Annotated in this window: 106 protein-coding genes, 1 tRNA gene and 1 pseudogene (2 of these 108 running past the window's edge); 49 read left to right on the forward strand and 59 right to left on the reverse strand. The window is 68.5% G+C overall.

Going from position 1 to position 111038, the window contains the following annotated elements; all coding sequences use genetic code 11:
• Positions 1 to 228: the 3' end of a helix-turn-helix domain-containing protein gene (locus ACSMFO_RS08940; protein ID WP_436457945.1), read on the forward strand. The gene continues 489 nt to the left of window position 1, outside the view; only the last 228 of its 717 coding nucleotides appear in the window; its start codon lies beyond the left edge, outside the window; its stop codon occupies positions 226 to 228.
• Between the two features lie 398 nt (positions 229 to 626).
• On the opposite strand, the gene ACSMFO_RS08945 is transcribed toward ACSMFO_RS08940, so the two are convergent.
• A complete protein-coding gene (locus tag ACSMFO_RS08945; protein ID WP_436457947.1) occupies positions 627 to 2135 on the reverse strand; it encodes a fatty acyl-CoA synthetase in 1509 nt (502 codons plus the stop codon).
• Between the two features lie 52 nt (positions 2136 to 2187).
• Between ACSMFO_RS08945 and ACSMFO_RS08950 the strand changes: the two genes are divergently transcribed.
• The 3 genes from ACSMFO_RS08950 to ACSMFO_RS08960 are packed head-to-tail and all read left to right on the forward strand — an operon-like array spanning position 2188 to position 4818.
• Positions 2188 to 3093 (forward strand): aldose 1-epimerase family protein, encoded by a 906-nt coding sequence (locus ACSMFO_RS08950; protein WP_436457949.1) that lies wholly within the window; start codon positions 2188 to 2190, stop codon positions 3091 to 3093.
• Position 3094: 1 nt separating this feature from the next.
• Positions 3095 to 3577, forward strand: coding sequence for a GNAT family N-acetyltransferase (locus tag ACSMFO_RS08955; RefSeq protein WP_436457951.1), 483 nt, complete (start codon positions 3095 to 3097; stop codon positions 3575 to 3577).
• An 11-nt stretch (positions 3578 to 3588) separates the two neighbouring features.
• The gene (locus tag ACSMFO_RS08960; RefSeq protein ID WP_436457952.1) at positions 3589 to 4818 is read left to right on the forward strand and encodes an amidohydrolase; all 1230 of its coding nucleotides are present in this window, start codon (positions 3589 to 3591) and stop codon (positions 4816 to 4818) included.
• A gap of 317 nt (positions 4819 to 5135) precedes the next feature.
• Here ACSMFO_RS08960 and ACSMFO_RS08965 read toward each other — a convergent pair whose 3' ends face one another.
• Both ACSMFO_RS08965 and ACSMFO_RS08970 read right to left on the reverse strand, forming a co-directional pair.
• Positions 5136 to 5753, reverse strand: a complete 618-nt coding sequence (locus ACSMFO_RS08965; RefSeq protein ID WP_125733388.1) for a Uma2 family endonuclease — start codon at positions 5751 to 5753, stop codon at positions 5136 to 5138.
• A 74-nt stretch (positions 5754 to 5827) separates the two neighbouring features.
• Positions 5828 to 6973: an acyl-CoA dehydrogenase family protein gene (locus ACSMFO_RS08970; protein WP_038507978.1), complete on the reverse strand. Its 1146-nt coding sequence runs from the start codon at positions 6971 to 6973 to the stop codon at positions 5828 to 5830.
• A 103-nt stretch (positions 6974 to 7076) separates the two neighbouring features.
• On the opposite strand from ACSMFO_RS08970, the gene ACSMFO_RS08975 reads away from it, so the two are divergent.
• From ACSMFO_RS08975 to ACSMFO_RS08990, 4 genes are all read left to right on the forward strand, one after another.
• Positions 7077 to 7667 carry a TetR/AcrR family transcriptional regulator gene (locus ACSMFO_RS08975; protein ID WP_360133250.1) on the forward strand — a complete coding sequence of 197 codons (591 nt, stop codon included), beginning with the start codon at positions 7077 to 7079 and terminating at the stop codon, positions 7665 to 7667.
• Positions 7668 to 7765: 98 nt separating this feature from the next.
• Positions 7766 to 8707, forward strand: a complete 942-nt coding sequence (locus ACSMFO_RS08980; protein ID WP_038507980.1) for a carbohydrate kinase family protein — start codon at positions 7766 to 7768, stop codon at positions 8705 to 8707.
• Between the two features lie 192 nt (positions 8708 to 8899).
• Entirely contained in the window at positions 8900 to 10216 is a 1317-nt protein-coding gene (locus ACSMFO_RS08985) for a citrate synthase (protein WP_051972324.1), read from the forward strand.
• Between the two features lie 114 nt (positions 10217 to 10330).
• Positions 10331 to 11692, forward strand: coding sequence for a cryptochrome/photolyase family protein (locus ACSMFO_RS08990; protein WP_436457954.1), 1362 nt, complete (start codon positions 10331 to 10333; stop codon positions 11690 to 11692).
• Here the strand turns inward: ACSMFO_RS08990 and ACSMFO_RS08995 are convergent.
• The 8 genes from ACSMFO_RS08995 to ACSMFO_RS09030 form a co-directional block, all read right to left on the reverse strand.
• Positions 11689 to 12879, reverse strand: coding sequence for an ABC transporter permease (locus tag ACSMFO_RS08995; RefSeq protein ID WP_436457956.1), 1191 nt, complete (start codon positions 12877 to 12879; stop codon positions 11689 to 11691). The genes ACSMFO_RS08990 and ACSMFO_RS08995 overlap by 4 nt on opposite strands.
• The gene (locus tag ACSMFO_RS09000) at positions 12876 to 13802 is read right to left on the reverse strand and encodes an ABC transporter ATP-binding protein (RefSeq protein WP_436457958.1); all 927 of its coding nucleotides are present in this window, start codon (positions 13800 to 13802) and stop codon (positions 12876 to 12878) included. The genes ACSMFO_RS08995 and ACSMFO_RS09000 overlap by 4 nt, the downstream gene beginning before the upstream one ends.
• The gene (locus tag ACSMFO_RS09005; RefSeq protein WP_038507987.1) at positions 13799 to 14029 is read right to left on the reverse strand and encodes a hypothetical protein; all 231 of its coding nucleotides are present in this window, start codon (positions 14027 to 14029) and stop codon (positions 13799 to 13801) included. The genes ACSMFO_RS09000 and ACSMFO_RS09005 overlap by 4 nt, the downstream gene beginning before the upstream one ends.
• Positions 14026 to 14481, reverse strand: a complete 456-nt coding sequence (locus ACSMFO_RS09010; protein WP_038507989.1) for a hypothetical protein — start codon at positions 14479 to 14481, stop codon at positions 14026 to 14028. The genes ACSMFO_RS09005 and ACSMFO_RS09010 overlap by 4 nt, the downstream gene beginning before the upstream one ends.
• On the reverse strand, positions 14478 to 15023 hold the full coding sequence (locus tag ACSMFO_RS09015) for a hypothetical protein (RefSeq protein ID WP_436457960.1): 546 nt from the start codon (positions 15021 to 15023) through the stop codon (positions 14478 to 14480). The genes ACSMFO_RS09010 and ACSMFO_RS09015 overlap by 4 nt, the downstream gene beginning before the upstream one ends.
• A complete protein-coding gene (locus ACSMFO_RS09020; RefSeq protein WP_005155992.1) occupies positions 15020 to 15289 on the reverse strand; it encodes a helix-turn-helix transcriptional regulator in 270 nt (89 codons plus the stop codon). Before ACSMFO_RS09020 ends, ACSMFO_RS09015 begins: the two co-directional genes overlap by 4 nt.
• An 83-nt stretch (positions 15290 to 15372) precedes the next feature.
• On the reverse strand, positions 15373 to 16914 hold the full coding sequence (locus tag ACSMFO_RS09025; protein ID WP_436457962.1) for a glycerol-3-phosphate dehydrogenase/oxidase: 1542 nt from the start codon (positions 16912 to 16914) through the stop codon (positions 15373 to 15375).
• Positions 16911 to 17474, reverse strand: a complete 564-nt coding sequence (locus ACSMFO_RS09030) for a TetR/AcrR family transcriptional regulator (protein WP_350582210.1) — start codon at positions 17472 to 17474, stop codon at positions 16911 to 16913. Before ACSMFO_RS09030 ends, ACSMFO_RS09025 begins: the two co-directional genes overlap by 4 nt.
• Before the next feature lie 97 nt (positions 17475 to 17571).
• On the opposite strand from ACSMFO_RS09030, the gene ACSMFO_RS09035 reads away from it, so the two are divergent.
• A complete protein-coding gene (locus ACSMFO_RS09035; protein ID WP_436457964.1) occupies positions 17572 to 19191 on the forward strand; it encodes an FAD-binding oxidoreductase in 1620 nt (539 codons plus the stop codon).
• On the opposite strand, the gene ACSMFO_RS09040 is transcribed toward ACSMFO_RS09035, so the two are convergent.
• From ACSMFO_RS09040 to ACSMFO_RS09060, 5 genes are all read right to left on the reverse strand, one after another.
• The gene (locus tag ACSMFO_RS09040; protein WP_436457966.1) at positions 19169 to 19816 is read right to left on the reverse strand and encodes a gamma-glutamylcyclotransferase family protein; all 648 of its coding nucleotides are present in this window, start codon (positions 19814 to 19816) and stop codon (positions 19169 to 19171) included. The two genes, ACSMFO_RS09035 and ACSMFO_RS09040, sit on opposite strands and share 23 nt — an antisense overlap.
• Positions 19810 to 20904, reverse strand: coding sequence for an S-(hydroxymethyl)mycothiol dehydrogenase (locus tag ACSMFO_RS09045; protein WP_394360857.1), 1095 nt, complete (start codon positions 20902 to 20904; stop codon positions 19810 to 19812). Before ACSMFO_RS09045 ends, ACSMFO_RS09040 begins: the two co-directional genes overlap by 7 nt.
• 80 nt (positions 20905 to 20984) lie before the next feature.
• A complete protein-coding gene (locus tag ACSMFO_RS09050; protein ID WP_400565215.1) occupies positions 20985 to 22250 on the reverse strand; it encodes a C39 family peptidase in 1266 nt (421 codons plus the stop codon).
• A 74-nt stretch (positions 22251 to 22324) separates the two neighbouring features.
• The gene (locus tag ACSMFO_RS09055) at positions 22325 to 22726 is read right to left on the reverse strand and encodes a PaaI family thioesterase (RefSeq protein WP_436457968.1); all 402 of its coding nucleotides are present in this window, start codon (positions 22724 to 22726) and stop codon (positions 22325 to 22327) included.
• Between the two features lie 127 nt (positions 22727 to 22853).
• A complete protein-coding gene (locus tag ACSMFO_RS09060; RefSeq protein ID WP_436457970.1) occupies positions 22854 to 24575 on the reverse strand; it encodes a TIGR03767 family metallophosphoesterase in 1722 nt (573 codons plus the stop codon).
• Positions 24576 to 24750: 175 nt separating this feature from the next.
• Between ACSMFO_RS09060 and ACSMFO_RS09065 the strand changes: the two genes are divergently transcribed.
• A complete protein-coding gene (locus tag ACSMFO_RS09065) occupies positions 24751 to 25185 on the forward strand; it encodes a hypothetical protein (RefSeq protein ID WP_016337460.1) in 435 nt (144 codons plus the stop codon).
• Positions 25186 to 25635: 450 nt separating this feature from the next.
• On the opposite strand, the gene ACSMFO_RS09070 is transcribed toward ACSMFO_RS09065, so the two are convergent.
• Positions 25636 to 26235, reverse strand: a complete 600-nt coding sequence (locus ACSMFO_RS09070; protein ID WP_436457972.1) for a TetR/AcrR family transcriptional regulator C-terminal domain-containing protein — start codon at positions 26233 to 26235, stop codon at positions 25636 to 25638.
• Positions 26236 to 26294: 59 nt separating this feature from the next.
• On the opposite strand from ACSMFO_RS09070, the gene ACSMFO_RS09075 reads away from it, so the two are divergent.
• Entirely contained in the window at positions 26295 to 26744 is a 450-nt protein-coding gene (locus tag ACSMFO_RS09075) for a hypothetical protein (RefSeq protein ID WP_436457973.1), read from the forward strand.
• On the opposite strand, the gene ACSMFO_RS09080 is transcribed toward ACSMFO_RS09075, so the two are convergent.
• Positions 26713 to 27975, reverse strand: a complete 1263-nt coding sequence (locus ACSMFO_RS09080) for an ABC transporter substrate-binding protein (RefSeq protein WP_436457974.1) — start codon at positions 27973 to 27975, stop codon at positions 26713 to 26715. The genes ACSMFO_RS09075 and ACSMFO_RS09080 overlap by 32 nt on opposite strands.
• Positions 27976 to 28075: 100 nt before the next feature.
• Positions 28076 to 29713 (reverse strand): long-chain fatty acid--CoA ligase, encoded by a 1638-nt coding sequence (locus tag ACSMFO_RS09085; RefSeq protein ID WP_350582187.1) that lies wholly within the window; start codon positions 29711 to 29713, stop codon positions 28076 to 28078.
• A 450-nt stretch (positions 29714 to 30163) separates the two neighbouring features.
• On the opposite strand from ACSMFO_RS09085, the gene mihF reads away from it, so the two are divergent.
• Positions 30164 to 30475 carry an integration host factor, actinobacterial type gene (mihF, locus tag ACSMFO_RS09090; protein ID WP_005155963.1) on the forward strand — a complete coding sequence of 104 codons (312 nt, stop codon included), beginning with the start codon at positions 30164 to 30166 and terminating at the stop codon, positions 30473 to 30475.
• Positions 30476 to 30583: 108 nt separating this feature from the next.
• On the forward strand, positions 30584 to 31732 hold the full coding sequence (locus ACSMFO_RS09095; RefSeq protein WP_436457976.1) for an isochorismate synthase: 1149 nt from the start codon (positions 30584 to 30586) through the stop codon (positions 31730 to 31732).
• Between the two features lie 231 nt (positions 31733 to 31963).
• Here ACSMFO_RS09095 and ACSMFO_RS09100 read toward each other — a convergent pair whose 3' ends face one another.
• Positions 31964 to 32653, reverse strand: coding sequence for a 4'-phosphopantetheinyl transferase family protein (locus ACSMFO_RS09100; protein WP_436457978.1), 690 nt, complete (start codon positions 32651 to 32653; stop codon positions 31964 to 31966).
• Positions 32650 to 33991: pseudogene (locus tag ACSMFO_RS09105) on the reverse strand (cation:dicarboxylate symporter family transporter). Before ACSMFO_RS09105 ends, ACSMFO_RS09100 begins: the two are co-directional and overlap by 4 nt.
• Before the next feature lie 126 nt (positions 33992 to 34117).
• Between ACSMFO_RS09105 and ACSMFO_RS09110 the strand changes: the two are divergent.
• Positions 34118 to 35287 (forward strand): acyl-CoA dehydrogenase family protein, encoded by a 1170-nt coding sequence (locus ACSMFO_RS09110; RefSeq protein ID WP_016337452.1) that lies wholly within the window; start codon positions 34118 to 34120, stop codon positions 35285 to 35287.
• 72 nt (positions 35288 to 35359) lie between these two features.
• Here the strand turns inward: ACSMFO_RS09110 and ACSMFO_RS09115 are convergent, their stop codons facing one another.
• The 4 genes from ACSMFO_RS09115 to ACSMFO_RS09130 are packed head-to-tail and all read right to left on the reverse strand — an operon-like array spanning position 35360 to position 38661.
• The gene (locus ACSMFO_RS09115) at positions 35360 to 35686 is read right to left on the reverse strand and encodes a hypothetical protein (RefSeq protein ID WP_038508013.1); all 327 of its coding nucleotides are present in this window, start codon (positions 35684 to 35686) and stop codon (positions 35360 to 35362) included.
• A 58-nt stretch (positions 35687 to 35744) separates the two neighbouring features.
• On the reverse strand, positions 35745 to 36386 hold the full coding sequence (locus ACSMFO_RS09120; RefSeq protein ID WP_436457979.1) for a TetR/AcrR family transcriptional regulator: 642 nt from the start codon (positions 36384 to 36386) through the stop codon (positions 35745 to 35747).
• Positions 36377 to 37921, reverse strand: coding sequence for an ATP-dependent acyl-CoA ligase (locus ACSMFO_RS09125; protein WP_436457981.1), 1545 nt, complete (start codon positions 37919 to 37921; stop codon positions 36377 to 36379). The genes ACSMFO_RS09120 and ACSMFO_RS09125 overlap by 10 nt, the downstream gene beginning before the upstream one ends.
• Positions 37918 to 38661, reverse strand: coding sequence for an enoyl-CoA hydratase/isomerase family protein (locus ACSMFO_RS09130; protein WP_037347954.1), 744 nt, complete (start codon positions 38659 to 38661; stop codon positions 37918 to 37920). The genes ACSMFO_RS09125 and ACSMFO_RS09130 overlap by 4 nt, the downstream gene beginning before the upstream one ends.
• 47 nt (positions 38662 to 38708) lie before the next feature.
• Between ACSMFO_RS09130 and ACSMFO_RS09135 the strand changes: the two genes are divergently transcribed.
• The 6 genes from ACSMFO_RS09135 to ACSMFO_RS09160 all read left to right on the forward strand — a co-directional run bounded on the left by ACSMFO_RS09135 (position 38709) and on the right by ACSMFO_RS09160 (position 43941).
• Positions 38709 to 40298: an amidohydrolase gene (locus ACSMFO_RS09135; protein ID WP_436457983.1), complete on the forward strand. Its 1590-nt coding sequence runs from the start codon at positions 38709 to 38711 to the stop codon at positions 40296 to 40298.
• 5 nt (positions 40299 to 40303) lie between these two features.
• Positions 40304 to 40753: a GNAT family N-acetyltransferase gene (locus tag ACSMFO_RS09140; protein WP_038508022.1), complete on the forward strand. Its 450-nt coding sequence runs from the start codon at positions 40304 to 40306 to the stop codon at positions 40751 to 40753.
• A 35-nt stretch (positions 40754 to 40788) separates the two neighbouring features.
• Positions 40789 to 41472, forward strand: coding sequence for a metal-dependent transcriptional regulator (locus ACSMFO_RS09145; protein WP_037347949.1), 684 nt, complete (start codon positions 40789 to 40791; stop codon positions 41470 to 41472).
• Between the two features lie 167 nt (positions 41473 to 41639).
• Positions 41640 to 42020, forward strand: a complete 381-nt coding sequence (locus ACSMFO_RS09150; protein ID WP_037347947.1) for a transcriptional regulator — start codon at positions 41640 to 41642, stop codon at positions 42018 to 42020.
• Positions 42021 to 42029: 9 nt separating this feature from the next.
• Positions 42030 to 43088, forward strand: coding sequence for an alcohol dehydrogenase catalytic domain-containing protein (locus ACSMFO_RS09155; RefSeq protein WP_436457986.1), 1059 nt, complete (start codon positions 42030 to 42032; stop codon positions 43086 to 43088).
• 211 nt (positions 43089 to 43299) lie between these two features.
• Positions 43300 to 43941 (forward strand): alpha-ketoglutarate-dependent dioxygenase AlkB family protein, encoded by a 642-nt coding sequence (locus tag ACSMFO_RS09160; RefSeq protein ID WP_436457988.1) that lies wholly within the window; start codon positions 43300 to 43302, stop codon positions 43939 to 43941.
• A 481-nt stretch (positions 43942 to 44422) separates the two neighbouring features.
• Here the strand turns inward: ACSMFO_RS09160 and ACSMFO_RS09165 are convergent, their stop codons facing one another.
• The 5 genes from ACSMFO_RS09165 to ACSMFO_RS09185 are packed head-to-tail and all read right to left on the reverse strand — an operon-like array spanning position 44423 to position 48705.
• Positions 44423 to 45280 carry a biotin-dependent carboxyltransferase family protein gene (locus ACSMFO_RS09165; protein ID WP_436457989.1) on the reverse strand — a complete coding sequence of 286 codons (858 nt, stop codon included), beginning with the start codon at positions 45278 to 45280 and terminating at the stop codon, positions 44423 to 44425.
• Positions 45277 to 45882: a 5-oxoprolinase subunit B family protein gene (locus ACSMFO_RS09170; protein ID WP_436458343.1), complete on the reverse strand. Its 606-nt coding sequence runs from the start codon at positions 45880 to 45882 to the stop codon at positions 45277 to 45279. Before ACSMFO_RS09170 ends, ACSMFO_RS09165 begins: the two co-directional genes overlap by 4 nt.
• On the reverse strand, positions 45882 to 46640 hold the full coding sequence (locus ACSMFO_RS09175) for a LamB/YcsF family protein (protein ID WP_436457990.1): 759 nt from the start codon (positions 46638 to 46640) through the stop codon (positions 45882 to 45884). Before ACSMFO_RS09175 ends, ACSMFO_RS09170 begins: the two co-directional genes overlap by 1 nt.
• Positions 46640 to 47434, reverse strand: coding sequence for a putative hydro-lyase (locus tag ACSMFO_RS09180; protein WP_436457992.1), 795 nt, complete (start codon positions 47432 to 47434; stop codon positions 46640 to 46642). The genes ACSMFO_RS09175 and ACSMFO_RS09180 overlap by 1 nt, the downstream gene beginning before the upstream one ends.
• 26 nt (positions 47435 to 47460) lie before the next feature.
• The gene (locus tag ACSMFO_RS09185) at positions 47461 to 48705 is read right to left on the reverse strand and encodes an MFS transporter (protein ID WP_037347934.1); all 1245 of its coding nucleotides are present in this window, start codon (positions 48703 to 48705) and stop codon (positions 47461 to 47463) included.
• Between the two features lie 182 nt (positions 48706 to 48887).
• Here ACSMFO_RS09185 and ACSMFO_RS09190 point away from each other — a divergent pair, with 182 nt between their 5' ends.
• The gene (locus tag ACSMFO_RS09190; protein ID WP_051972326.1) at positions 48888 to 49535 is read left to right on the forward strand and encodes a GntR family transcriptional regulator; all 648 of its coding nucleotides are present in this window, start codon (positions 48888 to 48890) and stop codon (positions 49533 to 49535) included.
• 72 nt (positions 49536 to 49607) lie between these two features.
• On the opposite strand, the gene ACSMFO_RS09195 is transcribed toward ACSMFO_RS09190, so the two are convergent.
• A complete protein-coding gene (locus tag ACSMFO_RS09195) occupies positions 49608 to 50834 on the reverse strand; it encodes an RICIN domain-containing protein (RefSeq protein WP_436457995.1) in 1227 nt (408 codons plus the stop codon).
• Positions 50835 to 50943: 109 nt separating this feature from the next.
• Entirely contained in the window at positions 50944 to 52191 is a 1248-nt protein-coding gene (locus tag ACSMFO_RS09200) for an ROK family protein (RefSeq protein ID WP_436457997.1), read from the reverse strand.
• Between the two features lie 85 nt (positions 52192 to 52276).
• Here ACSMFO_RS09200 and ACSMFO_RS09205 point away from each other — a divergent pair, with 85 nt between their 5' ends.
• Together ACSMFO_RS09205 and ACSMFO_RS09210 are read left to right on the forward strand one after the other, a co-directional pair.
• A complete protein-coding gene (locus tag ACSMFO_RS09205; protein ID WP_436457999.1) occupies positions 52277 to 53665 on the forward strand; it encodes a GH1 family beta-glucosidase in 1389 nt (462 codons plus the stop codon).
• Positions 53666 to 53856: 191 nt separating this feature from the next.
• Entirely contained in the window at positions 53857 to 54492 is a 636-nt protein-coding gene (locus ACSMFO_RS09210) for a DUF2306 domain-containing protein (protein WP_378410810.1), read from the forward strand.
• Here the strand turns inward: ACSMFO_RS09210 and ACSMFO_RS09215 are convergent.
• Both ACSMFO_RS09215 and ACSMFO_RS09220 read right to left on the reverse strand, forming a co-directional pair.
• Complete coding sequence (locus tag ACSMFO_RS09215) at positions 54464 to 55606, reverse strand: acyl-CoA dehydrogenase family protein (RefSeq protein WP_436458001.1); 1143 nt, start codon at positions 55604 to 55606, stop codon at positions 54464 to 54466. The two genes, ACSMFO_RS09210 and ACSMFO_RS09215, sit on opposite strands and share 29 nt — an antisense overlap.
• The gene (locus tag ACSMFO_RS09220; protein ID WP_436458003.1) at positions 55603 to 57954 is read right to left on the reverse strand and encodes a bifunctional salicylyl-CoA 5-hydroxylase/oxidoreductase; all 2352 of its coding nucleotides are present in this window, start codon (positions 57952 to 57954) and stop codon (positions 55603 to 55605) included. The genes ACSMFO_RS09215 and ACSMFO_RS09220 overlap by 4 nt, the downstream gene beginning before the upstream one ends.
• Positions 57955 to 58002: 48 nt before the next feature.
• Here ACSMFO_RS09220 and ACSMFO_RS09225 point away from each other — a divergent pair, with 48 nt between their 5' ends.
• A complete protein-coding gene (locus tag ACSMFO_RS09225; RefSeq protein ID WP_436458005.1) occupies positions 58003 to 58401 on the forward strand; it encodes a RidA family protein in 399 nt (132 codons plus the stop codon).
• Here the strand turns inward: ACSMFO_RS09225 and ACSMFO_RS09230 are convergent.
• Together ACSMFO_RS09230 and ACSMFO_RS09235 are read right to left on the reverse strand one after the other, a co-directional pair.
• The gene (locus ACSMFO_RS09230; RefSeq protein ID WP_038508048.1) at positions 58398 to 59246 is read right to left on the reverse strand and encodes a PaaX family transcriptional regulator; all 849 of its coding nucleotides are present in this window, start codon (positions 59244 to 59246) and stop codon (positions 58398 to 58400) included. The two genes, ACSMFO_RS09225 and ACSMFO_RS09230, sit on opposite strands and share 4 nt — an antisense overlap.
• A gap of 120 nt (positions 59247 to 59366) precedes the next feature.
• A complete protein-coding gene (locus tag ACSMFO_RS09235) occupies positions 59367 to 59951 on the reverse strand; it encodes a restriction endonuclease (RefSeq protein ID WP_436458006.1) in 585 nt (194 codons plus the stop codon).
• 205 nt (positions 59952 to 60156) lie between these two features.
• Here ACSMFO_RS09235 and ACSMFO_RS09240 point away from each other — a divergent pair, with 205 nt between their 5' ends.
• The 3 genes from ACSMFO_RS09240 to ACSMFO_RS09250 are packed head-to-tail and all read left to right on the forward strand — an operon-like array spanning position 60157 to position 61658.
• Positions 60157 to 60816: an oxidoreductase gene (locus ACSMFO_RS09240; protein ID WP_436458007.1), complete on the forward strand. Its 660-nt coding sequence runs from the start codon at positions 60157 to 60159 to the stop codon at positions 60814 to 60816.
• A 36-nt stretch (positions 60817 to 60852) separates the two neighbouring features.
• Complete coding sequence (locus ACSMFO_RS09245) at positions 60853 to 61203, forward strand: PLDc N-terminal domain-containing protein (protein WP_436458009.1); 351 nt, start codon at positions 60853 to 60855, stop codon at positions 61201 to 61203.
• 38 nt (positions 61204 to 61241) lie between these two features.
• Positions 61242 to 61658, forward strand: coding sequence for a nitroreductase family deazaflavin-dependent oxidoreductase (locus ACSMFO_RS09250; protein ID WP_436458011.1), 417 nt, complete (start codon positions 61242 to 61244; stop codon positions 61656 to 61658).
• Positions 61659 to 61868: 210 nt separating this feature from the next.
• Here the strand turns inward: ACSMFO_RS09250 and ACSMFO_RS09255 are convergent, their stop codons facing one another.
• Both ACSMFO_RS09255 and ACSMFO_RS09260 read right to left on the reverse strand, forming a co-directional pair.
• Positions 61869 to 63050 (reverse strand): acyltransferase family protein, encoded by a 1182-nt coding sequence (locus tag ACSMFO_RS09255; protein ID WP_073845179.1) that lies wholly within the window; start codon positions 63048 to 63050, stop codon positions 61869 to 61871.
• A 97-nt stretch (positions 63051 to 63147) separates the two neighbouring features.
• Positions 63148 to 64482, reverse strand: a complete 1335-nt coding sequence (locus ACSMFO_RS09260) for an FAD-binding oxidoreductase (protein WP_436458013.1) — start codon at positions 64480 to 64482, stop codon at positions 63148 to 63150.
• Between the two features lie 70 nt (positions 64483 to 64552).
• Between ACSMFO_RS09260 and ACSMFO_RS09265 the strand changes: the two genes are divergently transcribed.
• The gene (locus ACSMFO_RS09265; protein ID WP_436458014.1) at positions 64553 to 65437 is read left to right on the forward strand and encodes a LysR family transcriptional regulator; all 885 of its coding nucleotides are present in this window, start codon (positions 64553 to 64555) and stop codon (positions 65435 to 65437) included.
• On the opposite strand, the gene ACSMFO_RS09270 is transcribed toward ACSMFO_RS09265, so the two are convergent.
• The 3 genes from ACSMFO_RS09270 to ACSMFO_RS09280 form a co-directional block, all read right to left on the reverse strand.
• A complete protein-coding gene (locus ACSMFO_RS09270) occupies positions 65406 to 66470 on the reverse strand; it encodes a methyltransferase (protein WP_436458016.1) in 1065 nt (354 codons plus the stop codon). The genes ACSMFO_RS09265 and ACSMFO_RS09270 overlap by 32 nt on opposite strands.
• 119 nt (positions 66471 to 66589) lie before the next feature.
• A complete protein-coding gene (locus tag ACSMFO_RS09275) occupies positions 66590 to 67414 on the reverse strand; it encodes an NAD(P)H-binding protein (protein WP_436458018.1) in 825 nt (274 codons plus the stop codon).
• Positions 67411 to 67995, reverse strand: a complete 585-nt coding sequence (locus ACSMFO_RS09280; protein ID WP_436458020.1) for a hypothetical protein — start codon at positions 67993 to 67995, stop codon at positions 67411 to 67413. The genes ACSMFO_RS09275 and ACSMFO_RS09280 overlap by 4 nt, the downstream gene beginning before the upstream one ends.
• A gap of 76 nt (positions 67996 to 68071) precedes the next feature.
• Here ACSMFO_RS09280 and soxR point away from each other — a divergent pair, with 76 nt between their 5' ends.
• The gene (gene soxR, locus ACSMFO_RS09285; protein ID WP_038508065.1) at positions 68072 to 68518 is read left to right on the forward strand and encodes a redox-sensitive transcriptional activator SoxR; all 447 of its coding nucleotides are present in this window, start codon (positions 68072 to 68074) and stop codon (positions 68516 to 68518) included.
• Here the strand turns inward: soxR and ACSMFO_RS09290 are convergent.
• From ACSMFO_RS09290 to ACSMFO_RS09300, 3 genes are all read right to left on the reverse strand, one after another.
• Complete coding sequence (locus ACSMFO_RS09290; protein ID WP_436458022.1) at positions 68508 to 69719, reverse strand: RNA polymerase sigma factor; 1212 nt, start codon at positions 69717 to 69719, stop codon at positions 68508 to 68510. The two genes, soxR and ACSMFO_RS09290, sit on opposite strands and share 11 nt — an antisense overlap.
• Positions 69716 to 70081: a YciI family protein gene (locus tag ACSMFO_RS09295; protein WP_395861348.1), complete on the reverse strand. Its 366-nt coding sequence runs from the start codon at positions 70079 to 70081 to the stop codon at positions 69716 to 69718. Before ACSMFO_RS09295 ends, ACSMFO_RS09290 begins: the two co-directional genes overlap by 4 nt.
• Positions 70082 to 70156: 75 nt before the next feature.
• Positions 70157 to 71674: a trypsin-like serine protease gene (locus tag ACSMFO_RS09300; RefSeq protein ID WP_436458024.1), complete on the reverse strand. Its 1518-nt coding sequence runs from the start codon at positions 71672 to 71674 to the stop codon at positions 70157 to 70159.
• Between the two features lie 167 nt (positions 71675 to 71841).
• Here ACSMFO_RS09300 and ACSMFO_RS09305 point away from each other — a divergent pair, with 167 nt between their 5' ends.
• Positions 71842 to 72609 (forward strand): SDR family oxidoreductase, encoded by a 768-nt coding sequence (locus ACSMFO_RS09305; protein WP_436458026.1) that lies wholly within the window; start codon positions 71842 to 71844, stop codon positions 72607 to 72609.
• On the opposite strand, the gene ACSMFO_RS09310 is transcribed toward ACSMFO_RS09305, so the two are convergent.
• Complete coding sequence (locus tag ACSMFO_RS09310; RefSeq protein ID WP_436458028.1) at positions 72610 to 73146, reverse strand: TetR/AcrR family transcriptional regulator; 537 nt, start codon at positions 73144 to 73146, stop codon at positions 72610 to 72612. It abuts the gene before it with no gap.
• An 80-nt stretch (positions 73147 to 73226) separates the two neighbouring features.
• Between ACSMFO_RS09310 and ACSMFO_RS09315 the strand changes: the two genes are divergently transcribed.
• Together ACSMFO_RS09315 and ACSMFO_RS09320 are read left to right on the forward strand one after the other, a co-directional pair.
• The gene (locus tag ACSMFO_RS09315; protein WP_436458029.1) at positions 73227 to 73721 is read left to right on the forward strand and encodes a DoxX family protein; all 495 of its coding nucleotides are present in this window, start codon (positions 73227 to 73229) and stop codon (positions 73719 to 73721) included.
• A 51-nt stretch (positions 73722 to 73772) separates the two neighbouring features.
• Positions 73773 to 73928 (forward strand): hypothetical protein, encoded by a 156-nt coding sequence (locus ACSMFO_RS09320; RefSeq protein WP_158073286.1) that lies wholly within the window; start codon positions 73773 to 73775, stop codon positions 73926 to 73928.
• Positions 73929 to 73930: 2 nt separating this feature from the next.
• Here the strand turns inward: ACSMFO_RS09320 and ACSMFO_RS09325 are convergent, their stop codons facing one another.
• The 3 genes from ACSMFO_RS09325 to ACSMFO_RS09335 all read right to left on the reverse strand — a co-directional run bounded on the left by ACSMFO_RS09325 (position 73931) and on the right by ACSMFO_RS09335 (position 77737).
• Positions 73931 to 74638 (reverse strand): hypothetical protein, encoded by a 708-nt coding sequence (locus ACSMFO_RS09325; protein ID WP_436458031.1) that lies wholly within the window; start codon positions 74636 to 74638, stop codon positions 73931 to 73933.
• A gap of 369 nt (positions 74639 to 75007) precedes the next feature.
• Entirely contained in the window at positions 75008 to 76231 is a 1224-nt protein-coding gene (locus tag ACSMFO_RS09330; RefSeq protein WP_436458344.1) for a DUF222 domain-containing protein, read from the reverse strand.
• A gap of 657 nt (positions 76232 to 76888) precedes the next feature.
• Positions 76889 to 77737: a DUF4394 domain-containing protein gene (locus ACSMFO_RS09335; protein WP_436458032.1), complete on the reverse strand. Its 849-nt coding sequence runs from the start codon at positions 77735 to 77737 to the stop codon at positions 76889 to 76891.
• Between the two features lie 128 nt (positions 77738 to 77865).
• Here ACSMFO_RS09335 and ACSMFO_RS09340 point away from each other — a divergent pair, with 128 nt between their 5' ends.
• Positions 77866 to 78279, forward strand: coding sequence for a hypothetical protein (locus ACSMFO_RS09340; RefSeq protein WP_436458033.1), 414 nt, complete (start codon positions 77866 to 77868; stop codon positions 78277 to 78279).
• Here the strand turns inward: ACSMFO_RS09340 and ACSMFO_RS09345 are convergent.
• The 6 genes from ACSMFO_RS09345 to ACSMFO_RS09370 form a co-directional block, all read right to left on the reverse strand.
• The gene (locus tag ACSMFO_RS09345) at positions 78276 to 81263 is read right to left on the reverse strand and encodes a BTAD domain-containing putative transcriptional regulator (RefSeq protein WP_436458035.1); all 2988 of its coding nucleotides are present in this window, start codon (positions 81261 to 81263) and stop codon (positions 78276 to 78278) included. The genes ACSMFO_RS09340 and ACSMFO_RS09345 overlap by 4 nt on opposite strands.
• Before the next feature lie 87 nt (positions 81264 to 81350).
• Positions 81351 to 85334, reverse strand: a complete 3984-nt coding sequence (locus tag ACSMFO_RS09350; protein ID WP_436458037.1) for a TIGR02680 family protein — start codon at positions 85332 to 85334, stop codon at positions 81351 to 81353.
• Positions 85331 to 86551 (reverse strand): TIGR02678 family protein, encoded by a 1221-nt coding sequence (locus ACSMFO_RS09355; RefSeq protein ID WP_436458038.1) that lies wholly within the window; start codon positions 86549 to 86551, stop codon positions 85331 to 85333. Before ACSMFO_RS09355 ends, ACSMFO_RS09350 begins: the two co-directional genes overlap by 4 nt.
• A complete protein-coding gene (locus tag ACSMFO_RS09360; RefSeq protein WP_436458040.1) occupies positions 86548 to 88041 on the reverse strand; it encodes a TIGR02677 family protein in 1494 nt (497 codons plus the stop codon). Before ACSMFO_RS09360 ends, ACSMFO_RS09355 begins: the two co-directional genes overlap by 4 nt.
• A gap of 87 nt (positions 88042 to 88128) precedes the next feature.
• Positions 88129 to 88455 (reverse strand): hypothetical protein, encoded by a 327-nt coding sequence (locus ACSMFO_RS09365; RefSeq protein ID WP_436458042.1) that lies wholly within the window; start codon positions 88453 to 88455, stop codon positions 88129 to 88131.
• A complete protein-coding gene (locus ACSMFO_RS09370) occupies positions 88456 to 88962 on the reverse strand; it encodes a hypothetical protein (RefSeq protein WP_436458044.1) in 507 nt (168 codons plus the stop codon). It lies immediately after the preceding gene.
• Between the two features lie 264 nt (positions 88963 to 89226).
• Here ACSMFO_RS09370 and ACSMFO_RS09375 point away from each other — a divergent pair, with 264 nt between their 5' ends.
• The 3 genes from ACSMFO_RS09375 (at position 89227) to ACSMFO_RS09385 (ending at position 91647) form a co-directional block, all read left to right on the forward strand.
• On the forward strand, positions 89227 to 90621 hold the full coding sequence (locus ACSMFO_RS09375) for a helix-turn-helix domain-containing protein (protein ID WP_436458045.1): 1395 nt from the start codon (positions 89227 to 89229) through the stop codon (positions 90619 to 90621).
• Between the two features lie 81 nt (positions 90622 to 90702).
• Positions 90703 to 91197, forward strand: a complete 495-nt coding sequence (gene msrA, locus ACSMFO_RS09380) for a peptide-methionine (S)-S-oxide reductase MsrA (RefSeq protein ID WP_038508087.1) — start codon at positions 90703 to 90705, stop codon at positions 91195 to 91197.
• 27 nt (positions 91198 to 91224) lie between these two features.
• Complete coding sequence (locus tag ACSMFO_RS09385; protein ID WP_436458047.1) at positions 91225 to 91647, forward strand: molybdenum cofactor biosysynthesis protein; 423 nt, start codon at positions 91225 to 91227, stop codon at positions 91645 to 91647.
• Here ACSMFO_RS09385 and ACSMFO_RS09390 read toward each other — a convergent pair.
• Positions 91618 to 92196 carry a TetR/AcrR family transcriptional regulator gene (locus ACSMFO_RS09390; protein ID WP_436458049.1) on the reverse strand — a complete coding sequence of 193 codons (579 nt, stop codon included), beginning with the start codon at positions 92194 to 92196 and terminating at the stop codon, positions 91618 to 91620. The genes ACSMFO_RS09385 and ACSMFO_RS09390 overlap by 30 nt on opposite strands.
• Before the next feature lie 78 nt (positions 92197 to 92274).
• Here ACSMFO_RS09390 and ACSMFO_RS09395 point away from each other — a divergent pair, with 78 nt between their 5' ends.
• The 4 genes from ACSMFO_RS09395 (at position 92275) to fxsT (ending at position 100548) form a co-directional block, all read left to right on the forward strand.
• Positions 92275 to 92664, forward strand: a complete 390-nt coding sequence (locus ACSMFO_RS09395) for a cupin (RefSeq protein WP_436458051.1) — start codon at positions 92275 to 92277, stop codon at positions 92662 to 92664.
• A 290-nt stretch (positions 92665 to 92954) separates the two neighbouring features.
• The gene (locus tag ACSMFO_RS09400) at positions 92955 to 95087 is read left to right on the forward strand and encodes an effector-associated domain 2-containing protein (RefSeq protein WP_436458053.1); all 2133 of its coding nucleotides are present in this window, start codon (positions 92955 to 92957) and stop codon (positions 95085 to 95087) included.
• Entirely contained in the window at positions 95087 to 96121 is a 1035-nt protein-coding gene (locus ACSMFO_RS09405; RefSeq protein ID WP_436458055.1) for an AAA family ATPase, read from the forward strand. Before ACSMFO_RS09400 ends, ACSMFO_RS09405 begins: the two co-directional genes overlap by 1 nt.
• A complete protein-coding gene (gene fxsT / locus ACSMFO_RS09410) occupies positions 96118 to 100548 on the forward strand; it encodes an FxSxx-COOH system tetratricopeptide repeat protein (protein ID WP_436458058.1) in 4431 nt (1476 codons plus the stop codon). Before ACSMFO_RS09405 ends, fxsT begins: the two co-directional genes overlap by 4 nt.
• A gap of 14 nt (positions 100549 to 100562) precedes the next feature.
• Here fxsT and ACSMFO_RS09415 read toward each other — a convergent pair whose 3' ends face one another.
• The 3 genes from ACSMFO_RS09415 to ACSMFO_RS09425 all read right to left on the reverse strand — a co-directional run bounded on the left by ACSMFO_RS09415 (position 100563) and on the right by ACSMFO_RS09425 (position 102886).
• Positions 100563 to 102212 carry an HEXXH motif domain-containing protein gene (locus ACSMFO_RS09415; RefSeq protein ID WP_436458060.1) on the reverse strand — a complete coding sequence of 550 codons (1650 nt, stop codon included), beginning with the start codon at positions 102210 to 102212 and terminating at the stop codon, positions 100563 to 100565.
• An 88-nt stretch (positions 102213 to 102300) separates the two neighbouring features.
• Positions 102301 to 102501, reverse strand: coding sequence for a hypothetical protein (locus ACSMFO_RS09420; RefSeq protein ID WP_360082100.1), 201 nt, complete (start codon positions 102499 to 102501; stop codon positions 102301 to 102303).
• Positions 102502 to 102813: 312 nt separating this feature from the next.
• Positions 102814 to 102886 (reverse strand) — tRNA-Arg (locus ACSMFO_RS09425).
• A 360-nt stretch (positions 102887 to 103246) separates the two neighbouring features.
• Here ACSMFO_RS09425 and ACSMFO_RS09430 point away from each other — a divergent pair.
• From ACSMFO_RS09430 to lspA, 6 genes are all read left to right on the forward strand, one after another.
• On the forward strand, positions 103247 to 103900 hold the full coding sequence (locus tag ACSMFO_RS09430) for a response regulator (RefSeq protein ID WP_005155565.1): 654 nt from the start codon (positions 103247 to 103249) through the stop codon (positions 103898 to 103900).
• Positions 103900 to 104514, forward strand: coding sequence for a trimeric intracellular cation channel family protein (locus ACSMFO_RS09435; protein WP_436458063.1), 615 nt, complete (start codon positions 103900 to 103902; stop codon positions 104512 to 104514). The genes ACSMFO_RS09430 and ACSMFO_RS09435 overlap by 1 nt, the downstream gene beginning before the upstream one ends.
• An 85-nt stretch (positions 104515 to 104599) precedes the next feature.
• A complete protein-coding gene (locus tag ACSMFO_RS09440) occupies positions 104600 to 105292 on the forward strand; it encodes a response regulator transcription factor (RefSeq protein WP_037340466.1) in 693 nt (230 codons plus the stop codon).
• Positions 105289 to 106713: a HAMP domain-containing sensor histidine kinase gene (locus tag ACSMFO_RS09445; RefSeq protein ID WP_052120752.1), complete on the forward strand. Its 1425-nt coding sequence runs from the start codon at positions 105289 to 105291 to the stop codon at positions 106711 to 106713. Before ACSMFO_RS09440 ends, ACSMFO_RS09445 begins: the two co-directional genes overlap by 4 nt.
• Positions 106713 to 107207, forward strand: a complete 495-nt coding sequence (locus ACSMFO_RS09450; protein WP_436458065.1) for a carboxymuconolactone decarboxylase family protein — start codon at positions 106713 to 106715, stop codon at positions 107205 to 107207. The genes ACSMFO_RS09445 and ACSMFO_RS09450 overlap by 1 nt, the downstream gene beginning before the upstream one ends.
• Positions 107185 to 107703, forward strand: a complete 519-nt coding sequence (gene lspA, locus ACSMFO_RS09455) for a signal peptidase II (protein WP_436458066.1) — start codon at positions 107185 to 107187, stop codon at positions 107701 to 107703. Before ACSMFO_RS09450 ends, lspA begins: the two co-directional genes overlap by 23 nt.
• On the opposite strand, the gene ACSMFO_RS09460 is transcribed toward lspA, so the two are convergent.
• On the reverse strand, positions 107681 to 108064 hold the full coding sequence (locus ACSMFO_RS09460) for a VOC family protein (protein ID WP_436458068.1): 384 nt from the start codon (positions 108062 to 108064) through the stop codon (positions 107681 to 107683). The genes lspA and ACSMFO_RS09460 overlap by 23 nt on opposite strands.
• 92 nt (positions 108065 to 108156) lie before the next feature.
• Here ACSMFO_RS09460 and ACSMFO_RS09465 point away from each other — a divergent pair, with 92 nt between their 5' ends.
• From ACSMFO_RS09465 to ACSMFO_RS09475, 3 genes are all read left to right on the forward strand, one after another.
• Entirely contained in the window at positions 108157 to 108957 is an 801-nt protein-coding gene (locus ACSMFO_RS09465) for a DeoR/GlpR family DNA-binding transcription regulator (RefSeq protein WP_037340477.1), read from the forward strand.
• The gene (galT, locus tag ACSMFO_RS09470) at positions 108954 to 110036 is read left to right on the forward strand and encodes a galactose-1-phosphate uridylyltransferase (RefSeq protein ID WP_038508120.1); all 1083 of its coding nucleotides are present in this window, start codon (positions 108954 to 108956) and stop codon (positions 110034 to 110036) included. The genes ACSMFO_RS09465 and galT overlap by 4 nt, the downstream gene beginning before the upstream one ends.
• A gap of 72 nt (positions 110037 to 110108) precedes the next feature.
• Positions 110109 to 111038, forward strand: partial view of a S1C family serine protease gene (locus ACSMFO_RS09475; protein ID WP_073845140.1) — the 5' portion only. It continues 489 nt past the right edge of the window; the window shows 930 of its 1419 coding nt (coding positions 1-930); it begins with the start codon at positions 110109 to 110111; its stop codon lies beyond the right edge, outside the window.

The following is a 111038-nucleotide window of genomic DNA, read 5'->3' on the forward strand; positions in this document are numbered from 1 at the left end:
TTCGACGAACTCGCGCGGTCACGGCGGCTCCGCCTGGACAGCGCGGAACCCAACGCGGTGATCCGTGTTCCGGCCCTGTCCGGCGTTCTGCGCCCACCGGGGGCGGGCGGCCTTGCGATCCCGGCGGCTGTCGCGGCGGACCTCCTCGACGCGGGGGACGAGCGTTCTATCCTTGCGGCACAACAACTTCTCACTCGTTTGGGCGAGGCCCATAAGCTCGGCGAATGAGCGATTCCGTGCCGAGGGCAGGCTGGCGTTCCCGCCGGCTGTGTGGATTTTGGGGCGTTGGATGACCAGAAATCCACACGGTCGGTCGTGATCGGACCGGTCACGACCGCCGACCGCGTACGCCGAGCCGCTAGTGTCCTGCGTCAGACATTCCCCGAGACAGTCGTGCCCGATTTGAGCACTTCGTCCGATATTGCATGGGGTCGTGAGTGATAAAGAGCGTTCTAACGCTCTTTATCACTCACGACCACCTCGGCAAACCGGACGCAGGGCATTCACGACAAGACCCCTCATCTCACGCGACGAAGGGCGCCTTACCCGCGTCCCATGCGGTGAAAGTCCCCTTCAGCCACCCCGAGGCCAGAAACACTTAAGACACGAACTTCCGGCGCAGGACACTAGACGCCGATCGCCGACGCTGACCCGCCGAACTGTTGCCGCAGCTCGCGTTTGAGCAGCTTCCCGGACGCGTTCTTCGGCAGTTCGCCGACGAAATGCACCGACTTCGGCACCTTGTGCGCCGCCAGCGACTTCTTGGCGAACTCGATCAGTTCCGCTTCGTCGACGGGTTCCTTCACCACGACCACCGCGGCGATCGCCTCGATCCACCGTTCGTGCGGCAGGCCGACGACGGCGACCTCGGCGACGGCGGGATGCGCGTACAGCGCGTCTTCCACCTCGCGCGACGCGACGAGCACGCCGCCGGTGTTGACGACGTCCTTGATCCGGTCGACGACGAACAGATAGCCCTCTTCGTCCTGCCGCACCAGATCACCGGAATGGAACCAGCCGCCCGCGAACGCCTCCACCGACTCCTCGGGCTTGCCCCAGTAACCCGTGCACAGCTGCGGAGAACGGTAGACGACCTCGCCGAGTTCGCCCGGCGGGACGTCGTTCATCTCGGCGTCCACCACCCGCGTCTCGACGAAAAGGATCGGGCGGCCGACGGAATCCGGGCGTGCGTCGTGCTCTTCGGGCCGCAGGACCGTCGCGAGTGGACCGATCTCCGATTGCCCGAAGCAGTTGTAGAACCCGACTCCTCCCAGCCGGGCGCGGAGCGCGTTCAGCACCGGGACGGGCATGATCGACGCGCCGTAGTACGCCTTGGTGAGGCAGCTCAGATCCGCGTCCGCGAGGCCGGGATGGTTCGCGAGTCCCACCCAGACGGTCGGCGGGAAGAACAGGGAAGTGATGCCCTGGCGGGGAATCCGCGCCAGGATGTCACCGAGATCGGGCCCCTCGACGAGATGGTTCGTCGCACCGACGGCCAGCCCGGGCATGAGGAACACGTGCATCTGCGCCGAGTGGTACAGCGGCAACGCGTGCAGCGGCACGTCGCGGTCGCTCAGGTCGAGCGCGGCGATGCAGGACGAGTACTCGTGCACCAGCGCGCGATGGGTGAGCATCGCGCCCTTCGGCCGCGAGGTCGTCCCGGACGTGTAGAGCAGCTGGACGAGGTCGTCGTCCGAGACCCCGGATTCCTCGTGCGGCACGACGGCTTCGTCCAGCGCCCACTCCAGAACGTCCACTGTGGACACATGCTCGACGCCGACGTGCTCGGCCAGCGCGGGGTCGACGAAGGCGAGGGCGGGCTCGGACTGCGTGAGCAGGTACTCGAGTTCCTCGCCGCGGGCGTTGAAGTTCACCGGCACGTGCACCAGCCCGGCCCGGGCGCAACCGAGGTACAGCAACAGATACGCGTCGGAATTCTTGCCGAAGGCCGCGACCCGGTCACCGTGGACGAGCCCGCGATCGAGCAGCTTCGCCGCGACCCGGCCCGCCGCGCGGTCGAGTTCCGCGTACGTCCACACGCGATCGGCGAACGTGAGGGCGACCCGTCCCGGGACGCGGCGCGCGCTCCGTTCCAGGACGCGGCCGACGGTGCTGGGGTAGCCGGGAACGGTCATCGCGGCGGTCTCCTTCGTCCGGGCGTGGCGTTCTCACAGTAACCTCGTCGGCATGGCCAATCCCACCGGAGAGCAGTTCGAGATCACCCGCGGCAACGCGCGAGCCGTCATCACCGAGATCGGTGCCGGGTTGCGCGCGTTCGAGGTCGGCGGGGTGCCCTACGTCGAGGCGTTCGCCGAGGACGAGAAGCCGCCGAAGGGCGCCGGACAGGTACTGCTGCCCTGGCCGAACCGCACCAAGGGCGGCCAGTGGGTGCACCAGGGCGAGAAACAGCAGCTCCCGATCACCGAAGAGGCGCGCGGCAACGCGATCCATGGCCTGACCAGGCACGAAGAGTGGGAGCTCCTCGAACACGCGGAGTCGTCGATCACCCTGGCCATCGACGTCCCGGCGCAGGAAGGCTGGCCGGTGCCGCTGCGCGCGACGATCACCTACGAGATCTCGCCGCGCGAGCTGGTCGTCACGCACGAGATCCGCAACGAGGGCGAGAGTCCCATCGGTGTCGGGCTCGGCACGCACCCGTACTTCCGCATCGGCGACGTGCCCACCGACGAGCTGACCCTGACGCTGCCCGCGAGCCGGGTCCGGCCGTATCTCGGCGACGAGCAGATGCCGTACGCCGACGAGCAGGACGTCGAGGGGACCGAGTACGACTTCCGGTCCGGCAAGCTGCTCGAAGGTGTCGACCTGGACACGGCGTTCGGCGGGCTGGCCGTCGCCGAGGACGGCAACCACCATCACGTCCTCTCGCACGAGGACCGGGAGCTGCTGGTCTGGGCCGGGCCGGATTTCCGCTGGGCGCAGGTCTTCACCCCGGACGACCTGGTCGGCCGCGGCCGGGCGGTGGCGATCGAGCCGATGACCTGCCCCGCCGACGCGCTCAACACCGGCACCGACCTGATCGAGCTGGAGCCCGCGTCGTCGTGGACCGGGAGCTGGGGAATCCGGGTGCGCTGAGATGTCGCTGCTCCGCCTGGGCCCCGCCGACGCGGGCGAGGTACTCACGCTGCAGCGCGCGGCGTACGTCCCGGAGGCCATGGCGCACGAGAACATCGACCTCCCGCCGCTGACGGAGACCTTCGAGCAGACCAAAGCGGCCCTGGGGGATCCCGCGTGTTCCACCTGGGGCATCAGGGAATCCGGGCGGCTGGTGGCGAGCGTGCGGATCGTCGTGGACGGCGGCGCCGGTCTCGTCGGCAGGCTCATCGTCGCCCCGGACAGGCAGGGACACGGGCTCGGCAGCTCCTTGCTGCTCGCCGCCGAGGACGCTGCGCCGCCTTCGGTGACCGTGTTCCGCCTGTTCACCGGGGAGCGGAGTGCGGGGCCGCTGCGGATGTACCGGAAGCTCGGCTACGTCGAGACGCACCGCACGCCCGAGAAGCACTACGAACTGGTCCATTTCGAAAAGCCCCGCGTGCGGACCGGCGGCCCAGTTCGTTAGCGTGTCAAAGTATGTCTGACAAAGCACAGGTCAAGGCCATCGTCGGTGGTTACGTCGTCCCGGTCGACGGTGATCCCATCGACGGCGGCACGGTCCTCATCGAGAACGGGAAGATCGCCGCGGTCGGCACGGACGCCGACGTCGACATCCCCGACGACGCCGAACTGATCGACGCCGCGGGCAGCTGGGTGCTGCCCGGGTTCATCGACGTGCACGCCCACCTCGGCGTGCACGAAGACGGCGAAGGCTGGTCCGGGAACGACACCAACGAGATGACCGACCCCAACGGCGCGCGGTTCCGCGCGATCGACGGGATCGACCCGTACGAGCCCGGTTTCGACGACGCGCTCGCGGGCGGCGTCACCAGCGTCGTCATCAAACCCGGTTCGGGGAACCCCATCGGCGGGCAGACGATCGGCGTCAAGACCTGGGGCCGGACCGTGCTCGACATGATCTTCGCCGAGGGCGTGAGCGTGAAGAGCGCGCTCGGTGAGAACCCGAAGCGCGTGTACGGCGAGAAGAAGCAGACGCCGTCGACCAGGCTCGGCGTCGCGTCGACCATTCGCGACGCCTTCACCGCCGCGCGCAACTACGCCGCCCAGCGCGAGCACGCCGCCGGCGAGGGCAAGCCGTTCGACGTCGACCTCACCAAGGAGACGCTGGCCAAGGTCCTCGACGGGGAGCTGTACTGGGACCAGCACGTCCACCGCGCCGACGACATGGTCACCGCGATCCGGCTGGCCGACGAGTTCGGCTACAAACTGGTGATCAACCACGGCACCGAAGGGCACCTGATCGCGGACCTGCTCGCCGAACGGGACGTGCCGGTGATCCTCGGGCCGCTGTTCACCACCAAGTCCAAAGTGGAGCTGCGCAACCGCACCCTGCGCGCGCCCGGCATCCTCGCCAGGGCGGGCGTGAAGATCGCGATCACCACGGACCACCCGGTCGTGCCGATCAACTTCCTGGTGTACCAGGCGGCGCTGTCGGTGAAGGACGGGCTCGACCCGGAGACCGCGCTCAAGGCGCTGACCGTCAACCCGGCCGCGATGCTGGACCTCGACGACCAGGTCGGCTCGCTGAAGCCGGGCCTCGACGCCGACGTGGTCATCTGGTCGGGTGACCCGCTGGACGTGATGAACCGGGCGATGCGCGTGTTCGTGCGCGGTCGCGAGGTCTACCACTTCGATGAGGAGACCGGGGTCGGCGTCGCCGAAGACCGGCGTTACCGCGAGGCCTGACCGGTCGGCTCGTGAGTGATTCGGGTCGTTCTAGTGAGGGTGGGGCAAACGTGGCGTAGTCGGTGCAGGTGGTCGTGAGTGGCGTTTCGGGTTCTAACCCGAAACGCCACTCACGACCTATCCCTCAAGAAGTGCGCCACCTTCGCCCTGCTGGTCGATAGAACCAACCGCGTCTCAGCTACCTGCAGGCGGACGACTCGTGACGGGACCCGGCCGCGCTGATGTCGCGAAAGCCACGTTCGGGACATCAGACGTCCCGAAAGTGGCTTTCGCGACACGCCACCTTTGCCTTACCCCTCAATAACGACCCGAAACACTCACGACAGCAGTCGGCCGAGATCCAGCTTCACCGGAAACGGTTCGAGGGCCTTGAATTCGCCTGTCATGGCCGGAGAGTCCTGATAGCCGAGTTCGCCCGCCTGATGGCAGGCGACGACCGAGACCGGTTCGCTGAGGTCGACGATCCAGTAATGCGGGATCCCCGCGTCGGCGTACTCGCCGTGTTTGGTCACGTAGTCGGTGCGTTTCGAGCCAGGCGACACGATCTCGACCACCACGACGACGTCGTCCGCGTGGTACATCGTGTCTTCTTCGTCGATCCGTTCGCCCGCCTCGCGAAGGGCGATGATCAGATCCGGTCGCCTGGCGAAACCTGGCTCGCCTGGCGGCACCAACCCCAGATCGACGTCGATGTCCTGGACGAATTCGAGGTGATCGGGCAGCTGCGACTCCAGCTGCCTGGCCAAGGCGTACAGCGCTTTGTTGTGTCTCCTCTTGGGGCTCGGTGACATGACGAGGCGGCCTTCCACGAGCTCGGTGAATCCGGAATCGGGCTCACCGAGCGCCGCGTACTCCGCGACCGACAGCAGGTGATCCGGGATGGCCCACCCTGGCTCACCGTGCGACCCGGTCGTGGAATAGGGAACGGCTGTCACAGCGTCTCCTCACGTCATCCACAGTGTCTCACGGCCGAAAGGGTGACCATCGGTGATCGTATCAGCGCGGAGTGTCAGCCTTTCCGCAGTTCCCGCGCGATCACCATGCGCTGGATCTGGTTCGTGCCCTCGAAGATCTGTGGCACCTTCGCCTCCCGCATGTACCGCTCCACCGGGAAGTCCTTCGTGTAGCCGGCGCCGCCGAGGACCTGCACGGCGTCGGTGGTCACCTTCATCGCGCCGTCGGTCGCGACGAGTTTCGCGATGGACGCCTGCCGCTGGAACGGCAGCCCGCGGTCACGGCGGCGGGCCGCGTCGAGGTACATCGCGCGGGACGTCTCGACGGTCGCGGCCATGTCGGCCAGCAGGAACTCCAGGCCCTGGAACTCGATGATCGGCCGCCCGAACTGCGTGCGGCCCTTCGCGTACTCGAGCGCCTCGTCCAGCGCGGCCTGCGCGAGCCCGACGGCGCACGCGGCGATGCCCAGCCGTCCGGAGCTGAGCGACGACAGCGCGATCTTCAGCCCCTGGCCCTCTTCGCCGATCCGGCGTTCGGCGTCGACGGCGGCGTCTTCGAACATCAGCTGTGCCGTGGTCGAGCCGGTGAGGCCCATTTTCCGCTCGGGTGGCGCGGCCGAGAGGCCCGGCGTCGCCGCGTCGACGAGCAGGCAGCTGATGCCCTGCCCGCCCTCGTCGCTGGTGCGCACCATCGTCGTGTAGAAGTCGGCCTCACCCGCGTGGGTGATCCACGCCTTCGTGCCGTTCACGACGTACCGGCCGCCGTCGAGCCGCGCGCGCGTGGACAACGCGGCCGCGTCGGAGCCGGCGTGGGTCTCCGAGAGTGCGTACGCGCCCAGCAGGCCGCCTTCGAGCATCGAGGGCAGCCAGCGGTCACGCTGTTCGTCGGTGCCGTGGTGCGCCAGCGCGAAGCAGGACATCGTGTGCACGGAGAGCCCGACGCCCACCGACATCCACGCGGCGGCGATCTCCTCCAGAACCTGCAGGTAGACCTCGTACGGCAGCTCGCCGCCGCCCCACCGCTCCGCGTACGGCAGGCCGAGGAGCCCGGCCTGCCCGAGCAGCCGGAACTGCTCGCGCGGGAAGTGCGCGGTCTCTTCGTACTTGCTCGCGATCGGCGCGAGTTCCTCGCGCGCGATCTCCTTGGCCAGGTCGATCAGGTCCTGGGCCTCGGTGCTGGGCAGCAGACGGTCCGCCGGCATGGCTCCTCCGAGCTGAACGGTACTAAAAACAGTACTGTGGGCTGATTCAGCGTACAGTAGACGGCGCTGGGGGTACACCGTTCGCGTAGGGGATAGTGATCCGATGACCTCGCGCCGCCAGCCCACCGCGCGTCAGAGAGCACTGCTCTCGGAACTCGAAGCGCTCTTCCTCGCCGAGGGGTTCTCCCAGTTCACGCTGGACGACCTGGCCGCGAGGCTCCGCTGCTCGAAGTCGACCCTCTACGCGCTCGCCCCCAGCAAGGAGCAGCTCGCGGTGAAGGTCGTCACCCACTTTTTCAAGGGGGCCGCCGAGCTGCTGGAGGAGCGGATCGCCGGGATCGACGACGCCCGCAAGATCCTCGGCGAGTATCTCGCCGGGATCTCCGAATACCTGAATCGCGCCTCGGCCGCTTTCATGACCGACATCGCCGAATTCGCGCCGGCGCGGGACGCCTATCAGCTCAACAGCCGCGCCGCGGCAGGCCGGATCCGGTCGTTCATCGACCGAGGGGTCACCGACGGTGTTTTCCGTGAGGTGCACGCGCGGCTGATCGCGGAAATGGCGGGACTGATCATCGAGGGAATCCAGACCGGCGTGATCGGGCAGCGCACCGGGGTGACCGACGCCGAAGCGTTCACTGCGCTGTCGGAACTGCTTTTGAGTGGGATTGGGACGCGTCAGCGTCTCCTTTGAGGGTGGTGGCGGGGGCATGGATGGAGGGATAGCGACAAAAAATGTCCTGAACTGACAATTCTGGTGGTGGAACCACCGCCTCGGCTAGCATCGCGCCCGTGATCGTGGTGGGTGGAGAGGCGCTGGTCGACCTCGTTCCTGGTGAACCGTTGGATTCCACTGTGGACGGTGGGTTGCGCGCGCTGCTGCCCCGGATGGGGGGTGGTCCCTACAACGTCGCGCTCGCCGCCGGGCGGCTCGGCGTCCCGACGGGCTTCCTCTCGCGCGTCTCGAACGACCGTTTCGGGGTCGCGCTGGTGGACCGGCTGCACGCCTCCGGCGTCGACACCGCGTTGCTGCAGCGGGGAAACGAGCCGACGACGCTCGCCGTGGTCGCGCTCGACGAGAAGGGTTCCGCCCGGTACACCTTCTACACCGAGGGCACCGCGGACCGGCTCGTCGCCGACCCCGGCCCGCTCCCCGAAGATGTGACGGCGCTCTCCCTCGGCACCCTCGGCATGGTCCTGGAGCCGGGTGCGAGCACCTACGAAACGCTGTTGCGCCGCGAATCCGCGCGTGGCGTGCTGACCGTCCTCGATCCGAACATCCGTGCGGCGCTGATCGAGGATCCGGCGGCGTACCGGGCGCGGTTCGAGTCCTGGCTGCCGCATGTCCGCCTGCTCAAGATCTCCGACGACGACACGGAATGGCTCGCCGAAGGCGCCGACCCGGTCGACGCGGCAAAGGTCTGGACCTCTTGCGGAGTCGATGCCGTCGTGCTCACCCGCGGCGCGCAGGGGTTGTCCGTCATCACACGAGCGGGCGAAATCGCGCAGGTCCCGTCACGCCGGGTCGACGTCGTCGACACGATCGGCGCCGGTGACACCGTGCAAGGCGCCCTCCTGGCGTGGCTGTACTCGAACGGCGTGCGCGACGTGTCCACTCTCGACGCCGACGGCTGGCGCTCGGCGCTCGAATTCGCGGCGAAAGCGGCGTCGATCACCGTCTCGCGGAGCGGGGCGGAACCGCCGACGGCCGAAGATATGGCATCCGCCGTGTGAACCTGGTCCCAAAGGGGCTGTTGTGAGCAACTCACCCGCTGCGCGTTGACCCCATTCTCGACTAGCGTGGAGGGGAATTCATACCCCAGCGGGGCGGTGTGCAGCGAGGCCGTGGGTCACGCGCGTGAAAGAGGGCGTACCTGTGGAACCTACAGGCGCCGCCGGCCCGTGCTGAACGTGAGAGGGACTTACATGTCCGACGCGACGACGGCTGCGGGGCAGTCCGGCGAGACCGCGACGCTGCGCCTGCCCAACGGCGAGCACGAGTTCAAGGTGATCCACCCGGTGGAGGGTGCGCCTGGGATCGAGCTGGGGAAGCTGCTGGCGACGACCGGGTACATCACCCACGACCCGGGGTTCGTGAACACCGGCGCCGCGTCCTCGGCCATCACCTACATCGACGGTGACGCCGGCATCCTGCGCTACCGCGGGTACCCGATCGAGCAGCTGGCCGAGAAGTCGACCTTCATCGAGGTCTCGTACCTGCTCATCTACGGCGAGCTGCCCACCCAGACGCAGCTGTCGGAGTTCACCGAGAAGATCCAGCGCCACACCCTGCTGCACGAAGACCTGAAGGCCTTCTTCAGCGGCTTCCCGCGCGACGCGCACCCGATGCCGGTGCTGTCCAGCGCCGTATCCGCGCTGTCGACCTTCTACCAGGACTCGCTCAACCCGTTCGACGAACCGAACGTCGAGCTGTCCACCATCCGCCTGCTGGCCAAGGTCCCGACCCTGGCCGCGTACGCGTACAAGAAGTCCGTCGGCCAGCCGCTGCTGTACCCGGACAACTCGCTCGGCCTGGTCGAGAACTTCCTGCGGATGACCTTCGGCTTCCCGGCCGAGCCCTACGAGGTCGACCCGGACGTCGCCAAGGCGCTCGACCTGCTGTTCATCCTGCACGCCGACCACGAGCAGAACTGCTCCACCTCGACCGTGCGCCTCGTCGGCTCCTCCGAGGCGAACCTGTTCGCCTCGATCTCGGCCGGCATCAACGCGCTGTTCGGCCCGCTACACGGCGGCGCCAACAGCGCGGTCCTGGACATGCTCGAGGGCATCCAGGCCGAGGGCGGCGACGTCGCGAACTTCGTCCAGCGCGTGAAGAACAAGGAAAAGGGTGTCCGCCTGATGGGCTTCGGGCACCGGGTCTACAAGAACTACGACCCGCGCGCGAAGATCATCAAGAACACCGCGGACGAGATCCTCTCCAAGCTCAAGGGCGGCGACCAGCTGCTCGACATCGCGAAGAAGCTGGAAGAGACCGCGCTCTCGGACGACTACTTCATCGAGCGCAAGCTGTACCCGAACGTCGACTTCTACACCGGCCTGATCTACCGGGCGCTCGGCTTCCCGACGAAGTACTTCACCGTGCTGTTCGCGCTCGGCCGCCTGCCGGGCTGGATCGCGCACTGGCGCGAGATGATCCAGGACCCGGCCACCAAGATCGGCCGCCCGCGGCAGATCTACACTGGCTACGCGTCGCGGGACTACGCGCCCATCTCGGAGCGCTGATCCTCCCTCCCGCAAGTGCAATGAAAGGTCCTTTCCTCGCAAAATTTGCGAGGAAAGGACCTTTCATTGCATCCGGGACTGCGCTCACCGGCGGTACCGCTTAGGGTTGCCGGAGTGACCAGAGAAGCTCCCGTAGTGCTGTGGTTCCGCCGCGATCTCCGCCTCGGCGACCACGCCGCCCTGCTGGAGGCCTCGAAGCACAGCAAGCACGTCCTCGCGCTGTACGTCCTCGACGACGCGCTCCTCAAACCCTCCGGCGCCCCGCGCGTCGCGTTCCTGCACGGCTGCCTGAAGGCACTGGACGACCAGCTCGGCGGACGCCTGATGCTGGTCAAGGGCGATCCGGTCAAGGAGGTCGTCAAGGCCGCGCGCGAGGTCGGCGCCGCGACCGTGCACGTCAGCGCCGACACCGGCCCGTACGGCCGCCGCCGCGACGACGAGGTCGAGAAGGCGTTGGCGGAGCACGACATCGCCTGGGTCGAGACGGGTTCGTCGTACGCGATCACGCCCGGCCGCATCACGCTCCGCCGATCCAAAAGCGCCGACGGCGACCCCTATCGCGTCTTCACCCCGTTCTACCGTGCGTGGGTGCGTCACGGCTGGCCGCGCCCCGCCGACACCGGGAAGTCCATTGTGGACTGGGTGGAGCCGCCGCGCTCGGTCAAGCTTCCGAAATCCCCTTCGCTCAAAGGGATGGAGCTGCCCGAGCCCGGTGAGAAAGCGGCGCTGGAGCGCTGGCACGAGTTCCTGGACGACGGCCTAGAAACCTACGACGAGGATCGCGACCGTCCCGATCGTCCCGGTACGACAAGGCTTTCGCCGTATCTGCGCTGGGGTTGCGTCCACCCGCGCACCCTGCTGGCCGACCTCGCCGGGAACGAGGGCTCCGGCGCCAAGGCCTTGCGCGGCGAGTTCGCCTGGCGCGAGTTCCACGCCGACGTTCTGTGGCACCGCCCCGAAACCGCGCGGAAGAACTACGATTCCCGGTTCGACGCCATGGAATACGAGAGCGACGACGAAGCTTTCCAGCGGTGGTGCGAGGGACGCACCGGGTTCCCGATCGTCGATGCCGGGATGCGCCAGCTGCTCGCCGAGGGCTGGATGCACAACCGCGTCCGGATGATCGTGGCGAGCTTCCTGGTCAAGGATCTGCATCTGCCGTGGTGGCTCGGCGCGCGGCATTTCATGCGGCACCTGGTCGACGGCGATCTCGCGTCGAACCAGCTGAACTGGCAGTGGGTCGCGGGCAGCGGCACCGACGCCGCGCCGTACTTCCGGATCTTCAACCCGACGACGCAGGGGGAGAAGTTCGACCCCGCCGGTGACTACGTCCGCCGCTACGTCCCCGAACTCCGGTCCGTGCAGGGCAAGGCCGTGCACAAACCGGAGAACGTCAAGGACTACCCGGCACCGATGGTCGACCACGCGCACGAACGTCAGGTCGCGTTGGAGCGCTACGGCGCCATCAAAGGTTAGCCGCGAAGGGCTTCCGAAAGCTTGATCCGGCTGCCGACCCGCAGGACGCTGTTCTGGTAGATCCGCGCGCCCAGCCAAGTGAACAGGGCGATTGCGCCCATGGTCAGCCCCAGCGACGCCACGATCTCCCACACCTCGACGGTGCCCGCCGCGATCCGCGCGGGCATCAGCACCGGGGAAAGCAGCGGTACCAGGGAAAGCACCTTGGTGGCCGTGCCTTCCGGCGCCTGGGCCAGCAGGTTGAACCCGACGACGAAGCCGAGGATCAGCACGATGTTGACCGGCCCGATCACCGACTGCGTGTCCTCCTGGCGGGAGACCAGCGAACCCATGGCGCCGTAGACGGTGGCGTACAGCAGGAACCCGAGCAGGTACCACACGACACCCCACAGCAGGGCACTCGTCGCGACGCCGGACAGCGTCAGCACGTCGGTCGCCGAAGCGACGATGAACCCCGCGCCACCGATGATCACCAGCTGCGTCAGCCCGACCAGGCCGAGCCCGATCACCTTGCCCAGCAACAGATGCCACGGCCGCACCGTGGACAGCAGGATCTCGACCACCCGGCTGGACTTCTCTTCGACCACACCCTGCGCGACCAGCGTCCCGTAGGTCACGATGCTCATGTACAGCAGCACCGCCACGATCAGCCCGATGACCATCCGCTGCGATTTCTCGGGGTCCGGCGGTTTGATCGAGTCGACCTCGACCTGCGTCTGATGGACCGTGCGCATCACCTGCTCAGGGGATTCCTGGGCTTCGGAAAGGATGCCGTTCAACACTTCCTGCTGGGAAACGCCGTTCAGCAGCGCGCGCAGCTTGGTGTCCAATTCGGACTTGACGAGCACCTTCAGCTCGGTGGCGTTGCCGGACAGCAGCGCGTCGAGATCGCCGTTCTCGACCTGCGAGCGGCCCTGCGCCGGATCGGCGACGGTGACGGTCTCGATCTTCTCGCCGATCGCCTCGCCCGCGGTCTTGAGCTGCTGCGCGATCCCGGCGGTCTGGCCGGTGAGGCCGACCTCGCTCTTGTCCTCGTTGCCGATCAGCGTGGACTGCAGCAGGACATAGCCCATCAGCATGACCAGCAGGACGGCGGTGCCGATCACGAAGGACCTGGTGCGCAGCCGGGTGTTCAGCTCGCGTTTGGCGATGAGCCAGACCGCGCGCCATGAGGAAACGGTGTTCATGCGGAAACTCCCTGTGCCGCCGGCTTTTCGGCGACGGCGTCGCGGAAGAGCTCGGTCAGCGAACGCCTGCGTTTGGTGAATTCGGTGACCGGCCCCGTGGCCAGTGCCGCGGCGAGCACGGCCTGGTCGTCGGCACCCGTCTCGAGTTCGAGGATCGTCGTCGTGCCGTTCTGCTCGATCGTCCGGACGCCGGGGACGGCCGAAGCCCAGCCGGGTGCGGCGCCGGGGGCGGTGACGACGAGCCCGTTGCCCGCGCCGGCGGTCAGTTCCCCGACGGTGCCGGAGGCGACCATCCGTCCACTTCGGATGATGCCGACGCGGTCGCACAGCCGCTCGACCAGATCCAGCTGGTGGCTGGAGAACACCACCGGCACCCCGGTCGCGGCCTTCTCCCGCAGCACCCCGCTCATCACGTCCACGGCCAGCGGGTCGAGGCCGGAGAACGGTTCGTCCAGCACGAGGACCTTCGGATCGTGCACCAGCGCGGCGGCGAGCTGCACGCGCTGCTGGTTGCCGAGGCTCAGCTTCTGGACCTCGTCCTTGCGCCGTTCGGTCAGCCCGAGCCTGGCGATCCAGTTCTCGGCGCTGCGGTGGGCGTCGTTGGCCGACATCCCGTGCAGCTCGGCGAGATAGACCAGCTGCTCCAGCACCTTCATCTTCGGATACAGCCCGCGTTCTTCCGGCATGTACCCGATATGCGTGCGGGTCTCGTGGGTGATCGGGGCGCCGCCGAAGCGCACCTGGCCGGAGTCGGCCGCCAGCACCCCGAGCACGATCCGCATCGTGGTGGTCTTGCCCGCGCCGTTGCTGCCGACGAAGCCGAACAGCTCACCGGGCTGGACCTCGAAGCTCACCTCGTCCAGCGCCACCTTCGTGCCGTAGCGCTTGGAGACCTTGTCGATCTCCAGCTTCCCCTCGCTCATTTCCACTTCCCCTCTTCGAAATACCGCACCAGCGCCGCGAATCCCCGATGGACGCCGGAAATCGTGCGGTTCCGTTCGATCAGCCCGTCCAGCTTGACGTTGCTCACCACCGAGGTGGCCCGGTAGACCAGGACCGCCCTCCCCGCGCCGGCGAGGACCCCACCCGCCACCAGCACGACGGCGACCACGCCGATGGACATCTTGTGCCGCTTCTTGTCCCCGGTCATGCCGGAGCCACCCCCTCGAAGTCTTCGGGGTCGTCGTCCGGCAGCCGCCACGCGAGCCACAGCGCCGGTAGCGACGTCCCGAAGACGAACAACGCCGCTGTCATCGCGGACAACAGCGAACCGGAATCCGGTTGCCCCGCCGCGTAAAGCCCGTACCCGAGATCCACCAGCATCAGCACGCAGATCCCCTGGAACGCAGCGTAGTGCGCGCGGTTTCGCAGCAGCAGTTCGCGTTCGTCGAGATCCTTCGCCGCGGAGCCCGGTCTGCCGACTGCCTTGCGCAGCACCGTCGCCGCGCCGACACAGAGACACAGCCCCGGCCCCATCAGGCCCACGGCGAACCACAAGGTCGGCTCGCGCAGCAACGCGGCACCGGCGATCACGACCAGATGACCGATCACGGCCGCGACGGCGAGCCGCCGGCGATCCGAGCGCGTCCGGGTGGTGGTCATGCGGGGCTCACCCCTTCGAAGTCTTCGGGGTCGTCGTCCGGCAGCGACCAGCCCAGGATGACGGTGGACAGTGTGGTGCCGGTGACCAGCAACGCGCAGCCCATCATCGCGCCACGCCCACCGCCGTCCTCGGTGCCCGAGACGATCAGGCCGTAGATCACCGCGACCAGCATCAAGGCCACCAGGACCTGGTAGCTGACGTAGGTGACGCGGTGGCGCCATTCCCGCTCGCGTTCGTCGAGCCGCATCGAGAACCCGCCGCTCATCTTGCCGGTGAGGATCCGCAGCAGGTATTGCGCGCCGCCGGCGATGACGGCTCCGCCGAACCAGCACACCACGAACAGCGGCGGGGGCTGCGCGTGGAACAGGGCGGCACCGACGATCAGGATCAGGTCGCCGACGAGCACCAGCACACTCAACGCCCGCCGCCGTTTCCGCGTGCGCCAAGCCGGCAAGCGCAGCGCTCGCTTGCGTTCCACCTCGTCCAGCCGTTCCTGCTGACGCTCCCAGTACGCCGCGAGACGGCCTCGTTCCTCGCTCATGTTCCCCCCTCCCGGTAGACCTGAGTGGACAGCGGCGTGAACGGTTCGCGGCTGAACACGGCTTCGACCGGGAGGTCGAACACCGCGCAGATGCGGAACGCCAGGTCCAGGCTCGGGTAGTGGTCTCCCCGTTCGAGCGCGCCGATGGTCTGAGGATTGACCTCGACGGCCGTCGCGAGGGCGGCCCTGCTCAGTCCACGCTCGGCCCGGAGCACGGGAAGCCGGTTGTAGATCGGCAGCTCTTTGCCGCGTCTTACCGGGCTCATAGAACATACTGTTGCAAAAACCCAACGACTCGTCAAGCTGAGGTCATGACTCACCGCATCTAGAGGACTAAATGCGGGAGGGGTCAGGAGAGGCCGGCGAGCGACTTGTCGACAAGTTCTCGGACGTGGGCACGGGCGGCTTCGGCGTCGGGGGCGACCAGGCCGAGCCGGGTGCGGCGGTCCAGGACGTCCTCGACGTCGAGAGCGCCCTCGTGCCGCACGGCCCAGACGACCTCCGCCGCGCTGATGTCGGTCCCGTCGAACAGGGGCAGCCCCAGTTCCGGGTCGACCTCGCCGAGTGCCGCGACCCGCGGCGCCTCGGTGCCGTACTTCGCGACGAGCCGAGACGGAGCGTCCACAGTGGACAGACGATCGCGCGGGGTCGCGCCGAGCAACGGGAGCCGGGAAGTCGTCGACGGCCCGGCAAGGAGCCCGGACCGCTTCAGCGCGGCATCGACGGCGTCTTCGGCCATCTTCCGGTACGTCGTCAGCTTGCCGCCGACGACGGTGAGGACGCCGTCGGCTCCGGTCACCACCGCGTGCTTGCGGGAAAGATCCGCGCTGCGTCCGCCACCACCTTCGACCAGCGGCCGAAGACCGGCGAACGAGCCTGCGACGTCGGCGCGGGTCAACGGGCGGGTGAACGCCGTCGAGGCCACTTCGAGCAGGAAGTCCACATCGGACTCCGCCACCGTCGGCACGCGCGGCACCGGGCCGTCGACCGGTTCGTCGGTGACCCCGACGAACACGCGGCCGTCCGGTTGCGGCAGCAGGAAGACGAAGCGGTTGTTCTCGCCGGGGACGGGCACGTTGACCGACGTCGCGCCGATCCGCGCCGCTCCCGTGGCCAGGATGAGGTGCGAGCCGCGAGACGGCCGCAGCCGGACCGACTCCGCCAGCTCGCCCGCCCAGACACCTGTCGCGTTGATCACCTGCCGGGCGTGGATCTCGATCTCGTGCCCGGTGAGCCTGTCCCGCGCCACCACCGATTCCGCGTCGAGCCGGAGCGCCTCGACCCTCGTCAGGATCTTCGCGCCGCGTGCCGCGGCCGTGCGGGCGAGGCTCACCACCAGGCGCGCGTCGTCGGTCAGCGCGCCGTCGTAGGCCAGCAGCGCTCCGCGCAGGCCTTGCGGGGAAAGGCCGGGAGCGAGCGCCAGCGCCTCCGCGGCCGGGACCGACCTCGGCCGGGGCAGCACCGACGCCGGGGTCCCGGCCGCGCGGCGAAGGCCGTCACCGGCGACGAGACCGGTCATGATGAAGGCCTGCTGCCCGCGAGAGGTCTTGCGGTACATGGGGAACAGCTGCGGGAGTGCCCTGGTGAGATGCGGGGCGGTGCGGGTCATCAGGATTCCGCGTTCGACGGCGCTTTCGTGCGCCAGCGCCAGATCGCCCTTGGCGAGATACCGGAGCCCGCCGTGGACCAGTTTGCTGGACCAGCGCGACGTGCCGTACGCCAGGTCGTACGCCTCGATCAGGGCGACCGAAAGCCCGCGCGCGGCCGCGTCCAGCGCGATCCCGGTGCCGGTGACACCGCCGCCGACCACCACCAGATCGACCCGCTCGCCGCCGGCCAGCGCCGTGAGTTCCCGGTCGCGCCGTAGGGCGTTGAGCGAGCCCGGCGTCACGGGCGCAACGCCGCGTCGAGCACGTGGGCGAACTCGGTCATCAGCGCCTTCTCGTCCACGTCCGTGATGGCGGGACGGTACGAGAACGCGAACGACTGGATGAGCAGCAGCAGCGTGCGAGCCTGCGCGGCCAGGTCACCCTTGCGGATCGAGCCGTCCTCGTGGCCCGACTTCAGCAGGTGCAGGATCACGCCTTCGGCGAAGCGCTGGGTCTTCCCGAACCGCTCGACGATGTAGGGCAGGACCAGTTCCGAATCGAGGTCCAGCAGTGTGCGGAACAGCGGGTCGCCCGAAAGCGCGGCGACGGCGGCCGAAGAACTCTGGACGAGCTTCTCGCGGAAGTGGGCGGGCTCGACCTCGGGTTCCGCGGCGCCCTGCAGCAGGCCGCCGAACTCACGGGTCATGAGGGTCGCGAGCACACTGCGCACGTCCGGGAACCGGCGGTAGACGGTCATCCGGCTGACCTTGGCGGTCCGGGCGATCTCGGCGAGGGTGGTCCGCCGCACACCGACGGCGAGCACGCACTTCTTCGCGGCGTCGAGCAGAACGTCGTCGGACACACGTGTCGAGGCCTGGCGGGATCGGGTGTCCGCCAGCGCCGAAACGCCCGTTTCCGCAGGTGAGTGACGTTTTACGTCCATATGTAACACTGTAGTCGTGACCGAGCTTATTGACCACCGGTTAAGACGATCCTGGACGCCCGAGGCCGGTGACGCCGCCCACCTTCCGGCCAAGGCCCTGAGGTGGCTCGTCCAGCGTATCGGGCCGTTGGGCTCCGCCGCGCCCTTCGCGCCCGATTCGGCGCTGTCCGTGCCCGAACCGGTGCTGGACGAATTGCCCAAGCGAGACCTCGAGGAACTCGTCGGCGCCGGGCACGTCCTGACTGCGCCGGGGGAACGGCTCGCGCGGGCCAGTGGTCTGTCCTATCTGGACTTGATACGGCGACGGGGGTTCGGTGATTTTCCGGTGCCGGACGCCGTCGTCCTGCCGGAGAATCCCGCCGAAGTGCAGTCGGTACTGGAAATCTGCGCACGGCACGACGTCGGCGTCGTCCCGTTCGGCGGCGGGACGTCGGTGGTCGGCGGGGTCGCCGCACTGCGCGGGGACAAGGCCTCGGTGATCGCGCTCGACCTCACCCGGCTCGATGAACTGGTCTCCGTCGATCCCGTGTCCTGGATCGCGGTGCTGCAGGCGGGGGTCACCGGCCCGGAGGCCGACCGGCTGCTCGCCGCGCACGGTTTCACCCTCGGACACGTGCCGCAGTCCTACGAACGCGCCACCATCGGCGGATTCGCCGCGACCCGGTCCGCCGGACAGGCCTCGTCGGGCTACGGCCGGTTCGAGGACATGGTCAAGGGCGTCCGGCTCGCGACGCCGCGCGGGGAATGGAAACTCGGCGTCGCACCGGCTTCGGCCGCGGGTCCAGACCTGCGGCAGCTCGCCGTCGGCAGCGAAGGCGCGCTCGGCGTGATCACCGAGGTCGCCCTCCGCGTCCGGCCGGTGCCGGAAGTCCGCCGCTACGAGGGTTTCGTCCTCGACGGCTGGGAGAAGGGCACCGACGCGGTCCGTGAACTCGCTCAGCGACACGTGCTCGCGGACATCACTCGACTGTCCGATGTGGACGAAAGCGAGGTTTCGCTCGCACTCAACGACAGTGTGAAGACCAAGGCGCTGCGCCGGTATCTCAAGGCGCGGGGAGTGCACGCGCCGTGCCTGCTGATCGTCGGCTGGGAAGGCGCGTCGAAACGCGAGGTCGCCCGGCGTCGGCAGGAGACCACCGGCGTGCTGAAGGAGTTCGGCGCCGTCCGGATCGGGGCCGCGCTCGGCGAATCCTGGCGCCGCGGCCGGTTCTCCGGACCTCGGCAGCGGGATGCCTTGATGGACAACGGTGTCTGCGTCGAAACCTTGGAAACCGCCGCGTACTGGGCGGAACTGAGTGACCTGCGGGACGCCGTCCGCGCCGCGCTCACCGCGACGCTCGGCAACGCCATCATCATGTGCCACGTCTCGCACGCCTACGAAACGGGCGCGTCGCTGTACTTCACCGTGCTCACGCCGCGCGACGAAGCCGACCCGATCGCCCAATGGCAGCGGGCGAAGGCGGCCGCGTCGGAGGCGATCACCGGCATCGGCACGATCTCGCATCACCACGCCGTCGGCGTCGACCACGCGCGTTATCTGGCGGCGGAGATCGGCGAGATCGGCGTCGAAGTGTTGCGAGCGGCGAAGAAGGCCGTCGATCCGAGCGGGATCCTCAATCCCGGGAAGCTCGTGTGATCAGCGTCCCGGCCTCGACCAGCGTGCAGTCCAGACCGTGCGTTTCGGCGGGGATCCCGTCCAGCGCGGCGGCCCGGCGCTGTTCGAGGTCGGCGACGCGGATATGCCTGCCGTCCACCAGGATCGGCAGGCGGATGTCCGCGGCGCCGACGTAGGCCACCACGTCGTCCAGCACGGTTCCGTCGTCGAGCGTGATGGCCGGGGCGGTCAGCCGCACCAGGTTGTAGCGCATGCCGTTGCCCTCGCATTTGTCGAGCACGGCCAGCTGTTCGGGCGTCGCGAACCACACGGCGTGCTCCTCGACGACGCCCGGCGCGGCGGCCAGCGTCGCGGGGCGCTGCCCGTCACGGAACCGCAGCCCGGACGCCCAGACCGCGGCGAGGTCGGCGCAGCGCGCGTGGCAGACGACGACCGGGCCCTCCAGGCCCATGTTCTCCCGCAGCCAGGTGATCTTGGACGGGCACGCGTTCGAGCCGTAGGCGAGCACGGCCTGGCGTTCGCGCCAACCTTCCGGCGCGGTGTCGAGACTGTGCCCGGCACCGTCGAAGTGGACGAACGAATGCCCCGGCCGCGCTCCCGGATACGGATCGGCCGGGAAATCGGCGTCGGTGAAGAGTTTCACCACGTCACCACGCTGCGAAGGACGTCTCCGTCGTGCATGCGCCCGAAGGCCTGCTCGACGCCGTCGAGGGCGATCCGCTCGGTGACGAACTTGTCGAGCGGGAGCCTGCCCTGGAGGTAGAGGTCGATCAGCATCGGGAAATCGCGTGAGGGCAGGCAATCGCCGTACCACGACGATTTGAGCGAGCCGCCGCGCGAGAAGAAGTCGATCAGCGGCAGATCCAGCCGCATGTCCGGGGTCGGGACGCCGACGAGCACAACCGTGCCCGCCAGATCGCGCCCGTAGAAAGCCTGCCGCCACGTTTCGGGCCTGCCGACCGCGTCGATCACGACGTCCGCGCCGAACGAATCGGTGAACTCCCGGATCGCCTCGACGACCTGGTCTTCGCTCAGTCCCTTGCTGTTCAGCGTGTGCGTGGCGCCGAAGTCCTTGGCCCAGGCGAGTTTCCGGTCGTCGGTGTCGACGGCGACGATGGTCTTCGCACCCGCCAGGTTCGCCCCGGCGATCGCGGCGTCACCGACGCCGCCGCAGCCGATGACCGCGACGGAATCGCCGCGGCTCACCGCGCCGGTGTTCAACGCGGCGCCGAGGCCTGCCATCACCCCGCAGCCGAGCAGCCCGGCGACGGCGGGCTCGGCGGCGGGGTCGACCTTCGTGCATTGTCCACTGTGGACGAGCGTCTTTTCGAGGAACGCCCCGACGCCGAGCGCGGGCGACAGGGCGGTGCCGTCGGCCAGTGTCATCGGCTGGGCGGCGTTGAACGTGGAGAAGCAGTACCAGGGCCTGCCCCGGCGGCAGGCGCGGCAGGTGCCGCAGACCGCGCGCCAGTTCAGGATCACGTAATCGCCGGGTTCGAGATCCGTCACGCCGTCGCCGACGGCCTCCACGAACCCCGCGGCCTCGTGGCCGAGCAGGAACGGGAACTCGTCGTTGATCCCGCCCTCGCGGTAGTGCAGGTCGGTATGGCAGACGCCGCACGCCTTGACCGAGACGACGGCCTCGCCGGGCCCGGGATCGGGCACCGTCACGGGCTCCAGCGAGACCGGCTCACCCTTGGCGCGGGAAACGACGCCCTGGACCTCGTACGGCATGCCCACCTCCGAGTAGTCGACTTCGTAGCCTGCCACGGAAGCAGCCCACGTCGCGACATCCGCTCGGGTGGGGAACCGATTCAGTGTCCCGGCGTGATGATGTACGCGACGCCGCCCGGACCACTGGAAACGCCGCCATTCGTGTTGTACCGCTTGGTGCGCTGCCAAATCGTTTCGAACTGGTGTCGTTTGTAGACATTTCGGACCCGGTCGTTGCTGCTCGCGGCCGGGTCGTTCGCGATCACGTCACCGTCCTTGGTGAAGCCGACGACGACCATGATGTGCCCGGCGGTGCCGTAGCCCGCGCCGTCGAGTTCCTCGGCCTTGAACGACTGCGACGTGATCACCGGGATGCCGCGCGCGATGTACTTCTCGAGTTCGTTCAAGGAGTGCAAACGGGTGATGTGCCCACGCAGTCCGAGTGAAGCGGCGTACGCGGTGTTGAACGGCCAGTTGCCGGTTCCGTCGTAGGCGTAGTCGAACGTGTAGCGGGCGGCGTACGCGACGGTCGGATCGACGTAACCCTCCGGGATCCACTTCATGTCTTCGGGCTTGGGCCGTTTGCCCCAGTACTCGGCGACCATTTCGGTGGACGTCGGGCTGCACCAGTTCTCGCCGCCACCGCCGTACTCCGGGAACTGTCCTTTGTGGAGGTTCTGCGCGTAGGCGGGCACCTTGAGCTCGATCCCGGTGGCGCGGCCCGGCTTGGTCGCCTGGACCTCGAAGCGGTCCGGGACCAGCGACGTCATCGCGCCGACCGACGTCACCGACGGGGTGGCGCGGGAGCCGGCCTCCCGGTACAGGCTGACCCGCAGCTGGTACGAGCGGAGCGCGACACCCGCCTTCATGACCAGCGTGTCGACGTCGACCGCGGCGTTGGCGTCGCTCTGGCCGTCGACGCTGGTGCGTTTGATGTCGGCGTCCCCGCTGGCCCAGCGGCCCATGACATACCAGGAGGTCTCGGCGCCCGACGCGGTGCGGCCTTTCGCCTCCACCTTGACCCAGGTCTTGGCCGGCGTCTTCGCGTTCCACGAAGCGACCAGCTGGGAGGCGTCGAAGCCCTGCGTGTGGCTCCGCGACGTCCATTGGCCGTATTCGTAGGTCTTCGTGGTGCCGAGCACGGGTTCGGTGTGCTCGATCGTGCCGATCGGGCGGTCGATGCGCAGGGCGCCGTGGTCGAGGCCGAGCCCTTCGAGCCTGCCGTCGCGGAAACCGGCGTGACCGGACCATTCGTGGTAGTCGATCGACTCGTCGTCCGGACGGCCGGGACCCGCTTCCGCCGTCTGTGCCGTCACCGCGGTCATCGTCGCGATCGTCAGCAGCGTGACCAGCCCTCGTCTGCGCATCCCGGCTCCATCCCTCGATTCCACCCAGTAGGGAAGGGATTTTCGCCGGTCGCGCGAGGTATGTAAACAGTTGTCTACAAGACGGCCTGCGTCTGTGTCACTTTCGCGACCAGCTTGCCCTCGTCGTCGCGGATTTCGGTTTCCACCACGATGAGCTTGCGGCCCGCGTGCAGCGGCTTCGCGGTGGCCGTGGCGTGGCCGGACCGGACCGCGCGCAGGAAGTTCGTCTTCGACTCGACGGTGGTCGTGCCTTGGGCGCCCTCGGGCAGGTTGAGGAACGCGCAGACCGCGCCCGTGGCATCGGCGAGCGTCATCAGCGTGCCGCCGTGCAGTACGCCGCCGAGCGTGCAGAGCGTTTCGTCCCAGGCGATCCGGGCGCGCACGGCCGCGGGGGAATGCTCCAGTACCTCGATGCCGAGCCGCTCGGTGAGCGGCATGGTCCGGTGGAAGAGCGCGGTGCCTTCTGCGTCGATCATGGTGCCGAGCGTGCCCGGCACCGCGCCCCGTGTCGATTACCCCCGAGGTAACCCCCCGGCATTTCGTCCTCTGAATGCGATCCTTGCGCGTGCAACTACCGCATTCAGAGGACGAAACGCGCGGGAGTCAGGCGAGCGGGTGGGGCAGCAGGAGTTCCGTGTTCTGGTCTTGAGTGGTGCCGACCGCGCCCAGTGAGGCGTGGATGTCGTTGTACGAGAACTCCCGGTACAGCGACGCAAGCGCTTGCGTCGAGGTGTCCGAGTACGACGCCTCGTACGGCGCTTCCGCCTCGATCAGGGTCGTGAACAGCGACAACGTGCCGTCGGCGTTGTCGGCGACCTCGATGATCCGCGCGTGCTGCGGGAAGTCGATGTGCGAGGCGGTGTTGATCTCCCAGAAGCCCTGCTTCGCGGTCTTGCCGGCGTGCGGGGTGATCTTGTTGTGGTGCGTGTGCCCGTTGACCCACGCCAGCACGTTCGGGAACCGGTGCAGCAGCGAGACGAACGTGTCGCCGTTGAGCCGCAGCTCCAGCGGATGCCGCGCGTCCGGCAGCACGTTGCCCATGGTGCCGCTGGTGTGGTGGCTGAACAGGATGAACAGCTCGTCCGTCACGTTCTGCGTGACCTTGCGCCCGAAGAAGTCGTAGTACGTCGAGCTGTTGCGCTTGAGCGTGTTCTCCACCCAGGTGAACTGCCCGAGCCCGATCGACCCGTCGGCCAGCCCGGCCATCGTCGTGGTGTCGAGGCTGATGCCGGTGATCCCCGGCGCGATGCGGAAGGTGTAGTACACGTTCCGCCCGTCGGCGTTGTTCCCGCTGAACCCATGACCCACCGGGCCGGGGCCGGTGTTGGCGGAGTCGAGGTGGTGCTGGACGAACTCCGCGGTGCTGAACGGCCGCCGTCGCTCGTCCGGGGTGATCTCGCGGATCGTGCCGGAACCGCCGAACAGCTCCGTGATCGGCACGCCCGAGCCGGATCCGATCGCCTTCGCGAGCTTCCGCGACGTCGTCTCGTCCTTGCCGATCACCTTGAAGCGGCCGGTGTACCAGGCGTCCATCCCCGGCAGATCCGGCACCGTGCCGACGATGCTGTCGTCGTGGTTGCCGAAGGTGCAGAACCACGGGACGTCGAGACCGGGCGAGGTGAAGGTATTCGACGCCGCGCCGAGCAGGCCGGGCAGCTGCGGGAAACCCTTCTTCGTGTACGCGTCGTCCAGCGCCTTGCCCGGGTTCCAGTAGTGCGAAGACCCGGACGTCTGGACGCCTTCGTGCACGTTCGGGTCGCCCGAGGTCGGGTTCACCGTGCCGCCGTTGAGCACCTTGAGGAACCATTCGAGTTCGATCAGCTCGTGGTTGTCGGTGTTGTCTCCGGTGGTGACCATGAAGTCGATCGCCCGCCCGGTGAACGGGCCGGTCTTCAGGCTGTTCACCCGCTCCACGAGCGCCGTCGTCGCTACCGGGCCGAGCGTCTCCTGCGGCCGGTGCGCCGAACCGACGAACGGGTGCAGGTATTCGAACCGCGCGGGGCTTTCGGCGTCGGTGAAGTGCAGGTCGGTGAACTGCGCGAAGGACGCCATCGCGCGGCGCCGGTCGTCGCGGCCGGACTTCGGCGCGGCGAGATCGCCGCGGACCACGAGGGGCCAGCCGGGACCCGCGGTCAGCCGCGTGTAGGCGGGACCGCCGGCCAGCGGGGCCGCCGCGGCTTCCAGTGTGGTGCCCGCGGTGCGGACCGCGCGGGACGCGGTGCGCGCGAGCGCTCGGTCGAGCGCGTTGGCGGTCGGTGTGCACAGCAGCAGGCCGACGCCGGCGGCGCCCGCCGCGGTGAAGGTGCGCCTGGAGATGACGGACATGGCGGTGCCCCCAGTCGTCGCGGGTGGGTGTCGCGGAAGGACGATGCCGGACGACGTTAGCCGTGGGGTGAACGCCAGAAAAGGGTAATGCGAAAATTTGTCACGTTCGGCCGAATACGCAAGCAGCCAAGCGGGCTGGTTACGCTGGCCGCTCGACGAGCGAGGAGGTGGCCCGGTGGGTGCTTCGGCTTGGTCCGTCCGCGGCCGGTTCGACGGCGACCCGGAAGCGGCGCTGGACGCGATGAAGGCGCGCGTCTTCGAGGAGGGCGACTACCTCTGGGAAGAGGACGAACTCGGCCGCCCGGACTCGATCGACGAGCTGTACGAGGTGGAGAGCGTCCAGGAGTCCGGGACCCATTCCGTGCTCGACGTCCACGAGTTCATCAGCGCCACGGGTGAGGACGACTTCGGCACGATCCGGCCCCTGACCGACGCCGAACTCGTCGCCGCGTTCGGCACGGAGGAGCCGTCCGTGGCGGACTTCGACGAACTCGACAAGGCCGGTCGGCTGCCGTACGAGCGGCGGCCTCGGTGGAGCGCGAACTGCGCGTTGCTGTACGAGAACGACGTCGCCGTCGAACTGGCGATTTGGGGTGTGTCCGGCGACTAGGGTCGGGGGGCGCGTCTGTCGTGACCGGACCGGTCACGCGCGACTGTGTGGATTTCGGGTCCTCGCGACCACCGGGTTGGGCACCTGAAGTACATGAAGGCCCCCTTCATTGCGTCTAGCGCAAGGAAGGGGGCCTTCATGTACTTGGGGAACGTGCGAACGTCGAGTGCCCCTGCTCCGCCCCGTGGTCAGCCACACCAAATCCAGTAGTGCTTAAGGTTCCTGCGCCCAACCTGAAACGCCACTCACGAGGTTTGCAGGGCCGAGTTCGACGGTGGTGCGTCGGGCGCGTTGGTGACGTGGCACCGCACTCACGTGATCGAGGCCGGAACTCGCGTGATCAGCGGCGGAACACCCCGAGTGCGGCATCCAGTCACGCGAGTCACGTCTCTGATCACGCGAGTCACGCCTTCGCTCACGCCGCGCCCTGTGCGACACGGCCGCCGGGAGCTACAGCCGGGCCGCGAGCCCTTCGAGGATCACCTCGACACCCAGCTCGAACAGCTCTTCGCCGCTCTGCCGCGCGAAAGCCGGCCCCAGCCTGCCCACATGCGGATAGGCCTCAAGCCGCGCGAGGAACCCTTCGTCCGGCTTCCGCGCGGGGAGAGTCTCGACCGACGCGAGTACGTGCGCCGTGAGCAGGCGCGAAATCCCGGCGGTGTCCTCTTCGGAGAAACCGGCCTCCAGCAGGATCCGCGCGGTCGTCTCGATATGGCCCAGCCGGTGCGGCCCGGTCGGCGGCCGCTCGCGCAGCAGCGCGGCCGAGTCCCGGTGACGCAGCAGCAGGGCGCGGAACTGGCGGAGCCCGCTCGCGAGCTGATCGCGCCACGGCAGCGATCCATCGATCTCGAAGGCGTCGGCGCAGATCGCCTCGGCGACGAGATCCAGCAGCTCAGCCTTGTCCTTCACGTGCCAGTACAGCGTCGGTGAGCTGACGCCGAGCTTCGCCGCCAGTCGCCGCGTCGTCAGCTCCGCGAGGCCGGCGTCGTCGAGCAGTTCGACGGCCGCCTCGGTGATCTTGGCGAGGTCGAGTGAGCCTTTGCGTGCCACCCGGCGGACTCTATCAGTGATAGATTTATCTCTATCGCTGATAGGGAACGGGGGAAGTGATGCTTTGGACACCGAAGATCCGCCTGGTCACGGTGCTCTGCTTGATCGTCTTCGTGCTCGGGACGACGCTGCAGAACTACGTGATCATCGACCTGGATCTGATCGAGGTGAGTATGCGGCTCAAGGGGGCCGACACCGCCGACGCGCCCACGTACCTGAGCGCGTTGCGGCTGGTGGGGAACGTCTTCATCGCCGGCAACGCCTTGGGACTGCTGGTGTGGTTCGGGTGGCGCTGGCTGTTCTGGCCGGTGCTCGCGTTCAACGTCGCCCAAGCCTTCGGCGTGTTCGTCGTGCCGTTCGAAGTGCACCGGGCGGCGATCGCCGAACACGGCTGGCCGGGCGTGCTGCCTTCGCTGGTCACCGACGGTGGCGCGGTGATCCTGTCGATCGTGCTGATCACCGCTTATGTGCGGTCGTTCAGGTGGAAAGGCGACCCAGTTCGGCTTTGACGGCCTCGACGGCGGCCTTCGTCTCGGTGGCCGGATCGGCGCCGTCGCGGGCGATCCGGCCCAGCGCGTCGACGAGCGCGGTGTTCGCCGCCGGTGTCCACAGTGGACCGGCGGCGCGCCCGTTCTCCTTGACCAGCTTCGTGGCGTCACCCGCCGCGGTGACCTTGTCGAGCACGCTCAGCCGCGCGGGCAGATGGAAACCGAACTTGGTGGCGAACTCCTGCTGGAAGTCGACGCGCTCAAGCCACAGCCATTTGACGAAATCCTTGGCGGCGTTGGGGTTCAGGCTCTTGGCGTGCACCATCGCGCTCAGCCCGCCGACCGGCACGGACGGCGCGCCCGCCGCGTCGAGCCGCGGGAAGGCCAGGACGCCGAAGTCGTCTTTCACGGTGTCCTGGATCTTCGGAAGGTTCCACAGCCAGGTCCACTGCATCGCGGTGATCCCGTCGATGAACGGGAGCGGGTCCGGCCAGTCCGTCGCGGCGCCCAGCAGCAGCGAACCGTTGAGCTCGTGGAGTTTCGCGAACGCCGTGGCGGTACGCGGATCGTCGAAGCCGACGGATTTCCCGTCCTTGACGTAGTCGAGCCCGGCCGACCACAGCAGCGGCCCGGCGAGCGCCGCCGCGCCCGCGTCGTTGCCGGCGAACAGTCCTTTGACGCCGTCCTTGGAGAGTTTCTTCGCCGCGTCGACGAGTTCGTCGAGCGTCTGCGGCGGCTGAACCCCGGCCTCCTGCAGGAAACTCTTGCGGTAGAAGAGGACTTGGGTGTCCAGCGCTTGCGGAATGCCGTAAGTCTTGCCGTCGACGGTTTGTGCGGCGAGCACCGAGGGGTTGAAGTCCCCGCGCACGGGCCCGATGACGTCGTCAAGCGGGACGAGGAGGTTCTGCCGGACCCGCTCGACGGTGACCTGGCCTTCGAAGACGTCCGGGACCGGTCCCGCCTGCAGCGCGGCGTTGAGTTTCGTTTCGTAGTCGTCGGGATTCCACTGCACCGCAACCTTGGACTTCTGGTACGCCGCCGCGTAGCGCGCGACGGCTTCCTGGACGCCCGCCTCGGGATACGGGTGGTACCACTGCGTGAGATCCACCGGTTTCGGTTTCGGCCTGGTCACCCCGGCGGAGTAGGCCGTCGAGGGTGGCGCGTTTCCTGTTTGGACGGTGTTGGACCCGCAGGCGGAGAGCACCGTCGTCCCCGCCAGCGCCAGGAACGTCCGCCTGCTTGTCTTACGCACCAACAAAACCCTTCGCCGAACGCCGTGAAGGCCATCTCCAGGGACCAGAGTCCCTCAAGATGGCCTTCACTGAAGCGCAGGCGCGCGGGAGATTAACCCGTTAGAGCTGACTGACGTCGAGTTTGCCTTCGGAGTGGAACGCCCGCAGCCGCTTCTTGTCGAACTTGCCGACACTGGTCTTCGGGACTTCGTCCACAAAGGTCCAATTCTCCGGAAGCTGCCACTTCGCGACCTTGTCGGCCAGGAACTCGCGCAGCTCTTCGGCCGTGACGCTCTGGCCCTCCTTGAGCACGACGGCGACCAGCGGGCGCTCGTCCCACTTCTCGTCGGGGATGCCGACCACGGCCGCCTCGGCCACCGCGGGATGCGCCATCACCTGGTTCTCCAGGTCCACCGACGAGATCCATTCGCCGCCGGACTTGATGACGTCCTTCGCGCGGTCGGTCAGCGTCAGGTAGCCGTCGGGGCTGATCTTGCCGACGTCGCCGGTGCGCAGCCAGCCGTCGTGGAACTTCTCCGGATCGGGCTCGTCACCGGCCTTGCCGCCGTAGTACGACGCCGCGATCCACGGGCCCTGAACTTCGAGCTCGCCGACACTTTCGTTGTCCCACGGCAGTTCCTCGCCGTTGTCGCCGATCAGCCTGGCGCTGACGGACGCCGGGAAGCGGCCTTGGGTGTAGCGGTAGTCCCACGCCTTCTCGCCGGTCGCGGAGGCGGGCGGACGCGCGACGCTGCCCAGCGGCGACGTCTCGGTCATGCCCCAGGCGTGCAGGATCGGCACGTTGTAGCGGTCTTCGAAGGCGTGCATCAGCGACGGCGGCGCCGCCGATCCGCCGACGACGACCTCGCGCAGATGCGAGATGTCCTGCGGGTTCGCGTCGAGGTGGGAGAGCAGGCCCTGCCAGATGGTCGGGACGGCCCCGGCGAAGGTCGGCTTCTCCGCGTCGAGCATCTGGGCGATCGGCGCCGGCTGGAGGAAGCGGTCCGGCATGAGCAGCGAGGCGCCGACCATCAAGGCCGCGTACGGCATGCCCCACGCCATCGCGTGGAACATCGGGACGATCGCGAGGGCCTTGTCGTGCTGGGCCAGCCGCATGCTGTCGGTCATCGTGACCTGCATCGAGTGCAGCCAGATCGACCGGTGGGAGTACGCGACGCCCTTCGGGTCACCCGTGGTGCCCGACGTGTAACACATCGCGGCGGCCGACCGCTCGTCCACCTCGGGCCAGTCGAAGGTGTCCGGCTGGCCGGCCAGCAGTTCGTCGTAGGAGTGCACCTGGACGCCGTCGGGCGCCGGGAGGGTGGAGGCGTCGCCGTTGGCCACGATGACGTGACGCACGGTCTTCAGCTCGGGCAGCTGCTTGGCCAGCAGCGGGACGAGCGTGCCGTCGACGATGACGACCTGGTCTTCGGCGTGGTTGGCGACGAAGACGAGCTGCTCGGGGAACAGCCGGATGTTCAGCGTGTGCAGGACCGCGCCCATCGCCGGGATGGCCAGGTACGCGGCCATGTGCTCGGCGTTGTTCCACATGAAGGTGCCGACGCGCTGGTCGCCGGTGATGCCGAGGCTCCGGAGCGCGTTCGCGAGCTTGGCGGCGTGTTTGCCGAGTTCGCCGTAGGTCTCGCGGCGGGCTTCTGAACCGGTCCAGGTGATGACTTCGCTCTCGGAGTGCACCGTGGTGCCGTGGCGGAGCAGCCTGCCCAGTGACAGCTGCCCGTCCTGCATCGTGCTCAACATCGCGTACTCCCGTGGTGCTCGTTCTCCGGTGAACTGGGGTTGCGCCGACTCTAATCCGGGAGGGGTGAACCGGTCAGTAACATCGCAGGCAACCGTTCGGTCACAGTGTCGCGCTAACGGGTGTTCGCCGGTTCGGGCCAAGATCATCAATAATTCGTATTTTTCTTACCATGAAACGAAAAATGGCTGACTGTGCGAAGTGGTGACATCGCTCATAAGGGTGATGAACGACGGTGAATCGCCGCTCGAACGGCGTGTTTCCGCAGGCTGGGGCGGGTTGCCCGTGGCGTGGTCGAGGGGTAATAAGTGCGTGTCGGTTTCACGGCCGAGGAACGGGTGGCGTTTACTGGAGCCGTGGTACAGAGACGGCTGGCCAGCGCTTGCTCTCGCAAGCATGGTTAAAGGCCGTCGGCCGCGAAAGCGGAGACCTGAGATGAAAGGACTACTACGTTGGCTCTGCCCACGTTGACTCCGGAGCAGCGCGCCGATGCCCTCGCCAAGGCGGCTGAGGCTCGCAAAGCGCGCTCCGAGCTGCTTGCGTCGATCAAGTCCGGCAAGGAGAGCATCGACAAGGTGCTCAAGCAGGCCAAGGAGAACAAGACCATCGGCAAGACGAAGGTCACGCAGCTGCTGAAGGCCGTGCCCGGCCTGGGCGCGGTCAAGGTCGCCGCCCTGCTGGAGCAGGCCGGCATCGACCCCGACCGGCGTGCCGCCGGCCTGGGCGAGCGGCAGCGCGAGGCCCTTCTCGAGGCGCTGAAGTAACGGCTTCCGCCCAGGTCACGGGCTGTCCGGGGGAAGGTGTTGCCTGAGAGGCTGTTGCCCGGGCAACACTTTCCCCTGGTCTCAGCCGGAGCCTGGGACGCTGGTGGGGTGACGACCAGTACCGCACCGGCGACCCCGGCAGACCTGGCCGCCCGCTACGAGCGGGGCGACTTCCTCCTGGCCACGGCACGGCACGCGCTCCTCGCGAGCGGGGCCGTGGCCACCGCGACCGACACCGAGCCGTCGCGGCTGTCCGGGGCGCTCCCCGGGCTGTTCACCGACTCGGGTGCTTCGATCGCGGTCGGTGTGCTGCCCTTCGACACCAGTGACACCACGTCGACACCGGGGCATCTGGTGCTCCCGCGCGCGGTCCACCGCGCGTCGTCCGACCATGCGGCCGTCCCGCCGCGCACCTCGCTCCCGCGGCCGGTCAAGGTCACTTCCGTGCCCGAGCCGGAGGCCCATCTTGCCGCCGTCCGTGCGGCCGTCGCGGCGCTGAGCGACCGTGACCTGCGCAAAGTCGTCCTGGCCCGCGCTCTCGATCTCGACTTCGACGAGGCCGTCCCGGTCGCCGAAGTCGTCCGGAACCTGGCGAACGGGAACCCCCGGCACACCACGTACGCCGCGCAGCTGCCCGACGGGCGCACGCTGGTCGGCGCGACCCCCGAACTCCTGCTCTCCCGCACCGGCCGTGCCGTCGTGTCCCGGCCGCATGCCGGGTCGATGCCCCGGTCGGCGGACCCGGCGATCGACAAGGCGAACGGTGAGGCGTTGCTGGCGTCCGAAAAGGACCACGTCGAGCACGCCGTCGTGGTGGAGTCCGTCGTCGAGATCCTGCGGCCGTTCTGCCGCACGCTCGACGTCCGCGGCCCCGAGCTGGTCTCGACGCCGGCGATCTGGCATCTGTCGACGACGGTCACCGGCGAGCTGATCGACCAGGACGTCACCGCGCTGGACCTCGCCGCCGCGTTGCATCCGACGCCCGCGATCTGCGGCACGCCGACCGATGCCGCCCGCTCGCTGGTCCAGGAGCTGGAGCCGTTCGACCGCGCGTACTACGCGGGCGCCGTCGGCTGGGTCGACGCGGCGGGGGACGGCGAGTGGGCCGTCGGGATCCGGTGCGCGGAGATCGCCGACACCTCGATGCGGCTGTACGCCGGCGGCGGCATCGTGCCCGCCTCCGACCCGCGGACCGAACTCGACGAGACGTCGGCGAAGTTCCGCACCCTGCTGGCCGCGATGGGCCTGGAGATCTGACGCGTTTCGTCCTCTGAATGCGGTCCTTGAGCGGGCAACTACCGCATTCAGAGGACGAAACGCGGGAGGTCAGGAGGCTCGGTACGTGAAGGCCTCCTTCACTGCGCTAGACGCAGCGAAGGGGGCCTTCGCGTACTTGGGAAGGGGCCTTCGCGCGCCGCCGGTGTTACTGGGCGGCGATCTCGCGTGATTGGAGGGCGAACACGTGTGATTGGGCGGCGAACAGCACGGTCAGAGGGGGGCGAAGTCTTCGGTGACCGAGATGTCCTCCGAGGTGATCAGCGCGACGGCGGCCCGGTAGCCCTCGGTCGCCTTCAGGTCCGCGAGCCGGGTCCGGTCCGGGTCGAGGGCCTCGTGGGTCGACCGGACCAGCCTCGCCTGCTCGTCGTAGCCGGAGAACGTGATGCTCTGCAGCGGGATCTTGAGGCCCTTCCCGGTGGCCTTCATGACCGCTTCCTTGCGCGTCCAGTAGGTGAAGAACGCCGTCGCGCGCTGCTCGTCGGAGAGCCCGGAGATCGCGGCCAGCTCGGCCGGGGTCAGCGCGTACTCCATGAGCGAGTCCTCGGCCCGCCTGGTGGCCGTCTCGACGTCGAGGCCGACCGGGGTGCCCGCGGTGGCCGCGACGCCGATGAGGTCGCCGGAATGCGAGATCGACAGCATCAGCGGCGCGCCGGGGACCTTGGGCCGTCCGTGCGGTTTGCCGCAGTCTTCGCAGGTCGCGTCGAAGCTCACGGTCTCGACGGCCAGGCCGAGCCGCTCGGCGGCGACGGTCTTCGCCAGCACCCGGCCGGTCAGGAACCGGCGTTTGTCGATGTCCTGGCGGTAGTTCGCGTACCGGCCTTGTTCCGGCTCGTCGAGCAGGGCCAGGAACCGGGGTTCAGCGGGCAGGGGCTCCGACCAGCGGACCGCGCATTCGATCACGTCTCATTCTTACCTGATTCCACGGTCGCCTCACTCGCGTTTTCGTCGAGCAAGGTCGCTTCGTCGAACGGTGACTCGCCGTTCAGCGTACGGTCGAGCTGCTCCCGGTCGATCTCGTTGGTCCAGGTGCCGATCAGCACGGTCGCGACGGCGTTGCCCGCGAAGTTCGTCAGCGCGCGGGCCTCGGACATGAACCGGTCGATGCCGACGATGAACCCGACGCCGTCGACCAGTTCCGGCCGATGCGACGACAGCCCGCCCGCCAGCGTCGCGAGCCCCGCGCCGGTGACCCCGGCCGCACCCTTCGACGCGATGATCATGAACACCAGCAACGAGATCTGCTCGCCGATGGTCAGCGGTTTGTCGAGCGCGTCCGCGATGAAGATGGACGCCATCGTCAGGTAGATCGCGGTGCCGTCGAGGTTGAACGAGTACCCGGTCGGCACGGTGATGCCGACGACCGGTTTGGAGACGCCGGCGTGCTCCATCTTCGCGATCAGCCGCGGCAGCGCCGACTCCGACGACGACGTCGACAGGATCAGCAGGAACTCGCGGCCGAGGTATTTCAGCAGCTTGAAGATGTTGACCCTGGCGAACACGCCGATGATCAGCCCGAGCACCACGAACACGAACAACCCGCAGGTGATGTAGAAGCCGAGCATGATCACCGCGAGGCTCTGCAGTGCCTTCCAGCCGGTCTCGCCGACTACGGCGGCGATCGCGCCGAACGCGCCGACCGGGGCCGCCCACATGATCATCGCCAGGATCCGGAACACGAGCCGCTGGATGTGCTCGATGCCGCGGCGGATCGGCTCGCCCTTGGTGCCCAGTTTCTGCAGCGCGAACCCGGCGAGCAGCGCGGACCAGCAGCGTCTGCAGCACCTCGCCCTCGGTGAACGCCGAGACCAGCGTCTTCGGGATGATCCCGAGCAGGAACTCGACGGTGCCCTCGCTCTTGGCGATCTGGTCCTGTCCCTTTTCGGCGATCTCGGGGGTCAGGTGCAGGCCGGTACCGGGCTGCAGGATGTTGCCGACGACCAGGCCGATGACCAGCGCGACCGTCGACATGATCAGGAAGTAGCCGATCGCGAGCCCGCCGACGCGGCCGACCTTCGCGGCCTTCGCCACCGAGCCGACGCCGAGCGCGATCGTGCAGAAGATGATCGGCGAGATCATCATCTTGATCAGGTTCACGAAACCGGTCCCGAGCGGCTTCAGTTCCTTGCCGACCTCTGGGAACAGGATGCCGACCGCGATGCCGAGCCCCACCGCCGCGATGACGGCTATGTAGAGGTAGTGGGTGCGATCCCGCTTCGTCGCGGGTGCTGCCGTGCTCATGGGTGCCCTTCGACGAGACGGGAACAGGTTGCGAAAACTTATGACAACTCCTCGGCTAACGACAACCGAAGCGGTACGCTGAACTAAGCGAGCGCTTAGTCACTGTCGAACAGGAGCGGGCTGACCATGGATTTCTCTCTGAGCGTCGAGGAACGCGAGGTGCGCGACTGGGTCCGCACGTTCGTCCAGCGCGACCTCATGCCGCGTGAGCAGGAGGTGCTGCGCCGCGAACGCGCCGGTCAGCCCGGCCTGACCGGCGACGAGCTGCGCGAGCTGCAGCTGAAGGCCAAGGAGTCCGGGTTCTGGGGTGTGCAGACGCCGGAGGAGTACGGCGGCATGGGCCTGTCCGCGGTGATGACCGCGCTGCTGGAGGCCGAACTCGGCCGCACGTTCGTGCCGTTCCGCTTCGGCGGCGCGGCGGACAACATCCTGTACTACGCCAACGACGAGCAGAAGGAGCGCTACCTGCTCCCGACGATCTCGGGCGAGCGCAAATCGTGTTTCGCGATCACCGAACCCGGTGCGGGTTCGGACGCCAAGGCCATCCGGACCTCCGCCCGCAAGGACGGCACCGACTGGGTCATCAACGGCGAGAAGACCTTCATCACCGGCGGTAACGAGGCCGACTTCGTGATGGTCTTCGCGATCACCGATCCGGAGAAGGGCGCGAACGGCGGCGTCACCTGCTTCCTCGTCGACCGTGACGCGGGCTGGAAGTCCGAATACATCGACACCATGGGCGAATGGGGTCCGGCGGCGCTGGTCTTCGAGGACGTCCGCGTGCCGGAGACGCAGATCCTCGGCGAGCTCGGCCACGGGTTCGACCTGGCCATGCAGTGGATCGGGGCGGGCCGCTACCTGCTGCCCGCCCGCGCCATCGGCTCCTGTGAGCGGCTGATCTCGATGGCCATCGAGCACGCCAACACGCGGGAGACGTTCGGGCAGAAGATCGCCGAGCGCCAGGCCATCCAGTGGATGATCGCGGATTCCGGCACCGAACTGGAGGCACTGCGCTGGCTGGTGCTGCACGCCGCCTGGCAGGTCGACCAGAAGCTGGACTCGCGGCACGCGCAGTCGATGGCGAAGCTGTACGGCGGGGTGAAGGCGAACGAGATCGTCGACCGCGTCCTGCAGATCCACGGCGGAATGGGCTACACGCGGGAACTGCCGGTCGAGCGGTGGTATCGCGAACTGCGGCTGCTGCGGATCTACGAGGGCACCGACGAGATCCAGCGCCGGACCATCGCGCGCAACCTGCTCAAGGGGCACGTCAAGGTCGGCGGCACGCTGGGCTGACGCTCGCCCGTGCAATGAAAGGTCCTTTCCTGGCGAAATTCGCCAGGAAAGGACCTTTCATTGCGTCGGCCTCTAGTCGTCCTTCTGGTTCCGCATCGCGATCGGGACCCCGGCCAGGTCCTCCTCGTTGCAGAGAAGTTTCACATCGTAGTAGGGCGAACCCTTGCGGTCGTCATAGTCGAGATGGACGGCCAGCACATCGACCGGTTCCCCGAGCCACTCCTGAGCCTGGCGTAGCCATGTCGCGCACCGTTCGAGCGCCGTGGGCAGGTCGTCGTCGCGGAAGCCCACCGGGCGGTAGGGGACGTCCTGCACCTGATCACGGGGGTTCGAAGGCACCGGCAACGCCGGCGAGAGACCCGAGTCGTCCAGTTCGAGTTGGATCGTTTGCTCAGTCACCCTTCGAGCGTCCCCCAGAGAAGCCGTCTGAGCAAGGCGTACATGCCTAAAGTCGCCGCTAAACGGGCACTCGCCACACTCCCGAGACCACTTCACGGCAGTTTTGCAACGCCGTGACGTCCAGCTGCCGTTCGCAGGCGAGCGCCCGCAGTGCCAATCCGGCGTAATGGGCGGCCAGTTGATCCAGGGTGAGCGGCCCCGCCGGCGAATACCAGCGCGCGACCCCGCTGCACATCTCCACCAGCGCGAGCCGGGTGACCGACGGCTGGTCGGTGTGGAAGACGCCGGCCGCGACACCGTCTTCGATGGCGTCCGCCCACAGCTTTTCGTAGCCGTCGCGCAGCCCCACCACTTCGGCCCTGGCGCCCGCGGTGAGCGCGTGGACCTCGTTGTCGACCACGCGTGTGTCGTCCGGCTGGATGGCGTGTGCGAGCACGTGCAGTGCCACCAGGGATCCGAGCCGTGACACGGGATCGGTGAGCCCGGCGGTCGCCTGCTCGGCCGCGTCGGACAGGCGCCGCAGCGACTCGTTCATGATGGCGACCAGCAGGTCCTCTTTGGTGCCCATGTAGTGGTACAGGCTGGCGGAGGACAGCTCCGCCTCCTGGGCCAGATCCCGGATGCCGGTGCCGTGGAACCCCTTGGTGGCGAACAGTTTCACCGCCGCCTGGCGGACCCGTTCGCGGGTGGTCAGAGCCATGTCTCGGTGGCCCTGTCCCAAGAACCGGCGCGGAGGTCTTCCGCCTTCTTGAGCTCGCCCTTCGCGACCCGTTCCGACGGTGTCATCGGCAGTTCCGTGACGATGGTCCAGAACCGGGGGACCTTGAAGTAGGCCAGCTTCGCCGAACAGAACTCCGCCAGCTCGGCCGGTTCGCACCGGTGACCCTCGTTCTCGTCGAGGACGAGGTACGCCTTGACTTCCTCACCGCGGATGTCGTCCGGCACCGCGATGACGGCGGCGAGCTTGACCGCGGGATGCAGCTGCAGCGCCCGCTCGACCTCGTCGGCGGAGATGTTCTCCCCGCTGCGGCGGATCATGTCCTTGGTGCGGCCCACGTAGTACACGCGGCCTTCGCCGTCCATTGTGGCCAGATCACCGGTGTGGAACCAGCCGCCGTCGAAGGCGCGCCTGGTCGCTTCGGAATCGTCGTGGTAGCCGTGCATCAGGCCGACGCCGCGGATCAGCAGCTCGCCGGTTTCCCCGCGCGGCAGCGGTTTCCCGTCCTCGTCCGCGATCATCACCTCGCGGGTCGGCGCGGGCCTGCCGAGGCAGCCGGTGCCGACGGTCTCCTCGTGATCGGCCGGGTACATCCGGATGTCGCCGCCGGTCTCGGTCATGCCGAAGGCCTCGAACCACGGCGCGCCCCAGCGTGCTTCGAGCGCGGCGTGCAGGTCGCGCGGGATGGCCGAAGCGCAGATCGCGCGGACCTGATGCGCCTTGTCGAGCTCGCTCTCCGGCTGGCGCAGCAGCAGGGTGGGCATCAGGCCTAGGCAGTAGAACCAGGTGACCCCGTGCTCGCGGATCTTCTCCCAGAACGTCGACGGGTGGAAGCGGTCGAGCACCACCAGCGTCGCGCCGCCCGCGAGCCCCAGCGCCACGTTCCACTGTGGATCGATGTAGTGGAAAGGTTGCGCGGTCAGGATGACGTCGTCCGTGCCGACCGACGGGTAGTCCGTGGCCAGGCTGATCGCCAGTGTCGTCCAATACCTGTTCGGCAACACGCAGCCCTTGGGGGCGCCCGTGGTGCCCGAGGTGTACTGGATGTTGACCGGGCGTTCGCCTTCGCTCGCGAATTTCGGGACACTCCCGGAGCCGGTGAGTTCGCCGGGCGTGAGCACGCGTTCCAGCGAGGTCTCCGGGGCGATCTTGCCCAGCAGCTCCAGGAATTCCTCGGCGACGACGGCGAACCTGGCGCCGGAATGCCGCAGTACGTGGGCGCCGTCGAACTCGCGGTATCCGGTGTTGACCGGGACGAGCACCCCGCCGATCTTGGCCAGGGCCAGCCACAGCAACGGGAATTCGGGCTGGTTGCGCAGCATCACCGCGACCCGGTCGCCCGGTGTCACGCCGAGGTCGAGCAGCGCGCGGGCGAGCTCCGTGCTGCGTGCGTCGACGTCGGCGAACGTGAAGCTTTCCCCTGCCGAGTCGAAGATCCACGCCGTCCTGTCCGGCCAGAGCGCGGCGGCCCTCGTGGTCAGGCCGGAGAGGGTGTCGATCCCGGCGAGCGAGGTCATGACCGGCTCCGGAAGGCCTCGGACGAAGCGGCGACCTCGGCGGAGTGCTCGGTGATCAGCGCGTGGCTGACTTCGAGTTCGAGCGCGGCTTCGAGCGAGCTGTCGATGCCGGAATCGAGGGCGCGTTTGGCCATCGTGGCCGCGGCGGCCGGGTGGGAGGCGATCTTGGCGGCCCACGCGAGCGCGGTGTCCATCAGGTCGTCGGCGGGTACGGCGGCGTTGACCAGGCCGAGTTCGTACGCCTCGGTGCCGCTCACGCGTTCGCCCAGCAGGAGGAGTTCCTTGGCCTTCAGCGGGCCGACCAGCAGCGGCAGCAACCGCGACGCCGCACCCGTGACACTCAGGCCCAGGGAGACCTCGGGGAAGGCGAACACCGCGTCTTCGGCGGCGAGGATCAGGTCGCAGCCCATCGCGAACTCCGCGCCCGCGCCGATCGCGTAACCGTGGACGGCGGCGATGACGGGCTGGCGGAGGCCGCGAAGGCGCCGTGTCACGTCCTGTAGCCGGTCGAGTCGCGGGCGTGAATCGCCCTCGGGGGTGGGTTCCTTGAGGTCGTGACCGGCGCAGAAGGCACGTCCGCGACCGGCGAGCACGACGGCGCGCGCGTCCGACTTGGCGGCCGCGTCGAGCGCCTCCAGCAGGTCGTCGACCAGTTCGGCGACCACCGCGTTCAGCCGTTCGGGGCGGTTCAGCCAGATCACAGCGATTCCGTCGTCGAGTGCGTAGTCCACGGTGCTCATGACGCCGAGCCTAGACGACCGATCGATCGATCGATAGAGTCGAAATCATGCGGGTCGACACGGTCTACGAGAACGCCCGGTTCCTCACCGGAACGGGGGAATCCGTAGCACTTGCTGCGCTGCGCGGACGAATTGTGGCGTTAGGTCATGATGCGGCCGCGCTTTCCGCGAAGCGCCGCGTGGACCTCGGTGGCTCGGTGGTGGTGCCCGGATTCCACGACGCGCACAACCACATGGCCTGGTTCGGCATGGCGCTCGACGACGTCGCCCTTTCGGATTGCCGCAGCGTCGACGAGGTGTACGACGCCGTCGCGCGGCGCGCGGCCGAAACCCCGCCGGGCGGCTGGATCATCGGCAGTGGCTACGACCAGAACAAGCTCGTGGGCGGTCATCCGACGAGGCAGGGCCTCGACCGGGCCGCCCCCGGGCACCTCGTGCGGCTCAAGCACACGTCCGGGCACATGACCGTGGTCAATTCGGCGGTGCTGGAGCAACTCGATCTGGGCAACGTGCCCGTCGGCGGTGACGTCGTCCGAGACGAGGACGGTTCGCCGACCGGGCTCTTACGGGAGCAGGCCCAGCTCATGCTGCGGCCGCTGACCTATCCGACGCCGGTCGAGCGGGTCGTCCGCGGGCTGGACCGGGCGAGTGAGCGCTACCTGGCCGAGGGCATCACGAGCGTCCAGGAGGCCGGGATCGGCGGGGGTCTCGTGGGGGAGACCCCCGCCGAACTGGCCGCGTACCAGCTGGCGCGCGAACGCGGGGTGCTGCGGGTGCGGAGCACGGTGATGGTCGCGGCGAGCGTGCTCCACGACCTTGATGCGGGTGCTGGCTTCGGCCTGGACCTGGGGATGCGCACCGGTTTCGGCGACGAATGGCTGCGGATCGGCGCGATGAAGCTGTTCGCCGACGGCTCGCTGATCGGCCGCACCTGCGCGATGCACGAGCCGTTCGCCGGCGAAACGGACAACGTCGGCTACTTCCAGGTGCCCGAGGACGAGATCGCGCGGACGATCGCCGCCGCGCACAAGGCGGGCTGGCAGATCGCGACGCACGCCATCGGCGACCGCGCGATCACCGTCGTCCTCGACGCCTACGAAGCCGCGCTGAAGGCCGATCCGCGTCCCGGCCACCGGCACCGCATCGAGCACTGCGCGGTGCTGCGGCCCGAGGAACTGAAGCGGCTGGCGTCGCTGGGGCTGATCGCCTCGCCGCAGGGCCGGTTCGTCAACGAGATCGGCGACGGGATGCGGGCCGCCCTCGGCCCCGAACGCGAGCCGTGGTGCTACCGGCTCAAGACCCTGCTCGACGCGGGATGCGTGCTGCCCGCCAGTTCGGACCGCCCGGTCGTCGAGGGCGCGCCGCTGCTCGCGCTGGCCGACATGGTGCGGCGGAAGACCGCGTCCGGGGTGGTGCTGGGTCCCGATGAGCGGCTCACCCCCGCCGAAGCCCTGCGCGCGTACACCTACGGATCCGCGTACGCCGCTTTCGCCGAGAAGGACCTGGGCACACTGGAGGTCGGCAAGCTCGCGGACTTCGCCGTCCTCTCGGCCGACCCGACCGACGAGTCCACTTTGGATTCGATCCACGTCGTCGCCACCGCCGTCGGCGGCGACATCGTCTACGAACGGAGCTGAGACCCATGCCGGTGCGGGACGCGGTCGCGGACGACATCGAGGAGATCTGCGCGCTCATCGAGGAGCACGCGGTCTACGAGGACAAACACGATCTGAAGCTCGACAGGCAGGAGATGGCCGGGTTCCTCTTCGGGCCCGATCCGAAGGCCTGGGTGCTGCTGGCCACCCCGCCGGACGAGCCGGGCAAGGTCGCGGGCTTCGCCTTCTGCAGCTGGAACTTCTCCACCTGGGAGGCCAGGCCGGGGATCTGGCTCGACGACCTCTTCGTGCGCCCCGAGCACCGGCGTTTCGGCCTCGGACGGGAGCTGCTCGACGAGCTGAGCGCGCGGACCCCCGGCCGGGTCGAATGGGACATGCAGGAGGGCAACGAGAAGGGCGAGGCGTTCTACGCCCAGCTCGGCGCCGACCCGGTCCCCGGCTGGATCCGGTACCGCTGGCGGCCGCACGCTGGGTGATCCGCGACCGGGCGGCAAGCCGTAAACTCGCATCCATGGGTGAAGGGGCAAGTCGCAGGTCGTCGTCCGTGGAGGACTACGTCCGGGTGATCTACGGGCTGGTGGAGCGCGGCGAGGCCGTCACCAACACGTCGCTGGCCGGACGGCTGGAGGTCAGCCCGTCCTCGGCGTCCGGCATGGTCACCAAACTGTCCCAGCTGGGGCTGGTCGCGCACGTCCCGTACCGCGGGATCGAGCTGACCACCGAGGGCAGGCTGCTGGCCCGCTCGGTGCTCCGCCGCCACCGGCTGATCGAGACCTACCTGGTGTCCGAACTCGGCTACACCTGGGACGAGGTGCACTCGGAGGCCGACGCGCTCGAACACGCGGTGTCGGACAGGCTCGTCGAGCGGATCGCGGCGAAGCTCGGCAACCCGATGCGCGACCCGCACGGCGACCCCATCCCCGCCCCCGACGGCAGCGTCGAGGAGATGCCGATGCGCATCCTCGACGACCTCCCGCCCGGCGCGGTCGGCGAGATCGTCCGCGTCTGGGACACCGATCCGGAACTCCTGCGCTACCTGACCGAGCATTCGATCGGCCTCGGCGAACGGATCGAGGTCGTCGAGCGCCAGCCGTTCGGCGGCCCCATGGTGGTCAAGGTCGGCTCGCCGCCCGACGCGGCCACCCACGCGATCGGCAAGGAGATCGCACAAGCCCTGTCGGTCGCCCTGCGCTGAATCTTGTCCACTGTGGACCGGTATCGGCCGGGGTGGGAATTTTCCTACGTCTCTGCATAATTACGTCACCCGCCTGCCACGCCGATAGGTGATCTAAGGCCCTTCCGATCATGTGTCCCCCCGCCTAGGCTGCGCATTTCCGGGTGGCTAGCGAGCGTGCGAAGGCGATGAAGATGACCGGTCAGCGGACACACACCATCGACCGGGGGGTGGCGGAAGGACGTGAACTCAGGCGGCTTTTGGAGACCGGGCCGTTCGCGGACGCCCTCAGGGCCGCGATCAGGGCGAGGGGCCTCGGGCTCGATCGGATCCGGTACCGGCTGAGGGGACGGGGGTGTTCGGTCAGCCTCGCGACCCTGAGCCATTGGCAGTCGGGACGCTGCCGCCCCGAACGGCCGGAATCCCTGCTGGTGCTCAAGAATCTCGAGGAGGTACTCGGGGTGCCGCCGGAGTCGCTGTCGCGGCTTCTCGGGCCGCCGCGCGGGCGGGCGGCCCGGTGTACGGTGCCCGGCGAGGGCCTCGTGATGCCGAGAGGCCGGGACACTTAGGGAGCGCGAGTGCGGGCGGTCGTCTTCGAGGAGTTCGGGGTGCTGCCCGAGGTACGCGAGGTGCCGGATCCGGTCGCGCCGCCGGGCGGGGTGGTGATCGCCGTCGAGGCGACCGGGGTGTGCCGCAGCGACTGGCACTCCTGGCAGGGGCACGACACGTCGGTGAAGCTGCCGCACGTCGCCGGGCACGAACTCGCCGGCCGGATCGCGTCGCTCGGCGAGGGCGTCCGGGGCTGGTCGGCGGGCGACCGGGTGACCGTGCCGTTCGTCTGCGCGTGCGGCACCTGTGCCCAGTGTGCCGCCGGTGACCAGCAGATCTGCGACCGCGAGTTCCAGCCGGGCGCGACCCACTGGGGTTCGTTCGCCGAGTACGTGGCCATCGAAAACGCCGAGGTCAACCTCGTCGCACTCCCGGACTCGCTGTCCGCTGCCGAGGCGGCGGCGCTGGGGTGCCGCTTCGGAACGGCGTTCCGGGCCGTGCTGCGCCAGGGCGGCGTCCGGCCGGGGCAGTGGGTCGCGGTCTACGGCTGCGGTGGCGTCGGCGTCTCGTCGATCCTGCTGGCCGTCGCGGCCGGTGCGTCCGTCGTCGCCGTCGACCCGTCCCCGCAGGCCAGGGCGCTGGCGACGCGTATGGGGGCCGCTTTGGTCGTCGATCCCTCGGCGTTCGAGGGCCACGAAGCCGTCGCCCTCCATGTCCGGGAGCTGACCGGCGGCGGCGCGCACGTCTCACTCGACTGCCTCGGCTCGCCGACCACCTGCGCCGCCTCGATCGGGAGCCTCCGCAAACGCGGACGGCACGTCCAGGCCGGTCTGATGCCGCCCGCTCAGGGCATCGCGCCGATCCCGATGCACCGGGTGATCGGCGGGGAACTGGAGATCGTCGGCATCCACGGCCTGCAGGCGCACGAGTACCCCGAGATGCTGCGGGTGGTGGAGACGGCCGGGATCGACCTCGAAGGCATGATCGGCAAGCGGGTCGGCCTCGACGACGTCCCCGCGGTGCTCGCGGAGATGAACGATCCGGTACCCGCGCGGGCCGGGGTGACCGTGGTCGAATTCGCACAGTGACCGGGTGAACGCGTTACGGTCAACCGGCCGATCGGAGTAGTCCGAAAGGTGGCTTCCGCGGCCGCTTTGTGGCAGCTTGCTTGGCCGTGACAGTCATGGATGCCCCGGTGGGGCCACGATTCGGCCGTCGCGTGCTGCGCTGGTTCAGCACGGCCGGTGTCATGGTGCGGGGCCACCGGATCATCGGCGCGCGCCCTGGCAGACTCGACGTGTGGACGCGCTGATCCCCCGACCGCGGACCGAAATCGCGCCCGGCGCGGTGCATGTCCCGGACTGGCTCGACCTCGACGGGCAACGACGCCTGGTCGAAGCCTGCCGCGGCTGGCGCGGTTACCGGCGGACGCGGCTGCCGAACGGCGGCGTCATGTCGGTGCGGACGGTCTGTCTCGGCTGGCACTGGCATCCGTACCGGTACGCGAAGGTGACCGACGACGGCTCCCCGGTGCTTCCATTTCCTTCGTGGCTGGGAGACCTGGGGCGACGGGCGGTTTCGGCCGCTTATGGTCCGACGTCGTACGAGCCGGACATCGCGCTGGTGAACTTCTACGACTCCGCCGCGAAAATGGGGCAGCATCAGGACAAGGACGAGGCTTCGCTGGAGCCCGTGGTGTCGCTGAGTCTCGGGGACGCCTGCGTCTTCCGGTTCGGGAACACGACCGATCGCGGGCGGCCCTATACGGATGTGGATCTGCGCTCGGGGGATCTGTTCGTGTTCGGCGGGGAGTCGCGGCTGGCCTTCCACGGAGTGCCCCGGGTGTTGCCGGGGACGGCTGATCCGGCGCTGGGTCTGGTGGGGCGATTGAACATCACCTTGCGGGTTTCGGGCCTCGTGAGCGGTAAGGACGGTTATTGAGGGGCAAGGCACAGGTGGCGGCTGAAGTGGTCGGCCAGTGTTCCGGCGAAGTCGTCTATTCGCTGGTCAAGTGGGCGACGGAGGGGCTCGTCATGGTGGTCTCGGCTGTCCAAAGGGGACACTTCCGGGATGACCGTGCCCGATTTGGTCGTTTTGCAAAGGGGTCGTGAGTGGTAAAGAGCGTTCTAACGCTCTTTACCACTCACGACCCCAATCGTGAACCGTGCGTATAAGCATGAAACGGACATTCGCCTGTCATCTGGTGTCCTTTATGGACATCGTCCGTTCAAGCCTCCTGCCTCCTGGCCCGCTCGGAGATCCAGTTCGTAGCGCCAAGAGTGGCACCGACCGGCGCTTATGCGACTTTGCCGGGGTCCTGACCTTGTCGGTGGGGAAGGAGGCCTTCGCCACCCCTCCGGCGTGCCTCATCGGTGAGTTGAATGGTCGGGGTGTGTGTCGTTTGCCTTGCTCCTCAAGAGGCTCAAACCAGCCGGAACCGCACCCGCTGCCCCGGCCGCACCTGCGCGGCCAGATCCAGATCCGCTTCCTCCACCACCGCGATCACCGGATAGCCCCCGGTCACCGGATGGTCGGCCAGGAACAGGATCGGCTGCCCCGAAGGGGGGACTTGCAACGCCCCCGGCACGGCGGCCTCGGGCGGCAATTCGCCACCACGCGCCCTCGACAACACAGGACCGTCCAGCCGCACGCCCACCCGATCGACGTCGGCGGTGGCGACGTAACCCGTGGAGGCCAAAGTGGACAGTGCGCCGGGAACGAACCACGAAGCCCGGGGCCCCGGAGTCACGCGCAGAACCGGGACGTCCGGCAAGGGCGCGCGAGGAGCGAGATCCACGCCGGGGTGGGGCAGAACCCGTTGTCCCACCGGCAAGGTCATCCCGGCCGAGAGCGCGGGCGGGCCGAGTTCGCCCAGTGTGTCGGTCGCCCGGGCGCCCAGCACCGAGGGAACGTCGATGCCGCCGCGCACGGCGACATAGCAACGCAAACCGTGAGGAGCCATCCCGAGGACGAGTTCGTCGCCGGGGTTGACCGGGATCGGTGAGCCGGGGCCGAAAGCCCGTGTGCCGACGGTGATCGAGCACGGCGCGCCGGTGACGGCGACGGTCGCCGGAGCCGGGAACCGCAGGGCGAGGCCGCCCAGGACACATTCCAGGGCAGCGTGGCCCTCGGGGTTGCCGACCAGCCGGTTCGCCAGCCGCAGCGAACCGCGGTCGGCGGCGCCGGACCGGCCGACGCCGATCGCGGCCAGCCCCGGTCGTCCGAGATCCTGCACGGTGGTGAAAACGCCGGGCCGGAGCACTTCGATCTTCGCGGTCATGAAGTGAACCGGATCCTGGTGCCCGGTGCCAGCAGGTTCGGCGGCTCCCGTTCGACGTCCCACACGGGCAGCGTCGTGCGCCCGATCAGTTGCCAGCCGCCGGGCGAGGCGTTCGGGTACACCGCCGTGTACTCGCCCGCGATCGCGACCGAGCCGGCGGGTACCCGGGTGCGCGGGCTCGTCCGGCGCGGCAGGTTCAGCGCGGGATCGAGCCCGGTCAGATAGGCGAAACCCGGGGCGAAGCCGCAGAACGCCGAGACGTAGGTCCCGTCCTCGTGCCGCCGGACGACGGCCTCCGCGGACATGCCGGAGGCGGCCGCGACGTCGGCAAGGTCTGGGCCGTCGTAGTGCACCGGCACGACGATCTCGGCGGCCTCGCGCGGTTTGGTGTCCACTGTGGACCGATGGAGGACGTCTTCGGCGAGCCGGTCGTGGTGGGTGCGGCCGGGGTCGAACCGGATGAGCAGGGTCCGCGCGGCCGGGACCAGTTCGAGGACGCCGTCCGGCGGGTCCTGCTCCAGTGACGCGTGCAGCCCGAGCACCTCCGACGGATCGTCGAAGTCGACCATGGCCGCACGCGCCCCGTAGGGCAGCACTCGCATCATGCGGCCTCGATGAACGATCCGATGTGGACACCGGAGGCGTCGAGCCCCGCGCGGATCCGGCGCGCCAGTTCGACGGCGCCGGGGGTATCGCCGTGCACGCACAGCGAATGCGGTTGAAGCGCCAGTTCGGTCCCGTCGGCGGCGACGACCTTGCCGGTGGTCGCCATCGCGACCGCCCGCTCGGCCACCTCGTCGGCGTCGTGGAGCACGGCACCGGGCAGTTTCCGGGAGACGAGAAGGCCTTCGGAGGTGTACGCGCGGTCCGCGAACGCCTCGGCGTACGCGGGGAACCCGGCCTTTTCCGCCTGCTTGGCCATTTCCGATCCCGGCGGGCACAGCAGCGCGAGCCCGGGACGGAACCGCCGGATCCCCTCGACCACGGCGGCCGCCTGCTCCGGATCGACCGCCGCCGTGTTGTACAGCGCCCCGTGCGGTTTGACGTACCGCACGCTCGTTCCCGCCGCGCGGGCGAACGCGTCGAGCGCGCCGATCTGGTAGAGCACGTCGTCGGCCAGGTCGGCGGGCGCGACGTCCATCGCCCGCCGCCCGAAACCCGCCAGATCGCGGTAGGCGACGTGGGCGCCGATGACGACACCCCGTTCCGCCGCGCGCTCGCAGACCCGCCGCATCACCGACGGGTCGCCGGCGTGGAAGCCGCAGGCGACGTTCGCGCTGGTGACGATGTCGAGCATGGCGTCGTCGTCACCCATCTTCCAGGCGCCGAAACCTTCACCCAGGTCACTGTTGAGATCCATCAGGCCACCCTGAACTCACTGTCGAGCTTGTCGGTCACGAACATGTAGCCCGGCGCGTGCGTGATCGCGAACGGTGGCCGCGAAGCCATCAGCGCCGCCTGCGGGGTCACGCCGCACGCCCAGAACACCGGCACGTCGCCGGGGGCCGCGTCGACCGGGTCACCGAAGTCGGGCTTGCCGAGATCGGCGATGCCGAGCGCGGCGGGGTCGCCGATGTGCACCGGCGCACCGTGCACGGCAGGCATCCCGCGGGTGATGCGCACGGCGTCGTCCACGCGGTCTTCGGGGATCTGCCGCATCGAGACCACCATCGGCCCGTGCAACCGCCCGGCCGGGACGCATTCGCGGTTCGTCACGTACATCGCCACGTTGCGGCCCTGCTCGACGTGCCGCAGCGGGATGCCGTCGGTGGCCAGCGCCGATTCGAAGGTGAAACTGCAGCCGATCGAGAACGTGACCATGTCGCTGCGCCACAACCCGGTCGCGTCCGCGAGTTCGCCCGCCAGCGCGCCGTTCTGCCAGACGCGGTAGCGCGGCAGATCGGTGCGCAGATCCGCGCCGGGCGCCAGCCTGGTCGACGGGTCGCCGGGGTCGCTGACGTCGAGCACCGGACAGGGCTGCGGGTTCCGCTGGCAGAACAGCAGGACGTCGTAGGCCCAGTCCTCGGGGACGGCGATCAGGTTGGTCTGGGTGAAGCCGTTCGCCCAGCCGGTGGTCGGCCGGGCCGTGCCCGCGCGGAACAGGGCGCGGGCCTCGGCGGGGGACAACGTCGCCGGGTCGTCGAAGGTGGTCATCGCGGTGCCTCCTCTTCCGATTGTGGTCACAGCAGTTCGCGGCCGCGAGTCTCGGGCAGGCCGAGCAGCGCCAGCACGGCGATCCCGTAGCCGACCGCGCCGAACACCATCGCGCCGCCCGCGCCGAGGAAACCGACCACGGCGGGGAACGTCGCGCCGATGGCCCGGCCGAGGTTGTAGGTGAAACCCTGCCCGGTCCCGCGCAGCGCCGACGGGTACAGCTCGGCGAGGAAGGCGCCGAACCCGCTGAAGATCGCGGACATCGAGAACCCGAGCGGGAAACCGAGGAACAGCACGAGCGTGTTCGCGCCCGCCGGGATCTGCGTGTAGGCGACGATGAGGCCCGCCGACAGCACCGAGAACAGCAGGAACGTCTTCTTGCGGCCCAGGAGATCCGTGAGATAGCCGCCGGTGACGTATCCGATGAAGGCGCCGGAGATGAGGAACGCGAGATAGCCGCCGGTGCCGATGACGGTGAGGCCGCGGGTGGTCTTCAGGTAGCTCGGCAGCCAGGTCGCGAGCGTGTAGTAACCGCCCTGGACACCGGTGGCGAGCAGCGCGGCGAAGAACGTCGTGCGCAGCAGGTCGGGCTTGAAGATGCCCGCCAGTGAACCGCGTTCCTTCTTCGTGGCGCGGGCAGCTTCGGCGACGGGCGCGTCCTGGACGTTGCGGCGGACCCACAGCACCAGCAGCGCCGGGATGACGCCGGTCCAGAACATGACGCGCCACGCGACGTCCGGGCTCCAGATGCTGAAGACCACCGTGTAGACGACGACGGACAGCGCCCAGCCGACCGCCCACGCGCTCTGCACGAAGGCGACGGTCCGGCCGCGGTACTTCGCCTGCGAGTACTCCGCCACCAGTGCGGCGCCGGCGGCCCATTCACCACCGAAGCCCAGGCCCTGCAGGGCGCGGAAGATCAGGAGCGTCTCGAAGTTCGGGGCGAACCCGCAGAGCACGGTGAAGACCGTGTACATCGCGATGGTGATCTGGAGCGTGCGGACCCGGCCGATGCGGTCGGCCAGGACGCCCGCGCCGATCCCGCCGATCGCCGAGACCACCAGTGTCGTGGTGCCGAGCAGGCCCGCCTCGCCGCCGGAGAGGCCGTAGTAGGCGGTGATCGCGGCCAGGCCCAGCGGGAGGGTCTGGTAGTCGAACGAGTCGAGCCCGTATCCGCCGAACGCGCCGACGAAGGCCCGGCGGCCTCGCGAACCGAGCGTGCGGAACCAGGCGAAGGGGCGTGTGTCTTCGGTAGTGGCTGTCGCGTCCATCGGCACCTCCAGAGGGTGGATCCCATCGTGGCACGGGTCACATGGGAAGCCACTGTAGGTATTGTTCAACAATTCCACAAGAGGATCCTTGGCTGGGCCTCTTGTGGCCGGTTAGGATCGGTCACGTGACGATCGCGGAGGGTGGTCCTGCCTCGGTTCAAGGACTCGAAGCGGATCGCGGCATGGTGAGCCGCACCAGTACGGCCGAAAGAGTGGCCGGTGTCCTCCGCACGCGCATCGCGGAAGGGTTCTTCCTGCCCGGCGTCCGGCTGTCGGAGCACGACATCGGCTCGGCGCTCGGCGTCTCCCGCAACACGCTGCGCGAGGCGTTCCGGCTGCTCACGCACGAACGCCTGCTGACCCACGAGCTCAACCGCGGCGTCTTCGTGCGGGTGCTGCCCGTCGAGGACGTCGTCGACCTCTACAAGGTGCGCAAGGTCGTCGAGTGCTCGGCGGTGCGGGCGGTGACGGAGAAGCCGCCGACGTTCGCGAAGCTCGCGCGACTGGTCGAGGACGGCAGGGTCGCCGAGCGGAGTGAACGCTGGCAGGACCTCGGTACCGCGAACATCCGGTTCCATTCGGCGCTCGCCGAACTGAGCGGCAGCGAGCGGATCGACGAGCTGATGCGCGGCATCCTGGCCGAGCTGCGGCTGGTGTTCCACATGATGGCCGACCCGCGGCGCTTCCACGAGCCGTACCTCAAGCGCAACGCGGAGATCCTCGAACGCCTCGAGGCCGGCGACGGCCTCGGTGCCGAAAAGCTCCTCGCGCAGTACCTCACCGACGCCGAAAACCAGCTCGTCGAGGCCTACGCCGAGCGCTCCCCCTGACGCGTTTCGTCCTCTGAATGCGGTGGTTCGGGATGCGAACCACCGCATTCAGAGGACGAAACGCGTGGGGTACTAGGGAGTAGTCCACTTCTGGTTCGCGCCGCCCCCGCAGGTCCAGATCTGGAGTCTGGTCCCGTTCGCGGAGCTGTTCCCGGTGGCGTCCAGGCATTTGTTCGCCTGCGGGTTCACGATGTCGCGTGCGCCGCTGATCGCCCATTTCTGCGCGCCGGTTCCGTTGCAGTCCCACAGTTGCACGGCCGTGCCGTCCGCGGTCCCGCCGCCGGAGACGTCCATGCACTTGCCGAGCGCGCGGATCGTGCCGTCGCCGCCGACGGTCCAGTTCTGCGCGGCGTTCCCGTTGCAGTCGGTGAGCTGGATCGGGGTGCCGTTGGCGGTGTTCGCCCCGGCGACGTCGACGCATTTGCCGCCGATACCGGTGATCCGCCCGGTGCGCCCGGCGGTGTCGCTGGAGTTGACGTGCACGTAGTCGACCACGAGCCGCTGCGGGAAGACGGTGCTGGAGTTCGGGTCACCCGGCCAGTAGCCGCCGACGGCGAGGTTCAGGATCAGGTAGAAGGGGTGGTCGAACACCCAGCGGTTGCCGTTGAGATCGGCGGGCGTGCGGGTCTGGTAGAGGTTTCCGTCCACGTACCACTTGATCTGGTTCGGCGCCCAGTCGACGGCGTAGGTGTGGAAGTCGTCGGAGAAGTTCGGGCCGTTGTAGGCCGCGCCGATGCCGCCCGCGCCGGAGTAACCGGGGCCGTGCAGGGTTCCGTGCACCGTGTTCGGCTCGAAGCCGACGTTCTCCATGATGTCGATCTCGCCGCTGTTGGGCCAGCCGACGTTGCCGATGTCGGCGCCGAGCATCCAGAACGCGGGCCACATCCCTTGCCCGCGCGGTAGTTTCATCCGCGCTTCGAACCGGCCGTAGGTCTGGGTGAACTGGCCCTGCGTGGACAGCCGCGCCGAAGTGTACTCGCAGCGCCCGTACCAGCAATTGTAGTTACCCGGGTTCTCCTTCTTCGCGGTGATGACCAGATTGCCCTGGCCGTCGAGCGCCGCGTTGTTCGTCCCGGACGTGTACCACTGCCGCTCGTGGTTGTTCACGTTGTCGCCGGTCTCGAAATGCCATTTCGAGGTGTCGATACCCGCGCCGGCGGGCCCGTTGAAGTCGTCGGTGAAGGTCGCGGCCATGACCGCGGCCTCGGCGGCCGGGGTCTGCGTGGTGGCGGGGAGTGAGCCGAGGAGAACGCCGGCGGCGAGGAACGCCGCCCAGCGGAAGCGGGAGGAGATGGACATCGTTGTCGCCTCTCTTCGCAGGCGGGAAACCACTTTGTTGTGCCTGACAACAAAGTATGCATGGCCTCTACCACTGCGACAAGACGTATTTTTCGACCTCGAATTAAGGTCAGGCGGCGGTACCCCGCTTCGACCCGGCCGTCCGCGGGTCCGCGCCCTGCTCCAGAAGGGCGGCGACCGGGAGGGTGGCGGCTCCTATGGCGACGGCGTCCGGCCCGAGCTGCCCGAGCTCGATCTCGGTCTGGCCGAACACGTGCGCCAGCGCGTGCTCGCCGGCCACCCGCCGGATCTCGGGCAGGTAGTGCTCGCCGAGCGCGAGCCCCGCCCAGCCGCCCAGCACGATCCGCTCCGGGTTGAACAGATTGATCAGATTGCCGATCCCGGCGCCGAGGTAACCCGCGGTCTCCTCCAGCACCTTGGCCGCGGCCTTGGCCTTGCCCGCCGATTCCAGCAGGGCCGCGAACTGTGTCTGCTCGTCCTCGTCCGACGCCGTCTTTCCGCCGCGCGCCTTGCGATAGCGGGCGAGGACGCCCTCCGCGCCGACGTAGGACTCCAGGCAACCGCGCGCTCCGCAGCGGCATTCCTGCCCGCCGTAGACGATCGTCGTGTGACCCCATTCGCCCGCGCTGCTGGTGGAACCCCGGTACGTGGTGCCGTCGGTGACCACGGCCGCGCCGACGCCGGAGCCGATCAGCGCGATCACCGCGTGCCGGGCGCCACGGCCGGCGCCGAACCACATTTCGCCCTGGCCCTGGGTTTTCGCGCCGTTGTCGACGAACAGCGGCAGCTCGACGCCCTCCGCGCGCAGGAGTTCGGTGAGCGGAACCTCTTTCCAGCCGATGGTGGGCGCGTGCACGCGGAGCGCCTCGCCCTGCTGGACGGTGCCGGGCACGCCGACGCCGACACCGAGCACGGTCGCTTCGTCGATACCCGATTCCGCGATCACTTCCCGGAGTCCGGACGCCACCTGGGTGACCGCCGCGGCCGCGTCCGGGCGCAGGGAGGCGAGGGGATGCTCGACGGTGGCGAGCCGGTTCATGGTGAGGTCGAACAGTTCGACCTTCACCCCGGTCTCGCCGATGTCGACGCCCGCGACATGGCCGTACGCCGGGTCGACGCGGAGCAGGACGCGCGGCCTGCCGCCGTCGGATTCGACCAGGCCGGCCTCGATGATGAGGCGTTCTTCGCCGAGTTCGGCGGTCACGTTGCTGACGGTCGCGGCGCTCAACCCGGTCAGACCGCTCAATTCGTGGCGGCTGAGCGGGCCGTCGAAGTAGAGTTTCGACAGGAGGAGGGAACGGTTGTGCCGCCGCAGGTCACGGACGGTGGTGCGCTTGGCAGGCATGCGGATACCCATCTTATGGCGGCGGACCTTTCCAGGATGCCCCACGACCTTAGCCTCCGCCATGTATCAACTGGTGAAATAAGGCGGGAAGAGGGTCATGACGGGGGAGGACGAGCTCATCGGCTCCTTGCCGCCGGACTTCCGGTGGGGGGTCGGCAGCTCGGCGTACCAGATCGAAGGCGCGGTCTCCGAAGACGGACGAACACCGTCCATTTGGGACACCTGGGCCCAGTCGCCATGGTCGGTCGACAACGGTGACACCGGCGAGATCGCCTGCGACCACTACCACCGGATGCCCGCCGACATCGCCCTGCTCAAGGAACTCGGCGTCGACACCTACCGGTTCTCCGTCTCCTGGCCCCGCGTTCAGCCACGCGGACGCGGCGGAGTCAACCCCGCCGGGATCGCCTTCTACGACCGGCTGGTCGACGAGCTGCTCAACAACGGCATCGATCCCTGGTTGACGCTGTACCACTGGGATCTGCCCCAGCACCTCGAAGACGCGGGCGGCTGGCCCGCGCGCGACACCGCCGTCCGGTTCGCCGATTACGCGATGCTCGTGTTCGAGCGGCTCGGCGATCGTGTCCGCCACTGGACCACGCTGAGCGAGCCGTGGTGCACGGCCATGCACGGGTACGTCCACGGCGTGATGGCGCCCGGCCGCCGGGACGCGAAGGCGGGGATGGCGGCGGCGCATCACCTGCTGCTCGGCCACGGCCTCGCGGTGCGGCGGATGCGGGAACTCGCGAAACCCGGCACGAAGTTCGGCATCACGCTCAACCTGAGCACCGCCGACCCGGAAACGCCCAGCGAGGCCGATCGCGAAGCCGCCCGCTTCGAGGACGGGCTCGGCACGCGGTTCTACCTCGACGCGCTCGTGCACGGCCGGTACCCGGAGGACGTCCTCGAGACCCTCGCGTGCCAGGGCATCCGCCTGCCGTCCGAGCCGTGGGATCCGTCGATCATCGCGGCACCGCTCGATTTCCTCGGCGTCGACTACTACTTCGGGACGCGGTACTCCGGAGTGGAGGAGAACGGGAACGCGGTGGAGCACTTCGGGTTGCCCGCGTTCCGCAAGGTCCCGTTCGGGGTGCCGTCGACGGTGCTGGGCTGGGAGATCCTGCCGCACAAGCTCACCGAACTGCTCGTCCGGATCGGCCGGGATTACCCGGGCTTGCCGCTCTACGTCACCGAAAACGGCGCCGCGTTCGCCGACGCCCCCGACGAGACGGGGTTCGTCCGCGACGACGACCGCGCCGCGTACCTGTCCGCGCATATCGCCGCCACCGCCGCCGCGCGGCGGGCGGGCGCGGACGTCCGCGGCTATTTCGCCTGGTCCTTTTTGGACAGTTTCGAATGGGCGTACGGCTACGCGAAACGGCTCGGCCTGGTCCGGGTCGACCGGGAGACGCAGGCGCGGACGATCAAGCAGAGCGGGCTGGCCTATCGCGACGTCGTCCACCGGGTGCGCGGCAGCCGGCGGTAGGGCCTGCTCCACCATCGAACCGGCGGTCCGCTCCATTCTTACCGATGGCCCGGCGTTCTAGGTTCGGCAGCGGAAGTTGTCGCCGGTACTGGAAAACGTGGGGGACAGTGATGACCGTCAGGCTAGAACGACGTGACCAGCCGGAGACGGCGCCACGGAAACCGTGGTGGCGAAGGCCCTGGGTGGGGCCGATGGCCGTCATCGTCGTGGTGTTCCTGGCCTTTTCGATGCCGCCGTATCTGTCGCTGGATCCGTCGCAGTCGCGGGTGCCGCAGCCGCCGGGGTTCACGTCGCACTACTGGTTCCTCTCGGCGCACGTGCTGTTCGGCTCGATCGCGATGATCTCCGCGCTGCTCCAGATCTGGCCGTGGTTCCGGGCGAAGTATCCGGCGGTGCACCGGAAGCTCGGCCGGGTGTACGTCTTCGCCGGGGTGCTCCCGGCCGGATTGATGGCGCTGACCGTCGGCGCGATGAGCCCGTTCGGCCCGACGACGCGGGTGGCCAACGTCGTGGCCGGGGTGTTGTGGCTGGCGTGCACGTTCGCCGGCTGGCGCGCGGCACGGCAGCGCCGGTTCGCCGACCACCGCCGCTGGATGGTCCGCAGTTTCGCGCTGACCATGTCGATCATCGTCAGCCGGGTGGTCGGACCGATCGCGATGATCTCACTGGAGCCGCTGATCCCGACCACGTTCGGCGGCAGCGGGCTGGCCTACCTGCAGTCGGTCTCGGCGATCACCGCCTGGTTGAGCCCGACGCTGGTCCTCCTCGCCACGCAGTGGCACCTCGACCGGCGTCCGGCTAGGAAGAAGCCAGCGATCGCGCGATGATCGTGCGCTGCACTTCGGACGCGCCTTCGTAGATCCGCGGCGCCCGGACCTCGCGGTAGAGGTGTTCGAGCAGATGCCCTCGCCGCAGCGCCCGGGCGCCGTGGATCTGCACGGCCGCATCGACGACGTACTGCGCGGTCTCGGTGGCGAACAGTTTCGCCATCGCGGCCCGGCCGGCGAGGTTCCGTTCGCCCGCGTCGTACGCGGCGGCCGCGGCGTAGACGAGCAGGCGCGACGCTTCGGTGCGGGTCGCCATCTCGGCGAGGGTGTGCGCCACGGTCTGCTGTTTCAGCAGCGGCCCGCCGAACGCCACCCGGGTCTGGGCGTGGGCGACGGCGGCGTCGAGCGCGGCCTGCGCCATCCCGACGGCGAACGCGCCGACACTCGGCCGGAACAGGTCCAGCGTCCGCATCGCCACGCCGAAGCCGCGGTCCTGTTCGCCGAGCAGTTCGTCGCGTTCGACGCGGACGCCGTCGAAGACCAGGGTGCCGATGGGATGCGGGCTGACGAGGTCGAGGTGCTCGCCCGACAGCCCGGCCCGATCGGCCGGGACGACGAACGCGGAGACCCCACGCGATCCCGCTTCCGGTGTGGTGCGGGCGAAAACGCTGTAGAAATCGGCCTCGGGGGCGTTGGAGATCCACATCTTCTCGCCGGTGAGCCGCCAGCCGTCGCCGTCGGGCTCGGCGGCGAGTTCCAGCGCGGCCGCGTCCGACCCCGCGTTCGGTTCGGTGAGCGCGAAAGCGGCGACGGCGTCGCCCGCTGCCACAGCGGGGACCCATTTCGCGACCTGCGAGTCCTGCCCGGATTGCAGCACTGGATACGTGCCCAAACCCTGTAGCGCCAACGCCGTCTCGGCCTCGGTGCTCTGGCTGGCCAGGGATTCCCGCAGGATGCAGAGATCCGTCGCGGCTGCCTCCCGGCTCGGGCTGCCGCCGTCGACCCCGGGGAACAGCCGGGCGAGCAGGCCGAGCGCGCCCATTTCCTTGAGCAGCGGCCGGTTGACCGCGCCTTCGGTGCCGGATTCGGCCAGGGGGCGGAGCTTTTCGGCGCCCACCCGACGGACTTCTTCGGCGAAAGACTGCTGCTCGGGGCTCAAGGCGAAGGCGGTCATCGGTCGCTCCCAGGTCGCCAGCGGGCGTGCGCGGTGCCGGGTTCCCCCGAGCGCAGCAGTTCCAGCCGTGGTTTCGGCCCGTCGGTGCGGCCGCCCTGCGGTTTCCGGCTGCCCGCCGCGAACTGTTTCGGCCACGGCATCGGGTAGCCCTGCTCGGCGGCGGCATGCAGTGTCCACTGTGGATCGTAAAGGTGGGTTCTGCCGAGGGCGCACAGATCCGCGCGGCCCGCGAGGATCAGCGAGTTGACGTCGTCGTAGGAGGAGATCGCGCCGACGGCGATCACCGCGACTCCGTACTCGCGGCCGATCTCGTTGCGGATCCGGTCGGCGTACGGCGTCTGGTAGCTGCGGCCGTACTCGGGTTTCTCCTCGCTGACGACCTGACCGGTCGAGACGTCGATGCCGTCGGCGCCGTGCTCGGCGAACGCGCGGGCGATCTCCACGGCGTCGTCGACGTCGATCCCGCCGTCGTACCAGTCGGTCGCGGAGATGCGGACCGTCATCGGCCGCTCGGCAGGCCACGCCGCACGGACGGCGTCGAAGACTTCGAGCGGGAAGCGCAGCCTGTTCTCCAGTGAGCCGCCGTAGTCGTCGGTGCGCCGGTTGGTCAGCGGCGACAGGAAGGACGACAGCAGATAGCCGTGCGCGCAGTGCAGTTCGAGGAGGTCGAATCCGGCGCGCGCGGCTGCGGCCGCGGAGTGGGCGAACTCGTCGCGGATCCCGTCCAGCTCGGCCTTCGTGAGTTCGCGCGGGGTCTGGTTCGCTTCGCTGTACGGGATCGCGGACGGGGCGCAGATCTCCCAGTTGCCTTCGGGGAGCGGCTGGTCGATGCCGTCCCACATCAGTTTCGTGGAGCCCTTGCGCCCGGAATGGCCGAGCTGGACACCGATCCGCGCGGGCGAGTGCCCGTGGACGAAATCGGTGACCCGCTTCCACGCCTGCTCTTGCTCCTCGGTGTACAGGCCGCCGCAACCCGGGGTGATCCGGCCGGTCTCGGAGACGCAGACCATTTCCGTCATCACCAGGCCGGCGCCGCCGAGCGCCTTGCTTCCCAGATGTACCAGGTGGAAGTCGGTCGGGACGCCTTCTTCGGAGGAGTACATGTCCATCGGCGAGACGACGACGCGGTTCGGCAGGTCCAGATTCCCGATGCGGAACGGCTGGAACATCGGCGGCCGCACCTCGGAATCCAAAGTGGACGCGAACCAGGTGTCCAGCTCCGCGGCGAACTCCGGATCGCGCAGCCGGAGGTTGTCGTAGGTGACACGGCGGCTGCGGGTGAGGATGTTGAACGCGAACTGCGCCGGATCCTGATGGGTGTACTGGCCCAGGTTCTCGAACCATTCGAGGCTCGCCTGCGCGGCACGCTGGGTCGAGGTGACGACCGGCCTTCGTTCTGCTTCATAGGCTTCGAGCGCACTGTCCATATCGGACTGTTCGTGCAGGCATGCGGCGAGCGCGAGGGCGTCCTCCATGGCGAGTTTCGTGCCGGAACCGATGGAGAAATGCGCGGTGTGCGCGGCGTCGCCGAGCAGGACGACGTTCCCGTGCCGCCAGCTCGCGCAGCGCACGGTGGCGAAGGCGGTCCACTTCGAGTTGTTGGCGAACACCTGGTGGTCGCCGAGGACGTCCGCGCACAGCTCGCGGATGACCTCGATCGACTTCTCGTCGCTCTCGCCCGGCGCCAGTGAGGTCGCGGCGATCTCGCCGAACGCGCGCTGCCAGACGTCCTCGTGCAGTTCGAGGATGAACGTGCTCGCGGTGTCGCCGTACGGATAGCCGTGGATCTGCATGATCCCGTGCGGGGTTTCCAGGACGTAGAACTTGAAGGCATCGAAGACGAGGTCCGTGCCGAGCCAGATGTACTTGCAGCGCCGGGTCTGCAGGCTCGGCCGGAAGCTCTCGGCGAGGGCGTTGCGGGTCGGCGAGTTGACGCCGTCCGCCGCGACGACGAGGTCGTATTCGGCGCTCGCCTCGGCCGCGCTCGGCGCCTCGGTGCGGAACCGGACGTCGACGCCGAGCTCCGCGCAGCGTTCCTGGAGGATGCCGAGAAGTCGTTTACGGCTCATCGCGGCGAACCCGTGCCCGCCGGAGGTGTGCACGGTGCCGCGGAAGTGGACGTCGATGTCGTCCCAGCGCGCGAACTCGCGGCGCATGGCCGCGTGGATCACCGGATCGGCGTGCTCGATGCCGCCGAGGGTCTCGTCGGAGAACACCACCCCGAACCCGAAGGTGTCGTCGGGCGCGTTGCGTTCCCAGACGGTGATCTCGTGATCGGGATGGAGCTGTTTCGCCAGCGTGGCGAAGTAGAGCCCCGCCGGGCCGCCGCCTAACACCGCGATACGCACGTCGCTCAGGGTATGTCGTGGTATGTACGACCGTCAACGATACGGGATATGCTGACCCGTATGGAGCGCATCAACCCGCCCGAGCTCGGCCGTCCCTCCGGCTTCTCGCACGCCGTCGCGGCGAGTGGCCGGTTCGTCTTCCTCGCCGGTCAGACGGCGTTGGACGAGGAGAACCGCATCGTCGGCGACGGCGTGGTCGGGCAGTTCGAACGCGCGCTGTCCAACCTGCTGACCGCGTTGCGCGCGGCGGGCGGGGAGCCGTCGGACCTGTGCAGCGTGACGATCTACATCGTCGACATGGACGACTACCGGGCCCACGCGCGCGAGATCGGCGCGGTGTGGAAACGGCTGGCCGGGAGCGAGTACCCCGCGATGGCGGGGATCGGCGTCAGCCGGCTTTGGGACGCGGAAGCGCTGGTCGAGGTGCAGGGCTTCGCGGTCGTCTAAGGAAGGGTGCGCGAGACGTGCGCGGCCGCGGCCTCGCCCAGCCGCGAGTGCAGCGTGAAGAACAGGTCCGCCGCCCGGATACCCGCCCAGCCCGGCGGCAGCAGTTCGGCGGGCAGGCCCGGGTCGAGGTAGGGCAGCCGCCGCCAGTCGGTCAGCACCCGGACGTAGTCGGCGAACGCTTCGGCCTCGTCCGTGGTCTTGCGCCGCTGCCACCGCCGGAGCGCGGCCGCGTGCTCGTCGACGAAGGCGGTGTACAGCGCTTCGAGCTGGTCGAGGTCCCACCAGTCGCGGATCTTCTCCCGCACGTCGCCGAACGCGAGGTGCTCGGCGTGGAAGAGATCGGCGTAGCCCTCGAGTTCGAGCCGCCGGAGCATGTCGGACGTCGCGTCACGCAGATGCGCGGGCGCGATCCAGACGCCGGACGACGCGGTCCCGAAGCCGAGCCGGGCCAGTTGCGTGCGCAGAACGTGCCTTTTGTGCCGTTCGGCCTCCGGGACGGAGAACACCGCGAGCAGCCAGCCGTCGCCGGGGGTGGCGCGTTCGCGGCGGAAGATCCGCTCGTCGCCTTCGCGCAGGATCGCCAGCGCGGTCTCGGAAAGCTCGTACCCGGCGGCCCCGTCGCGGCGTACCGCGGAGAGGATCCCGCGCCGCTTCAGCCGGGAGATCGACGACCGGACGGCCGGTTCTTCGACGTCCACTCCGGCCAGCAGGTCGATCAGGGAGCGGACGGAGAGCCAGCCGCCCTCGCCGCGCGAGTAGAGGCCGTACACGGTCACGATCAGCTGGCGCGGTTGCGCCGTTCGCCCCGCGCCGTCGACTTCGGTTGCCTCCGACACGGCCGTCACCCGGTCACCATAACAACCGGTCACGTGCGCAGGGAGGAGATCCAGAGGTCCATACGGTAACGAAGGGAGCCGCACAGATCAGCGATCACTATGACGCGATCCGGTCATCGCCCGAGTACTTCAATGCCACGGTGCGGGACCTGTACGGCTCGCCCAGGCGGCAAGGGCATGGGAGTCGAACAGGCGAATACCCATCTGGCCTGCGTACTCCCGAGCCTGTTTGGTGAACGTCGAGGTGGTGACGACCGCCGCGACTCCTGCCTGGTGCACGGTGAAACACGTACCACCGAAACGCTGGAGATCTGGGCCGGTGACTTTGCTGGTCGGGATGTACCGCTTGGCCTGAAGCACGATCTTGCGGCCATCCGGCGTGTAGGCGACCACATCTGCGCCGAGGTCTCCGGCACGGCCGGTGGCGCTCGCATTGCTGCAACCGTCCCGTGCGCAGAGAAAAGCCAGCGCCTGCTCGAACTCGGTGGCGCCCATGGCGTGATAGCGGGCGATTTCCTGCGACCTGACGACCTCGAGCTCCCATCTCTCCTGGGCGTCACGTTTTCGCGCGCGGTGGCGCAGCACTACCAGGTAGACCGTCAGACCTACCACCGTCACGATGACGAAGGTCGACAGCACTGGGTGCGCCGCTATAGCCCGGCCGACGAGAGAAAACAAGCTCACCAGGGCCCCGATGACAATGAGGGCACCCACGCAACCTGCTGAATCGGAGCTGGACCGTCGTCTGGCCAAGCCAGCCTCCTTTTCGCCGTTACCGATCTTCGGCCTGCCGTTCGTGTCGGATGTCGAGTCGGCAACATCGGTTGTCGCGTTACGCGCACGAGGCAGGCGGGCTCGTCTGTTCTGGCGCGCTCATGTTTCGGCCGTGACCGAAGCGTTCCGCACTTAGCGTCACGGTATGGAGAATCCCCTGATCGATGCCCCCGTTCCGCCGGTGCCCCAGGACGTCGAACCGGGCGGCGTCCGGTGGTTGCGCGCGAACGTCGCCCGGTTCAGCCGCCCGGGGGACCACGCGCGGCGGCGGGCGCTCGTGCTCACCGAACTGGCGCCGATGGGGTCTTTGCGGGACAAGGCTTTCGCGCTCGCCAAGGTGATGCGGGACGAGGTGGAGCGGGTTCCGGTCGCCGTACTCGCCGCGGAACTCGGCCTGCCCGACGTTTCCCGCGACATCGCGACGGTTTCCGGCGCCTATCACCCGCATACGGAAATCGGGGACGACGCCGAGGAAGCCATGCGGCGGCTGGTCGAGGCCTGCGGCGGTGCCGCCGACGAGCGGACGGCCGCGCGGATCGGGCTCCTGGTGCAGGCCTGCGACGCGACGGCGAAGCTGCTCGGCAAGGCGCTGGCCGCCCATCGGTCCGGTGAGGACGTCGAAAGCCTGCTCGACCGCGTCCTGCGCGAGGATCCGCCGGTCCGGATCACCCGGCGGTGGGTCGGCGGAGAGGTGGTCGAGGTGGACCTGTCGGAGCATCCGTTCGGAGCAGGGCCGAAACACTGCCCCGGGGAGGCGTCGGCGCGGCAAGTGGCCGCGGGAATTCTCGACGCCCTGCTGTGCTAAGACTTACCCGGTCATCTGGAACTGGGGAGTCTTTCGATGCTGTATTTCAATGGTTTCTTCGGCGTTCTCACGCTCGGTCTGTGGATCTTCTGCATCGTCGACGTGATCACCACGGACGAGGGATCGTGCCGCAACATGCCCAAGGGGATGTGGTTGCTGCTGGTGCTGATCGTCCCGCTGATCGGCTCGATCGTCTGGCTGGTCGCCGGGCGTCCGCAGAACGCCGCCCGCGCGCCGCGCGGACGGTACGAAAGGGAGACGCCGGCGTTCCCGGAGTACGACCGTCCGGGCCGTTTCGCCGCGACGAGCGCGGCCGACGACGAAGAGTTCCTCCGTAAGTGCCGGGAACGCGCCGAGGAGCAGCGCCGCAAGGCCCGTGAAGGCTGAGTAGCCTCGGCGGAGAGATCGACACTGGAGGAAGAAGAATGTCCGAAGCACTCGACTGGAACAAGAACATCATCAAGGAGTTCCGCGAGAACGAGGGGAAGGTGGGCGGACCGTTCGAGGGCGGCTCGCTGCTGCTGCTCACCACCGTCGGGGCGAAGAGCGGCGAACCGCGCACGTCGCCGCTCGCGTACGGGCAGGAGGACGGCAAGTACATCGTCGCCGCGTCGTACGCCGGGGCGGACAAGAACCCCGCCTGGTACCACAACATCGTCGCGAACCCGAAGGTCACCGTCGAGGTGGGCACGGAGAAGTTCGAGGCGACCGCGACCGTCGTCCTCGAGGACCGCGCCGAGCGCGACCGTCTGTACGCGAAGATGGTCAGCCTGATGCCGGGCTTCGCCGACTACGAGCAGAAGACCGACCGGGTGATCCCGATCGTCACCATCTCGCGCTGATTCGGCGCGCGCCGCGGGGGCGGCCGGTCGTGCGTGGGCCGAAGGCTCCCTTCACCGCGTCTGATGCGGCAAAAGGAGCCTTCACCCCGGGCGGATACTGGTCGTGAGTGGCGTTTCGGGGTTAGAGCCCGAAACGCCACTCACGACCAACTGCACCGACGCGGTACTTGCGCGTGCAACCACCGCATCCAGAGGACGAAACGCGAGGGGTCAGCGCGCGCCGCTGGGGGCTTCGACGGCGTTCGGCCGCTTGAGTTCGGCCTCGGCCGCGCGCAGCGCCTTGCGCTCCTGGCGGCGCGCGATCAGCTTCTTGCCGGTGAGGATCATCGGCTGCTCCACCCAGCGGTGGATCAGGTCCGCGATCCCGAGCCCGACCGCGAACACGGTCAGCGCGCTGATCATCCGGTGCTCGCCCAGCGGCGGGATCGCCGCGACCACGGCGAAGTGCACCGGGCCCTGCAGCAGGTAGAGCGAGTACGAGCGCTCACCGACGAACCGCATCACCTTCGTCGCCAGCAGCCAGCGAAGCGGCCCCGGCGAGACCAGCACCACCAGCAACATCGCCGAGAGCAGGCCGTAGGCGATCAGCAGGCCGAGGTTGCTGCCGGTCTCCCACCACAGGCTTTCCATGTTGACGTGCAGCAGGGCGAAAGCGCCGAACACCGGGATCGCCGCGAGCGGATGGGTCAGCGGTTTGATCACCGCGTAGGACCGGCGGTAGTGCATCGCGATCGCCAGCACGCAGCCGATCAGCAGGATCGCGTAGTGCACGGTCGACCGGTAGATCGGCACCTGCGGCCCGTTGAGCACCCAGCCGCTGGTCACCCCCACCAGCCCGGCCATCAGCGCGAACGCGGCGAACGCCAGCGCGAGTTTGCGCCAGGCCGCGGCCAGCCCGACGGCTCCCGCGACCACCAGCAGGAACGGCCAGAACAGGTAGAACTTCTCTTCGATGCCCAGCGTCCACGAGCCGCTGAAGAAGTTGTCCGGGCCGTTCGGGCTGCTGGCGGGGAAGAACTCGTTGAAGAAGGTCAGGTAGTACTTCAGCGCGTGCGGGAACTCGCGGGTGAAGAACTCCCCGCGCAGCCACACGAACACGATGATCCCGCCGAGGATCACCAGGTACGGCGGCAGGATCCGGAACACCCGCCGCAGGTAGAACGCCGAAAGCGAGATCCGGCCGGTCCGGTCCTGCTCACGCAGCAGCAGCGTCGTGATCAGGAAACCGGACAGCACGAAGAAGATGTAGACACCGACCCAGCCGGACAGCCAGCTCCACTTCGGACCCGCGAAGTGGAAGAGGATCACGATGGTGGCCGCGATCGCGCGCAGCCCGTCGAGCGCGGGGAACCGACGCATGGCGAGGAACTCGTCATGGTCCAAAGTGCGCACAGTGCCCCCTAATGGCGGTATCGGCCCGGAAGTATACGGGTGCCGCCCACTGTGCCCTCGCCCCGGCTCGGGGCCTCCTACCAGCGGATTTCGGAGATCACCCAGCGTCACGCGCGGGTTCGACGTTATGGGTCAGCCGGAAACGGTTCGCCGGATCGACGGCCGCCTTGACCTCGGCGAGCCGCCGCAGATCGGCCGGGGAGTACACCTTGGCCGCTTCGTCGCCCGCGCCGCTGTCGCCGTAGACGAAGGTCAGGAGCTTGCCGGTCGATTTGGGCTTCAGCGCGTCGAACAACTTCCCGTGGGCGGCCTTGATCTCGGCCATGCCCGCGTCGTCCACTACGGACAGTGCGCGGACGGTGAAGCGGGCCTCGCGGTCCCAGCCGACGCCGGGGTGCTCGGGCAGGTCGGACAGCGCGCCGCCGAGCAGGTCCAGCAGGACGACGGTCGGCACCGGGGCGCCGGGGCCGGCGTGTTCGAGGATCGCGTCGAGCATCGTGTCGTCCAGTTCGGACACGGTGGCGTTGTCGGCGCGGTAGCCGTGCGGGAACGGCGGCTCGTTCGCGATCTTCCCCGATTCGGTGAAGGGGATCTCGGCGAGCGTGTCACCCAGCAGGGGGGCGGCTGTGCGCAGCGGGGCGACCAGGCGTTCGCCCTCGGCGGCGTCGCCGAGGTAGGCGATCCGGATCTGCGCGACGTGCTGCCCGCGCAGCGGCTCGGGCACCATCGGCAGGTCGGGCATCGGGACCATGCCCAGCGACGACGTCATCTCGCGCGGCAGGTCCGCCGCCCAGTCTCGCCAGGCGTGGAGCACGGCGGACAGCGATTCGGTGCCGAACTGCAGGCTCCCGCCGTACAACCGGGTGACCGGGACGAGCCGGAATTCCAGCGCGGTGACGATCCCGAAGTTGTCGCGGCCGCCGCGCAGCGCCCAGAACAGGTCGCTTTCGGTGTCCGGGGTGGCGCGGCGGAGTTCGCCGTCGGCGGTCACGACCTCGATCGCGGTCACCTGGTCGGCGGCCAGCCCGTACTTGCGGCCGAGCAGGCTGAACCCGCCGCCGAGGGTGTAGCCGACGACGCCGACGCCGGGGAAGGAACCGCTCAGCGGCGCGAGCCCGTGCTTCGCGGCCGCCGCGATGACCGCACCCCAGCGCACGCCCGCGTCGACCCGTGCGACGCCGTCTTCGATCCGGATCCCGGTCATGCGGTGGGTGGTGACGAGAACGCCGCCCTCGAAGGGGACGCCCACGCCGTGCCCGGTCGAGTGGACGGCGATCGGGAGATCGTGCTCGGCGGCGTGACGGACGGCCTCGACGACGTCGGCGGCCGAAGCGGCGGGCACGATGACGTCGGGTCGGCGGGGTACCGCGGTCTGGAAACCGGCGAGTTCGTTGTCGTAATCCGGGTCGCCGGAGCGGAGCATCGTGGTCATGAGACCAGCTTGATCCCGATTCGGTCAGAAGTCCAAGATCTTGTTTGTCTGGCAACTATAATCATCGCTTATGGAACTGCGTCAGCTCGAATACTTCGTCGCGGTCGCCGAGGAGGCGAACTTCACCCGCGCCGCCGAGCGGCTGCATGTCGCGCAGCCCGGCGTCAGTGCCCAGATCCGCCGCCTCGAACGCGAACTCGGGCAGCCGCTGCTCGACCGGTCGGCCAGGGCGGTGCGGCTGACCGAGGTCGGCGCCGCCGCGCTCCCGCACGCCAGGGCCGCGCTCGCCGCCGTCGCCGGGGTGCGGCAGGCGGTCGACGATCTCACCGGCCTGGTCCGCGGCCAGGTCGCGATGGGCATGGTGTCCTCGCGCGGCCCTGTCAACCTGCCGGATCTGCTCGCGCGTTTCCACGAGCGTCATCCGGCCGTCGACATCACGCTCGCCGAGGCGACCTCCGACATCCTGCTCGCGGGCGTCGCCGACGGCCGGTTCGACGTCGCGCTGATCGGCGTCTCCGGCGAACCGCCGCCGGGGATCGGCCTGGAGGTCGTCCTCGACGAGCCGATGGTCGCCATCTCCGGTCCGGACGATCCGCTCACCGGGCAGGCCACGATCACGTTGTCGGAACTGGAAAGCCGGTCGCTGGTGAGCCTGCCGAAGGGCACCGGCATGCGCGCGATCGTCGACGCGGCGTTCCTCGCCGACGGCGCGAAGCCGCGGGTGACGCTGGAAGCGGGCGATCCGAACGTCGTCGCCGAACTGGTCGGGCGCGGGCTCGGGGTCGCCGTGGTGCCGATGTCGCTGGCGACGCACTACACGAAACTGCACGCCATGAAGATCACGCGGCCTGCCGGATTGCGCGCGAAACTGGCGCTGGCCTGGCGGACGGAGGGGCCGGTCAGCCCCGCCGCCCGCGTGTTCATCAGTCAGGCACGGGCGCTGCTCGGGTTGTGAGCCGCCACAACGAGGTCACCTCCTTCGCGTCGGCCCGTCGATGCCTCGGCCGGATGTCCTCCCTGCCCAGGACTTCGAGGCCGGACCGCTCGAACGCGTCGAGGAGTTCTTCGCGACGGCGCAGGCCCAGCAGTTCGGCGAGGTCGGAGAGGATCAGCCACGCCTCCCCGCCGGGTTCGAGATGCCGCGGCAGCCGGTCGAGGAACGCCTTCAGCATCCGGCTTCCCGGGTCGTAGACGGCGCGTTCGAGCGGGGTGTGCGCGCGGGCGGGCAGCCAGGGCGGATTGCAGACGATCAGCGGTGCGCGGCCCGGCGGGAACACGTCCGCTTCAAGGGTTTCCATACCGGTGAAACCGAGGCGTTCGAAGTTCTCCCGCGCACAGGCGAGCGCGCGGGGTTCGTTGTCCGTCGCCACCACGCGTTCGACGCCCCGATGCGCGAGGACCGCGGCGAGCACACCGGTCCCGGTGCCGATGTCGAAAGCGAGTTCTTTGGCGGGCAAGGGAGTTCTCGCCACCAGATCGACGTACTCGCCGCGGACGGGGGAGAAGACCCCATGGTGCGGATGGATCCTCGCGCCGAGTGCCGGGATCTCGACGCCCTTCACCCGCCATTCGTGCGCGCCGACGACACCGAGCAGCTCGCGCAAGGACACCAGCGACGCGGTTTCGGACGGCCCGTAGACCTCGGTGCAGGCCTCGCGGACGTCCGGTCCGCGGCGCAACGGCAGGACGTGGCCAGGGTCCAGCGGGACCAGCAGCCTGCCGAGGATCCGTGCCCGGCGTGACCGCTGGTTCCGCTGCTCCTGAAAGGGTTTCCCGGCCGCCGTGCCGCACCGCCGGGACAACGCGGCGAGCAGGTTCCGCGCGCCGGGGAAGTCGCCGTACCAGGCGAGACCGGTACCGGACGCGGCGAGCCGGAACGCCTCGTCGGCGGTGACGCGATCGTCGACGGCGACGACGGTTCTGGGCATTTTCGTGCCGACGGTGGTCAGCCAGCGCCGACCACCGTCCTTTGTGGACAGGGGGTTCATGGGTTTCCGTTCCTGTTTTCGCCCGCGGCGAAGAGACCCCGCGGGCTCCGTGGGGTGATTTCAGGAACGGCGGTTAGTGGATTACCGCGGCATGAACCGGTGTCGACACGAAACCGAGTTTAGCGGAACGACGCGGCGTGATCGGCCGCCCAGACCTCGAAGTCCAGCCCCGGCCTGCCGGTGACGTCCTGGACGGTCGAGGTGACCTCGCCCGGTTTCGTCACCAGCTCCCGGAATCCGGTCAGCATCGTGTCGACGACGAAGTCCGGCATCCTGGTGAGCAGGGCGGCGCGGGCTTCGTCGAGCGGGAGCTCCTCCCAGCGCGCCGGGCGGCCCGCGGCTTCGCCGATGACGCGGACCTGTTCGGCCTGCGTGAGCGGTCGCGTGCCGGTGAGCGTGTACTTCGCTCCGGCGTGCCCGTCGCCGGTCAGCGCTTCGACGGCCACCGCGGCGATGTCCTTCTCGTGGACCAGCGGCATCGACGCCTCGCCGTACGCGCCGCGGACGACGCCGTCCGCGCGGATCGACGGCGCCCAGCCGAGGGTGTTGGTCGCGAAGGCGTGCGGCCGCAGGAAGGTCCACTCCACGCCCGCGGCTTCGATCGCCTCCTCGACGGTGCGATGCCAGGCTCCGATGGCGTTGTCCTGCTCCGTCAGCGAATCGTCGACGGCGCCCGAAGAAAGGAACACCACGCGGTTCACCCGTTCCCCGAGCAACGACACCGTGGGCACCAGGGCCTCGGCGGCGCCGGAGAGCATCAGGAACACGGTGTCGACGCCGTCGAGCGCCGGTGCGATCGTTTCCGGTTTCGCCAGGTCGCCGCGGACGCCGTCCGGCGGCGGATTCCGGCTCAGCGGCCGGACCGGGACGTCCCGCTCCCGCAGCTGGGCGACCACCTGCGAACCGACGTTGCCCGTCGCGCCGGCGACCAGGATCGGCTTCATGCCGCCACCGCCGAGAAGACCGGGCGGTACCGCTTGACCGACCCGCCCGACATCCCCGGGTAGGTCTGCACCTTCTTCCACACGTCCGTCGTCCCGATGCCGTCGGCGCCGGGGGCCGCGAGCGCGGCGAGGTGGGCTTCGGCGCTCGCCCATTCGGCGTAGTTCAGCACCTTGGTCCCGTCGGTGCTCACGTGGAAGAACCCCGAGATCCCGCCCTCCGGCAGCGCGGATTCCGACGCCATCGCCTCGAAGACGAGGTCGATCCAGTCGCGCTGCCGCCTCTCGTCGGGCCCCTCGAATTCGACCGAGACGATCACGAGGCAGCCGGGCGTCCCCTCGCGGCGCTGTCCGCGGTAGAGCTGGAACACGGGCGCCCCGTCGAGATCCTGGATGGCGTCTTCGCTGGTCCACTGCTCGTAAGTGAAGGCGCCGTCGTGGTCGATGCCTTCGTACGCGGTGAAGGAAACGAGCCCGTCGTGGCGCTTGAACGCCGCCCGTGCCGCGTCGGCGTCCGGCCATTCCCGCGCCACTGCGACGGTCGCGTCATCGGGTGTCGGCCAATGTCCTTTGTGGATGGTCATTTCAGAGGTCCCCTGTACTGTCATGCCTCCAGCATGAAACTTAAACAAGGGTTCAAGTCAAGCTAGGATCGGGGACATGTCCGAACTCCCGGCCGAACTCACCATCGGGGAGCTGTCGCGGCGCAGCGGTGTCGCCACCTCCGCCCTGCGGTTCTACGAACGTCAGGGCCTCATCAGCAGCAGGCGGACCAGCGGAAACCAGCGGCGCTACCCCCGGAGCACGCTTCGCCTCGTCGCGTTCATCCGCGCGTCGCACCATCTCGGCATCCCGCTCGAGGTGATCGGCGGCGTACTCGACTTCCTGCCCGAAGGCGCCGCGCCGGATCACGCGTTCTGGCGGCGGGCATCCGCCTGCTGGAGCGCCGAACTGAACAAGCGCATCGAGCAGCTGGAGTGCATGCGGGACCGGTTCACCGAATGCATCGGCTGCGGCTGCCTGTCCTTCGACCAGTGCGTGCTGGTGAACCCCGGCGACTTCCTCGCCGCCAAGGGGCCCGGCCCGGCGCGGCTGATCACCGACTGAGCACGGCCAGTTTTCTTTGCAGCAGCCGTTTTTCGGCGCTGTTACCCACCTGCCGGATCGCCTCTTCGTACTCCTGGGCGGCTTCCGCCGGGCGGCCCGCGCGGTGCAGCAGATCGGCGCGGATGGCGTGGTACAGGTGGTATCCCGCGAGGTCGAGGGCATCGATCAGGCCGAGCGCGAGCGACGGGCCGCGCAGTTCGGCGACCGCGACGGCCCGGTTGAGCGCGACGACCGGCGTCGGGTTCATCGCGAGCAGCAGGTCGTACAGCTCGACGACCTGCGACCAGTCCGTGCTCGCCGTGTCGGCGGCGTCGCTGTGGACGGCGTTGATCGCCGCCTGGATCTGGTACGGCCCCGGCTGGTTCCGGCGCAGGCAGGCGCGGACCAGCGTCTGCCCTTCGGCGATGAGCGCCCGGTCCCAGCGTGACCGGTCCTGCTCCGCCAGCAGCACGACGTCGCCGTCCTCGCCGGTGCGGGCGGCGCGGCGCGATTCGGTGAGCAGCATGAGCGCCAGCAGCCCGGTGGCCTCCGGTTCGTCGGGCATGAGGCCCGCCAGCAGCCTGCCGAGCTGGATCGCTTCGGCGCACAGATCCTCGCGCACCAGCCGCTCACCCGAGCTGGCCGCATAGCCCTCGTTGAACACGAGGTAGATCACCGCGAGCACCGAACGCAGCCGATCCGGCAGATCGGCGTCGCCGGGGACGCGATACGGGATCTTCGCGTCGCGGATCTTGCCCTTCGCCCGCACCAGCCGCTGGGCCATCGTCGTTTCGGGGACGAAGAACGCGTGCGCGATTTCGGCGGTGGTCAAGCCACCCAGCAGTTTCAGTGTCAGCGCGACCTGCGCGGGGACGGCCAGCGCGGGGTGACAGCAGGTGAAGATCAGCCGTAGACGGTCGTCACGCACGGGGCCCTCCTCCACTGGTTCACTGTCCGCGTTGAGCAGCGCGGCCTGGGCGTGTTTGTCGTCGCGCGCGGCTTCCCGGCGCAGGCGGTCGATGGCCTTGTTGCGGGCGGTCGTGATGATCCAGCCCGCCGGGCTCGGCGGTGGACCGCTCGACGGCCACCGGTCCACCGCCTCGGCGAAGGCGTCCTGGACCGCGTCTTCGGCGATGTCGATGCTGCCGAAGACGCGGACCAGCACGGAGACCGCGCGGCCGTACTCCTGTGCGAAGACGCGACCGACGTCTTCGGTGGTCATACGCACGTAGGACCTTCGTCGCCCTGGAACGGCCGGACTTCGACCGGGAGGTGGGTGATCTCGGTGACGCGGCGGCCCCAGCCGAGCGCGGCGTCCAGATCCGGTGCCTCGACGATGGTGAAACCGCCGAGATGCTCCTTGCCCTCGACGTACGGACCGTCCGTCATCGCGATCTCGCCGTTCTCCTTGGCCCGCAGCACGGTGGCCGTGGTCGGCGGGTGCAGCCCACCGGCGAAGACCCAGACGCCGGCGGCCTGCATCTCCTCGTTCAGCGCCTGGATCTTGCGGGCGATCGGTTCGAGGAATTCCGGCGGCGGGATGGGGCCGTCGGGCTGATACAGGCTGATCAGGTACTGGGTCATGGCGTCCTCCTCGTCCGAGTGGGTCTTTCACTCCCTATACGAAGGGCGTCCCGCCGATTCGACAGCCGACGGGAATTATTTCTTCCCGCCACATCGTCGCAGGTCGAACCGGGATCCCTTGGTCAGACAGGCCGCGATCCGGTGCACCTGCTGGCCGTAGCCGCGGCCCTTCACCGCTGTCACGGTCCCGTCCCGGCCGACCTCGCACGGGTTGCCCTCGGTGCAGCTCTCGCCGTCCCGGTTGTGGGTGTTGTTGACGCCCATGACCGTGCTCCCGTCGAGAGACAGGAGCGCCGAGCCGGAGAGGCCGGGCCTGCTCACGCAGGTGTCGTTGGCGGCGTAGCGGACCGCGGCGTCCTGCTGGTACCCCGCCTCACGCAGATGCGGCACCACCGCCTCGATCGTGCACGTCGGGCGGCCGCTGGCGTAGGACATGAGCAGCCGGTCGCCCGCGCGCATCGGGCTGGCGGTCAGCCGGAAGACCTTCGCGCCCTCCCCGGCCAGCTGCGCGTAGGTCTTGTCGAGCCGGTACAGCGCGACGTCGGTGCCGGTCATCGTCGCGTAGACCAGACGGGTGGCGCGGGCACTGGCCTTCGGATAACCGTCCCGGCCGGCGATGGTGACCGGGCGGGGCAGGTCGGCGGGCCGGTCGATCAGTGCCTTCCCCGGTGCGGGCCGCCCGCTCGGTACGCAATGGCCGTTGGTCAGCACCAGCGCCGGGTCTTCGGGACGCGAGACGGGGGCACGCACCACGGCGCCGTTGCAGTCGCCCACCGCGGCCGTGCCCTCCACGTTCGGGCCGGGGTCGTCCGGCGGGACGTCGGTTCCGGTCACGATGCCGTCGATCCAGGCCGAGTTCTTCGCGATGTCGGTGTACATGTCGGGGAAGTCGGCGCCCCGGATACCCGGTCCGATGACCGTTCCCGCCAGCGCCCAGCCGTCGCCCGAACGGACCAGGGCGGGCCCTCCGGAATCCGTCGTGCCCGGCCCGACCGGCGGATCGGTGCGGCCGACGCACAGCGGCAGGGTGCTCCCGTCGTCGTCCCAGCAACGGTCGAGCGGCACGACCTCGGTGTCCGCTTCACGCAGCTTGCCCGGGAAGCACTTCGGGTCGGCGAAGTCGTCGCAGCCGGTCGAAGCCGCGCCCCAGCCGAGGATGCGGACGGGAGTTCCGACGGCAGGGGAGCTCCCGGCGAGCCGGATGGGCTTGGCTCGCACGGGTTCGCGCAGGTGCAGCAGCGCGATGTCCTCGCCGGGCGGGTTGTAGGAGAGGTGGCGCCGGTAGAACTTGTCGATGTCGGTGACCTCGCCCCCGGCGGTGGTGTCCAGCGAGCCGACGCGGACCTTCCAACCGCGGGGGACGCCTGCCGTCGCGCCGTTCGGGGTGTTGGCGCAATGGCCGGCGGTGACCGCCCACTGCGGGGCGATCAGCACCGCCCCGCACCGATGACCGTCCGGGCGGGGAGAGTCGTACTGAAGCGAGACCATGAAGTCGTAGGGCGTGGTGGACTCGGAGCCGCCGATGACGGCCGCCGCGGGGGCGGCGGTCGCCGTCATCAGGGTCAGCGCGAGCGCGAGGGATCGGATTCGCATGCGGATCACGCTGGCCGGTCCGTGTCCGCGGAACTCGATGAGCACGTAACAGTTCCGTGCGCGGTCTGACTGGTACTGCCGGACCCAGGCTGAACAGACCGTGCCATCTCCGTGCGCGGCCCGGTTTCCTGGACTTGTCACCCCGAGTCCACTTAGGAGAAACAGAGATGACGAACTCCCCGGCACCGCACGCGAACAGGGTCGCCGTCGTCACCGGAGCGTCCAGCGGGATCGGCGAAGCGGCCGCCCGGCGGCTGGCCGCCTCCGGTGCGGCTGTCGCGCTCGTCGCGCGCCGGGCCGACCGGCTGGAAACCCTCGCCAAGGAGATCGAGCGGGGCGGCGGCACCGCGCTCGTGCTCGCGGCCGACGTCGCCGACGCCGACGCGATGCGGGCCGCCGCGGCCGAGGTCGAAGCGAAGCTGGGCCGCGCGGACCTGCTGTTCAACAACGCCGGCGTGATGCTGGCCGCGCCGATCGACGAACTCGCCACCGGCGACTGGCAGCGCATGATCGACGTCAACATGACGGGTCTGATGAACGCCATCGGCGCCTTCGTCCCGCAACTGGTCGCTTCGGCGGCCGAGAAGGGCGTCGCGGACCTGGTGAACACCTCATCCATCGGCGCGCAGGCCGTCTTCCCATCCTTCGCCGTGTACGTCGCTTCGAAGGCCTACGTGACGCACCTGTCGAAGAACCTTCGCGCCGACCTCGGTCCGAAGGGCGTGCGGGTCGCGGCGATCGAGCCGGGCCTGGTCGAGACCGAACTGCAGGGGCACGTCACCGACGCCGGTGCGCTGGAGTGGCTGGACGGCGTGCGCGAGACGCTGACCTGGCTGAAGCCGGCGGACATCGCCGAGACCGTGGCGTTCCTGACCTCGCTCCCGGCACGGGTGAACCTCCAGCAGGTCACCGTGATGCCCACCGCGCAGGTTTGATCACGGGAACAGGATCCGGGCGATCGCGCGGGCGGCGGTGTCCGGATCCTCCTGGAGCTCGGCGCGCAACGCGCCGGTGAGCCACAGATTCGCGAACCCGTGCATCAACGACCACGCGGCGACCCCCGCCATCGCGTCGTCGCTGACCGACGACGCGCCGCTGGTCAGCAGGGCCCCCGCGCGGTCACGAGCGGTGGTCAGCGCCTCGTCGTCCTCACGGTGGAGCTCGGGGCGGAACATCACGTCGAAATGCGCGCGATGCTCGATCGCGAAGCGCACGTACGCCACTCCGACCTCGACGAAGCCCCGGTCGCCCTCGGCCGCGAGCGCGTCCGCGAGCAGGTCGAACCCCTCGGCGGCCAGCGCGGTGAGCACCCCGGCCTTGTCGCCGAAATGGTGCACCGGCCCGGCGTGCGAGACCCCCGCGCGCCGGGCGAGGTCGCGGAGGCTGATCCCCGCCGGGCCGTGTTCGGTGATGGCCGCGACGGCGGCGTCGAGCACGGCCCGGCGGAGGTCGCCGTGGTGGTAGGGACTCATGACGATGAATCTAGTCATTGACAAGATGGGCTGCAACAGCGCATCTTGTCAGTGGAAAGATTCGCTGCCGCTTGGGAGGCATGGTCATGGATCCCGGTCTCGTACCCGTACTGATGCTGATCGCCGTCACGGCGACGTTGTCCCTGCTGGGCGTCTTCGGCGTCCAGCGGCTCAAACCCTGGCCGGTGGCCGTGCGCGGCGATGTCGCGGCCCTGTTCGTCACCACCGGCCTCGCGCATTTCATCGGTATGCGCGAGGAACTCGTCGCGATGGTGCCGCCGGCGCTGCCCGCGCCGGAGTTGCTGGTCACCGTCACCGGCGTCCTCGAACTCGCGGGCGCCGCGGGAATGCTGTGGTCGCGCACGGCGCCGTGGGCGTCCGCCGGGCTGACGCTGTTGTTGCTGGGGATGTTCCCGGCGAACGTGTACAAGGCCCTGCACGGCCCGGTGGCCTCGACGATGGACGAACTGGTGCCGCGGAGCCTGATGCAGGTGGTCTTCCTGGCCGCGACGGTTTCGCTGGTGGTGCATTACGCGCGTACGCCGGACAGACCCTTTTCCCAAAGGAGACCTTAAGTCTTTCCCAAGTTCGGGGTCCTGAACCGAGAACGGCCCTACCCTCTGAGAATGAAGATCTCATTGTGGATCGGATTCTGTGGGCTGTGCATCCTCGCCGGACACATGCTTCTCGGTGCTGTCGGTGTCGTACTGCTGATGAGCTGTCTCCCGGCGGGGCGCGAACACGAATCCGGTGACAGGAAAGCGCCCGCGCGACTGGCCTGAGCTCAGCCCAGCGCGCTGGCGAAGGCGAGGCCGCCCAAAACCGGAACGGCGATCGCCGCGAGCAGCATCGTCCGCCTGCTCGGTTTGGGACTTTCCAGTAATGCGCGGACACCGGCCGGAACCAACGCGAGACAAAGTCCGGCGGTGCCGATGATCGACACGATTTCGGTGCCTTTCAGAACACCGAGCGGCAGAAGTCCCATCGTCGCCATCCCGATCGACCCGGCGATACCGAGCACTTTCGCCCGATAGGCGGCGAACGCGAGTATGTACCAGCCGAACATGATCGTGAACGACAGAAAACTGAACAGATGCAGATCCTGGTACGACTCGCTGACCACACTCTCGGCGAACCCGGCTCCACGCCGCTCGACGAGCCCCTGCGCTGCCTGATCGATCCCGGCGTGGAAGGTCCGCTCGAAGAGTCCTAAAAGGACGAACAGGCCGCCCCAGGTGGCCAACGCGGGCCTGGCGCGGCCGATCTTCGTGGCGAGCGCGACCATCGCGGGCAACAGCAGGACGTTGCCCGCCAGGAAACACGTGTACGCGGCGGTCATCAGCGCGGGATGCTCGCTCATCGCTTTCAGCTGGTCGGGGAAGAAGAAGTTGAAGCGTGCCCGCAGTAGCGTTCCGGTGAGCAGTAGAAGCGGAGCGAGGATCATCGAGACCGCGGCGATGCGGCGGCCGGGGAAGACGTGGTCGGTTTCCATGCTGTGAGCGTGCCGTCGGCGGTGGGTGGGCGGATCGGGTCAGGGGCCGATTTCGCGGGTCAGACCGTGGGTGGAGTTCTTGAGTGGTCGCTGGCCTGCCCATTGCCGCTTTCGGCGAAGTGCAGGATGTCGGCGGCTGAAGTCCTCGCTCGTCGCCGTTCTCCGACAGCACCCGAACAGAGAGGCCTGTCAGCGCAGCTTTCGGGTCCGGCCCAGCTGTCCGATCGTCGCGCTTTCTGGTGACAGGTCGGAACAGTGAGACTCGCCAGTGGCGGTTTGCGGCTGGATCCAGTCCACCTGTCGCCGTTTTCCGGAAATCCCCCGGAACGCTCAAGCCCCCAACCCCCGTTGCCGTTTTTCGGCGACGGCTCAGAACGGTGGTGGTTCGTCGGCTGCCGGGCGGGGTTGGTGAAGGGGCGGTGGTGTGCTGTCGTAGCGCTGCCCGGTGGGTGTGGTGATCGTCAGAGTGCCATCGGATGCGAGGTGGTAGGTCCAGCCGGGTTCGTCCTTCAACCGGTGATCGCGGCGGCAGAGGTCGATGAGGTCGGTGTCGGCGGTGTGCCCGCCGTGCTGCCACGGCACCGCATGATCGAGGTCGCATGCCTGCGCTGGGCGATGGCAGCCGGGTCTTCGACATTCACGGTCCCGCACCCGCACGAACTCGGCCAAACCCACTGTCGGCCGGTACCGGTCCCGGCCGAGGTCAAGCACCTGCCCGGAGAGCGGGTCGGTGATGATCCGCCGCAACACACTGTTCCCACCCTCGGCGATCTCCCTGGCCAGCGCGGCGGGAATCGTGCCATGCCCCGCCAGCTCCGCCGGATCGTCGTTCAGCCCGAGATAGGTGAACAAATCCATGTACAGGAACACTTCGCTGCGTTCACTCGCCCCGCCCTGGCCACCGAGCAGCAGATCGAGCGCGACATCCGCCCGCAACTGGTCAAGAGTACGAGTCTCACCACCGGTTCTGAGAGCCCGCGCTTCACGATCGATCCGCTGATAAGCAGCAGCGACCTTCTCCACCGGCCCATCCTCGACCTCGATCGACGCCACCCCGGTCTCACCATGCCGCAACGACAGACGCCGCCCCTCACGATGCCGCTCAGCCCGTTTACCGGCACCCTCAGGGTCGATCGTGTTCGCCGCGTGATTAGCCGCTTTCCGGACCTGATCCGGGTTCTTGTCCCCGATCCGGTCTTCCAACAAGGCGTCGACCGCTTGAGCGTCCTCATCGGAGAGCCAGGTGGTGGCCGTGGCGACCTTCATCGCACTGAACCCGGCCAACTTCCCCTCATCCATCAGATTCAACGTCCGGGGCAGCCGCGTGGTCACCGCGTCCGCGGCGGCGACCATGGCACCCGCATGATTGTCCGTGACAGACAACGCGAACGCGACCTCCTGCGCCACACTCCGCGCACCCTCACGATGCCGGTTCAACTGCGCCAACGCCCGAAACCGCACCGCCTCCAAGCGCGCGATCCCCGCCGACGCGGCCTGCGCCAACGCGACGGAATCCTTGTCGTCCAACATATTCGCGGCATCGTTCACCGCGGCCAGCACCTCGGGATCGGTGAGGCCTTCCAAGAGCGCCACAGGCGCGGAATGAGTATCCACCCCACGAACCTACGACCCACCACCGACAATTCCAGGCCCCACGAACGACAGAGGCATTGCCGATTTTCGGCAATAGAAGATTCAGTGGGACTGACAGTGGCGGTCGCCGATTTTCGGCGACAAGAAATCGTCGCATCTTACCGATCCCGGAACCTCCCAAGCGCCACCATCCGGTGCCCAGCGAGAAGGCCGGACACCGGACAGCGGCGTTCCCCGCTCAGCTACCGTCGAGTTCCACCGCGACGTCCCCGATTGGCCGCGGGAAGTCGCCGATTTTCGGCGACAAGAAATCATCGCATCCTTACCGATCCCCGGCCCCCGGAACGCCACCATCCGGTGCCCAGCCCGAAGACTGGACACTGGACAGCGGCGTTCCCCGCTCAGCTACCGTCGAGTTCCACCGCGACGTCCCCGATCGGCGCGGGAAGTCGCCGATCTTGGCGGCCGCACTGGTCAGCAGATTGACACTGTAAAGAGCCGACGGCCCGGAGGCCGGGTTGAGTATGGTGAAGCCGCTCACTGAGGACGTCGCCGATTTCCGGCAACGAGATATCGTCGTGGCCTCGCCGATTCCCGGAAACACCACCATCCGGTGCCCAGCGAGAAGGCCGGACACCGGACAGCGGCGTTCCCCGCTCAACTACCGTCGAGTGCCACCGCGACATCCCCGATCGGCAGCGGGAAGTCGCCGATCTTGGCGGCCGCGCCTGTCAGCAGATTGACGCTGTAAAAAGCCGACGGCCCGGTGGCCGGGTTGAGCACGGCGAAGCCGCTCACCGAGGTCGTCTTGCCGTTGGTCAGATCGCTGTAGATGTCGAAGCCCGCGATCGGGCCGGTGTCGACGCCGAGCGCGCCGGTCGGGCTGAGGAATCCGTTGTTGGCGGGCGCTTGGACGAGTACCTGGTCGGTGGCCGTGCCGATGTCGAACAACGTGGTCGCGGTGTCTGGGTTGAGATCGTTGTTCGTGTAGGCGGCCGCCGTGACACCCCTGGTCGGCCCGCCCGCCGGCGGTGTGGTCAGGATGGTGTCTTCGATCGTGACGTGGTCGCCGAGATTGTGCCGCAGGTTCTGGCCGTAGTCGCTGATCACCCGGAGCCGGTCGGCGGCCGGATTGAAGTCTACGCCGAAGTCCTTGCCGTACAACGGAACGCTCAGTTGCGAGACCTTCGTGACGATGACGTCGGGTGCCGCGGGCGGGAATTTGATCGTGTAGATACAGCCTTTCTCGCCCACGCCGTACAGCAAACCGTTCTGGACGCGGAAATCGAGCCCGATCAGGCGCGTTTCCCCACAGGTGAGGCCCTGAACGAGCCGGACCCAGTCGAGGACCTGGGGTGTGTCGGTGTAGAAGGTGGCCATCAGCTTGCCGTCCGACGAGATCGCGAACGCCCGCGGCCCGGCGGCCTGCGCCGAGTTCGCGGTCCCGACGACAAGCGTCGTCGCGAGCGCCACCACGGTCAAGACCTTCGTGAGTCGTGCCCTCATCCGTACTCCCCTCAGCGGAAACTGTGCGAGCACAAGCTATTCGGCGGCACTGGACGGCCATTGGACGTCGATTGGACCCGGCATCCGGCGGCTTGCGGACGAGCGAGTCCGGCGGAACAGTGGGAGCGATGAACGTCCTAGTCTGCTCGGCGATCCTCTGCGCCGGTCTCACGTTCGCCGTGCCGGGCGAGGCGGAAGCGGCCCGGGAATGCGCTTCCGGTGCCAAGGTCATCAAGCCGGTCGTGCTGGAAGATCCGGGGAGGTGGACCTACACGTTCGACCTTTCGTGGTGCGCGGAGGGCGGGAGCATCGTTTGGGCGGAACCCTCGGTGACGGCGCGGGTGCACAGCCCGGGCTGTCGCTGGGCCGGCCGCGTCGAGGAGTCGATCAAACAACTCCCGGACAAGGCGTGGAGCGTCTTCGACATGAGCGAGTTCTCTTGCCTGGACGCCTCGGGCAAGGAACACGGCGTCAACCCGTGGGTCGTCGTGACCTTCCACCCGGCGGGCGCGTACGACGCCAGCGGCGACATCGCGGTCTAGGCCCGAAGGATCGAATCCGCCGCGGCCGATGCCTGTCTTCGCAACGCGTGATAGCCCGCCTGGTCGGCGAGGGCGAGCGCCTGACGGGCCTGCCCGAGGTCGCCGGTGACGGTGGCGAGCCCGATGAGCGCGTCGACTTCGGGATACCGGTCACCGGTTTCCCGCAACAGCACCAAAGCCTGCTGGTACCGGCGGACGGCGTCCTGCCGGTGTCCCGCGCGCTGGTGCACGCGCGCGAGTGCGACGAGCGCCTCGCCCTCACCGCGTGGTTCGCCGGTCTCTCGCGCGAGCCGCAGTCCTTCGCGCGCGTGGTCGAGCGCGTCCGAGCGACGGCCGAGAGCGCAGTACACCGACGCGAGCCTGCCGAGCGTTTCCGCTTCCCCGGCGCGATTCCCGGCCTCGCGATGCAGCGCGAGAGCCTTGGTGAGCAGCCCGGCGGCCTCCGTGACCCGGCCGCGGGCGTGCTGTGTCTGCCCGAGATTGGCCAGGTTGATCGCCTCCCCGTAGCGCGAGCCGATGCCGCGATACCGGCGTAGCGCCTGGACGTAATGTCCGGCGGCCCCGGAAAGATCGCCCATCTCCCACTGCACCAGCCCCAGATTGCCCAGTGCGACAGCCTCCCCGGCGGGTGTTCCGGCGCGTCTGCTCAGGTCCAGCCCTCGCGAAAACCGTGCCGCGGCCGCCGGGAGCCGTCCGGATTGCCAGTACACGCAACCGAGATTGCCCAGCACCGCGGCCTGCGCCTCCACCCAGCCCGCCCGCCGGGCGAGCACGAGCGCGCCGGTGTAGTCCCGGACGGCCTTTCGATAGCGCCCCTGGCGGAAACCCAGGTCCGCCAGGCTGAACCGGGCGGACGCGCGGGCGCGGAGATCGCCGTCCTCCTCGGCGGCGGACGACGCGGCCTCGGCGGTCGCCCGCCATTCCACTTGGCGCAACGACAGCCAGAAGTAGCCGCGCAGGGCATCGGACAGCAGCCAGGCGACCGAAAGCGGTCCGGTCCGCGCCGCGTCTTCGGCGACGGCGGCAAGACTTCCCAGCTCGGTTTCCAGCCACTCCGCCGCCGCGGCGGGAACCGGGCCGTCGGGCACGGACAGCGGGATGCGGAACATGTGCGGGTACAACAGTTTCGCCGCGACGTCGACGCCACGCAGGTACCACTCGTGCAGGCGTTGCCGGGCGGATCCGATCTCCGCCGGGGATTCCTGCAGGCGATCGGCGGCATAACGGCGAAGCAGGTCATGGAAGTGGTAGCGGTCCGGCGCGTGCTGTTCGACGAGATGCGCGCCCGCGAGCGTGTCCAGCATCCGCCCCGCCTGGTCCGAACCGGTGAGGACCTCGACCGCTTCGACGCCGATGTCGTTGCCCGGCACCAGGCTCAGCAGCCGGAACAGCCGTCGCGTTTCCGCGGGCAAGGCCGCGTACGAAAGGTCGAACGCGGTCCGGACGGCGATCTGCTCGTCGCCGGGCACGGCGAGGGCGGCGAGCGGATTGCCTTTGCGCAGCTCGATGGCGTAGTCCTCGATGCCGTTCCCGGGATCGTCGGCGAGATTGGCCGCGGCGATCCTCAGGGCCAACGGGAGATACGCGCACAGCCCGGCCACCTCGACGGCCGCTTCGTGCGCGGCCCGGACCCGCTCGACGCCGAGCAGCCGCGTGAGCAGTTCCAGCGCTTCACCGGGATCGAGTACGCCCATGGTGATCCGCCGGGCACCGTGGAAGGCGACCAGCCCGGCCATCCGGTCCCGGGCGGTGACCAGCACCAGACAGCCGGGGCCGGCGGGCAGCAGCGGCCGGACCTGATCGACGTCGACGGCGTTGTCCAGCACCACCAACGCCTTCCGGTCGGTCATCAGCGTCCGGTACAGCGCGGACGCGGTCTCCGTGTCCGCGGGAAGCCGTTCGGCGGGGATCTCCAGCGCGGCCAGGAACCGGGTGAGCACTTCGAGCGCGGTCGCGGGCGCGCCGCCGGAATGGCCGCGCAGGTTCGCGTAGAACTGCCCGTCCGGGAACCGGTCCTTCACCCGATGCGCCCAGTGCACGGCCAGCGCGGTCTTCCCGGCGCCCGCCGTTCCCGTGACGGCCGCGAGCGCCACCGCGCCACCGGAGCCGCCGGGACGCGGCACCAAAGCGTCCAAAATGGACAGTTCGGCCGCCCGGCCGGTGAAGCCGGGTGGTTCGGCAGGCAACTGCCGGGGGACCCGGGTGGCGGGACGCGGGCTCGGGAGCGGTTCGCCGTCTTCGAGCAGCGCGGTGTGCGCCGCGACGAGTTCCGGCCCGGGTTCGACGCCCAGTTCCTCGACCAGCCGCTCACGAACGTCCTGATAGAGCCGGAAAGCCGTCGCCCGCTGCCCCGCGCGATGGTACGCGCGGAGCAACCGGGCCTGCGCGGGTTCGTCCAGCGGCTGATCCGCGGCGGCTTCGACCAGCTCGGTCAGCACTTCGTCGGCGGCGCCGATCGCGAGCATCGCGTCGCCGTAGCGGGCGAGCAGCGCACGGCGTTCCGCGAGCAGGGCCAAGACCTTCGGATGCGTTGCGAGTAAAGGGACATCGGCCAGCGGCCTGCCACGCCACCGGCGCACGGCCTCGCCGAACAGGGACGCGGCGCGGCCGGTCTCACCGTCGCGCTGGGCGTCGTTCGCTTCGGCGACGAGCCCGCGGACGTGGGGGAGGTCGATTTCGACGGCGTCCCAGCGCACCGCGTAACCGCCGCCGACATGCGGCAGGATGTCGCTCCCCGATCGCGACGGGCGGCCGGGTTCCAGCAGCCGCCGCAGATGTTTGACGTGTGTCTGGAGGACGTTCACCGCGCTGCGCGGCGGCCGGTCACCCCACAGCGCGTCCACCAGTTCCTGCTTGGACATCGCCTCGCCGCCGGCGAGCACGAGCAATCCCAAGACGGCGCGGCGGCCCGGTGGGCCCAGGTCGACCTCCGCCCCGGCCAGCCACACGCGCAGCGAGCCCAGCACCTGGATCCGCACAGCCACCGGCAGGAACGTAGCGAGCCCTTCCGCGCCGCACAAGAAAAAACGACGGAAAGGGCCCCGCTGCGCCCGGCTTTGGGGCCGCTCAGGCTAATGCCCGGCGGGCTGGAGATCGTGGCCGTTCCAGGTGAACCGAGCCGTGGTGACCGCGTCGTCGCCGTCGCCGCCGGTGATGAGCTGGTGGATCCCGACACCGCCGAGTTCGGCGTAGGTGCACCATTCGTGGTCCGACGTCAGCATCAGGTCGAGGTCGAGTGCGGACAGCAGGCCGAACACCTGCCCCCGGTTGGTGGTGTCGACGCCGACGAACACCTCGTCGAGCAGGATCACCCTCGGCGCCTCGGGTGCGGCTTGATAATGCGCGGCGACGGCGGCGAACAGCGGCAGGTGCAGCGCGATCGCCTTCTCCCCACCGGAAAGCGCGCCGTGCAGCTTCTTGGTCAGCAGCTGCCAGCCCGCCCCGTTCGCGCGGTCCACCTTGACCACGAACCGGTGCCACGACGTGTAGTCGAAGACCTGCGCGAGCTGCTGTTCCCAGCTGGTCGCCGTGTCGTCCGCCTTCGCCTGCTCGACGCGCTCACGGAAGAACTTGTGCAGTGACACGCGGTCTTCGGCGGTCAGCTGATCCGGATCCTTCAGCAGCAGATCCCGCGCGGTCTTGGTGCCCGGCGGCAGATCCGGGGAGACCTGCCAGACCAGCCGGACGGCGACCCTCGACGCGGTCCGCACGCGTTCCAGCCGCGCGTTCATGCCGTCGACGAGGTCGTTGGCCTGCCGGATGCGGGCCGCGAGATGACGGCGGGTGTCGCCGGTCAGCGTCTTGTCGAACAGGTCGCTCTCGCGATCGGTGATCTCGTGCCTGCTCTGTTCCGCTTCCGCGTAAAGGATCTTGAGCAGTTCGGCCGCGCCGACCCGCAGCCCGTCGACGACGGCGGTGAAGATCTGGACGTCCTCGTCGGTCTCCAGATCGAGTTCCGCGCGCGAGCTGAGCGTGTTCCGGCAGGTGTGCACGGCTTCCGACAGCCGGTGCAGTGCCTCGCCGAGGTTGCTCGGCGCGTGCGGCACGGACGGCCACGCCGCGGCCACCAGCCGGGCCGTGTCGAGCGCCGCACGGACACTCTCGGACGCGGACAGGGTGGCCTGGAACTTCGGCAGATCCTCGATCCCGCCGTCCGCGGGGAAGATCCCGGTGGCGAGCTTCCGGAACCGGAGCGCGGCGGCGTCCTGCTTCTTGGTCGCGTCCTCGCGTGCCCGCGCGTCGGTCGTCCGGCGGACGCCGAGCGCGCCCAGCGACACCGCGAGTTCCTTGGCGTCGGCGTTCGCGGCGCGGAGTTCGCCCGAGAGTGCACGCAGTTTCGTGCGCAGGCCGTCGATTTCGGCGAGCACCTCGCGCTGGCCGGTGCCGACCGTCCCGTCGATCGCGTCGAGCATCGCGGTGAGCTTGGTGCGTTCGGCCTCCGCGTCGGCGGCCTCGTCCTCGCGCCGGGCCGCGTTCCCCTCCGACCGGTCCGCCTGCTCGGCGCACAGCTCGGCCCGCTGGGTCGCGGTGAGCAGGTTTCCGTGCTCGTACAACCAGTTCTCGCCCTGGTCGGAGTACGTGCGCAATGCCGTGGCGAGCGCGGCCAGCGGCGCGCGTTCGGTCGGCAATCCGGATTCCGAGGCCTGCGCGGTCAGCTCGTGCAGCGCGGTCTTGGCCTCGATCTCCAGCGCCGAGACGGCGCTCTCCAGATGCCGGACGGCGGCGTCGGCGGCGGTCAGTTCGGCCTCGGCCGTGGTCAGTTCCCCGGTCGCGGCAAGGAGATCGTCGTGACCGGGGCGGGCGGCGCGTTCGATCTTGATCAGCTCACGCCTGCCGCGCAGGGCGGCCAGTTCACCCACCAGTTCGGCGATGGTCTTCTCGCGGAGGGAGATCTTGTCCCGCAGCCCGGCGATCCGGCGTTCGCGGGCACGCAGCCGGGCGGAACCACCGATGTACGCCGGGGCGTCCTTCGCCCAGCTGCCCGACAGGCTGCCCATCCGCCAGCCGCCGTCCGCGCCGATCGCCGCGGGACCGGCGGGGAGCGTGTCGTCGAAGGCGATCACCTCCAGGATCCGGCGGATCTTCGTAGGGGAAACCTCCGCGTCGGGTTCCGGCACGAGGACGTCGGCGAGCGAACGACCGGAGGCCACCGGCAGCGTCCCGGACTCCGCGAGCACGTCGTGCCCGTCGACGACCCCGTGGGAGTTCACCCAGGCGTCCAGCAGACCGGCGCCTTCGAGCGCGGCCTCGATCCCCGCGTGGCTGCTTTCCGGGACCGAGCCGGCGAAATCGACCAGCCGCCACAACGGCGCGCCGCTCATCTCGGCCCGGTCCGCCGTGCGGGTGCGCGGCGGCTCGGGCGCGAGGATGTCCTCCGTTTCGAGCACGCCCGCCTCGACGAGGAGTTCGTCGTGCTCGGCGCGCGCGGTGGCCAGCGCGGCACCGGTCGCCGCCTCCCGCCGGATGATGTCTTCGAGCACGGTCTCGGCGACGACGCCGAGCCTGCCCAGCAGCGAGACCTCCGCCTCAGCGTCCCGGACGACCGCTTCCACGTCGGGGAAGCGCAGCTCGCGGCAGCCGATCGCCCATTCGGCGAGCCGGGTGCGCAGATCGCTCAGCGCGAGTTCCCGCGTCGCCGTCGTGAGTTCGACCCGCTCCTGCGCGACCGAGAAATCCGCTCGTGCGCGGTCCAGGTCCGCTTCGGCCTGGTGACGTCGTCCGACGGCGCGTTCATGTTTGTCCAGCGTCCGGCCGAGCGCCTCGACCTGGTCGCGTTTGCCGCGGACGGCGGCCTGCAGCAACGGGCGGAGCCGGGCCGGTTCGTCCAGCCCGGAGACGAGTTCGTCGTGCACCCCGGCCAGGTTCGCGCGGGTCGCGGCGGCGCGGACCTCGGTCTCCAGCGAGCGGACGAGGTCCGCCTGCCGTTTCGCGACCTGCTTCGCCGCCTGTGAGCGCTCCTCGTCGGCGTCCGCCTCGGCACGGAGACGGTTCGCGTCCGCGCGCAGTGCCTCCGCTTTCTCACTCGTGGACAAGGTCCGTTGCCGCAGCTTATCGAGCTCCTGGCCCTTGCGGTACGACTCGGATTCGGTCAGCCCCGACAGCCGCGCTTCGGTCTCCTCGACGTCCTTTTCGAGCTTCGCCGCCCGTTCCTCGGCGGCCTCCTTCTTCGCGGCGACCTCGTCGTGCTCCTCGGCCGAACGGCGGGCGGCCGCGGCGAGTTCGTCGAGTTCCGTGGTGGCGTTGATGAGGTTCGCGGCGCCCGCGCGCAGCACACGCTGGGCGTAGGTCTTCTGCCGCGCGGCGAGCGCGCGGGTCGCATCGACCTCGGTCTCCAGTGAGCCCAGCCGTTCGCGTTGCGCGTCGAGCCGCTCGAAACCCTCGGCGAGATCCGCGATCTCCTGCTGTCCCAACGGCGGAAGCGCGCGGGAGAGCAGGTTGGACAGCAGGCTCGGGTCGAGCCGCTGCGAGAGTTTGGGCATCCGCAGCTGGAGCAGCGCGGTGATCAGCGCGTCGTACCGCTGTTCGCTCAACGTGGGGAACAGTTTCGCGCGGATCTCCGCGCGGTACTCGGCCGCGCCGTCGTGCACGGTCCCGTGCTCGCCGAGGGCTTCCTCCAGCGCGCCCTTGGTCAGGGGCTGACCGGCGTCGTTGACCAGCGGCAAGCCGTCGCCCACGCGCAGATCGGTGGTGAAGAAGTCGGCGTGCACCGTGCTGGTGTGCGTGCTGGCCTGCAGCCGCGCGCCACAGGTGAACCACTTCTCGCCGGCCATGCCGAATTCGAGCCAGACGTACCCGACACGCGTGGCGCCGGAAGCGCCTTCGCCCATCAGGTTCCAGTGCATGCTGCGCTCGCTGGTGCCGAAGGTCGACAACCGGTTGGCGCGCAGGCTCGCGTCGAACAGGAACGGCAGCAGCAGTTCCAGCGCCTTCGACTTCCCGCTCCCGTTGGGCCCGCGCAGCAGCAGGCGCCCGTCGTGGAACTCGAAGATCTCGTCGTAGTAGCGCCAGATGTTGAGGATGCCCGCACGGGAGGGGATCCACCTCGTCACGGTCACGGTGCCTCCTCGGTGCGGTCGGTGTACCTCGCGGCGGCCGGGAGCGGCCGGACGAGTTCGGCTTCGGTGCGGACCAGCCCGAAGCCGGTCAGCACGGCGAGCGCGTCGACGGTCAGCCGTCGCACGCCGTCCTTGCCCCGGTAGGTCTTGGCCCAGCGCGGGAAGCGTTTCAGCAGTTTGGCGGTGGCGTTGCGCAGGTAGTCGATGGTGCGCGGCTCGTCGAGCGCGTCGAGCAGCAGGAGCGCGGCGACCTTGGCGTTGCTGCCGTCGTCCGGGAACCGCTCGTCGGTGGCCAGCCCGTCGACGTCGACGAGCAGCACACCCTCGGCGCGTTCTTCGAGGACGAAACCGCCCTGCTCGGCGGCACGCCGCAGCAACTGGCGGCCGGTCGGCGTGCCGAGGTACGCGCGTTCCTCCGCGGTCAGTTCGGCGAAGTACAGCACCGGATCGTCGACGAGACGGCGGAACACCGTGTGCCGCAGCCACAGGTTCCGCTGGACGTCCGACGCGCTCGGCGTGTCCTCGTGGCGGCCGGAGGAAAGGCCGTAACGCTGCTCGTGCGACACCGCCTCCAGCAGTTCCTCGAACCGCAGCGCGACGTCGTCGGCGGGCACGGCGAGCTGGGAAGGACCGACCGGCGCGGCGAGCAACCGCAGCAACAGCGTCGCGTCGACCCGGAACAGCACCTTCGCCGCCGGATCGTCCACAAAGGACTCCGGATCGCCGTCGGCGGCTTCTAGCACGCCGTAGGACTCCAGCAGTTTGAGGACGTCCACGAACGCCAGCCGCTCCGCCCTGGTGGCGGCGTCGAACGTGGTGACGAGGTCGTCGGCGGCGCTCGCCTGCGCGACGCGTCCGGCGAGGAGTCCGATGGTCGTCACCGGCACGGTCAGCAGTTCGGCCGCCACCACGCACAGCAGGACGTAACGGCGGCGGTCGAACGCGGCGCGCCCGGAGCGCAATCGTCGCGCCGGGCGGGTGGGGTCGGCGGCCGCGCGGACCTTGATCAGTCGCGCGTAGCCGAGCCGCGGTTCGACCGTGAGCGTCCAGCCGCAGTAGTAGTCGAACCACTGCCGGATGGGTTCACGGCGGCGGCGGATGAGGTCGAAGGTCTCGGGGGAGCCGCGTTCGCCGATCAGCGGGGTGGCCAGCAGGGCCCGGATCCCGCGCGCGACCTCTTCGCGTTCCGCGATGACCAGTTGGTTGGTGAGGCTCACGCACCGCCTCCGGCCGTGCTGATTTCGATTTCGTAGTCGGGGCCGCGGAAGACGCCGCTCGTGGTGGTCAGGCGCGCGACCGCGCCGTTCCGCGGCGGCCGCAGGACGATCTCGATCTGGCCGTCGGACGTCGTGCTCCGCCGGGCGCCCTCCGCGCCGGGAGGCCTGCCCAGCGCCTGGCCCAGCAGGTCCAGCAGCCGCTCGAAAACGGTGTGGTCCAGCTTCTCGAACGCCGAAAGCCGCACGACGCCGCCGGTGTCGAGCATGTTCCACGCCGCTTCGAGCTCGGCGCGTTCCTCGATCGCCTGCTGGACCCGCGCGGCCCGGATCGCGGTGACGTCGCGGACCCGCCCGGTCCTGGTGAACCGCTCGGTGCGGCCGGCGGAGCGGAGCAGTTCCGACACCTCGACCGGCGGCGCGTCGAGCCACGAAGCCGTCGTGCTGACCACTTCCGGGTCGGCGTGGGCGAGATGCGCGTGCCGCGCGGAACTCAGCCCGAACATCGTGGACCACAGGCGATGCAGGTCCTCCTGCGCCGGGACGACGGTGAACCACCGCGCCAGCTCGCGGAAATCGGCGACCGCGCTGCTCGCGCGCCGCCGCGACTCGGTGATCCGGTCCAGCACCTGGAGAAGCGTGATGATGGCCCGCCGCGCGAGGTTGTGGAGGTCCTCGACCCGCGGCGTCGCCCCGTCCTCGGGCAGGAACCACGCGCGCAGCCCGTCCCACCGCGCCTTGCGGACGTCGAGCCAGCGCGCGTCGGGCTTCGGCAGCGCCGCCCCGTTGAGCGCCCGCCGATGCACCCGCTCGATGCCGTGGTCGTCGATCTCCTTGATGCGGGTGGCGATGGTGTGGGTGTGATGTTCGAGGTCGTTCAGGAACTCCTGCAGATACGCGACCGTCGCAGCCTTGACCTCGTGGAACGTCGCGAGGTCGGCCTCCGCGTGCAGCAGGCGCTGGAGGTCGCCGTTGAAGCGCTTCGTGTTGTCGCGGAACGCTTCGAGGTGGCCCTCGACTTCGGAGAGCGTGCTGAACACACGCCTGTCGGTGCCGTCTTCGAGCTGCTTCGCGAGCTCACCGAGCCGCTCGCCGAGCGCTTCGAGCGTCGCCGTCTGAAGCGCCCCCGTCGCGTTGAGCACCTCGTTCGCGCGGACCACACCCGCGTACGCCGCCTCGCCCTGCCGGGTCAGCGCGTACTGGAGATTGCGGCGCTCGTACTCGGACGCGGTCCGGTAGTCACCCGTGTGGCTCTGGACGACGTCGAGGTGACCCTGGCCCTTGAGCTGGTCCAGCGCTTTGACGAGGTCTTCGTCGTCGAGCGTCTCCAGCCAGCCGACCTCACGCAGCCGCGTGCGGACGTCGTCGATCCCGAGCGCCGTCTCGAGCCGCTCGTTCGCCTCACCGAAGGCGTGCAGGATCGCCAGGGGGAGCCCTGATCTGCTCCCGTCGGTGAAACGGAACAGCTCGGGCGGTACACGGAACGGATCCATGCGTCCTCCGGCGGATGGTGCGTGGAGGTACACGTTAGGGGGTCACCCAGGCGAGTCCGAACGGCCCATCTTTTTCACTCAGAGTGCTCACGTCGTGAACATCTCGAGACGCACCGTGGTCCCCTCGACGGTGACCTTGCGGTAGACGTGACGACCCTCGACGACCCGGTCGTCGTTCAGGACCCCGGGCGCGAAGTTCGACCCTTCGAGCAGCTTGGGCACGTCCTCCGCCGGCAGGGTCAGGACGACGACGTAGCGCGAGTCGATGCCACGGTCGTACTGCGTCTCCAGCACCTTGCCGCTGGCAGGCATCGAGATCCCGCCGAACCGGAAGGCGTCCTCCGGTGTCGGGCTTGGCGTGGGCGTCGCGCAGCCCGCGAGAAGGAGGGCGAGGACCGCGAGGAGGGCTTTCACCTAGCGTGAGACGCACGGTGGACGTAAGCGTTCCGTCACGTCCGCGATCAGAAGCTCCCCGCGGTTGAGCGGTGAGACCTCCAGTAGCTCGGCGAACAACTCGAGCATCGCCCGATGCTCGGCGGCACGTCCGCTGAAGGGCTTCTCGCCGGACCAGCGGAGCCAGCCGCCGTCCGCTGTGACGCCGTCGTCGAGAGTCGAGAGCGGCGCGTCCGGTGTTCCCACGCCGTGCAAGTGCTCCGACCTGGCGTTGAAGAACTCGGGAGTGTTCGTATGGTCTTCGACCAACGCTGCGGCCGCACGCAGATCCGAGGCGATCGAGCAACGGCTGGGAGACGAAACAGGCCGCAGGGTGAACAGAGTGAGGTACTCCGCTGGAGAAGCGTTCCGCGGTGGTTCGGTTCTCAGCGCGAAGCCGACAAAACCGACCGGGTCCGGGATGTCTCGCAACCGGAGGCCATGACCACCGGAAAGGGAGAAGTACGGCACGCCCAAGGCCGACATCATGACCGCGGCCGCGCGGCGGGCCGGCTGGTCTGGAAGGTCAGGTGGAACAGCCGTGAGACGGACGTGGCATCGAAGAGTCCCCATTGCAGGCCTCCCGCCGGTCATCGCGCTGTCAGTGCTCAAACCCATGGAACGCGCGTTCTCGCCTCGGGCCAGGGCTGTGTGCTCGATCGGCAACAAGTTTGCGGAACTGTCAAATTGCGATCCGGGCAACGCCCTACTGCCGCGGCTGCCCGTTGCGGGACCATCGCCGGGGAGGTCGCCATGGACGCACTCCACCCGTTTTGGTCGTCGCCCGAGATAGTGCAGGCCGCTGCGATGGCTCGGTACGGCTCGTTGGCCAGGGTCGTCCGGCGCGCTCGACAGCTGACGCTGGCGCAAGTGGCGGACCGCTGCCATCTGTCGCTGAGCACGTTGTCGAGGATGGAGACGGGTCAACGCAAACTCATCGATGTCCATTACTTGCGGACCCTCTCCGAAGTGCTCGAAATCCCGCCCCACCTCTTCGGCTTGGCGCCCACATTCACCGGCGCGGCGCAAATGCGCGAGGATGGCACGCCGGTTAATGTCGGCACTGCTATCCCCGGTGGACAGGACGGTGACGAGGCGATGCGGCGACGACAGGTGCTCGCTGGGCTGGTCGGTGTCACGATCGCCGGGGTTTTGCCTGGCACGGCGCGCGCGTCCGCAGGCGAGGAATCGTTGGAAGCCTTATTGCTGGCGAAGTCACAGTGCCCGGCGGTACCGGTTCCGCTGGTCACGCTGTCCCAAGCGCTCGCCGAGGCGCAGAGAAAGTTCGAAGCCTGCGAGTACGCGGATCTCAGCCGCGCGCTACCTCAATTGATCGCCACCGCACACGCGAGCAAGGACGCATCCGTCGGGCGGCTACAGGAAAGGATGTCCGCGGCACTCGCCAGCGCATACCTGCTCGGTTCGGAACTGGCGGTCAAACAACACCGTGATTGTGTCGCACGCCTCGCCGCCGATCGGTCACACTCGGCGGCGGAGTCGAGCGGCGACCCGTTGGTGATCGCCGCGAGTTCCCGGGCCGTCGCGATCGGAATGCGGCGGCATGCGCTCAGCGCTCCCGAGAAGATCGACAGAGACGCCGGTCTGAACGGTGCCATCACCATGCTCACCAGGACCGCTCTCGACCTGGGAGCCGATCAAGGCAGTCCGCCGGTTCGGCAACTCGCGTCCTATGGCTCGCTCTTGTGCACCGCGAGCTACTCGGCGGCGCAGAACGGGAACACCGCTCAGGCGGTCGCGCTCATCGAAGAAGCGGAAGATGCCGCACGGCGGTTGAAAGCCACTGGAAGCGGAATGGGCAACGCGCAATTCAGTGCGACCACCGTCGCCGTCTACCGCATCGGTGTGCACACCACTCTCGGTGACACCGCCCGAGCGCTGACCTATTTCGACTCCGTCGATCCACGGCGACTACCGAGTGCCGAGCGTCGCGCACGAGCGTTCCTGGACGGTGCGCGAGCCTGGAAGGACCACGGCGATGTCGAGCGCGCCACGGACGCGTTGAACCGTGCCCACGACTGTGCGCCTCAAGAGCTCAGCAGGCCATCGGTGCAGCGGCTCATCGCCGCCATGGTCGACGCACCCGGGCGTACTCCGGCCACCCTCTCGGCGCTCGTCCGTCGGACGTAAGCGTTCCGTCACACTTGGACGGGGATGACAGAGGCGGTTCGACACGTTGTACTGGGTGTCAACGACCGAAGGAGATCTACAGTGACGGAAAAGGCTGTTCTCGCGGGCGGCTGCTTCTGGGGCATGCAGGACCTGTTCCGCCGGCACCCCGGGGTCGTCTCCACCAGGGTCGGCTACACCGGCGGCGACGTGCCGAACGCGACCTACCGCAACCACGGCTCCCACGCCGAAGGCATCGAGATCGTCTTCGACCCGGCGCAGCTGACGTACCGGCAGATCCTGGAGTTCTTCTTCCAGATCCACAACCCGACGACCCTCAACCGCCAGGGCAACGACATCGGCACCAGCTACCGATCGGCGATCTTCTACACCGACGACAAGCAGAAGCAGGTCGCCGAACAGACGATCGCCGACGTCGACGCCTCCGGGAAATGGCCGGGCAAGGTGGTCACCGAGGTGACCCAGGCCGGTGACTTCTGGGAAGCCGAGCCGGAACACCAGGACTACCTGGAGCGCATCCCGAACGGCTACACCTGCCACTACGTGCGGCCGGAATGGCAGCTCGGGGAGCGCTGATCGTCGCGCTGCACGTCTCCTCCGTGCATGCGTACGAGGGCCGTCCCGCCTTGGGGGCGCGTCCTGATCCGTCCCCGGTCTCGCGCGACCATGTCGAGGTGCCGCGCGGGACTGGGGCTGGTGGGGGACCGGTACTTCAACCATCCCGCGCATCGTTCCGCCGCGGTCACGCTCTTCTCTTCTGCTGTCCCTGGCGATCCGCTGCTGGCCCGGCGGAACATCGTGCTCTCGGGCTTCGACGTGGACGCTCTGCCGCGGGGCTCGGTCGTGACTCTGGACTCCGGTGACGGCCCTGTGCGCTTCGAGGTCCACCGGCCCGCGAATCCGTGCGCCTGGATGGACGTCGTCTACCCTCGCGGAACTTTCGCCGCTCTGCGGGGCCGTGGCGGGAAGCGCTGCGTGCCGCTGGATGACGGCGTCTTACGCGTCGGTCCGGTAGAGATCTACTAGGCCCTTTTTGATCTGCTCCGGCGTCATGCTTTGCCGCTGGTAGACGTACTGGGCCGCCGCCAGGGGCGCGAGGAGCGCATCAGCCCTGAAGTGTGCGTCGGTCTTTGGATCGATCTCGCTCATCAGCGCGACCAGGTGACTGTGGTGCAGCCGGTACGCGCCGGTCACGAACCGCGCCATCGGCGTCTCCGTCTCCGCGACCATGAGCAGCTCGCCATGCGTCTCAAGCCTGTCGACGTACGCTTCCAGGAACGCCCTCAGCCTTTGGGGCGCGGGTGCCCCCGGCCCGAGTGGCGGCGACCCGCTGATGAACGCCTCCTGGAACTCGCGCTCGTTCTCGTCGAGCAGCGCCTGCGCCAACGCGCCCTTGTCCGGGAACCGGCGATACACCGTCCCGATCCCGACGCCCGCCTCCGCCGCGACCTCGTCCAACGCGAGCCCGTCGATCCCTTTGGCCGCAACGAGCTTGGCCGCCGCGCGGACGATCTTCTGCCGGTTGCGAGCCGCGTCCGCCCGCTCTGGAGTCCCGGCCCCTGCGATGGGAAGCACCCAGTGAGCCTAACCGGTGGACAAGTGGAACTTTCTCCAGTTAACTAAGTGGAAGAACTTCCACTTAAGGAGACCCGGATGTCCGTCGAACACTTCACGAGCGATGGCGCTTCGACCTGGTTCCAGCGGCTCGACCAGCAGATCTTCTTGGCCGACGTCCTCGCACAGGACAGCGGCGCGGCCATGTCCGTCGGCTTCGGTCGCTACGCCAAGGGCGAGAAGAACCCCTGGAAGATGACCTACGACGAGGCCCTCGTCATCACTTCGGGCGTTTTCACCGTCGAGGGCCCTTCGGGTTCAGTGACGGCTCGGGCCGGCGAGGCGATCTATCTACGTGCGGGAACGGAGCTCGTCTACGTGGCCGAGGAGGACACGGAACTCGTCTATGTCACCTATCCGCATTGGCTGGCCGCCACGGAGTCATCGGCCGAGGCGCATCGCCTCGACGACTTCCACGAGGCTGATTAAGGGATATCGAGTCATCTCGCCCTGCTCGACCGGCGCGGCGAAAGGCTCCTGGAGTGTGGATGCTTCCTTGCTCGATTCTGACGCTTTTCGAGGTGCAAGGGCACCTCTTCGGGGAAATCTGTTCCGTGCTGGACGATTAGTGCGGAAACCGCGTCTGCAAGCTTGGCTTGCGGCCACTCGATCGGTTACAACTTCGTGCTTGCCGCGGAGTTTTCCCTGCAGACGAGCGTCCACCTGCTCCACTACGGTTGTAAGGAGGTGTGTCGACGTGGGGATCGAGGTGACAGTGCATGCGGCCGGACGAGCCTCCCGCATATCACTTGATCGTGGTCGTCGACATCGAGCGATTCGGTAATCCCGACCGGAGTGACCTGCACCGGACGACCGCGCACAACGGTCTGCACACCGCGCTGCGAAGCGCGCTCCGCGCGTCAAGTATCGATCCCGACGGTTGCACCATCACGGACCGCGGCGATGGCGCTCTGATACTCATCCCCGGCACCACGCCCGGCAGTTGTCTGGTGGACCAGTGGCCCTCGCGGCTGAACGCGGAGCTTCTCCGCTACAACGCCGTCTGTGCTGAGCAGGCGCGAATCAGGCTTCGGATGTCATTGCACGGCGGCGATGCCCGCATGGCTGAAAACGGCATTGTCGGCAATGCGGTCAACTTCGCCTGCCGGCTCGTCGACACCGATCAGCTCCGCGAGGCGCTCAGAGAAGTGGACGACCTCATCGCGATCATTGTCTCGGGAACGTTCTACAGCGAGATCGTCGTGAACGAACCCGCCGCGCAACCGTCGCTCTACCGGGCCGTCACGGTTCGGGAGAAAGAAGTCGACACCACGGCGTGGATCCGATCCCCCGTCCCGCATCATCACCCTCCCAAGGGTGATGATGCGGCCGAGGGCGGGGAAACGGGGCGGCAGGACCCGTGGCTCGTCGACACGGTGGATCATGGCTCGCTATGGCCGCTGGTCCAGGCGATGCACCAGGTTCCTTTTCTCGCTGGAGCCGAGGGGCGGGACGTCTTGGTGCGGTTGCTCGGAGACGAGCTCCGGATCCGCCCGAACATACGTTCTTCCCAGCAGCCGATCGGGCATTTGCTGGACATAGCCGAGATGTGTGCCCGGCATCCCGACGGTCCGCGAGCACTGGTCGAAGTGCTGGAACGCGTCGAGCACGGCGAGAGCGTGGCTCGCGTTCGCTTCGCGGTTCACGAGATGTCGGTCCTGGAGTTGTGGCCACCGGAAGAGAGGAAGCGTCTCTTCGCACTGCTTTCCGGCGTTGTCGTGCCGGAGATCGCCCAGATCTACCAAAGCGTGGCGGGGATGACCGCCCCCAGACTCGAAGAGCAGACCACCTACCTCGACGTCTTCCGTAATTTGGAGCGGCTCAATGCCGATCCGTCGGGGATTCCAAAACCACTGCTTTTCGTCGAGCACGTGGCCACGAAGGTCAGGGCCGAGCTCGCGATCGAGCTGCGCCGGTGGTCCGACGACCAGGCGACTCGATTCGAGCTACGAACGGAACTCGAGCACGTTCGGCAAAACTTGCGCGACACGGTCGGCTTCTCGTCGCCGCCACCGAATCCCGAGGCATACCTCGTGATTCAGCTCCAGCGAGAGGGCCCGACAGGCGCGCAGTACCGGATGTCACACTGGCGTCAGCTCGACTTGTCCGAGGGATGGAAGCCGATCCGAGGGAAGGACGTCACCGTTCACCACGAGTCGCTGAAGCACCATGTGGCCGCATTGATCGAGAAGGTGGAGGCCGACTGGGCGCAGTACCAGCCGGATTTGCGGATCGAGTTCGTGCTCGACTACGAGAACCTCAGCCTCGATGTCGATCAATGGGCTTGGGAGACCGATCCGCTGATCCCCGAGCCCATCGGATGCCGCTATCTGGTCGCCGTGCGATCGAAGGAAAGAATGGCTTTCGTCAAGTACCACGGTGGCTGGCGGAAACGCTGGGCGGCACTGCGTGCGCAGACGGCGGCGTATGGCGCGATCCCGCCGTTGGCCTGCCGCAGGCATCGCTCGAACGGAGTGGACGGTTTGCGCGAGCTGATGTCGGACTTCAACAGAAAGCCGGAGTTGGTCGCATTGGTGCTCAATGAACCGCCGCAGGGCAGGCATGCGGGCGGTGACGAGGTCGCGGTGGGAGTCCGGGCGGGGGTGCCGGTCATCGTCTGGCATCGTTTCGAGCCACTCACCAGACGGCACGTGGACTCGGTGGAGGACTTGCTCCAGAACACCGATGACGAGCACCATCTGCTCGAACGTGCCCGACGAGCCAGGATCGTCGCGTTTCAGGAAGGTCCGGAAGGCGGACACTTCGGCGGCGGGCTGACGATGGTCTACGACGATCCGTCCCGGGTGGTCATACCCAGCCAGCCCGCGGCGCCCGAGGAGGCGCCAGCCTGATGGACGGCCTGAAATCACAGGATTGGCGCGTGTACCACGGCACGGGCGACGTCGCGCGGGAGCCGATCGCCAACCTGCCGGAACCGCCACCATGGCGTTTGTTCAAGGGCACGGGCACGGCCTCGCGTCCCGATGACGACGGCGGTGAGGGGGAGCGCCGGGTAGGGCGGCTGCTGAGCACACCGCGCACTCCGTATGCCAACGAGGTCGCCATGGTCAACTCGGCGATCTACCTGCGCAGGCCGCTGATCGTCACGGGCAATCCGGGTACTGGTAAGTCGTCGCTCGCGTATCTGATAGCGCGAGAGCTGGGCCTCGGGCCGATCCTGAGGTGGCCGGTGACCAGCCGTACGGTCCTCAAAGACGGCCTTTACGCCTACGACGCCATCGGCAGGGTCCAGGCAGCGGGCGGGCGTGCCGCCATGAACGGTGACGCGGCGGACATCGGCGAGTACATCCACCTCGGTCCGCTCGGCACGGCGTTGCTGCCTTATGACCTACCAAGGGTGCTGTTGATCGATGAGCTCGACAAGGGGGACATCGACCTGCCGAACGACCTCCTGAACGCACTGGAGGAGGGCGAGTACGCGATCACAGAGCTGGTCCGTTACGCCAGCAGACAGCCTGACGTCGAAGTCCTCACCGCCGACCGTGGCGGCAGCGCGGTCGTGCACGGCGGGGTCGTGCGCTGCCGTGAGTTTCCGATCATCGTCATCACCAGCAATGGGGAAAGGGAATTCCCGCCCGCCTTCCTGCGCCGCTGCCTCAGGCTCAACATCGAGCAGCCCGGGTTCGAGCAGCTGAGTGGCATGATCGCCGCCCATTTCGGGGCGCCGGAGGGGATCGATGCGCGCAGGCTCATCAGCGACTTTCTCGAACGCAGCAAAGAGGTCGGCGGACTCGCGTCCGACCAATTGCTCAACGCCGTCCACCTCGCCGTGCGGATGGCCACCTCCGGTGCCTACGAACCGGACGAGGAATGGGCAGATCTGTTGCAGGCCATCTGGCACCCGCTTTCCACGGAGACGGGATGAGCGGTCCACCACGCGACGAGCCGGTGGAGTCCCCGGCCGCGAATTCCGTTCAGTCCTTGGTTCTGCAGCATCTCGACCGGCTGGAGGATCCTTCCACGCCGCGGCGGGCCCGCGACCTGACGTTTCGTGAAATCCGTGATTCGCTCTGGCTGGCGAGCCGGTTGCGTCCGGCGTTGCCGGCCGAGAAACCACCCGACGGCCAGGTTGCGCCGCGTTCCCCGGATGCGCCACCGGAGGAACAGGACGAGAGACCGGACGAGGCCGCGGCGGAGCAACACCCGGAGCCCGCGGAGCCACCACCGGGGCCGGCGGTGAAACGCAAGGTCCCCCCACCCGAGGAGTGGGCACCAGGACCGGTCAGGACCGCCCGAGGGGCGCCGGTCGACACCGTCGGCGGTGGCACGCATCGCCAGGCGTGGCCCACGGCCCCCACACTGTCCGATGTCCGCCGGATCGCCCGCGCGTTGCGTCCACTGTCGCGGCGACAGTCGTCCCCATGGCGGCAGGAGCTGGACGAGGAAGCGACCGCCGAGCGGGCCGCGCAGGACGACGGAATGTGGCTCCCGCAATGGCGGGGCGCACCTTGGCGGCGGTACGAGATGGTCCTGGTCATCGACTCGGCACCTTCGATGGAGATCTGGCAGCAGACGATCCAGGAATTCCGCTCACTGCTGGCGCATCAGGGCGCGTTCCGTGACATCCGCACCTACCTGATCGACACCACCTTGCCGGAACTGGCCGAACGCCCCCTGCGAGCGGAGGGGTCGTCCGGGCTCAAAGCGCACTGGAATCAGCTCGTCGATCCGACCGGACGGCGGATCGTGCTGGTCCTCACGGATGCGATCGGCAAGGCGTGGCACAGCGGAGCCTTGGGAAAGGTGCTGTACAGGTGGGGTAAGACCATGCCGGTCGCCTTGGTGCAGACCATGGACCAGCGCCTCTGGTCGTGGAGCGGACTGCATACCCGCCGGACCGCGCTTTCCGCGCCGTTCCCCGGGGCGACGAACCATCAACTGCGTTCGATGCCGATGGGACGCGACATCGATCTCGATCGCGACGGTGCCGAGCGCGCTGTTCCGGTTCCGGTCCTCGGGCTCACCTCCGAATGGATCTCGGGCTGGGTTCGGCTACTGACCGCGCCGGGCTCGGAATGGGTGGAGACGACCGCGACCTTCGTGCACAAGCAGGAGACGATTCCGTTGCCTGCCGAGCCGGTGGAGTCGCTGACCGCCGAGAAAAGGGTCTTGCGCTTCCGCACCTTGGCGTCGGTGCAGGCGTTCCGGCTGGCCGCGCTACTCGCGGCGGCCCCGCTCAGCCTGCCGCTCATAAGGATCGTCCAGCGGGTGTTGTTGCCGAACTCGGGTAATTCCGAACTGGCTGAGGTAATGCTCGGCGGGCTGCTGAAAAAGCTGCCGGACAACGAGATCAAGCCAGGGCGTACGACGGTTTCCTATGACTTCATCGACGGCGTTCGCGAGGAGCTATTGGCCTGTGGTCAACGATCCGAGACCGCACAGGTCGCTCGTGTATTGAGTGCTTTCGCCGGCCATGAGAATTCTGCTTTGCGAAACTTCGCGGACGCACTGGAGGAGCCGGATGAGACCGAAGAGCCGGAGCCGACCGTCGAGGCGATCCCGCACTTGCGCGTACAAGCTGCAGTTCTTAGGGCACTAAGCGGACCTTATCATCGACGTGCTGGCAAGCTGCGGCGGACTCTCGGCCTGGAGCAGAAAATGGACATGAGTAAGATGTCGCCGTTCTCTGACCGTGATCCGGCAGAGGAGGAAAAAGTCAGGAGAACCATGGTGTCCACAAAGTCCCAGTCTCCGACCGAAACGCCGCAACATGAGTCAGGGCCTCACCTGGAGGCCGAAGGAGACGATGTGGTCGCCGCCCCTGGCAGCACATTAGCAAGTGATTATCGTACCGATGATACAGCAAGTGCCCCGCAGATCTGGGGCGAAGTGCCCCTTCGCAATCCGGACTTCGTCGGTCGGGAAGAGCTCCTCGAACAGCTGAAAGAAAGGCTGCTGGCCCCCGGGGCCAAGGCCGCGGTCCTGCCGGAAGCACTGCATGGAATGGGCGGTGTCGGCAAGTCTCAGACGGTGGTCGAATACATATATCGGCACGCCGCGGAGTACGACTTCGTCTGGTGGATCTCCGCGGAGCACCAGTCGCAGATCAACCGGAGCTTCGTGGAGATGGCCCAGCGCCTGGGCATTCCCGCGGCGGGTTCCGCAGAAACCGCCGTGCCCGCCGTACTCGAAGCGCTGCGCCGAGGGCATCCGCACGCTCGGTGGATCCTGGTGTTCGACAACGCCGACCGTCCGGACGACGTCCGGAAGTTCTTCCCGGTCGGCTCCGGGCATGTCGTGGTCACTTCCCGGAACTCCGACTGGGGCGGGTTCGCCAGGCCGGTCGAGGTCGACCTGTTCACCCGGGCGGAGAGCATCGAACTGCTGCATCTACGTGGTGGCGATCTGGACGAGAGCGACGCGGACCGGCTGGCCGCAGCGCTCGGCGACCTGCCGCTGGCCATCGAACAGGCGGCGGCGTGGCGTTCGCAGACGGGTATGCAGGTCCCCGAATATCTCGAGTTGCTCGAACAGAACAGGTCCGAGCTGCTCAGCGCCGGAAGCACGAGCGACTACCAGCTCCCCGTCGCCGCCGCGTGGAACGTGCCGCTGAACAAACTGGACGCCGAACACAAGGCGTCGCTGCAATTGCTCCAGGTCTGCGCGTTCTTCGGACCGGAGCCGATCTCCCGGAAGCTGTTCATCGGTATCCGGGACGCTCCCGTGCCGAAGGTGCTGGGCGAGGCATTGCGTGACCCGATCAAGCTCAACCGGGCGATCCGGGAGATCAGCAGGTATTCGCTGGCCAAGATCGACCACCGCAGCAACAGCCTGCAACTGCACCGGCTGGTGCAGACGGTCCTGAAGAACCGGCTGCAGCCCCAGGAACAGGACGACATGCGCCACGCCGTCCACTTCCTTTTGGTCAGCGGCGATCCCGGTGACCCCGACACGGCCGAGAACTGGCGGCGTTATGCCGAACTGTTGCCGCACGCGACGATTTCGCGGGCGGTCGAGTGCAACGACCGCTGGGTCCGGGCGCTCATCCACAACCTCGTCCGGTACCTGATCAACAGTGGTGACTTCGAGGGCGCACGAGACCTGGCCCAGCAGGCCATGAACTCGTGGCAGCGCACGATCGGCGCACAAGAGATCGACACGCTGGAGATCACCCGGCGCTGCGGTATCGCCCTGCGCAGGCTGGGGCGGATCGAAGAAGCGCTCGAGCTGAACAGGCAGACGCTCGAGTCGATGCGCGCGAGCTTCGGTGACGACCACGAGATCCTGCTCGGCATGCTGGACACGGTCGCGGCCGATCGTCGTTCGCAGGGCGAGTTCGCCGAAGAGTTGGCGATGCAACAGCAGGTCTACGACCGTGCGAGGGAACTGCTCGGGCCTGACGATCCGACGACCCTGGTCTACGCGTTCAACCTCGGAGGTTGTCTTCGCCTCATGGGTGACTTCAAGGGCGCTCTGGCGTTGGACGAGGACACTTTGCGAAGGCGGATGGCGGTGCTCGGCCCGGACCACTCGCAGACGTTCGGATCGCGTAATGCTTTGGCGATGGATCAGCGTGAAGTGGGCAAGTATCTCGACGCGGCGCGGATTCAGGAGAAGACCCTGGTTAGGCAGCGCGAGATCTTCGGCAATGATCATCCACGTACCCTCGGTGCCATCCGCAACCTGGCGATTTCGTTGAGAAAAGGCGGCAGGCACCAGGATGCCCGCCGTCACGCCGACGAATGCCTGGTGCAGTACAGGTCCCGATACGGCGACGAGAACGTCGACACCGCGACAGCGATGATGACGCTCTCCGCCGATCTCAGGGTGCTCGGTGAGCTCGACAGCTCACTGGAATTGGCGACGACTGCCTACCGGGTACTCGTCAAGATCAGGAAGGACATGCATCCTTATGCCCTGATCGCCGCCACGAACCTCGCGGTGACCTGCCGGCTCCGCGGTGACCTGGAGCGAGCCAAGGAACTGGACGAACTGGCGTTCAAACGCCTGCGTGAGATCTTCGACCGGGACCACCCGTTCACCTTGGTGGCCGCGACCAACCTGGCCAGTGATCTGGCCGCGATGGGTGACTTCAGCGCGGCCAAGGAACTCGACGAGGACACGATCGAGCGTTCGGCCCGGGTCCTGGGCGAAGACCATCCGTCGACCCTTGCGGCGATGCTGAACCTGGCGCTGGATCTGGCGGGACTGGGTGCGGAGTCGGAGTCCCAGCTCCTGCACAGCAAGACGGTGGCGTCCTTCCGGCGCACCCTCGGACCCGACCATCCGGCGACCGTCGCAGCGACGAAACTGGCTCGAGCCAACTGCGACACCGACACCATGCAGCTCTGATCGGTACGGGTGCCTCAGCTGGGCGTGCCCAGGTGCCGGAGGGAAGTGTGGGCGGCGGGCGGTCCGGTGCGGTCGAACCACGCCGCGAGATCGAGTGGGTTCGGCGCCGCGTCGGCGTCGGCGTTCAACCGATGCCAGGTCGCACGCACCAGCTCAGGGATACGGAGCAACGAAGAGGAGCGTGTACTAAGGGCGAGCCCTGCCCATGCCGTGACATCGGTCGGTACTTCGGTGATGCGGTCCAGGTAGCCGTTCGTGGCCAAGTCGTGTTCGCCGCGGGCGAGCGCGGTGTCGGGCCCATACTGTGGCAGGCGTTCGAATCGCTGCGGTTCGAACGAATGTGCTTTCAGCAACGTGGCACGCGCGAACGGTCTGCCTGGCCGGGGGAGCACCATCTCGCCGGAGTGGTCGATGACGGCCGGCGCACCGGCGAGCCAGTCGTCGGCGAGACGATTGACCGCGTCATCGGCGGGCCGCACGTGCCTCAACCGCCAGATCGCGTAGTGGTCCGAAGTGAGGTCGTCGATCAAGGCCGCGATGTCCGGTGGGAGGTCCGCGGGTGCGCTGGCCACGAGCCGCGCGGCGACGCCGGAGACCAGCTCACGTCCGAGATCCGTCAGCCCCGGATGGACGTACACGGCGTCGACCACGCGGCCGAGCTGGTCGGCGCGGTAGCCCGCTCTGAAGTCTGCTTGGCGGCGTTCGGCCTGAGTCACGAGTGGCCGCTGAACGCGCCAGAACTCGACGACACTCACGAACGCGTATAGCCCGTGCAAGAGCGCGGCGAGTGGTCGGGGTTCGTCCCGCCAAGGTGCGTACAGCAGTGCCGACTTCATCTCCGGCTTGCACAGCACGACCAGATCCAAGACTGCGTTGATCTTGGAATGCTGCAACTCGTGTATGAGCGCTTCCGCGCATTCCGTCGCCGAAGGCTTGGGGGACATCGCGATGCCGCCGAACGCGGAGGACGACGACGCCGCGAAGACACCCAGTTCCGCCGGCAGCGGGACCAGTGTGGTCAGCCCGGCCGCCAGCTCTTCGGCCTCGCCGGGGTGCCACCGGGTCAGCAGGTCCCACGCCTCGTCGAGCTGCTTCGTCCAGCTCGCGTGTTCGTCCTCGGCGAGCCGGCCGGCGGGCTCGGGGGCGCCGAAAGTCCGATAGGGGTCCAGGACGTCGATCGTCGTCTCGAGTAGCGCTCCTCGGGCAGTGGATCGGTGTCGCACCAACGGTTCGAGGTCCGAGGTGGTCACGGTGCCGCCGCACGCGGTGACGCTGACGCCGGAAGGTGCGACCGTGACATCGGCGTGTCCCACGGGGAACTGCGTCGGCAAGCGGAAAATGCCGACCGACGGCAGGCACACCGCGCCATGCACCACCGGCACCGGCAGCGTGCAGCTCACTTCGCACCGGATCGCCGCCGCGGCCGCGACCGCGTGGAACCAGCCGACGTCCAGCTGGATCGATGTGCTGTCGGGTGGGCGGCCGAGGGTCTGTCGTAACGCGCGATTGAGCCATACGCCGATCGACGGCAGCATCAACACCTGCTCGACGGCTGCGGGATCATGGCGGTCGGACTCGGCGAGCACCGTCCACGCGCGTTCGATGTTCGAGAACGGGCCGAGCCTGCCGCGGACGGCGGGCGCGGCTTCCAGCAGCGCGCGCAACCTCAGCTTGCGCAGGCTGTACTGTCCCGCCTTCAGGACAGCCAGACTCGCCGGCGAAACAGTCCCCGAACAAAGCTCAGCGAAAACCTCACTTCGCAGCTGGAATGAACTGGGTTCCATCACGCTGCCCCTGGATGGACTCGACGCATTCACCATTACGGACCCGGAAAATCAATTCCTGGACAGCGTCGTCGATCATCGATCCTCGCAGGACACCGAGTTCGTGCAGTGGAGTCGAAGAAAGATCCACTACGTCCGTGGCGAGGTGTGCTGAGATCGATGTCGTCATGGTGACGCCCTCCCATGCAGTCGGTGCACTACATCATGCCCGACCATCCGTAGCTGTGGGAAATCGGAGAGTGGCGCCCGAAGTGCGCCGCCGTCTGCATCGGCGTGAAGGTGCTGGTGCCCGAGTCGCGGGGCCGATCGTGTTCATGTGCGCCGGGAATCGGAAAGCCGATGATTCTTCGGTGTCGTCTACGACTTTCGTAGAATTCGAGTCGAAAAGGGAGGGCACCTTGTCGCGTTGTGTCTTGCGGCGAGGTGATCGAGAGCCTCGGCTGGGCTCCATCGCAGGAAGTGGCCCGCCTCGACTTGAGTGTGCCCCCGGCAGGATTCGAACCTGCGACACCCGCTTTAGGAGAGCGGTGCTCTATCCCCTGAGCTACGAGGGCATGTACTGCCAGGCGCAGCCTACCGGGTGACGCGAGTCGCCCGAGCGCGAGGTCGCAAGTCACACCCGGGCGGACCAAGCGGCCGGCCCCGAATGCCCCGAACGGCGGTTGCGCGCCAGGTGCCCCAAGATCGGAGGCCGGGCAGCGACACTGGCCGTCCAGTGACACTCGACCTGCGGATCCGCCCAGGAGCAGCGACACTCGATCCAGGCAAAACAGGGTCTGAATCGAGCGCTAGATCGACACAGATGACCCGTGCGGGTCACTCGGACGTGTCTGGTTTCGAAACCCTGAACAACAGTAGGTAATCTTCGTTAACGGGACGCGAGACGCCGCTCCCCCGGCTGCCGGAGGGCTTCGTTGATCAAGCTCATGTTCGCCGACGACGAGGAACTGGTCCGTTCGGGCCTGCGTGCCATGATGTCGGGCGCTGCCGATATCGAGATCGTGGGCGAGGCGAGCGACGGGAGATCAGCGGTCGAGGTCGCCCGGAGGTACCACCCCGACGTCGCGCTGCTCGACATCAAGATGCGGGCGCCTGACGACGGCATTCGCGCGCTGAGGGCGATTTTGGCCCTGCCGGATCCGCCGACCGTGGCCATGTTGACCACGTTCGACATCGACGACTACGTCAGTCTCGCGCTCAGGCTCGGGGCCAACGGCTTCCTCCTCAAGGACATCGACCCGGCGGCGCTGCTCAGGGCCGTCCGCGACCTCGCGAGGGGTGGCGCGGTGCTCGACCCTGGAGTCGCGGCGCGCATGGTGCAGTCGCATCGGGACGAGCAGCGGGCCGCGCAGCCGGCGCGCAAGCTGCTCGCGTCGTTGTCCGAGCGGGAGCGTGAGGTCGTCGGGCTGATCGGGCAGGGGCTGTCCAACGCCGAGATCGGCGGCCGCCTGCATCTGTCCGAGGCCACGGTCAAGGGCTACGTCTCGGCGGTCCTGTCCAAGATCGGCGCGGCGAACCGGGTGCAGGCCGCGCTGCTGGCCTACCGCGGTGGCCTGCTCGACCAGTAATGATCCTCACCGCCCTCGAGTTCCTCGGCTTGATCGCGTTCGCCGCTTCGGGGGCGCTCGCGGCGGTGCGGTCCAGGTTGGACGTCTTCGGAGTCGTGGTCGTCGGGTTGACGACCGCGCTCGGCGGCGGGGTCATCCGCGACGTCCTGCTCGGGATCACGCCGCCCACCACCCTGCGGACCTGGCCTTATCTCGCGGTCTGCGGCGGGACGGCGCTGATCGTGTTCGTCTTCCATCCGCAGATCGCGAAGCTGCGGCGTGCCGTGCTCCTCGCCGACGCGCTCGGGCTCGGGGTGTTCGCGACGGCGGGGACCACCATCGCGTTGAACGCGGGCGCCACTCCCTACGCGGCGTGCCTGATCGGCATGACGACGGGTATCGGTGGCGGTGCGGTGCGTGACCTCCTGTTGCGGGAAATCCCGCTCGTGCTGCGGAAGGAGATCTACGCGGTCGCGGCGCTCGCGGGAGCCGTGCTCGTCGTGATCGGTCACGCTCTGCGACTGCCGCCGGGGCTGGTGACGGTGGTAGCAGCCGCCGCCGTCGTGGGGGTCCGGATGCTCGCTTTGTGGCGCAGATGGAACGCACCCGTTGCAAAGGGGCCCGAGACCGGCTGAAACGTCTTCTGGACTGCCGGATTTCCTTTGTTGGTTCTGTGTGTGTTCTTAGGCGAGTCTCAGCACTCTGCGTAAGACTGTCGCCATGCGCATCCTCGTAGTGGACGACGACAGGGCCGTCCGTGAATCACTCAGGCGATCCCTTGAGTTCAACGGGTACCAGGTGGAACTGGCCGGGGACGGCGCGCAGGCCCTGGAAGCGATCATCGCCAACAGACCGGACGCGATGGTCCTCGACGTGATGATGCCGCGGCTCGACGGCCTGGAGGTCGCCCGACGCCTGCGAAGCACCGGTGACGACCTGCCGATTCTCGTGCTGACCGCGCGGGACACCGTTTCCGACCGAGTGTCCGGCCTCGATGCCGGGGCCGACGACTACCTGCCGAAGCCCTTCGCGCTCGAAGAGCTGCTCGCGCGCCTTCGCGCGCTTCTGCGCCGGGCGATCCCGGATCCGCAGGCAGGCCAGAACGCCGAGGTCCTCTCGTTCGCGGACCTCACCTTGGACCCGGGGACGCGCGAGGTACGCCGCGCCGGGCGGGAGATCAGTCTCACCAGGACCGAATTCGCCCTGCTGGAGCTGTTCCTCTCCTACCCGAAGCACGTGCTGACCCGCAGCCGGATCCTGGAGGAAGTATGGGGATACGACTTCCCGACGTCGGGCAACGCGCTGGAGGTCTACGTCGGCTATTTGCGCCGAAAGACCGAGGCTGGGAACGAACCGAGGCTGATCCACACGGTGCGGGGAGTGGGCTACGTGCTGAGGGAAACCCCGCCGTGACCGAGCCGGTCCCGGTCGTCGACGTGTCCGAAAAGGATCCGCGCGGCGACCGCTGGGGCACGCGGCGCTTCTCGCTCCGCGGCCGGGTGACGCTGCTCGCGGCCGCGTCGGTGGCGGGCGCGGTGGCGCTGGTGTCCCTCGGCGCGTATCTCGTCGTGCGCGACAACCTCTACCAGCAGGTGGACGACAACCTGCTCGCCCGCGCGCAGGCCGCGGTCGATTCGCCGCAGGTGCAGACCGAACTGCAGCAGGTCCCCGGCGCCTTCCTGGCCAGCGCGGACCTGCAGATCGGCCAGCTGACGGTGGGGCAGAAGGTCCGGCTGACCTATCCGCAGTCCGGCAGCCGCCCGCCGTACGGCGACGACGAGATCGCCGTCGCCTCCGGGGACAAGGCGTTCTCCCTGCGCACCGACCCGAAGACCGACAGCCGGGTCGTCGCCCTCCCGCAGGGCGCCGGCCAGGCGATGGTGCTCGCCCAGTCGCTCGGCCCGACCAAGCGCACCCTGAACGAGCTTTCCGTGGTCCTGTTCCTGATCGGCGGCGCCGGGATCCTGGTCGCCGCGGCCGCGGGAACGGCGGTCGCGAGAGCGGGACTGAGGCCGGTCGACCGGCTCACGTCGGCGGCGGAACGCGTCGCCACCACGGGTGACCTGCGGCCGATCCCGGTCAGCGGCGACGACGAACTCGCCCGCCTCACCCAGAGTTTCAACACGATGCTGGGCACGGTCGCCGAATCGCAGGAACGCCAACGGCAACTCGTCGCCGACGCCGGCCACGAGCTGCGCACACCGCTGACGTCGTTGCGCACGAACCTGGAGCTGCTCCTGTCCGCGAGCAGGCCGGGTGCGCGGACGCTGTCCGACGAGGACCGCAGCGACATCGAGGCCGACATCCGCGGCCAGCTCGACGAGCTGACCCAGCTGATCGGCGACCTCGTCGAACTCGCGCGCCAGGACGAGCCGCGGATCGAGCACGAGCGGGTCGAGATGGTCGACGTCGTCGAGCGCGCGCTGGACCGGGCACGCCGCCGCGCGGGCGAGATCGAGTTCGACGTCTCGCTCCAGCCGTGGGTGCTGACCGGCGACACCAGCGCGCTGGAACGCGCGGTGCTGAACCTGCTGGACAACGCGGTGAAGTTCTCGCCGGAAGGGTCGACCGTCGGGGTCCGGCTGTACCCGGTCGGCGACGGCACGGCGGTACTCGAAGTCGAGGACTCCGGGCCGGGGATCGCCGACGAGGATCTGCCGAAGGTGTTCGACCGCTTCTATCGCTCGTCGGAGGCGCGGACGCTGCCCGGTTCCGGGCTCGGCCTCGCGATCGTCCAGCACGCGGCGCAGCGGCACGGCGGTGACGTCTACGCGGGCCGCGCGTCCACCGGCGGCGCGCTGATGACCTTGCGGCTCCCGGGAGCCCCGGCCTGATGGGTGACTACGACAAGGGCCTCGAACTGCTCCGGCTTCTCGGCGGCGTCGAGAACCCCGCGGTGCTGGAGCTGTTCGACGCCGTCGGGGCGACGGACTACGGCAGGGAAGCGGTCGCCTTCGTCTACGGCGGTGTCTACCAGCGGCCGGGGCTTTCGCCGGCACAGCGGCAAGTGATCACCGTCGCGGCGCTGGAGACCTTGGGATACGCGGAGGCGCAGCTTCGGTTCCATCGCGACGCCGTGGCGAACGTCGGCGGTGACCTGGCGCAGGACGACGAACCGACCAGGCGGCTCAAACGGATCGCGGTGTACACGGCGAAGGGCGGCGTGGCGCCGGAGCTGGCCGACGTCCTCCAGGAAGCGAAGGACGCGGGGGAGCTCCGGGAGGCCGTCGAGGCGATCCTCCATCTCGCCGTCTACGTGGGCTTCCCCGCCGCGCTCAACGCGCTCGCCATTACTCTGACGGGTGATGAGCACCGAGAACGAGCCTGAGCTGCCGCCCCGCCGTCTGCTGTGGACACTGCTGGTGGCCGCGGTGCTGCTGGCCGCGGACCAGCTGACCAAATGGTGGGCCGTCGACGCCCTCACCGACCACGCGCCGATCCCGGTGATCGGCGACTTCATCCGGTTCCGGCTGCTCTACAACCCGGGCGCGGCGTTCTCGCTGGGCGCGAACTCCACCTGGATCTTCGCGATCCTGGCCGCGGCCGCGGTGGTAGCGCTGCTGTGGATCTCCCGCAAGGTCCGTTCGGCGGGCTGGGCGATTTCGCTTGGGCTGCTGCTCGGCGGCGCGACGACCCATCTGGGAGACCGCCTGTTCCGCGAGCCCGGCTTCGCGCGCGGTCACGTCGTCGACTTCATCGACTACAACGGCTGGTTCGTCGGGAACGTCGCCGACATCGCGCTGTTCTTCGGCGCGGTCTCGCTTTTCGTGCTGAGCTTCCGCGGCGTCCCGATCGAAGGCGTCAAGGAGACGGCGGAGGAGTAACGAGGCAGAACTCGTTCCCCTCAGGATCCGCGAGCACGACCAGTCCGTCTTCGGGGTGCGCGAGTACGCGCGCGCCCAACGCGACAAGCCGTTCGATGTCGTCTCCGGTCAGGTCCAGATGCACGCGGTTCTTGACGACCTTCGATTCCGGCACCAGGTTGAAGAAGAGCCGCGGTCCCGATGCCGCTTCGACCAGGATCGAAGGATCCTCTTCGGGGCCGGACAACCCCAGCGACCGAAGGCGATCAAGCTCCTCTTCGTCATAGGGTGCGACTTCGTAGCCGTCGAGCGCGGCCGCCCAGAAGCGGGCGAGCGAAGCCGGATGCCGGCAGTCGAAGACGACGTCGCGAAGCCTGGCCATGGCCTCATGGTGGCAGGCGGCTCGGCTCGTCGCGCCATGTTTGATCGTGTAGGATTTTGTGTAGTTGATCCAATGTAGCTATCGGAGGCTCCGTGCTCGCGCGGCAACGACAGGCGGTGATCCTCGAGGAGGCGCGCCGGACCGGGGCGGTCCGGGTCAGCGATCTCGTCGTGAGGCTCGGCGTTTCCGATATGACGGTGCGCCGCGACCTCGACGTGCTCGCGAGCCGGGGCCTGGTCGAAAAGGTCTACGGCGGCGCCACCTCCATCGTCGGCAAGAGCACCGACGAACCCGGTTTCGAGGCCAAATCCGTGCGCCAGCGCGCGCAGAAGGAGGCCATCGCCGCCCTCGCCGCCGGGCTGGTCCGGCCGGGCACCGCGATCGGTATCTCCGCCGGCACCACCACTTGGACCCTGGCCAGGGCGCTCGACGAGGTCCCCGGCCTGACGATCGTCACGAACTCCATCCAGGTCGCCGACGTGCTGCGCGGCGCGAACCAGCCGGATCGCACGGTCGTCCTCACCGGCGGCGTCCGCACCCCGTCGGACGCGCTGGTCGGGCCGGTCGCCGTGCAGAGCCTGCGGTCGCTGCACCTGGACGTCGTCTTCCTCGGCGTGCACGGGATGGCCGACGGCCCCGGGTTCACCACGCCGAACCTCACCGAATCCGAGACCGACCGCGCGCTGGTCGAGGCGGGCCGCAAGCTGGTCGTGCTGGCCGACCACACCAAATGGGGCATCGTCGGGATCTCCACCATCGCCGGGCTCGAAGAGGCCGACGTCGTCGTCTCGGACGACGGTTTGTCCGACAACGCAAGGGAAACGCTCACCGAGCAGGCGGGTGAGCTGATGATCGCCGAAACGGCGGAGACGGCTGAGGCTGAAGAAGCGTGAAGCGCACGGTTAGGCACCTGGCCGACGGCCGGGAGATCATCTATTTCGACGCACCGGGCGCGCCCGAACGCACCGCCGAGGACACGCGTGACCTGCCCCAGGTCGCCGCCGCGTCGGAGATCCGGCGTGACCCGCTGACCGGCGAATGGGTCGCGATGGCCGCGCACCGGCAGACACGCACCTACAAGCCGCCCGCCGACCTGTGCCCGTTGTGCCCAACCAAACCCGGGAAACCCAGTGAGATCCCGGAGCCGGACTACGACGTCGCGGTGTTCGAGAACCGGTTCCCTTCCTTCGCCCGCAACGTCCTCGGTGATTCGTCCACAGTGGATGGAGCGGGGCTGGTGCCGGTCGCGCCGGGTGTCGGCCGCTGCGAGGTCGTCTGCTTCACCAGCGACCACGACGGTTCTTTCGCCGGGCTGACGGCGAAACAGGTCCGCGCGGTCGTCGACGCCTGGGCCGACCGCACCGCCGAACTGTCCGCGATGGACGGTGTCGAGCAGGTCTTCCCGTTCGAGAACCGCGGCGAAGAGATCGGCGTGACCCTGCACCATCCGCACGGTCAGATCTACGGCTACCCGTTCGTCACGCCGAAGACCGAGCGCCTGCTGGAGGTCGCCCGCGCCTACGAGGCGGAGCACGGCCGTCCGGTGATGGGGGACGTCCTGGCCGCCGAGCGGGCGTCCGGGGAGCGGGTCGTGGTCGCGGGCGAGCACTGGACGGCGTTCGTACCGCCCGCCGCGCGCTGGCCCGTGCAGGTCCAGATCGTGCCGCATCGCCAGGTGCCCGACATCCCCGCGCTTTCCGACGCCGAACGTGACGACTTCGCCGACGTCTACCTCGAAGTCCTCCGCCGCTGCGACGGTCTCTACGACCGGCCGCTGCCCTACATCGCGGCCTGGAACCAGGCGCCCGCCAAACGTGACCGCGAACTCGGCTGGCTGTACCTGGAGGTCTTCTCGGTCCTGCGGTCCAAGGACAAGCTGAAGTACCTGGCGGGTTCGGAGTCCGGGATGGCCGTGTGGATCAACGACGCCACCCCCGAGCAGATCGCGGACAGGCTGCGCGCCACCCGCTGACAGGGCCATACTCATGTGCGATGCACAGCTTTGGCTCAGGAACTTCTCAGGACCATCCCGCAAGGTGAAGACATGACCGAGAACGACGCCGAGAAGGCGCGGCCCGCCGGCGATCGGCCGGACGCGGAGCAGAGCGCGAACTGGGCGGCTCAGCCCGCGCCGCAGCAGCCCGACGCGACCGGCCTCGGCGGCCATGCCACTCCGCACACCGGAGCGCAGCAGGCCTACCCCGCGGAGCAGCAGCAGTACAACCCGTGGTCGCCTCAAGCCCAGGCCCAGCAGACTCAGACCCAGGAACACCAGGCCCAGGGCCAGTACACCCAGGGTCACCAGATCCCCGGCCAGCAGACGCCGTTCACCCAGCCGGGTCCGTCCGTCTACGCGGTCCCGCAGCAGCGCCAGGCGCAGAAGTCCACCTCGGGCAAGCTGCTCGCCGGTGTCGCGGCGATCGCGCTCGTCGTCGGCGGCGTCGCGGGCGGCACGGTCGGCTACCTGACCGGTGACGGGTCCGGCGGTTCCGCGGTGAACGCGCTCGACGCGCCGAAGCCCGCCCAGCAGACGGGCAACCTGCCCGCCGGTTCGGTCGAATCCGTGGCGCAGAAGCTGTCGCCGAGCGTGGTCGAGCTGCAGGTCTCCGGCCGCTCGGGTGCGGGCGAGGGCTCCGGCTTCGTGCTCAGCACCGACGGTTACGTGCTGACCAACAACCACGTCGTCGAGGTCGCCGCCGGTGGCGGGCAGATCCAGGCGGTGTTCCAGGACGGCAAGAAGGGCACGGCGACCGTCGTCGGCCGCGACCCCACGACGGATATCGCCGTGGTGAAGGTCAGCGGCGTCAGCGGCCTGACCCCGGTGGAGCTCGGCCGGTCCGACGACCTGCGGGTCGGGCAGCCGGTGGTCGCGATCGGTTCGCCGTTCGAGCTGACGGGCACGGTCACGTCGGGCATCGTCAGCGCGCTGAACCGGCCGGTGAGCGCCGGTGGCAACGGCGACCAGACCACGGTC

The organism is Amycolatopsis sp. w19, from assembly GCF_051373225.1.
Lineage (GTDB): Bacteria > Actinomycetota > Actinomycetes > Mycobacteriales > Pseudonocardiaceae > Amycolatopsis > Amycolatopsis japonica.

What these genes read in the sequence shown, in the direction of transcription:
- ACSMFO_RS08945 (WP_436457947.1), bottom strand. Translation starts at nt 2,135, where the DNA reads ATGACCGTTCCCGGCTACCCCAGCACCGTCGGCCGCGTCCTGGAACGG.
- ACSMFO_RS08950 (WP_436457949.1), top strand. Translation starts at nt 2,188, where the DNA reads ATGGCCAATCCCACCGGAGAGCAGTTCGAGATCACCCGCGGCAACGCG.
- ACSMFO_RS08955 (WP_436457951.1), top strand. Translation starts at nt 3,095, where the DNA reads ATGTCGCTGCTCCGCCTGGGCCCCGCCGACGCGGGCGAGGTACTCACG.
- ACSMFO_RS08960 (WP_436457952.1), top strand. Translation starts at nt 3,589, where the DNA reads ATGTCTGACAAAGCACAGGTCAAGGCCATCGTCGGTGGTTACGTCGTC.
- ACSMFO_RS08970 (WP_038507978.1), bottom strand. Translation starts at nt 6,973, where the DNA reads ATGCCGGCGGACCGTCTGCTGCCCAGCACCGAGGCCCAGGACCTGATC.
- ACSMFO_RS08975 (WP_360133250.1), top strand. Translation starts at nt 7,077, where the DNA reads ATGACCTCGCGCCGCCAGCCCACCGCGCGTCAGAGAGCACTGCTCTCG.
- ACSMFO_RS08985 (WP_051972324.1), top strand. Translation starts at nt 8,900, where the DNA reads ATGTCCGACGCGACGACGGCTGCGGGGCAGTCCGGCGAGACCGCGACG.
- ACSMFO_RS08995 (WP_436457956.1), bottom strand. Translation starts at nt 12,879, where the DNA reads ATGAACACCGTTTCCTCATGGCGCGCGGTCTGGCTCATCGCCAAACGC.
- ACSMFO_RS09000 (WP_436457958.1), bottom strand. Translation starts at nt 13,802, where the DNA reads ATGAGCGAGGGGAAGCTGGAGATCGACAAGGTCTCCAAGCGCTACGGC.
- ACSMFO_RS09005 (WP_038507987.1), bottom strand. Translation starts at nt 14,029, where the DNA reads ATGACCGGGGACAAGAAGCGGCACAAGATGTCCATCGGCGTGGTCGCC.
- ACSMFO_RS09010 (WP_038507989.1), bottom strand. Translation starts at nt 14,481, where the DNA reads ATGACCACCACCCGGACGCGCTCGGATCGCCGGCGGCTCGCCGTCGCG.
- ACSMFO_RS09015 (WP_436457960.1), bottom strand. Translation starts at nt 15,023, where the DNA reads ATGAGCGAGGAACGAGGCCGTCTCGCGGCGTACTGGGAGCGTCAGCAG.
- ACSMFO_RS09020 (WP_005155992.1), bottom strand. Translation starts at nt 15,289, where the DNA reads ATGAGCCCGGTAAGACGCGGCAAAGAGCTGCCGATCTACAACCGGCTT.
- ACSMFO_RS09045 (WP_394360857.1), bottom strand. Translation starts at nt 20,904, where the DNA reads ATGCCGTACGAGGTCCAGGGCGTCGTTTCCCGCGCCAAGGGTGAGCCG.
- ACSMFO_RS09050 (WP_400565215.1), bottom strand. Translation starts at nt 22,250, where the DNA reads ATGCGCAGACGAGGGCTGGTCACGCTGCTGACGATCGCGACGATGACC.
- ACSMFO_RS09055 (WP_436457968.1), bottom strand. Translation starts at nt 22,726, where the DNA reads ATGATCGACGCAGAAGGCACCGCGCTCTTCCACCGGACCATGCCGCTC.
- ACSMFO_RS09060 (WP_436457970.1), bottom strand. Translation starts at nt 24,575, where the DNA reads ATGTCCGTCATCTCCAGGCGCACCTTCACCGCGGCGGGCGCCGCCGGC.
- ACSMFO_RS09075 (WP_436457973.1), top strand. Translation starts at nt 26,295, where the DNA reads ATGCTTTGGACACCGAAGATCCGCCTGGTCACGGTGCTCTGCTTGATC.
- ACSMFO_RS09085 (WP_350582187.1), bottom strand. Translation starts at nt 29,713, where the DNA reads ATGTTGAGCACGATGCAGGACGGGCAGCTGTCACTGGGCAGGCTGCTC.
- ACSMFO_RS09110 (WP_016337452.1), top strand. Translation starts at nt 34,118, where the DNA reads ATGGATTTCTCTCTGAGCGTCGAGGAACGCGAGGTGCGCGACTGGGTC.
- ACSMFO_RS09120 (WP_436457979.1), bottom strand. Translation starts at nt 36,386, where the DNA reads ATGGCTCTGACCACCCGCGAACGGGTCCGCCAGGCGGCGGTGAAACTG.
- ACSMFO_RS09125 (WP_436457981.1), bottom strand. Translation starts at nt 37,921, where the DNA reads ATGACCTCGCTCGCCGGGATCGACACCCTCTCCGGCCTGACCACGAGG.
- ACSMFO_RS09130 (WP_037347954.1), bottom strand. Translation starts at nt 38,661, where the DNA reads ATGAGCACCGTGGACTACGCACTCGACGACGGAATCGCTGTGATCTGG.
- ACSMFO_RS09135 (WP_436457983.1), top strand. Translation starts at nt 38,709, where the DNA reads ATGCGGGTCGACACGGTCTACGAGAACGCCCGGTTCCTCACCGGAACG.
- ACSMFO_RS09140 (WP_038508022.1), top strand. Translation starts at nt 40,304, where the DNA reads ATGCCGGTGCGGGACGCGGTCGCGGACGACATCGAGGAGATCTGCGCG.
- ACSMFO_RS09145 (WP_037347949.1), top strand. Translation starts at nt 40,789, where the DNA reads ATGGGTGAAGGGGCAAGTCGCAGGTCGTCGTCCGTGGAGGACTACGTC.
- ACSMFO_RS09150 (WP_037347947.1), top strand. Translation starts at nt 41,640, where the DNA reads ATGAAGATGACCGGTCAGCGGACACACACCATCGACCGGGGGGTGGCG.
- ACSMFO_RS09165 (WP_436457989.1), bottom strand. Translation starts at nt 45,280, where the DNA reads ATGACCGCGAAGATCGAAGTGCTCCGGCCCGGCGTTTTCACCACCGTG.
- ACSMFO_RS09170 (WP_436458343.1), bottom strand. Translation starts at nt 45,882, where the DNA reads ATGCGAGTGCTGCCCTACGGGGCGCGTGCGGCCATGGTCGACTTCGAC.
- ACSMFO_RS09175 (WP_436457990.1), bottom strand. Translation starts at nt 46,640, where the DNA reads ATGGATCTCAACAGTGACCTGGGTGAAGGTTTCGGCGCCTGGAAGATG.
- ACSMFO_RS09180 (WP_436457992.1), bottom strand. Translation starts at nt 47,434, where the DNA reads ATGACCACCTTCGACGACCCGGCGACGTTGTCCCCCGCCGAGGCCCGC.
- ACSMFO_RS09185 (WP_037347934.1), bottom strand. Translation starts at nt 48,705, where the DNA reads ATGGACGCGACAGCCACTACCGAAGACACACGCCCCTTCGCCTGGTTC.
- ACSMFO_RS09190 (WP_051972326.1), top strand. Translation starts at nt 48,888, where the DNA reads ATGGTGAGCCGCACCAGTACGGCCGAAAGAGTGGCCGGTGTCCTCCGC.
- ACSMFO_RS09195 (WP_436457995.1), bottom strand. Translation starts at nt 50,834, where the DNA reads ATGTCCATCTCCTCCCGCTTCCGCTGGGCGGCGTTCCTCGCCGCCGGC.
- ACSMFO_RS09200 (WP_436457997.1), bottom strand. Translation starts at nt 52,191, where the DNA reads ATGGGTATCCGCATGCCTGCCAAGCGCACCACCGTCCGTGACCTGCGG.
- ACSMFO_RS09205 (WP_436457999.1), top strand. Translation starts at nt 52,277, where the DNA reads ATGACGGGGGAGGACGAGCTCATCGGCTCCTTGCCGCCGGACTTCCGG.
- ACSMFO_RS09210 (WP_378410810.1), top strand. Translation starts at nt 53,857, where the DNA reads ATGGCCGTCATCGTCGTGGTGTTCCTGGCCTTTTCGATGCCGCCGTAT.
- ACSMFO_RS09215 (WP_436458001.1), bottom strand. Translation starts at nt 55,606, where the DNA reads ATGACCGCCTTCGCCTTGAGCCCCGAGCAGCAGTCTTTCGCCGAAGAA.
- ACSMFO_RS09225 (WP_436458005.1), top strand. Translation starts at nt 58,003, where the DNA reads ATGCTGACCCGTATGGAGCGCATCAACCCGCCCGAGCTCGGCCGTCCC.
- ACSMFO_RS09240 (WP_436458007.1), top strand. Translation starts at nt 60,157, where the DNA reads ATGGAGAATCCCCTGATCGATGCCCCCGTTCCGCCGGTGCCCCAGGAC.
- ACSMFO_RS09245 (WP_436458009.1), top strand. Translation starts at nt 60,853, where the DNA reads ATGCTGTATTTCAATGGTTTCTTCGGCGTTCTCACGCTCGGTCTGTGG.
- ACSMFO_RS09250 (WP_436458011.1), top strand. Translation starts at nt 61,242, where the DNA reads ATGTCCGAAGCACTCGACTGGAACAAGAACATCATCAAGGAGTTCCGC.
- ACSMFO_RS09260 (WP_436458013.1), bottom strand. Translation starts at nt 64,482, where the DNA reads ATGACCACGATGCTCCGCTCCGGCGACCCGGATTACGACAACGAACTC.
- ACSMFO_RS09265 (WP_436458014.1), top strand. Translation starts at nt 64,553, where the DNA reads ATGGAACTGCGTCAGCTCGAATACTTCGTCGCGGTCGCCGAGGAGGCG.
- ACSMFO_RS09270 (WP_436458016.1), bottom strand. Translation starts at nt 66,470, where the DNA reads ATGAACCCCCTGTCCACAAAGGACGGTGGTCGGCGCTGGCTGACCACC.
- ACSMFO_RS09275 (WP_436458018.1), bottom strand. Translation starts at nt 67,414, where the DNA reads ATGAAGCCGATCCTGGTCGCCGGCGCGACGGGCAACGTCGGTTCGCAG.
- ACSMFO_RS09280 (WP_436458020.1), bottom strand. Translation starts at nt 67,995, where the DNA reads ATGACCATCCACAAAGGACATTGGCCGACACCCGATGACGCGACCGTC.
- soxR (WP_038508065.1), top strand. Translation starts at nt 68,072, where the DNA reads ATGTCCGAACTCCCGGCCGAACTCACCATCGGGGAGCTGTCGCGGCGC.
- ACSMFO_RS09290 (WP_436458022.1), bottom strand. Translation starts at nt 69,719, where the DNA reads ATGACCACCGAAGACGTCGGTCGCGTCTTCGCACAGGAGTACGGCCGC.
- ACSMFO_RS09295 (WP_395861348.1), bottom strand. Translation starts at nt 70,081, where the DNA reads ATGACCCAGTACCTGATCAGCCTGTATCAGCCCGACGGCCCCATCCCG.
- ACSMFO_RS09300 (WP_436458024.1), bottom strand. Translation starts at nt 71,674, where the DNA reads ATGCGAATCCGATCCCTCGCGCTCGCGCTGACCCTGATGACGGCGACC.
- ACSMFO_RS09305 (WP_436458026.1), top strand. Translation starts at nt 71,842, where the DNA reads ATGACGAACTCCCCGGCACCGCACGCGAACAGGGTCGCCGTCGTCACC.
- ACSMFO_RS09310 (WP_436458028.1), bottom strand. Translation starts at nt 73,146, where the DNA reads ATGAGTCCCTACCACCACGGCGACCTCCGCCGGGCCGTGCTCGACGCC.
- ACSMFO_RS09315 (WP_436458029.1), top strand. Translation starts at nt 73,227, where the DNA reads ATGGTCATGGATCCCGGTCTCGTACCCGTACTGATGCTGATCGCCGTC.
- ACSMFO_RS09320 (WP_158073286.1), top strand. Translation starts at nt 73,773, where the DNA reads ATGAAGATCTCATTGTGGATCGGATTCTGTGGGCTGTGCATCCTCGCC.
- ACSMFO_RS09325 (WP_436458031.1), bottom strand. Translation starts at nt 74,638, where the DNA reads ATGGAAACCGACCACGTCTTCCCCGGCCGCCGCATCGCCGCGGTCTCG.
- ACSMFO_RS09335 (WP_436458032.1), bottom strand. Translation starts at nt 77,737, where the DNA reads ATGAGGGCACGACTCACGAAGGTCTTGACCGTGGTGGCGCTCGCGACG.
- ACSMFO_RS09340 (WP_436458033.1), top strand. Translation starts at nt 77,866, where the DNA reads ATGAACGTCCTAGTCTGCTCGGCGATCCTCTGCGCCGGTCTCACGTTC.
- ACSMFO_RS09360 (WP_436458040.1), bottom strand. Translation starts at nt 88,041, where the DNA reads ATGGATCCGTTCCGTGTACCGCCCGAGCTGTTCCGTTTCACCGACGGG.
- ACSMFO_RS09370 (WP_436458044.1), bottom strand. Translation starts at nt 88,962, where the DNA reads ATGATGTCGGCCTTGGGCGTGCCGTACTTCTCCCTTTCCGGTGGTCAT.
- ACSMFO_RS09375 (WP_436458045.1), top strand. Translation starts at nt 89,227, where the DNA reads ATGGACGCACTCCACCCGTTTTGGTCGTCGCCCGAGATAGTGCAGGCC.
- ACSMFO_RS09385 (WP_436458047.1), top strand. Translation starts at nt 91,225, where the DNA reads ATGCGTACGAGGGCCGTCCCGCCTTGGGGGCGCGTCCTGATCCGTCCC.
- ACSMFO_RS09395 (WP_436458051.1), top strand. Translation starts at nt 92,275, where the DNA reads ATGTCCGTCGAACACTTCACGAGCGATGGCGCTTCGACCTGGTTCCAG.
- ACSMFO_RS09400 (WP_436458053.1), top strand. Translation starts at nt 92,955, where the DNA reads ATGCGGCCGGACGAGCCTCCCGCATATCACTTGATCGTGGTCGTCGAC.
- ACSMFO_RS09405 (WP_436458055.1), top strand. Translation starts at nt 95,087, where the DNA reads ATGGACGGCCTGAAATCACAGGATTGGCGCGTGTACCACGGCACGGGC.
- fxsT (WP_436458058.1), top strand. Translation starts at nt 96,118, where the DNA reads ATGAGCGGTCCACCACGCGACGAGCCGGTGGAGTCCCCGGCCGCGAAT.
- ACSMFO_RS09420 (WP_360082100.1), bottom strand. Translation starts at nt 102,501, where the DNA reads ATGACGACATCGATCTCAGCACACCTCGCCACGGACGTAGTGGATCTT.
- ACSMFO_RS09435 (WP_436458063.1), top strand. Translation starts at nt 103,900, where the DNA reads ATGATCCTCACCGCCCTCGAGTTCCTCGGCTTGATCGCGTTCGCCGCT.
- ACSMFO_RS09440 (WP_037340466.1), top strand. Translation starts at nt 104,600, where the DNA reads ATGCGCATCCTCGTAGTGGACGACGACAGGGCCGTCCGTGAATCACTC.
- ACSMFO_RS09450 (WP_436458065.1), top strand. Translation starts at nt 106,713, where the DNA reads ATGGGTGACTACGACAAGGGCCTCGAACTGCTCCGGCTTCTCGGCGGC.
- lspA (WP_436458066.1), top strand. Translation starts at nt 107,185, where the DNA reads ATGAGCACCGAGAACGAGCCTGAGCTGCCGCCCCGCCGTCTGCTGTGG.
- ACSMFO_RS09460 (WP_436458068.1), bottom strand. Translation starts at nt 108,064, where the DNA reads ATGGCCAGGCTTCGCGACGTCGTCTTCGACTGCCGGCATCCGGCTTCG.